Consider the following 115,343-nt stretch of genomic DNA (forward strand, 5'->3'; position numbering starts at 1 on the left):
GATAAATATCAGCACCAACCTATTTTCTTCGACATTTCCACTTCATGGCTGATGCCACATTTGGAAGATTTAAAGGAGTGACAGTCTGTGGACAGCCATACTTCCGAATTATGGCAGCAAATTTTATCGATTATTCAAACCAAATTAAGCAAGCCGAGCTTTGATACCTGGTTTAAGGCTACTAAAGCGATAACCTTCAACTCCCAGGTTCTCATTATCTCGGCACCTACAACGTTCGCAGTAGAATGGCTGGAAAGTCGCTACACCAAACTAGTAGGAGCAACGGTCTACGAAGTCACTGGGAAACAAGTGGATGTAAAATTCGTGATTGAAGAAAGCAAGCCGCCTGAGCTTGTGGTTCAACAATCCGCTCCCACTCCCGTAGTATCACGAGAAGAAGCGCAAACGCATCTACTCAATCCCAAGTACACTTTTGACACTTTTGTAATCGGCTCCGGCAACCGTTTTGCGCATGCAGCCTCACTGGCAGTAGCCGAAGCGCCGGCCAAAGCATACAATCCCTTGTTTTTATATGGTGGTGTAGGTCTGGGCAAAACCCATTTAATGCATGCCATTGGGCACTATGTTCTAGAACATAACCCGAATAACAAGGTTATTTACATCTCATCAGAGAAATTCACGAATGAATTTATCAATTCAATCCGTGATAACCGCGGTGAAAGCTTCCGCAATAAGTATCGTAACGTTGACATTTTGCTTATTGACGATATTCAATTCCTCGCTGGAAAAGAGTCCACGCAGGAGGAGTTTTTTCATACGTTCAATGCGCTCCACGAAGAACGCAAGCAAATTATCATCTCCAGCGACCGACCGCCAAAGGAAATTCCCACACTGGAAGAACGGCTACGTTCCCGGTTCGAGTGGGGCTTGATTACGGATATTCAACCACCCGATCTAGAAACCCGAATTGCGATTTTGCGCAAAAAGGCGAAGGCAGAGAACCTTGATATCCCTAATGAGGCCATGATGTATATTGCTAACCAGATTGACACCAATATTCGTGAGCTGGAGGGTGCATTAATCCGGGTTGTTGCTTACTCTTCGCTAACTAACCAGGATGTAACCACTCATTTGGCAGCTGAAGCACTCAAGGATATTATTCCTTCCAGCCGGCCTAAGATGATTACCATCGCTGATATTCAGCAAAAAGTCGGTGAATACTACAATTTACGCCTTGAAGACTTCAAAGCGCGAAAACGTACGAAAGCCGTAGCTTTTCCACGTCAAATCGCAATGTATCTCTCCCGTGAACTAACCGATTATTCGCTCCCTAAGATTGGTGAGGCATTCGGAGGACGTGACCATACGACCGTAATTCATGCGCATGACAAAATTACACAGTCATTAAAGGTCGATCAGGAGTTGTACAAAGTGGTAAATAATCTTGCGGAGAAAATTAAAAATCCTTCCTAAGAGGAACAAAGAGCCTATACACAATCTATACACATGTGGGTAGGCTTAATTTTATGCTATTTGATAGGGTTATCCACATATTAGACGCCCCTACTACTAATACTATTAAATAACTATAATAATTCATCATGTAAAGACGCGTAATAAAGAGATACCAATACAACGAAATTCCCAATTTTTCAGCTAGGAGTGAAATCATGAAAATAAGCATTCTTAAAAATGAACTCAACGAATCCATTCAACACGTATCCAAAGCTATATCCAGTAGAACAACAATCCCTATTCTGACCGGTATTAAGCTGGAAGTTAGCCATCAAGGCGTGACATTAACTGCAAGCGACACCGATATTTCGATTCAATCGTTTATTCCAGCAGAGAATGATAGCCATACGATCGTGAAGATAGATCAGCCAGGAAGTGTTGTTCTTCCCGCTAAATTTTTCGTCGAAATTATTAAGAAGCTGCCCTCCAAAGAGATTCACATGGAAGTTAAAGAAGGATTCCAAACGTATATTTCTTCTGGATCCACTGAGATTCAGATCGTAGGTTTAGACCCTGAAGAATTCCCGGTGCTACCGAGTATTGAGGAGAACGATACGATCTCCCTGCCAGGTGATTTGCTGAAAAATATGATTAAACAAACCGCTTTTTCTATTTCTACCCAAGAGACAACTCCGATTTTAACAGGTATACTGTGGAATCTGGCTGATAATGAGTTTAAGTTTACAGCGACAGACCGTCACCGCTTAGCTACAAGAGCAGCAAGATTAGAAGGTACGGAGAATGTCCAATTTGCAAATATCGTAATCGCCGGTAAAACTCTTAATGAGCTAAGCAAGATTATTCCTGATCAAAATATGCTCGTTGATATTGTGGTTGCGGACAATCAAGTTCTCTTTAAAATCGACAAAGTACTGTTCTATTCACGGATCCTTGATGGAATTTATCCGGATACTTCTAGAATTATTCCAACAACCTACAAAACAGAACTAACTTTGGACACAAAAAAATTAAGCGAATCGATTGATCGTGCTTATTTGCTGTCCCGTGAAGAAAAAACCAATATTGTGCGCATGCAGACGCTTGAGCAAGGTGGTATTGAAATTTCATCTAGCTCTTCTGAGCTTGGTAAAGTTCGCGAAGAACTTGAAGTCATTGATTTCAAAGGTGAACCGCTCAAAATATCTTTCAACTCCAAATATATGCTCGATGTCTTAAAAGTTATTGAGAGTGAGCAGCTTGTAATAGCATTTACAGGAATGATGAGTCCGATCATTTTGAAGCCACTCGATCAAACCAATAGCTTGTATATTATTTTGCCTTACCGTACAACAAATTAATGCCAACATTCATGAACATGTGGATAAGTGGCTGAAAGGATAAAAACCATGAAAAAAATACTTATCCACAGTGGATATATTAAGCTGGATCAATTCCTGAAACTTTCTGATTGTGTATCCACAGGTGGAATGGCTAAAGCTTTGCTGCAAGAAGGACATGTACTTGTTAACGGAGAAGTAGAGGAACGGCGCGGAAGAAAACTTTATCCGGGTGATCAAATTGAAGTGCAGGATAACGGCACATTTCAGGTTGAAGGCGGAGGAGTCAAAGAGGAGTAGGCTAGGGGAGGAACCATTTCGTGTTTGTTAAAAATATCGGTCTGCAGCATTATCGGAATTACGGGCTGCTGCGTCTGGAGAGCTTGGGCGATGTGAATCTGATTCTGGGTCAGAACGCCCAAGGCAAAACAAACCTCATGGAGGCATTGTTCGTCCTGGCGATGACCAAAAGCCACCGCACCTCGAAGGATCGCGAACTTATCTCATTTGATGCCCCTGGAGACGCTGCTCAGATCATTGCCGAGGTAGAACGTAAGTACGGCGATCTCAAGCTAGAGCTCACCCTATCTGCCAAAGGTAAAAAAGCTAAGATTAACGGTTTAGAACAGCGACGTCTTAGTGAGTTTGTGGGATCACTCAATGTGGTCATGTTTGCACCGGAAGATTTAGAGATAGTCAAAGGCACACCTGGCATCAGACGGCGTTTTCTCGATATGGAGATTGGCCAAGTCCAGCCCAGTTATCTATTTCACCTCCAGCAGTATCAAAAAATTCTCTTACAAAGAGGCAATTTGCTGAAGCAGTTGTGGGGGAAAGAGGCAGCGGGAAAAGACCTTTTGGAAATTTGGGATGCTCAACTTGTGGAGCATGGTGTTAAAATCGTCAAAAAAAGGAAACAATTCATAAAGAAGCTGCAAATATGGGCTGAAAGCATACACCGGGGGATTACGAACGGCGGAGAAGAACTGAAATTGCTCTATGTCCCCTCTTTCGGCGATCGGGATGAGGAAGATGAAGCTGTCTTATTAGACAATTTTATGTTAAAGTTATCACAAACGAGAGAACAAGAAATCAGGCGCGGCATGACGCTGACGGGTCCCCATCGGGATGACCTGTCCTTTTTTATCAACGGAAGGGAAGCCCAGGTCTACGGTTCTCAGGGACAGCAGCGTACAACGGCTTTATCGCTCAAGCTGGCGGAAATCGAGCTGATCCATGAAGAAATCGGAGAATATCCTGTGCTGCTTCTTGATGATGTTTTATCCGAACTTGATCCTTACCGACAGACCCAGCTTATTGAAACCTTTCAAAGCAAGGTACAGACATTCATTACCGCTACCGGGATTGAGGGTCTGAATGCCGATAAATTAAAGGGCGCCAGCCTATATCATGTTCATGATGGAAAAGTGGAGTTATAAAGAGCGGAGGAAGATCATGTATATTCATTTGGGCGGGGAGAAGATTATTCGCTCTTCGGAGTTAATTGCAATATTTGATATTTCGATTGAGAAATCTTCCAAGGTGTCTAAGCAATTCGTCATTCACTCTGAGCAGGACAAGAAGCTTGAGCGGATTGGTGAAGAGGAAGCAAAATCTATTGTCGTAACTAAAAATATCGTGTATTACTCCCCCATTTCCTCCTCCACTCTCAAAAAAAGAGCCAAAATTTTGCTCGAAATATAACTTGCGTTTAGTAACAAAGAGATAATCTGAAAGAAGTAGGTGAAGGCATGTCAATGAATCAACCGACATATGATGAGAGCCAGATTCAGGTACTGGAAGGGCTAGAAGCTGTCCGGAAACGTCCGGGCATGTATATTGGTTCCACTAGTTCTAAAGGTCTCCATCACTTGGTGTGGGAGGTCGTAGATAATAGTATCGATGAAGCCCTAGCAGGTTATTGTGACCGGATTCAAGTGATTATTCATGAGGATAACGGGATTACTGTTATCGATAATGGACGTGGCATACCTGTAGGTGAAAATGAAAAACTTAAAAAGTCGACGCTTGAAGTTGTAATGACAGTACTGCATGCAGGCGGTAAATTCGGCGGCGGCGGATATAAAGTATCAGGCGGCTTACACGGTGTGGGTATCTCCGTAGTAAATGCCTTGTCTGAGAAGGTTGTTGTTAATGTTAAGCGTGATGGGCATATTTATCAGCAGGAATACAGACGTGGTGCACCACAGTATGAGATCAAAGTTGTTGGAGATACGGAAGAGACAGGTACGACTACAACTTTTCATCCGGACCCTGAAATCTTTACTGAAACCACGGTCTTTGAATATGCGACACTGCTTACTCGTATTCGGGAGCTAGCTTTTCTTAACAAAGGAATTGAGCTTTCACTGCATGATGAGCGGACCGATGTCACCAACGTGTTCAAATATGAGGGTGGTATCGTTGAATATGTGAAATATCTGAATGAGAAAAAAGAAGCGCTGCACGAGGAACCAATCTACGTGGAAGGCTCACGGGATATGATTCAGGTTGAAGTAGCTCTCCAATATAATGATTCGTATACAGAGAACATCTACTCTTTTGCGAATAATATTAATACCCATGAGGGCGGAACGCATGAATCCGGCTTCAAAAGTGCTCTAACACGTATTATCAACGATTACGCCCGTAAAGCGGGTGTGCTGAAGGATGGTAATTCAAATCTGACTGGCGACGACGTGCGTGAAGGATTGACAGCCATTATTTCTGTCAAAATTCCAGAGCCTCAGTTCGAAGGTCAAACGAAGACTAAGCTCGGAAATAGTGAAGTCCGTGGAATAGTAGAATCACTGTTCGGAGAGAAATTGCAGGAATTCCTGGAAGAGAATCCGGCAGTATCACGCCGTGTCCTTGAGAAGTCGCTTTCAGCTTCACGTGCACGAGAAGCCGCTCGTAAGGCTCGTGAGTTAACCCGCCGTAAGAGTGCGCTTGAAGTCAGTGCACTACCTGGTAAACTTGCGGACTGTTCATCCAAGGATGCGTCTATCAGCGAACTGTATATCGTCGAAGGTGACTCTGCGGGTGGATCGGCCAAGCAGGGCCGGGATCGTCATTTCCAAGCGATTCTACCGCTGCGTGGTAAGATTCTAAACGTAGAAAAGGCACGCTTAGACCGTATTTTATCCAACGCCGAGATCCGGGCTATTATTACTGCTCTTGGTACAGGAATCAGTGATGATTTTGACCTATCGAAGGCTCGTTACCATAAAGTCGTTATTATGACGGATGCCGACGTCGATGGAGCTCATATTAGAACTCTGTTGTTAACATTCTTCTACCGTTACATGCGGAAGCTAGTAGATGCAGGTTATATCTATATCGCACAACCGCCATTGTTTAAGATAGAACGCAACAAAGTGATCCGTTATGCAGGTAGCGAGAAGGAACGCGATGAGATTATCGCCTCTTTTGGTGAGAATGTTAAGGTCAATGTTCAGCGCTACAAAGGTTTGGGTGAAATGAATGCTACCCAGCTGTGGGACACGACGATGGATCCTGAGGCTCGTATGATGCTACAAGTAACGATTGAAGATGCGATGCTCGCTGATAGTATCTTTGATACGCTGATGGGCGATAATGTTGAACCAAGACGTGACTTTATCCATGAGCATGCGAAGAGCGTCAGATACCTTGATGTGTAACAATTACATTCAAGCATAAAAACCTCCGGCTTCTGTTCCTAACGGAATGAGAATGCTGGAGGTTTTTTTGGTTTCAGAGCTGATTTTTTAGGCTTTAGTATAATGCCTATTGCGGGTAGTATATGGGGATTTTCTAGCTTTTACACGTCCGTATGCTACAGCATAGCGGTGTATTCTACGATAGATAGATTTATCAGGAAATAACTTGAATACAACAATGGATGGAAGCGTGTTGACCTCAAGCAGCCACATATCCATATGTTGATCCATGGCAATATCCAGACCAATTTCTTTAATTCCTGGATAGGTGGTTTCCAATTGGCCTGCAATTTGTACCCCTAAAGATTTTAATTGATTAATCGTGGAGAGTGTTTCAGAAGGGTTCATATGATTTTTTAATAATGTATTTACTGACAGAATACTGCCTCCACTATGATAATTGGTGACGATTTTCTGAGGGGCAGCTACTCTTCCGAGCATTCCTGTTGTTTCCCATGCACCTGATGGAGTCTTTTGGGCAAGAACTCGAAGGTCGAAGGGACGATCTTGGTGACGCAGGAGATCAATTCCTTTTTGGACGAGGTAGGTACGGTTCTGAATTCGTTTCTGTAAGGCCTCATGCAGCTCTTCGGGGGAGAAGAAAACTTCTGCCGTCTTTGCATATCTTAAAATATATAGGACCTGTGCTTCTTGCTGTTCTCTCTCCTCGTTATTGGCGGTGACAGTCATTTCAGTCTTCTGCTGGCTAGGGCTTAACATCACCGTACGCTGCTCAGCTCTCATTACACCAATACCAAAGCTTCCGCGATCAGGTTTTATATAGACCATGGCATATAACGCAAGCATTTCTTTAAGAACATTTAAATCATATTTACGAGTATCAGGCACATATAGAGATAGAGATTGATTTTGAAGGATAACTTTTGTTTTAGCCCATTTACTTGGGACTCGTTGAATCTTCATTATCTTCCTCCTTAACAATTTTGTGCAGCATTTGCTCTTTTGAATTCCCTTGTACAAAACTTGCTGTGGAAGCATAATCTTTGGCAGCTGAAAATCAGGACAAGCTACCTAAACAATGGTATAATATAAGGATATGGGGTTATGCCTTATCGAACGATACTAGGATAATAAAACCGTGTTTCTTGTCTTTACAGTCTATGTACTAAAGACATTTGCGGAAAGGGCGAATACCCTAATCAGCGCAAAAGAAATCAATATTAGAAGATAAAAGGCTATCATGTTTAATTGTGCTACTTTTGTGAAAGTAATATAATTAAGGGTAGCGGTTTTTTAACTGAAGGAGGTCCAGCAACTCATGGCTGAACAAAATAACCCACAAGTCAAAGATCGGGACATTGGCGTGGAAATGCGTGAATCCTTTATGGATTACGCAATGAGCATCATTGTTAGCCGGGCTTTGCCAGATGTGCGGGACGGACTCAAGCCGGTTCACCGACGCATTTTGTTTGCGATGTCGGAACTTGGAATGTCTGCGGATAAGCCTCATAAGAAATCGGCAAGAATCGTCGGTGAGGTTATCGGTAAGTACCACCCTCACGGTGACTCAGCCGTCTATGAAACAATGGTACGGATGGCTCAGGATTTCTCTATGCGCTATATGCTTGTGGACGGTCACGGGAACTTTGGTTCGATTGATGGTGATATGGCTGCAGCGATGCGTTATACAGAAGCCCGTCTTTCCAAGATTGCAGGCGAAATGCTTCGAGATTTGAACAAAGAAACAGTTGATTTCGCACCCAACTATGATGGTGAAGAGAATGAGCCAGTTGTATTACCAGCTCGCTATCCGAACCTGCTCGTTAATGGGGTATCTGGTATAGCTGTAGGTATGGCTACTAATATTCCACCGCATAACCTAGGTGAAGTTATCGATGGTGTGCAGGCGATGATTAAGAATCCTGATATCACACCTATGGAATTGATGGAGTATATCCAAGGCCCAGATTTCCCAACGGCTGGATATATTTTGGGTCGTGAGGGTATTCGTCAGGCTTATCGTACGGGGCGTGGTTCAGTGACCATGCGTGCAAAGGCAACGATTGAAGAGAATAACGGTAAGGCTCGCATCATTGTACATGAGCTGCCGTATCAGGTGAATAAGGCGAGACTGGTTGAGAAAATCGCAGAATTAGTACGTGAGAAACGGATCGAGGGTATAACGGATCTTCGAGATGAGTCTGACCGTAACGGTATGCGTGTAGTTGTCGAGATGAGACGTGATGTGAATCCAAATGTTGTGTTGAACAATCTATATAAACATACTTCTATGCAATCTACATTTGGTATCAACATGCTGGCCATCGTAAACAACGAGCCGAAAATTCTTAATCTGCGTGATGTGCTCTATCATTATTTGCAGCACCAGATTGAAGTTATTCGTCGTCGTACAATATTTGATCTTAAAAAAGCCGAAGCACGCGCTCATATTTTAGAAGGTCTGCGTATTGCGCTGGATCATCTGGATGAAGTGATTGCGTTAATTCGTGCTTCTCGGACAACGGACATAGCCCGTGAGGGATTAATGAGCACCTTTAGCCTTAGTGTAGAGCAGGCTCAAGCGATCCTCGATATGCGGATGCAGCGTCTGACCGGTCTGGAAAGAGAAAAGATCGAGAATGAATATAACGAATTGCTAGCTAAAATTGCAGAGTACCGTGAAATTTTGGCGAATGAGCATCTTGTACTGGAAATCATCAGTAACGAGCTGCAGGATATTCGTGATAGATATTCTGATGAACGCCGGACAGAGATTACCGTTGGTGAAGAAAGTATCCTGGATGAAGACCTTATTCCGCGTGAAGAGGTTGTTATCACTATTACACATACGGGATACATCAAACGTCTACCTGTCAGCACCTACCGCAGTCAGAAGCGTGGAGGGCGCGGAGTCATGGGGATGGACACCAAGGATCAGGACTTTGTGGAGCATCTCTTCGTGAGTAACTCTCATAACTATCTGATGTTCTTTACCGATAAGGGTAAGGTATACCGGATTAAAGCTTATGAGATCCCAGAGCTGGGACGTACAGCACGTGGGACACCAATCATCAACCTGATTCAAATTGAACAAGGTGAGAAGATTAGTGCCGTAATCCAAGTGGAAGAAACCGATAGTGACAAGTACTTGTTCTTTGCTACCCGCGAAGGTATCGTGAAGAAGACGCCGCTTGAGGATTACAATAACATCCGCAAAGGCGGACTTATCGCTATTAACCTTCGTGAAGAGGATTCTCTAATTGAGGTTAAGCTGACAGATGGACAGCAAAATCTTATTATCGGTACAGCTCGCGGAATGTCGATTACGTTCTCAGAGAATGATGTTCGTTCTATGGGTCGTAGCGCGACAGGCGTGAAGGGCATTACGCTTGATAGTAATGACCATGTCATCGGTATGGATTGTGTCGATAAGGAGCTTGAGGTTCTGATTGTTACTAGCAAGGGTTATGGTAAACGGACACCAGCCGGTGACTATCGTTCCCAGACTCGTGGTGGTAAAGGAATCAAGACCATTAATCTCACGGAGAAGAATGGCCCTGTAGTTGGTCTAAAAGTGGTTAAGAACGATGAAGACTTAATGATCATTACTACAAGCGGTACCTTGATTCGTACCAGCATGGATGGAATCTCTACTATGGGTCGTTATGCGCAAGGGGTTAAGCTAATTAACATCCGCGAGGATGATGCAGTGGCTACTCTGTGCAGAGCAGATAAGAACGAAGAAGACGAATTGTCTGAAGATATGGAAGGCCTCGAGGAACAAGTAACAGTAGATGAATCTGGTGATATTGATCAACCGGAAACAATCGCTGAGGATCAAGAAGATAATTTAGAGTAGGTTTTATTCAATAAAGAGCAAGGGCTTCTATTACAGAGACCCTTGCTCTTTTTGCTGTGATTAATTAATAGCTAGTTATTTAATGAAATTTAATGAGGATTTTTATAAGAATAGTTTTCATTTCACTAGTCGCTTCCTTTTATCCGTACTATAATTAGCCGATAGAGTATAAATCAGTATATAAAGTACTATTTTCTCAGAAATTATCTGTCATATTAGATTTCGGTAATCCTGAGCTTATTGTTATAGAAATTAAGGGGCTGAGTATATGCCAAGTGTATTGGCTGGAGAAGTTAAAGCGGGCTCAAAGATAACCAAAGATGTAATTACACCTTTGGGGGGAATTTTGTTCACCAAGGGAAAGATACTACTCCCCCGTGATCTAGAAATTTTAGAAGCTTTTTTGGTTGGGCAAGTGGAGATCGAAGGTGTTCAGGGAGAGGCCAACTCTGATGCTGTCAAAAAAAACGCCAAGCAGACAGCACTTAAAGCTGGAGCGATTATAAATGAATCGATGCTGATCAAGAACAATTCCCCACTACATGATGAATATGAAAAAATGATCGCACTTATTAGGAACAGCTATCGTTCGGTAACGGCAGCCTCACTTCCTATTTTTGAGTTGCGGAGTCAATTAGAGTTACTAATTAGTCATTTGAAGGATTATCATGTGTTGAAGTTTTCTCCACGTACGCTAAAAGACGAGGATTACAACTATCACAATGCCGTACTGTCCGCGTTAACATCATATAAGATCGCTCAGTGGTGCGGGTATCCGCAAAAGGATTGGATGCAGATCGCTTTTGCCGGATTGCTACATGACATCGGAAACGCAAAAGTAGATAGTTCTCTTTTACATAAGCCGGAGTCACTTAATAGTGCTGAAATAGAAGAGGTTCGCAGACATACTACATATGGCTATCAATTGTTGCGTAATGTTACAGCGATTAATGAAGGGGTAAGACTAACAGCATTGCAGCATCATGAGAAGGTTGACGGGTCTGGATACCCACTTAAGCTAGAAGGTAGCCAGATTCACTTTTACGCTAAAGTAGTTGCGGTAGCAGATATATTCCATGCTATGACCCTAGAAAGGGCCTATAGAAAAGCACAGTCTCCTTATCTAGTGTTAGAGCAGATAATGACAGAAAGCTTCGGTAAGCTCGACCCAGTCGTTGTACAGACCTTTATACAGAAGAGTACCGATTTGTTTAATGGAACCAGAATACGTCTGAGCGATGGACGTCATGGAGAGATCATATTTACTGACCGTGCTAATCCAACACGTCCTATGATTAAGGTAGAGGGTACGATTGTGAACCTAATGTTGGAGCGAGAATTGTATATTCAGGAGATCATTGCTTAGAGAAGAAAGTATTAAGAGACTGTATAAATGAGACTGTGCTAAAAGGTATATACCAATATATAAAGGGAGATTAATAGCACAGTCTCTTATTTATAGATTATATTAAAAAAAGTGTTGCAATGAATCTCTATACATGATATATTCTATTTCTGGCCGAGAAACACACATGCCGAGCTCGAAAAAGAAGTTAAAAAAAGAGCTTGACATTAAACGGCCGAACATGATATAGTATAAGAGTTGCTGCTGAGACATTAAACGGCGCCAACGAGAACTTGATCTTTGAAAACTGAACAACGAGTGAGTAGGAAATCACGAAAGTGAAATCCAAAATTAGAGAATTAATTTTCTCGTCAGATGTTTCAAAATGAGCATATCGCTCTTTTCAATACTAATTGGAGAGTTTGATCCTGGCTCAGGACGAACGCTGGCGGCGTGCCTAATACATGCAAGTCGAGCGGAGTTACTTTGAAAGCTTGCTTTCAAAGTAACTTAGCGGCGGACGGGTGAGTAACACGTAGGCAACCTGCCCCTTAGACTGGGATAACTACCGGAAACGGTAGCTAATACCGGATAATTTCTTTTTTCTCCTGAAGAAAGAATGAAAGACGGAGCAATCTGTCACTGAGGGATGGGCCTGCGGCGCATTAGCTAGTTGGTGGGGTAACGGCCCACCAAGGCGACGATGCGTAGCCGACCTGAGAGGGTGAACGGCCACACTGGGACTGAGACACGGCCCAGACTCCTACGGGAGGCAGCAGTAGGGAATCTTCCGCAATGGACGAAAGTCTGACGGAGCAACGCCGCGTGAGTGATGAAGGTTTTCGGATCGTAAAGCTCTGTTGCCAGGGAAGAACGTCCGGTAGAGTAACTGCTATCGGAGTGACGGTACCTGAGAAGAAAGCCCCGGCTAACTACGTGCCAGCAGCCGCGGTAATACGTAGGGGGCAAGCGTTGTCCGGAATTATTGGGCGTAAAGCGCGCGCAGGCGGTCATTTAAGTCTGGTGTTTAAACCTTGGGCTCAACCTGAGGTCGCACTGGAAACTGGGTGACTTGAGTACAGAAGAGGAAAGTGGAATTCCACGTGTAGCGGTGAAATGCGTAGATATGTGGAGGAACACCAGTGGCGAAGGCGACTTTCTGGGCTGTAACTGACGCTGAGGCGCGAAAGCGTGGGGAGCAAACAGGATTAGATACCCTGGTAGTCCACGCCGTAAACGATGAGTGCTAGGTGTTAGGGGTTTCGATACCCTTGGTGCCGAAGTTAACACAGTAAGCACTCCGCCTGGGGAGTACGGTCGCAAGACTGAAACTCAAAGGAATTGACGGGGACCCGCACAAGCAGTGGAGTATGTGGTTTAATTCGAAGCAACGCGAAGAACCTTACCAGGTCTTGACATCCCTCTGAATCCACTAGAGATAGTGGCGGCCTTCGGGACAGAGGAGACAGGTGGTGCATGGTTGTCGTCAGCTCGTGTCGTGAGATGTTGGGTTAAGTCCCGCAACGAGCGCAACCCTTAACTTTAGTTGCCAGCAAGTAATGTTGGGCACTCTAGAGTGACTGCCGGTGACAAACCGGAGGAAGGTGGGGATGACGTCAAATCATCATGCCCCTTATGACCTGGGCTACACACGTACTACAATGGCCGGTACAACGGGAAGCGAAGCCGCGAGGTGAAGCCAATCCCATCAAAGCCGGTCTCAGTTCGGATTGCAGGCTGCAACTCGCCTGCATGAAGTCGGAATTGCTAGTAATCGCGGATCAGCATGCCGCGGTGAATACGTTCCCGGGTCTTGTACACACCGCCCGTCACACCACGAGAGTTTACAACACCCGAAGTCGGTGGGGTAACCCGCAAGGGAGCCAGCCGCCGAAGGTGGGGTAGATGATTGGGGTGAAGTCGTAACAAGGTAGCCGTATCGGAAGGTGCGGCTGGATCACCTCCTTTCTATGGAGAATCGTCTTCTGCGATGAAGACATTCAAATCGGAAGTTAAACTTCCAAATCTCAGGTTTAGGCCTGTTACTCACTCGTTGCTCAGTTTTGAGAGTTTAAGCTCTCATCTTTAAACTTGATCCTTGAAAACTGGATACCGAAACGAATTTGCGTTTTAGAACATCTTTTAGCAACTTGTGTAAACAAGTAAATGTTATTAGTGAGATGATTCCAAAGAGAATGTCATTGTATGATATTTTCCTGCGGAAAAATCAAGGTTAAGCTAATAAGAGCACACGGAGGATGCCTAGGCGCCAGGAGCCGACGAAGGACGTGGCGAACAACGAAACTGCCTCGGGGAGCTGTAAGCAAGCTTTGATCCGGGGGTGTCCGAATGGGGAAACCCAGCTGTGGTAATTCGCAGTTACTCACATCTGAATACATAGGGTGTGTAGAGGCAGACCAGGGGAACTGAAACATCTAAGTACCCTGAGGAAGAGAAAACAATAGTGATTCCGTCAGTAGCGGCGAGCGAACGCGGAACAGCCTAAACCTAAGAGCTTGCTCTTAGGGGTTGTGGGACGTCTCACATGGAGTTACAAAGGAATATGGTAGGTGAAGAGGTCTGGAAAGGCCCGCGATAGAGGTAAAAGCCCTGTAACCTAAACTGTGTTCTCTCCGAGACGGATCCCGAGTAGTGCGGGGCACGTGAAACCCCGTATGAATCCAGCAGGACCATCTGCTAAGGCTAAATACTACCTGGCGACCGATAGTGAAACAGTACCGTGAGGGAAAGGTGAAAAGCACCCCGGAAGGGGAGTGAAATAGAACCTGAAACCGTGTGCTTACAAAAAGTCAGAGCCCTATTTATGGGTGATGGCGTGCCTTTTGTAGAATGAACCGGCGAGTTACGTTTAACATGCAAGGTTAAGTCGAGAAGACGGAGCCGCAGCGAAAGCGAGTCTGAATAGGGCGATTGAGTATGTGGACGTAGACCCGAAACCGTGTGATCTACCCCTGTCCAGGGTGAAGGTGCGGTAACACGCACTGGAGGCCCGAACCCACGCATGTTGAAAAATGCGGGGATGAGGTGGGGGTAGCGGAGAAATTCCAATCGAACTCGGAGATAGCTGGTTCTCCCCGAAATAGCTTTAGGGCTAGCCTCGGTATAAGAGTAGTGGAGGTAGAGCACTGATTGGGTGCGGGGTCCGCAAGGATTACCAAGCTCAGTCAAACTCCGAATGCCATATACTTATTGCCGGGAGTCAGACAGTGAGTGCTAAGATCCATTGTCAAAAGGGAAACAGCCCAGACCATCAGCTAAGGTCCCCAAGTGTGTGTTAAGTGGGAAAGGATGTGGAGTTGCACAGACAACCAGGATGTTGGCTTAGAAGCAGCCACCATTGAAAGAGTGCGTAATAGCTCACTGGTCGAGTGACTCTGCGCCGAAAATGTAACGGGGCTAAACACACCACCGAAGCTATGGCTAGATACGTATGTATCTGGGGTAGGGGAGCGTTGTATGTGGGTTGAAGGTGTACCGTAAGGAGCGCTGGACAGCATACAAGTGAGAATGCCGGTATGAGTAACGAAAAGATCAGTGAGAATCTGATCCGCCGAAAGCCCAAGGTTTCCTGAGGAAGGCTCGTCCGCTCAGGGTAAGTCGGGACCTAAGGCGAGGCCGAAAGGCGTAGTCGAAGGACAACAGTTTGAAATTACTGTACCACCGTAATCCGCTATGAGCGATGGGGTGACGCAGGAGGGTAGTGACGCGGACTGATGGATATGTCCGTCTAAGCAGTGAGGCTGATGTGTAGGCAAATCCGCACATCATTAAGGCTGGGCTGTGATGGGGAGCGAAAATTGTAGTAGCGAAGGTCATGATCTCACACTGCCAAGAAAAGCCTCTAGCCAGGAGAAGGTGCCCGTACCGCAAACCGACACAGGTAGGCGAGAAGAGAATTCTAAGGCGCGCGGAAGAACTCTCGTTAAGGAACTCGGCAAAATGACCCCGTAACTTCGGGAGAAGGGGTGCCCCGGTAGTGTGAATAGCACGAGGGGGCCGCAGTGAAAAGGCCCAAGCGACTGTTTAGCAAAAACACAGGTCTGTGCGAAGCCGCAAGGCGAAGTATACGGGCTGACGCCTGCCCGGTGCTGGAAGGTTAAGGGGAGTGGTTAGGGGTAACCCGAAGCTATGAACCGAAGCCCCAGTAAACGGCGGCCGTAACTATAACGGTCCTAAGGTAGCGAAATTCCTTGTCAGGTAAATTCTGACCCGCACGAATGGCGTAACGACTTGGGCGCTGTCTCAACGAGAGATCCGGTGAAATTTTAATACCTGTGAAGATGCAGGTTACCCGCGACAAGACGGAAAGACCCCATGGAGCTTTACTGCAGCTTGATATTGAATTTGGGTACGATCTGTACAGGATAGGTGGGAGCCGTAGAAATCGGAGCGCAAGCTTCGGTGGAGGCGCCGTTGGGATACCACCCTGATCGTATCTAGGTTCTAACCTAGTACCCTTACCGGGTACGGGGACCGTGTCAGGCGGGCAGTTTGACTGGGGCGGTCGCCTCCTAAAGAGTAACGGAGGCGTTCCAAGGTTCCCTCAGAATGGTTGGAAATCATTCGAAGAGTGCAAAGGCATAAGGGAGCTTGACTGCGAGACCTACAAGTCGAGCAGGGACGAAAGTCGGACTTAGTGATCCGGTGGTACCGCATGGAAGGGCCATCGCTCAACGGATAAAAGCTACCCTGGGGATAACAGGCTTATCTCCCCCAAGAGTCCACATCGACGGGGAGGTTTGGCACCTCGATGTCGGCTCATCGCATCCTGGGGCTGAAGTAGGTCCCAAGGGTTGGGCTGTTCGCCCATTAAAGCGGTACGCGAGCTGGGTTCAGAACGTCGTGAGACAGTTCGGTCCCTATCTGTCGTGGGCGCAGGAAATTTGAGAGGAGCTGTCCTTAGTACGAGAGGACCGGGATGGACGTACCGCTGGTGCACCAGTTGTTTCGCCAGAAGCATGGCTGGGTAGCTACGTACGGACGGGATAAGCGCTGAAAGCATCTAAGCGTGAAGCCCCCCTCAAGATGAGATTTCCCAATTAGTAAGACCCCTTGAAGACGACGAGGTAGATAGGTTGGAGGTGGAAGTGCAGTAATGCATGGAGCTGACCAATACTAATCGGTCGAGGGCTTATCCTATACTTAAAACGCAAATTCAATTCGGATTCAGTTTTCAGGCGATTAAGCCTGAGCATTTACGCTGTAAATGCCCGTTTGGTGGCGATAGCGGAGGGGTTCCACGCGTACCCATCCCGAACACGACCGTTAAGCCCTCCAGCGCCGATGGTACTTGGACCGAAGGGTCCTGGGAGAGTAGGACGTTGCCAAGCACGCAAGACCACTGTTGAGTAATCGACAGTGGTCTTTTTTTTATATCTATTTACTTAACGGATTGTTAAGATTTAAATTTTGTTTGACAGACCACATTGATTAATCCATAATACAATTCATACTAAACATATAAGAATTATAGGGGGAGCGGATTATGTCATATTTTAATGTATCTGTTAAGAAACCGGTTCTGTTGGGGGCGATAGCAGTTTTGCTATTGATGGTAATTGCAGGATGCTCGGGATCTAATAATAAGGCTGCTTCAAATAAAGATGCGCAGGAAAGTGCGAGTCCAGCAACAGCAACTCAGACTCCTCAAGCGGCAGAGCCGGCAGTAGGAGGAACCTTCATCTATGGTCGGCCTGCATCTGTAACCTCGTTGGATTTGCATAACCAGATTACGTCCAACAATGCTTTTGCAATCGACAAAGTATTTGAATCGTTAGTTGCTTTTGACAGCAAGGGCGAAATTGTAGATTGGCTTGCGAAGTCACATAGTATCAGTGAGGATGGCCTGACGTATACTTTTGAACTTCGCGACGGCGTAAAGTTTTCAAATGGTACGGATGTGACTGCAGAAGATGCTGTATTCTCCCTTGAGCGGCACTTGAAGGTTGGCGGCCCGCTGGCAATATCGGCAAAGGTCGGCACAATTAAGGCGCAGGATAACAAAACGCTTGTTATTACACTTAAAGAGCCTTATACACCATTTATCTCAGAGCTATCCAATTTCTCAAATGGCATCTTGCCTAACAATTTTGGTGGAGTTTCCGAAGAAGAATTCTTTAAGAAGCCAATTGGAACGGGACCCTTTGTGGTTGAATCATGGGATACAGCGGGGGATCTGACCTTCACTAAGAACAAATTCTACTGGCAAGAAGGTAAACCATATATTGATAAGCTTGTTTATAAGTTGATTGAGGATGATAGCCAAGCGATCAACCAGCTGAAGGCTGGGGAAGTTAATGCTATTGAATCTTTAGCGCTGCAAAATGCCAATGAGATCAAAGATGGAGCTGACACTAAAGTAATTACTAACGGCAGTTGGGTGACAGAGCAATTGTTCTTTAATACGCTGGATGAGCATTTCTCGGATGTGCATGTTCGCCGCGCGCTGGCTCTGGCACTTGATCGTGAAGGCTTGACCAAAGCATTAACGTTTGGTTATGCACAAACGGCAAACTCATTACTGCCAACAACGATTCCTTATAACTCCAATGATACAATCAAGGCTCTGAACTTCAATGTTGAGGCAGCCAAGGAGGAGCTTGCTAAATCTGCCTTCCCTAATGGATTCACTACCAAATTACTTGTAGCCTCCGGCAACAGTACAAGAGCACAAGAAGCACAAATTATCCAGGCAGCGGGTCAAACAATCGGGATTAAGATTGAGATTGAATCGATTGAGCTTGCTACTTTCCGTGAACGTTTCTTTGCATATGATTTTGCGGCAATGCTTAATAGCGGTCAAGCGGATTCCCCGGAAGCGAACTCGATCATTGCTTTTCAAACTGATCCGGAAGGCTTCAGCAAATCGTATTGGACGCATTATACGAATGATGAAGTAACGAAGCTTCTATATGAGGGCCAAAAAACTGCAGATGGCGATGCTCGTGCGCAAATCTATACTAAACTGCTGCAGACACTTGCTGATGAAGTACCTTATATTCCGCTTTATTATCCAGATGTCTTGAAAGGTATTCGTTCTTCTGTTGATGGTCTTGTTGTTCTACCTAACGGCAGCGCCCGTTTCGAAGATGTCCACATCAGCCAATGACGAATCTTAAGCAGGTGTTAAATCAACCTAGAGGAAGCAAGGACTCTTACAACTGGCTTGTGATATCACTTATAAAGGCGCTGGCAGTGATCTGCTGCGTAATGATAGCAGTCTTTTTCATCATCCGAATTGTGCCTGGAGATCCAGCTAAAATGATATTGGGAGAATACAGTACCCCTGAGGCGCTCAAGAGTATGCATCATACTCTTGGGCTGGACCTTCCTTTATGGGAGCAGTTCATGCGATTTCTGAAGACGCTATTTACTCAGGGGGATACTGGAAACTCCATTGTTATGGGTACATCAACAAGAGAGTTGATTATGCAGCGTGCCCCTGTCACTTTGTTGCTCATAGTAATGGCGTGTGTGTTGGCGATTTTCGTATCACTTCTGCTTGCTACAGTAGCAGCTACGCATAAGGATAAACTGCTGGATCATTTAATACGTATTTTTCCTACAATAACTTTGGGTATGCCAATCTTCTGGGTTGGCTTACTTTTAATTTTGCTCTTTAGTGTCCGGCTTGGCTGGTTCCCCGTTGGGGGAGTAAGTGAAGGGTGGATTGGAACTTTGCACAGTCTTGCACTTCCGGCAATCACCGTTGCTTTCTCACAGATCCCTACGCTGGTCCGTTCGTTAAGAGCACAGATGCTTGAAGTGTTAGAATCGGATTTTGTAGTTACACTTAAGGCTGCCGGAATACCAAGCAGGGTTATTTTATTTAAACATGTGCTGCGCAATTCGGCTCTACCAACACTGATGCTGATGGGTGTGAATATTTCATATCTAATCGGCGGTACATTGGTCGTTGAACAGGTGTTTGGAATAAAGGGAATTGGCAGTTTGTTATTCACTTCAATTTCGAAACGGGACTTTCCAGTTATTCAAGGAATAGCACTTTACTGTGCGCTAGCTGTTGTGATCATCAGTCTCTTGATTGAAATCATTTCTTGGTGGCTTGATCCCAGAACGAAGGGAAAACAATGAAAACGATAAGACTAGAACCACGATTGTATGAGGCTGGCAAAATGACTAGCGGCTTAAAACGAATATGGAATACCCCTTCACTTCTAGTGGGATTGATTATGTTTGCTGCTCTTATTCTCTTGACTGTGTTCATACCGTATATAAGTCCCTATGATCCCTCCGAGCAAAATTTGAGCGCCTTTCTGCAGCCTCCGTCGGCTGAACACTGGCTAGGAACCGATCAGCTGGGACGTGATCTGTTTACTAGATTGATTTATGCAGCGAGGACTGATTTAAAAATCATGGTCTTGGCAGAAATCATTCCCTTTTGCATAGGTGTGTTCCTAGGAATGCTAGCAGGATATTACGGCAAATGGATTGATACAGTTATTACGCTGCTGTCAGATACGTTGATCGCTTTTCCTTTTTATCTAATCGTCATTATCGTTGCTTTTGCCAGTGGAGCAGGAGAACGAGGCATTTATATTACGTTTATCCTTGTAGGTTGGATTGTCTTTGCCCGTGTAGTGAGAGGTCTTAGCGCATCTTTTCGCAATCAGGAATGGGTGGCATCCGCTCAAACCTTAGGGCTACCCGGAGTAAAAATTATTTTGCGTCATCTGCTGCCCAATGTACTTCCGCAAGCCGTTGTCGTTCTTATGACAGACATGATTGGATTGCTTGTTGCCATTGTTACACTGGGGTATCTTGGGATCGGTATTACACCGCCAACTCCAGACTGGGGAACTATGATCTCAGATGGACAGCCCTTCATCACTACAGCTTGGTGGCTCTCAGCTGTCCCAGGATTTGCAGTGGTGTATACCGGAATAGCTTTGTCGCTCCTAGGTGATGGTTTGGCAGACATATGGAGGAAAAAATGATGTCTATACAACCCATTTTAGAAATAAACGCACTATCGCTGGCAGCGAAGTCAAAAGAGAGATTAGTCAACAATGTTAGCTTTTCGCTGAGCAAAGGGGAGAGTCTAGGATTAGTAGGTGAGTCGGGTTCAGGAAAATCGCTTACGCTGCGTGCAATTCTGGGACTACTTCCAAATGGTGTTGAACAGACAGGTGGCACCATTAAGAGTGACGTAAGCAGTGCGATGGTGTTTCAAGACCCAAGAGGTGCGCTTGATCCACTCTGTATGGTTGTCAATCAGCTGGCTGAAGTCGTGTATTACAGACAGAAAGTTAGTCGAAAGGCTTCGCGAATGATTGCGCTGGAGCTACTCGAAAGGCTTGGTCTCCCTGATTCTTTAAAGAAAAAGGATCGATATCCGAGTCAGCTGTCAGGCGGTCAATGTCAACGGGTAGTCATCGCTTTGGCACTGGCGTGCAAGCCAGGTATTCTTCTCTGTGATGAGCCGACAACGGCGCTGGATGTCACGGTTCAACGACAAATTATTGAAACGATCACGAACCTCCAGCAGGAGTTGGGATTTGCTATGGTTTTTGTAACGCATAATCTCGCGATTGCAGCCAACTTGTGCTCACGCCTATGTGTAATGAAACAAGGGCAGATTGTGGAGCATGGCGCTACCCTTGATATTTTGCAAAATCCATCCGACCCTTACACACAGATGCTGATTGATTCGGTGCTTCCTTTGCCAGAGCTTGAAGGGAGTAGAGACTCATGGAACTAGCCTTACAAATAAAAGATTTAACTGTTCACTACGGCGGATTTACTGCACTGGATTGTATCAATTTGAATCTTGAGCAGCACACCACTCTTGGACTTGTTGGAGAATCCGGTTCAGGGAAATCTACGCTGGCGCGAGTAATTGCTGGACTGATTGCCCCGCATGAGGGGAAGATTCTGTTAGGTACCCAAGAGTTAAAAAAGAAAAGGAGCCGTGAGCAGCGTAAAACAATCCAGATGATCTTCCAAAATCCTGATGCATCGCTGAATCCAAAGCATTCGATTAGGCAAATTCTTTCCGAGCCCTTATTGTTTCATAAAATTGTGGGACGTACGGACGTTGAGCAAAGATGTAAAGAGCTTTTGAACCAGGTTCATTTGGAGCAAAAGGCTTTAGATAAATTCCCGCATGAATTTTCAGGTGGTCAACGGCAACGGATAGCGATCGCTCGTGCATTAAGCGTTGAACCAAATATCCTGATCGCCGATGAACCAACCAGCGCGCTGGATGTATCTGTGCAGCTTAGTGTGCTCGAACTGTTCAATACGCTGAAAGCTGAGCTTAATCTCACCATGCTTTTTATTTCCCATGATCTAGGAGTAATTAATGCAATTAGCGATACGGTAGCAGTTATGCGGCAAGGAAAGCTCGTGGAGCAGAGTCCGAAGGATCAATTCTTCATCCGGCCTAAACATGAATACAGTTACGAGCTGTTGTCGGCAGTTCCTAAAATGCCAAAATCAAGTACATCAGGAGGTTTCTTATGAGCCCAGAATATAATGTACATGTGCCACTTTCAGTGGATGAGTACAATAAGCTTACACAATTGATTTCTACTATCTTGTTTACTGAGCACCCACCAGTTATCATCCCAGCTGAGGCAATTCTGGGGATCGAGGCAGTGGCTGCAGGAATAGCCGCGCCTGGTCGAACCATTGTAAATATAGTAACAGGTCCCTATGGAAGTCTATTTGGAAAGTGGCTTGAACGGGGAGGTGCAACGGTTATTGAAGTAAAGGTTCCTTTTGATGAAGTGGTCACTAGCGACCAAGTTGCTTCCGCAATTAAAGAGTTTAGCCCTTGTGCCCTTTCCTTTGTTCAGGCTGAAGTAGTTACAGGTGGTTCTAATCCGGCTAAAGAAATATTTAAGATTGCAAAGGAGTTCAATCTCATTACTGTGACGGACTCAGTTTCTGCGGTTGGGGGAGAGGCGTTACTGGTCGATGAATGGGGAGTTGATTTTGCTGTGATAGGCGCACAAAAAGCCTTGGCTGGACCTAACGGTGTTAGCGCCGTCAGTATTTCACCACGTGGCTGGCAATTTCTTGAGTCTAATAAAAATGCACCGCGTAACTCCATTCTGTCCTTGCTGGATCTCAAACCTTCGCTGGATGGCACTGCGCCGCTACGGGTTGCTCCAAATATCCCTACTTTAGAGGCTCGAGCTCTGATCCTGGCCTTGACACGAATTGAAGAAGAGGGATTGGAGCAAATCATTCAGCGTCATGAAAGGGCTGCAGCTGCTACATTAGCTGGTATAGAATCCTTGGGGCTTGAGCCTTGGCAAAAGGACAGCAGACATTATTCTACACTGACTACAACGGTTCGGATTGCTGGAAAGCAAGATTTGCAGATCGAAAAACCTATAGGCATTGTGGCTCCAGGAGACGGAGAATTATTTGGCCATCTTTTGCGGATCAATCATTTCGGAACAAATGCTGCTCGGAAAAGTGTGGAGGAAGCCATATCAACACTTGCTGAGTTATTGAAACAAGACCCTGATCAGGCATTACATGCTGTTCGGCTGGCTTGGGGGGAATGAAGATGATTGACAAGCATCCAGAACTGCATACATTCAAGAATATTTATATAGCAGGTATCGAAGGTAAACGTTTTGATGTTGTGATTAAGGATGGTTATTTTTTATCTATAACTGAAATAGAGCCGCAACAAAATAATTCAACACTTACAGGGACAGATCTATGGATTAGTCCAGGTATTATAGATCTTCATACGCATATGGCTTGGACAGACTTTGACCATGCAGATCAATTAAAGCGCGACTCCCAGCAGATCGAAGCCATGCAGGCACAAGCCTTTGAGGCTACTTTAAGGACAGGTGTAACGACTGTACGTGATGCAGGCGGAATTCTGCCCAGCACAGTGCAGCATCTTGTTCAGCAATATCAGCAGCCTTTAAGAGTGCATACCAGCAGCGATATGCTTGGAGCAGCAGATGCCCGTGGACTTAAGCATTTGGAACAACGGATGGCAGAAATCTTTGCTACAGGAGCGGGTTGGATAAAAATCATGGCCACAGGTGGTCTTGGAGCACCTACCGAGAAAGTGGTTGATCCGATCTTTTCCGAAGAAGAATTCGCGTTCATTGTTCGTAATGCACATGCCCACGATAAGAAGGTGCTGGTTCACACCTGGGGTGGAGTGACGATAGACTGGTCCATCCAGGCCGGTGTGGAATCTATAGAGCATGGGATGTTTCTAACTGAAGATCAGGCGGGAAGGCTTGCTAATTCGGGAGTAGCTTTTGTACCTACTACATCCATCTATCGCATTGCTGCAGATCCGAAAGGTGTTCTTGCGTTGAATCCAATCATTTGTGAACGAGCTGCCCGTGCTGCTGAATCACATTCCAAAGCCATTAATTATGCAAAAAGAGAGGGCGTTCGTATTGGATTCGGTACAGATTATGCTACACCCTCATTACATGGTTACAACCTTCAAGAACTGGATACGTTGATTGATTATGGCTTAACTCGCAGAGAAGCGTGGCAGTCAGCTACTAAAAGCGCTGCTGACATTCTAGGGAGCGGTAACGAGCTGGGGCAGATTGCAGAAGGTTTTATTGCAGATGCTGTTGTTTTCAATGTCGATCCATACCAGGCGTATAATGCAGAGATACTTCGAAACAGTATCGTTTCCGTAATTACTGGAGCGAAGGAAGCGGAATTAATTTAGATTCGTCTAAGCTATCTTCTGAAAACAACTGATATCTTTTTCAGTTGTTTTTCTTTTATATTATGGAATGTATATAAGGCAACAGTATATAAAGATAGAGTATATTCATTAATACATGATTTATGGTTTTTAAATCATTCAAAAAAAAGTGTTGCAATGAATCTCTATACATGATATATTCTATTTCTGGCCGAGAAACACACATGCCGAGCTCGAAAAAGAAGTTAAAAAAAGAGCTTGACATTAAACGGCCGAACATGATATAGTATAAGAGTTGCTGCTGAGACATTAAACGGCGCCAACGAGAACTTGATCTTTGAAAACTGAACAACGAGTGAGTAGGAAATCACGAAAGTGAAATCCAAAATTAGAGAATTAATTTTCTCGTCAGATGTTTCAAAATGAGCATATCGCTCTTTTCAATACTAATTGGAGAGTTTGATCCTGGCTCAGGACGAACGCTGGCGGCGTGCCTAATACATGCAAGTCGAGCGGAGTCACTTTGAAAGCTTGCTTTCAAAGTGACTTAGCGGCGGACGGGTGAGTAACACGTAGGCAACCTGCCCCTTAGACTGGGATAACTACCGGAAACGGTAGCTAATACCGGATAATTTCTTTTTTCTCCTGAAGAAAGAATGAAAGACGGAGCAATCTGTCACTGAGGGATGGGCCTGCGGCGCATTAGCTAGTTGGTGGGGTAACGGCCCACCAAGGCGACGATGCGTAGCCGACCTGAGAGGGTGAACGGCCACACTGGGACTGAGACACGGCCCAGACTCCTACGGGAGGCAGCAGTAGGGAATCTTCCGCAATGGACGAAAGTCTGACGGAGCAACGCCGCGTGAGTGATGAAGGTTTTCGGATCGTAAAGCTCTGTTGCCAGGGAAGAACGTCCGGTAGAGTAACTGCTATCGGAGTGACGGTACCTGAGAAGAAAGCCCCGGCTAACTACGTGCCAGCAGCCGCGGTAATACGTAGGGGGCAAGCGTTGTCCGGAATTATTGGGCGTAAAGCGCGCGCAGGCGGTCATTTAAGTCTGGTGTTTAAACCTTGGGCTCAACCTGAGGTCGCACTGGAAACTGGGTGACTTGAGTACAGAAGAGGAAAGTGGAATTCCACGTGTAGCGGTGAAATGCGTAGATATGTGGAGGAACACCAGTGGCGAAGGCGACTTTCTGGGCTGTAACTGACGCTGAGGCGCGAAAGCGTGGGGAGCAAACAGGATTAGATACCCTGGTAGTCCACGCCGTAAACGATGAGTGCTAGGTGTTAGGGGTTTCGATACCCTTGGTGCCGAAGTTAACACAGTAAGCACTCCGCCTGGGGAGTACGGTCGCAAGACTGAAACTCAAAGGAATTGACGGGGACCCGCACAAGCAGTGGAGTATGTGGTTTAATTCGAAGCAACGCGAAGAACCTTACCAGGTCTTGACATCCCTCTGAATCCACTAGAGATAGTGGCGGCCTTCGGGACAGAGGAGACAGGTGGTGCATGGTTGTCGTCAGCTCGTGTCGTGAGATGTTGGGTTAAGTCCCGCAACGAGCGCAACCCTTAACTTTAGTTGCCAGCAGGTTAAGCTGGGCACTCTAGAGTGACTGCCGGTGACAAACCGGAGGAAGGTGGGGATGACGTCAAATCATCATGCCCCTTATGACCTGGGCTACACACGTACTACAATGGCCGGTACAACGGGAAGCGAAGCCGCGAGGTGAAGCCAATCCCATCAAAGCCGGTCTCAGTTCGGATTGCAGGCTGCAACTCGCCTGCATGAAGTCGGAATTGCTAGTAATCGCGGATCAGCATGCCGCGGTGAATACGTTCCCGGGTCTTGTACACACCGCCCGTCACACCACGAGAGTTTACAACACCCGAAGTCGGTGGGGTAACCCGCAAGGGAGCCAGCCGCCGAAGGTGGGGTAGATGATTGGGGTGAAGTCGTAACAAGGTAGCCGTATCGGAAGGTGCGGCTGGATCACCTCCTTTCTATGGAGAATCGTCTTCTGCAATGAAGACATTCAAATCGGAAGTTAAACTTCCAAATCTCAGGTTTAGGCCTGTTACTCACTCGTTGCTCAGTTTTGAGAGTTTAAGCTCTCAAGTAAAACTTGATCCTTGAAAACTGGATACCGAAACGAATTTGCGTTTTAGAACATCTTTTAGCAACTTGTGCAAACAAGTAAATGTTATTAGTGAGATTTTTCTTAGGAAAAATCAAGGTTAAGCTAATAAGAGCACACGGAGGATGCCTAGGCGCCAGGAGCCGACGAAGGACGTGGCGAACAACGAAACTGCCTCGGGGAGCTGTAAGCAAGCTTTGATCCGGGGGTGTCCGAATGGGGAAACCCAGCTGTGGTAATTCGCAGTTACTCATCTCTGAACACATAGGAGATGTAGAGGCAGACCAGGAGAACTGAAACATCTAAGTACCCTGAGGAAGAGAAAACAATAGTGATTCCGTTAGTAGCGGCGAGCGAACGCGGAACAGCCTAAACCTAAGAGCTTGCTCTTAGGGGTTGTGGGACGTCTCACATGGAGTTACAAAGGAATATGGTAGGTGAAGAGGTCTGGAAAGGCCCGCGATAGAGGTAAAAGCCCTGTAACCTAAACTGTGTTCTCTCCGAGACGGATCCCGAGTAGTGCGGGGCACGTGAAACCCCGTATGAATCCAGCAGGACCATCTGCTAAGGCTAAATACTACCTGGCGACCGATAGTGAAACAGTACCGTGAGGGAAAGGTGAAAAGCACCCCGGAAGGGGAGTGAAATAGAACCTGAAACCGTGTGCTTACAAAAAGTCAGAGCCCTATTTATGGGTGATGGCGTGCCTTTTGTAGAATGAACCGGCGAGTTACGTTTAACATGCAAGGTTAAGTCGAGAAGACGGAGCCGCAGCGAAAGCGAGTCTGAATAGGGCGATTGAGTATGTGGACGTAGACCCGAAACCGTGTGATCTACCCCTGTCCAGGGTGAAGGTGCGGTAACACGCACTGGAGGCCCGAACCCACGCATGTTGAAAAATGCGGGGATGAGGTGGGGGTAGCGGAGAAATTCCAATCGAACTCGGAGATAGCTGGTTCTCCCCGAAATAGCTTTAGGGCTAGCCTCGGTATAAGAGTAGTGGAGGTAGAGCACTGATTGGGTGCGGGGTCCGCAAGGATTACCAAGCTCAGTCAAACTCCGAATGCCATATACTTATTGCCGGGAGTCAGACAGTGAGTGCTAAGATCCATTGTCAAAAGGGAAACAGCCCAGACCATCAGCTAAGGTCCCCAAGTGTGTGTTAAGTGGGAAAGGATGTGGAGTTGCACAGACAACCAGGATGTTGGCTTAGAAGCAGCCACCATTGAAAGAGTGCGTAATAGCTCACTGGTCGAGTGACTCTGCGCCGAAAATGTAACGGGGCTAAACACACCACCGAAGCTATGGCTAGATACGTATGTATCTGGGGTAGGGGAGCGTTGTATGTGGGTTGAAGGTGTACCGTAAGGAGCGCTGGACAGCATACAAGTGAGAATGCCGGTATGAGTAACGAAAAGATCAGTGAGAATCTGATCCGCCGAAAGCCCAAGGTTTCCTGAGGAAGGCTCGTCCGCTCAGGGTAAGTCGGGACCTAAGGCGAGGCCGAAAGGCGTAGTCGAAGGACAACAGTTTGAAATTACTGTACCACCGTAATCCGCTATGAGCGATGGGGTGACGCAGGAGGGTAGTGACGCGGACTGATGGATATGTCCGTCTAAGCAGTGAGGCTGATGTGTAGGCAAATCCGCACATCATTAAGGCTGGGCTGTGATGGGGAGCGAAAATTGTAGTAGCGAAGGTCATGATCTCACACTGCCAAGAAAAGCCTCTAGCCAGGAGAAGGTGCCCGTACCGCAAACCGACACAGGTAGGCGAGAAGAGAATTCTAAGGCGCGCGGAAGAACTCTCGTTAAGGAACTCGGCAAAATGACCCCGTAACTTCGGGAGAAGGGGTGCCCCGGTAGTGTGAATAGCACGAGGGGGCCGCAGTGAAAAGGCCCAAGCGACTGTTTAGCAAAAACACAGGTCTGTGCGAAGCCGCAAGGCGAAGTATACGGGCTGACGCCTGCCCGGTGCTGGAAGGTTAAGGGGAGTGGTTAGGGGTAACCCGAAGCTATGAACCGAAGCCCCAGTAAACGGCGGCCGTAACTATAACGGTCCTAAGGTAGCGAAATTCCTTGTCAGGTAAATTCTGACCCGCACGAATGGCGTAACGACTTGGGCGCTGTCTCAACGAGAGATCCGGTGAAATTTTAATACCTGTGAAGATGCAGGTTACCCGCGACAAGACGGAAAGACCCCATGGAGCTTTACTGCAGCTTGATATTGAATTTGGGTACGATCTGTACAGGATAGGTGGGAGCCGTAGAAATCGGAGCGCAAGCTTCGGTGGAGGCGCCGTTGGGATACCACCCTGATCGTATCTAGGTTCTAACCTAGTACCCTAATCGGGTACGGGGACCGTGTCAGGCGGGCAGTTTGACTGGGGCGGTCGCCTCCTAAAGAGTAACGGAGGCGTTCCAAGGTTCCCTCAGAATGGTTGGAAATCATTCGAAGAGTGCAAAGGCATAAGGGAGCTTGACTGCGAGACCTACAAGTCGAGCAGGGACGAAAGTCGGACTTAGTGATCCGGTGGTACCGCATGGAAGGGCCATCGCTCAACGGATAAAAGCTACCCTGGGGATAACAGGCTTATCTCCCCCAAGAGTCCACATCGACGGGGAGGTTTGGCACCTCGATGTCGGCTCATCGCATCCTGGGGCTGAAGTAGGTCCCAAGGGTTGGGCTGTTCGCCCATTAAAGCGGTACGCGAGCTGGGTTCAGAACGTCGTGAGACAGTTCGGTCCCTATCTGTCGTGGGCGCAGGAAATTTGAGAGGAGCTGTCCTTAGTACGAGAGGACCGGGATGGACGTACCGCTGGTGCACCAGTTGTTTCGCCAGAAGCATGGCTGGGTAGCTACGTACGGACGGGATAAGCGCTGAAAGCATCTAAGCGTGAAGCCCCCCTCAAGATGAGATTTCCCAATTAGTAAGACCCCTTGAAGACGACGAGGTAGATAGGTTGGAGGTGGAAGTGCAGTAATGCATGGAGCTGACCAATACTAATCGGTCGAGGGCTTATCCTATACTTAAGACGCAAATTCAATTCGGATTCAGTTTTCAGGCGATTAAGCCTGAGCATTTACGCTGTAAATGCCCGTTTGGTGGCGATAGCGGAGGGGTTCCACGCGTACCCATCCCGAACACGACCGTTAAGCCCTCCAGCGCCGATGGTACTTGGACCGAAGGGTCCTGGGAGAGTAGGACGTTGCCAAGCAGATTAAGCCATTGTTGATAATATCAGCAGTGGCTTTTTTTCTTTTTTTATTATGCAAGTATTTAAGGCTAGTAATAACAGTAGAATAGGTTACTGTGGAATGACATTTTTGTTACCGACGCTGCGGTGGATACAAGTATAATAGAAAAGTGCTAATAGTTAGCAGATCTTTAATACGAAGGAACTACTCATAAATTCTAACTTTGAATTTTCTTGTGTCTTTAGATGCATTGTAGAGGTAGGGAGGATTTAAGGCATGAAACAATTAAAAATATTCAAGTTAATAATGATTTCTTGTATTTTAACTTTAATACTGGCAAGTTGCGGGGCTAAAGAACCTAAGTGGGATACTTTCGAGGGTGCACTGAATGAGAAAAGCTTCCCTGTCCCTCATGAGGCAAACTCACCAGATCAGACCACTACTAACGTTGCTATGGATTATGTACGTTATTCTTTACCTGGATTAAAGGAGAAGAATGGTATTCCGGATCCTTATTTGGAGGCTATTAAAGCCTGGGGATGGACAGAACAGGAAGATGATGATAGTGATTCTTCGGGCGTTTTTCTGAAGGATGGGTTAACGGTTCATTTAACAGTGCACGATGATTATTTTGTAGTAATGATTCCTAAAGAAAAGAAGACCTCCATTAAAGGCCTTAAGACGAAATAAAGAATCGCCATCCCTAAGGATGGCGGTTTGTTTTTTAATACATGAAAATAATATGAGCTATACTGCTGCACTTTATTGAGAGTAATAGGATACATCGGTCGGATTGAATTTCAGCATGCCTCCCTGATCCTGTCGATTCAGTCTGAACAGAGTATAAAGACGAGGCAGTAGGAGCCATAAGTGACAAGTGATCAGTGATACTGTAAATGCTGGCGGTGACCAGAAAATAAAGAGTGCTGCAATACAAAGACCGATATAGAAATTATGTAGTTGTACTTTACGGAATATACGGTAACTAATATGTTGATCAGGCATAAATCCTAACCAAGGCAGTTTAAATGAGACAGACCATCTTTTTGAAATGGGGTGTCCTGAGATTAAAAGAACTGAGCGTGAAATGACATATTGAACCCAGAAGGCTACAGGCGCTGCTATGATTATGTAAAGAATGCTCCACCAGGAAAGAAATACGGTTTCGAGCACAAGGACTAATAAGGGAAGCATAATATAAATAGGCAGCAGGCGTGCCGTTAGATTGACTTTTTTAATTAGTTTATATTGATAGAATGTAGCTGCACCTTTGGTAGTGGGTTCCATAGATTATAGTCTAACCTCCTCGTGAATTCGTATGTTCTTAATATCGGCGATTGGATGTATTTTATTAAACTGCGGCGAAAATTCACCGATATAACGGCAACGGAATATATATAATGCACGATACGAAGGATATGAAAAAACTATGAAAAGGTTTAAAATGATAGAAGGTGTATCATACTGTTCTTAAAAGAGTCAAGGTGGGATGGTTATGGAACAGCAAACCGGGCAAGCTTGTATCATTTGTGGACAGGTAAAAGAGGAAGGTATTGTGATTGTCTCGCATTTTATTTGTGAGGAATGTGAGGCTGAGATGATACGTACCGAGGCTGAAGATGCCAAGTACCGTTTTTTTATCGGCCGGATGAAGAAGATTGGATTGCAAAAGAACGCCTAAGTAGAGTAACTCTGTTAAATGATGCAATTAAGAGAGCGGTCTGGATGAAAGATACGAAGGCTGCATTAGTGATATTCAATACACGGCTTCCTCGTTCTTCAGGCGGGAGGAGCCGTTTTCTTGTCCATAGGGCTGCTTTTACACTGAAGCGTAGGCGTTTGCGAATATTTACGTTAAAATAGAAGGAACCCTATGGGAAGGAATTTAATATGAATAAATTACAACGTTGTAGGGCGCCTATATACGAAATGCTGGAACAATATAGAATTATGGGTAATAGATCATATCATGTGCCAGGTCATAAGAATGGAGAGGCATATGAGGGCGTTGAAGGCGCTGGCTTTTTAGATGAGGTAATGAAGTATGATGTTACGGAAATTTCTGGAACGGATGATCTTCATCATCCTGAGGGAGTTATCAAGGAAGCGCAAGAGTTGGCAGCAGACTGCTTTGGAGCAGAGGAAAGCTTTTTTCTGGTTGGAGGGAGCACAGCCGGCAATCTGGCTCTTATTCTAACCGCTTGTCCCGAGCCTGGAATGATTATGATTGTTCAACGCAATGTGCATAAGTCAGTCATTCATGGACTGATGTTGGCTGGAGTACGTGCTGTTTTTCTGGAGCCTCTGATTGATCCACTTAGCGGCTTGGCAGTGGCGCCGGCGGCCAAAGCTGTTAAGGCTGCACTTGCAGCCTATCCTGAAGCCGCAGCTGTACTTGTTACTATGCCGAATTATTACGGCATGGGTAGTGATTTTGCGCCCCTCGCGAGTATTTGTCACGACAGCGGTGTACCGCTGCTTGTGGATGAGGCGCATGGGGCGCATTACGGGCAGCACCCGGCGCTGCCAGCCGGGGCACTTGCTTGTGGCGCGGACGGCGTCGTGCAGTCCACGCACAAGATGCTCACAGCGATGACCATGGGCGCTATGCTGCATGTCCAAGGGCCGCGGCTCAACCGCGCCCTGCTCCGGCAGCGGCTCGCCATGGTGCAGAGCTCCAGCCCATCATATCCTATGATGGCGTCGCTGGATCTTGCCCGGCGGCTGCTGCACAGCCGGGGCAAGGGTGCCTTCTCGGCGGGGCTGGCCGCCGTGGACGTTCTACGGCGCGGGCTCGCGGAGCTGCCGCGCTACGGACTAGTGCAGCCGGCAGAGCCGCTGCACCCGAATACGCCGCCTGATTCTTTGGCGGCGTATGTGACACAGGACCCCTTTAAAGTCGTCATTTATGACGCCACCGGGGTCCTGAGCGGCTTCGAGCTGCAGCGCAAGCTCGAAATAAAGGGCTGCGTGCCGGAGATGAGCGATGACCGGCACGTAGTGCTGCTGTTCAGCCTTGGATCGAAGGCTGAAGATGCAGATCATTTGCTGCAGGCGCTGCGGGAAATAGATTCGGAGGAACCTTCCGAATCACAGAACGCCCCCGACTTATCAGGCGCTCGCAATATTTCCACGTGGAACAATTTCCATTTTTTACAAATCTCAGATCCTGTCCCCTTCTCATTGAAGCCGGTGTCAGCAAATGAAATTGAAAGCATTGATCTTGAACATTGCGTGGGTAGAGTGGCGGCAGAGATGGTTATTCCCTATCCACCAGGCATCCCGGTATTATATCCGGGTGAAGTGATCACAGATCAGATCCAAAGAAGGCTGGCTGGTTTAGCCAAAGGAGGCGCCAAATTCCAGGCTTGTGCTGATCCGGTCTTGCAGCGTATTGAGGTATACAACATTCAGAAAGGCGGAGAAGCATAAGTGGGAAAAGAAGGTTTCTTCATAACATTAGAAGGAGGCGAAGGCTCCGGAAAAACAACGGTACTAGGTAGAGTAACGGCCTATTTACAGAACCGGTCCATGCCTTATCGAATTACTCGTGAACCGGGTGGCGTTGAGATTGCTGAGAAGATTCGTTCCATTATTCTAGATCCTGCCCATACAGCTATGGATGCGCGTACAGAGGCATTACTATATGCTGCATCAAGAAGCCAACATCTCGCCGAAGTCGTTGAACCGGCTCTTAGAGAAGGGCTTACTGTACTCTGTGACCGCTTTGTAGACAGCAGCCTCGTTTATCAAGGACATGCGAGAGGACTCGGAATAGAAGAGGTATGGAGTATTAATCGTTTTGCGATAGGGAACCGTATGCCGGATCTAACCTTTTATCTGGATGTAGACCCAGAGATAGGGTTGTCACGGATTGCAGCGAATCAAGAACGGGAAGTGAATCGTCTGGATCTGGAGAGCCTTTCTTTTCATAAGAAGGTTCGTGAAGGCTATCAATTATTAGCCCAGGCCAATCCGGACAGAATAGTAGTTCTGGATGCTAATCGCCCCATTCATATGGTAGAACAAGATATCGTGAGAACTCTTGAAGAGAGAGTATTAAAGGGTTTTTAAGGTGTTTTGTCTAATATACTAAGAGAAGTAACATATAACTAGGCGTGTGCTTATGAAGTAAGGGTTACTACGAGTAACTCTAAGTAGTAATACACCATAAAAATATTGGGAGGGAATGCGAAGATGAAGTTGATCATTGCAATTATCCAGGATAAAGACAGTAACCGGTTGTCCAGTGAGCTAGTCAAAGCCAATTTCCGTGCTACTAAACTTGCAAGTACAGGTGGATTTCTACGGGCAGGGAATACGACATTTATGATCGGGGTAGAAGACAGTCAGATTGAATCCGTATTGACCGTGATCCGTAACAGCTGTAAAGTGCGTGAACAGCTAGTCACTCCTGTAACACCGATGAGTGGAACAACGGATTCGTATTTGCCGCTTCCTGTTGAGGTACAAGTCGGTGGAGCTACTGTATTCGTACTTCCTGTAGATCGTTTTGAACATTATTAAGTATAATATAGATTAGCAAGCCATTTATAAAAAGGGCGGTAGATAACCTTTGAAGATCAATCCGGGGTATAGGCCCTTGAAGAGTGAGATGCCAAATGCAGAAGGGGCTAACAAACCCGTTCAGCAAAAAACGTTCTCTGATGTTTTTCAGCAGCAAAGTGAGCAGAAAACCAAAGATGAACTGAATCGCCAGATCAAAGAAATACAGTCTCAAGGCGATCGTTTATCTAAGTCTATGACGATTCGTGAGCTTACCATCTACCGGATGATGATCAAAAGATTTCTGGAGGAAACGGCTCGAAGAGGCGTCATTCTGAAGGAAACACGCGGATGGGATCGACGTGGACGTGGCAAGCGTTACAAGCTGCTTGAGGAAATTGATTCGGCTTTGCTATCAATGGCAGATGATTTGCTGAATAGTGAGCAAGGCCGGATCGATCTGTTAGGACGCGTTGGAGAAATCCGTGGGTTGTTAATCAACCTTTCTTTTTAAAATATAAGAAAGTATATGCTTTACACTATACTTTAGCCTTATATTTCTCGATTAAACACTTATCGTCCTTATAAGGACGATAAAGGCGTTTATGTTTGAAAGTTTTGGGAGGAAATTATGCCTTTTCATGATATAGTAGGCCAGGAGAACGCCAAGCGGCTACTCCAAAACGCCTTGCGCAAAGAAGCTGTGAGTCATGCTTATTTATTTACAGGGCCGGCAGGCAGTGGACAAATGAAAACGGCGCTGATGTTTGCCCAAGCTATATTTTGTACCCAGAGCAAGGACGATGCCTGTGGGGAATGCCTGGAGTGCCGCAAAGTAGAACATGGAAACCACCCTGATTTGTCACTGCTGCAGCCAGATGGAGCAAGTATTAAAATAGATCAAATCCGTGAGCTGCAGCGCGTCTTTTCCTATCGGTCAGAGGGTGTGAATCCGAAAGTTTATATTATAGATGGAGCAGACAAAATGACGGTACAAGCTGCCAATAGTCTGCTGAAATTTCTGGAGGAACCACCAGCTCCGGCTGTTGGAATCTTAATTTCTGATAATAGCCGTTCCTTATTGCCAACCATTCAGTCGCGGACTCAGCGGATTCCATTTAGTCCGTTAAACCCGGATATTATGCTCCAAGCTCTGGCAAGTGAGGGCGTTCCCATACCCTTAGCTCGATGTGCAGTATCACTTAGTTCAGGACTTGATGGTTGCAGGAAACTTTTGGAACAGAATTGGTTTGCAGAAATGAGAAATGTAATGTTACAATTAGCTAAGGAGTCCTTAGGCAAGGGCAGCTCCGCTGTAGCAACTGCTGGGCAGAAGCTGTTCAAGACCGGACTCGCTGAACATTTGGATATCTTCTTCAGCATGTTCCATCTGTGGTTTAAAGATATGCTTTACTTCCTGTATCGTAAGCATGAGAGTATCGTTTTCATAGATCAGTTAGACTTTATTTCCAGGCATGCCCGTGAGCGGAGTGCGGAACAATGGGTGGCTTATATGGGATTTGCTGCAGAGAGCACTAAGAAGCTGCGATCCAATGCCAATGCCCAATTGTGTCTGGAGCAGTTTTTAATCCGACTGGAAAGTTAAAGGATTAGTTATGATATATCCTCCGGATGTCGCTTTACCTGGAAATATCGTTTTAACAGACGAGGAAGGAAGCATGGATCATCAGGGAGCGGACATGCCCATAGATTCCTTTTACCGGCAAACAAGGGGGTTAATTTTTGTACAGCGTAGTAGGTGTCCGTTTTAAAAAAGCGGGTAAAATATATTATTTCGATCCACTTGATTTTCCGATTGAACGGGATCAACATGTTATTGTGGAGACAGCACGTGGGGTTGAATACGGTAAAGTTGTCGTAGGCAAAAAAGAGGTGGAAGAATCCGACGTAGTTTTGCCCCTCAAAAAAGTGATGCGTATTGCCGGAGAAACCGACGCACGCGTAGTTGAAGAGAACAAAGGGGCCGCTAGAGAGGCTTTTACCACCTGTTTAAATAAAATACGCGACCATGGTCTCAAAATGAAGCTCGTCGATGTAGAGTTTACTTTTGACCGTAATAAGATTATATTTTACTTTACGGCCGAAGGACGGGTCGACTTTAGAGAATTGGTTAAAGATCTAGCAAGTATCTTCCGGACCCGCATTGAGCTACGGCAAATTGGGGTGCGTGATGAGGCTAAAATGCTAGGTGGACTTGGACCTTGTGGGCGAGTACTTTGTTGTTCATCTTGGTTAGGGGATTTTGAACCCGTATCCATTAAAATGGCGAAGGATCAGAACCTGTCACTTAATCCGACGAAGATTTCAGGACTTTGTGGACGTCTGATGTGTTGTTTGAAATTTGAGCATGACAATTATGAGAGTGTAAAGGAAGAAATGCCAGCGGTCGGCAAGATTGTCGTGACCTCATTGGGTGATGGCAAAGTAGTAGGACTTAATGCCGGAAGCCGTACGGTTCATGTACAGTTGTTTGAAGTGGGCAAAGTTAAGGAACTTCCAATGGATGATGTTGTCGTCAAGTAAACCATTATAAGGTTACTTTCGGGGTGGAAACTTGGAGAAGAAAAATATATTTGCACACATGCAGGATATGGAAGCACAGATGGAAACGATGCGCGCCAATCTTGGAGAATGGAAACAGACGGTAAAAGAACTGATGGAAGCTAATCAGAGGTTAACTCTGGAGAATGAACAGCTTCGCAAAATTTTAAAGCGGGATGCACCTTTGGATCCTACCGTAGATTCTGCGGAGGCGGAAGCTCTTTTAGCTGCCGGAGAGGGAACAGAAGAGGTTGTCGGGGAAGGTTATGACAACTTGGCCCGGCTTTACCATGAAGGCTTTCACATCTGTAATGTTTATTTTGGACATTTACGCACGGAAGGTGATTGTCTGTTCTGTCTTTCTTTTCTTAATAAATGAGGATATCCAGCCGTAGGAGATTGATCCTACGGTTTTTTTTGAATTTTAGCTCAACAAAACATTTAGGAGATTACTACATGACAAATTCTTTTAACGATATATCTGTTCCTTTGTTGCCGACGGAGCGGGTGGATGATTTATTAACGCATGACTTGCGAATTATTCAAAGTGACGAAGTATTTAGCTTTTCTATGGATGCTGTACTGCTTGCGCGTTTCGCCAGCGTTCCGCCTCGTGGGAGAGTCCTGGATCTTTGTACTGGAAATGGTGTAATTCCTATTTTGATGACGACCCGAACTAAAGCTTCTATAGAAGGGATTGAAATTCAGCCCCGTTTAGCGGATATGGCTCGGCGTAGCGTGGCTCTAAATGGGCTACAGGATCAGGTTGTGATCCATGAAGGCGATTTACGTGAGTTATATAAAGTTGCAGGGCATGGCGTATATGATGCAATAACAGTCAATCCTCCTTATATGCCGCTTAACGGCAGTGACCTCAAGCTGAACACTCATCAGGCTATGGCTCGTCATGAAATCGGGTGTACGCTGGAGGAGGTCATTCAAGCCTGTGTGAGACTGGTTCGCACCGGTGGAAAGGTAAGTATGGTTCACAAGCCACAACGATTGGTCGATATTATTAGTCTTATGAGAAAATATAGGCTCGAGCCTAAGATTATTCGCTTTGTACATCCACGTGCGCATCTGGAAGCTAATATGGTATTAATTGAAGCGATACGTGATGGTAAGCCGGAGGTTCGTTTACATCCACCACTCATTGTATATAATGAGGACAATCAATACTGTCCAGAAATTATGGACATCTACTATGGTGCTAAAGAGGGTAAATCATGACGATATCATGCCAAAGCAGTTTTCAGAACAATAACAATACACATAAGCAGGAATCAACCGGTTCACTTTTTTTGGTGGCAACACCCATCGGTAATTTAGAGGATATGACTTATCGTGCTGTCCGCACTTTGCAGGAATGCGATATTATTGCAGCTGAGGATACAAGACAAACTCGGAAATTGTTGAGCCATTTTGAAATTACACCCTCTATGTTGTTCAGTTATCATGAGCATAATAAGGCTGCCAGTGGACCTGAACTTATCCGCTATATAATAGAAGGAAAAAATTTGGCACTCGTCAGCGATGCCGGTTTACCAGCCATTTCCGACCCTGGTGCAGACCTTGTAGCCCTTGCCATAAGTCATGGTATACCAGTAATTCCTATACCCGGAGCTAACGCAGCTTTGTCAGCATTAATTGCCTCTGGTCTGCCTACGACTACTTTCACTTTTATCGGCTTCTTACCTCGAGAACGTAAAGATATCCGTGCGGTATTAAGTCCACTTCGTTCGGCGCAAGGGACTATACTGTTCTACGAATCTCCACATCGCGTGGTGAAGACACTGGCTCATCTCCATGAAGCATTTGGCAATCGGCGAATTGTGCTTGCTCGTGAACTGACGAAGAGATATGAGGAGTTTCTGCGTGGGACGATCGAGGAATGTACGGATTGGCTCGCTGAACATCCACCGCTTGGTGAGTATGTTATCGTCGTTGAAGGCGAGAGCAAGGAAGATGCTGAAATGGCGGAATCGGCTTGGTGGCGCCAGTTAAATATTGAAGAGCATGTTGCTCATTACGAAGCAGCAGATATGCCGCGTAAAGAAGCTATGAAAAAAGCAGCCTCTGATCGTGGTGTGTCAAAGCGGGATATTTATAACGCACTTCTGGATAAAACGGAGCAGCAGTAAGTGTTATTGACGGATTCTAATTCTAAGAGGCTAATAAGGTGCGGAGGGGTATTACGAAGCTGACGAGATTCTAGCCTGAAGGTGGTTCCCAAAAGGAAGCCCAAGATAGACCAGATCATGGTAAAAACTCGATTTGCTTCATGCTCTCACCGCATTCCCCATCATTATTAGGTGTCATGAGGGGAGTTAATACTTGTAAACACCTTTTGGGCAGGAAACACAGGTGATTGCAGAAAAAAAATACCTCCCGCGGTCACGGGAGGTCAAGGAGATATGAAAAGGTTAGAATTAACAATTTGATTAGTTCTATTATATACTATTTATTTTAGTTTGTCACAGGGGTAGGGATAGTAGAAATGCATTCATGACAAACTATTTTTCCTTTGAAGTAAGTTACGTTCTCAGCGTTGCCGCAGAAAATGCAGGCAGGCTCATATTTCTTAAGCATAATGCGCTCACCATCAACGTAAATTTCAAGTGCGTCTTTTTCACCAATGCCAAGAGTACGGCGCAATTCAATGGGAATAACTACCCGTCCAAGTTCGTCTACTTTTCTTACAATTCCTGTTGATTTCATCATAACAATCGTTACTCCTCTCAATGTTCCAAAAACGTCATTATTCGACATTGTTCACTGTTTTATGATATTTATAATACCAACGATTCCCAAAACAGTCAACCTTTTTTCATCTGTTGAATAAGTGCTTTTTCACGAAAACTTTGAATTCCCTATAACAATCACGAATTCTAAAAAAAGTGAAAAAATAAACTTTGTCGATTTACCAAGACTAAAAACGTCACTATTCGACAAAGTACGACATAATTACTTATTATATACTTATATTGGTTAAAATCATACTAAATTTAATAAAGGAGTTGATCTCATGAAGCAGCCGCTCACAGAAGAAAAGGTTTTCAAAGATCCGGTTCACAATTATATCCATGTGCAGGATACTATTATTTGGCGACTAATAAATACAAAGGAATTTCAGCGTTTACGTCGTATTCGCCAGCTGGGTACCTCGTATCTTACTTTTCATGGCGCAGAGCATAGTCGGTTTTCTCATTCCCTAGGGGTGTACGAAATTACACGTAGAATTATTTCGCAATTTGAACGAAGCGGGTATAAGGATTGGATTCCTGAAGAAAGTCTGCTCACCTTGTGTGCGGCCTTGCTGCATGATCTGGGACACGGTCCATTTTCCCATTCTATAGAAGAAGCTTTTGAAATGAATCATGAGGATTGGACTTGTCGAATTATTCTGGAGGACACAGAGATTACTGAGATCTTGCGTGATGTGGAGGAGGATTTTCCTCGTAAAGTAGCCTCTGTAATCGCTAAAACTTATGAGCATGAAATTGTTGTAAATCTGGTTTCGAGTCCGCTAGATGCTGATCGCATGGATTATTTGCTGCGTGATGCGTACTATACAGGTGTAAACTATGGAACGATCGACATTGATCGGATTTTAAGAATGCTGCGTCCTTATAATGGTCGAATTGTTGTAAAAGAATCGGGAATGCATGCCATTGAAGATTATTTAATGTCGCGTTATCAAATGTACTGGCAAGTCTATTTTCATCCGGTGACACGCAGCTCAGAGATTATTTTGCGACAAATTTTTCGTAGAGCCAAGGAGCTTTTCCAAGAGGGGTACAATTTTAGTTTCATGATTAATCCACTGGAGGATTTGTTCCGTGGTGAGGTGACAGTGAAGCAGTATTTAATGCTGGATGAAGCACTGGTACAGACGGCTTTTATGCAGTGGACGCTTGAGAAAGATGAGCTACTAAGCGACTTGTGTACCCGTTTTATTCATCGTAAACTTTATAAATATGTTGAGGTGGAGAATCTCGATACAGATATGATTACTGAAATTCGCAGCAGTTTTGCGGCAGCGGGACTTCACCCAGAATATGATTTGGAGATTGATTTTCCGACAGATCTGCCCTATGATGTGTTCCGTCCGGGAGAAGCTTTTGACAATAAACAAATTCTGCTGCTTGATCGGCATGATCATCTGCGGGAAATTTCAGAGGTGTCGGATATTGTGCGTTCTATTAGCGGCATTCACCGTGGAAGATATCATCTTTATTTTCCTCAGGATAAGTTAAGAAATGCGCTTACGCGATTGCCTGCTTCTATTGCAGAGATTTTTGCAAAATAATACAAGAAAATATGGGATTTTTGACAAGAAGAGTAGAAAAATAAGATATCACGGATAGCGTGAAACTTATATTGTTATATATCTAAAAAAGAACAAGGAGTGAGGGTTAAAATGTTTCTGTTTGACACACATACGCATCTGGATGCACCTCAATTCGACGAGGATCGCGAAGAAGTTATCGCTCGTGCTGTAGAAGCAGGAGTTAGCAAGATGATTAATATCGGATTTAATCGGGAGACGATTCCCTCAACGATGAAGCTGGCGGAATCTTATGATTATATTTATGCGGCAGTGGGTTGGCATCCTCAGGATGCGATTGATATGAAAGAAGGAGATCTCGATTGGATCGCTTCTCTATGCAGTCATAAAAAAGTAGTGGCTATTGGTGAAATCGGACTGGATTATTACTGGGATACTTCTCCCAAGGATGTGCAACATGAAGTTTTTCGCAAGCAAATTGGACTAGCCCGTGAATTAAATATGCCGATTTGTATTCATGATCGTGATGCACATGAGGATGTTGTACGGATTTTACGGGAGGAAAAAGCAAATGAGGTTGGAGGCGTGATGCACTCGTTCTCAGGAAGCTGGGAAACAGCTAAAATGTGCTTGAATCTTGGTTTTCATTTATCCTTTGGAGGACCCATTACGTTCAAAAATGCAAGAGTGCCAAAAGAAGTGCTTGCGCAGACACCACTAGACCGATTATTGATCGAAACCGATGCTCCATATTTGACTCCACACCCCTTCCGCGGGAAGCGAAATGAGAGCGCTCATGTGAAGCTTGTAGCAGAGGCAGCAGCTGAAATTAAAGGGTTAACATGGGAAGAATTGGCTAAAATAACGTATGCGAACGCACTGGAACGATTTGGGATTGAGTGAAAACGGGAGCAAAACAGGTGAAAAATAGAGAATGGCCGATATATTAAACTTTTTTAATATAAAAACGGCTGAATATTACAATATTTTAACCATATTTTTGCGTAAACGTGGTTGAATCGTCCTTTACAACATGCATCAAAACAGGATATCATCTTTTCAGTGATGTGAGCTGTGTTATAGTGACAGCCATTGATTCATGGATCGTCTCGCTGAGTCTCCGTATGGAGAACGGGGGAACCAATATTGACCTACCGCATGCCTGTATTTTAAATACGGTTTAGACGTGCCGTAGGACAGTATTTGATTTCTTCACGTGGTCTTTGGGGTGAATTTAAGGGCAACCGCCATGAGCGGGTGACCTGAAATAGGGCGTCTCTCTTTCGTCCGAACCCGACAGCTAACCCCGTAAGCGCAAGTAAGAGAGGCAACCTCGTGCACAAGCATTCTCTATTCTGATATTGGAGAAGCCACGAAAGAGTCCTCAGTTGAACTCTTTTTAGGCTTTTTTATTTTTGAATAAATAGAATGTTGCCCACATACTGTTATATAACAGGGGTGGGAGTAGCTGTGCCGAGCAGGCGATCCATGAGCAGGAGACGCTAAGTTATTACGTGCGTGTCCTGTGACAATCTCAAATAGTTTCGTCAAAGGAATTCAGTCCTCATGATATACAATTGACGACGGGGCTATGTAAGGAGGATGGAGAGAATGGGCGTATTCCAACCAGAAGTATCCCATGATTCGCAGTCATCCAGCAGGTCTTTCGCATTACGGTGGGAGCAAGTAAATACTCGCGTACTTTTACTTGCAGGCGTGATTTCAGTCGCTATCGCGCTACTTATTCTGCTGTACGTACACGGTCAAAGTAACAAACAATTATTTTTAGTAATAGACGGGCAAACACAGACGCTTGAAACGCGGGAAGCGCTTCTTGGTGATGTGTTGGAGAAAGAGCAAATTTCGCTGCAGCCGCATGATGAACTATCTTTAGGTCTGAGTGATGAAATAAAAGACGGTGACCGTGTCGTTATCAATCGTGCGCAGAAAATTAGTCTTACTGCGGATGGAGCAACAAAAACGTTATATACGACCGAGGACACAATTGGTAAAGCAATTGAGAAAATGGGCATTACCCTAGAAGGTCATGATAAGATTTTCCCTTCGTTAGACACCACCATTTCTGCAAACATGGAGGTTAAGATTGTTCGCATCAACAAACAGACCGTACAGCGAACAACTAACTTACCCTTCAGAGTCATCAAGACAGCAGACCCCTCCCTTACTGTGGGAACAGTTAGAGTGGCACAGGCAGGCAAACCAGGCGTCATGATTCAGCATATTGAGAAGATCTACCAAGACGGAGAACTGGCCTCTATGCGCATGATTGGTAAGGAAGTACAAACGGTAACGAAAGATAAGATTATTGCCGTTGGTACCAAAGCACTTCCTAAGCCGGCTGTAGCTAAGACTACAACAACTTCCAAATCAAACACCACTTCAAAAACGGCTAAGGTTAGCGCTAAGACTAATAATGTCACAAGCAAGGCTGGCGTAGACTTTGAGTACAAGAAGATGATTAAGAACGTCTCCATGACAGCTTATTCATCAGAAGAGCCAGGTATTGGTAACAAAACTGCTTCCGGAACACGCGTAACGGAAGGTCGTACAATTGCGGTAGACCCGAATGTAATTCCTATTGGCTGGTGGGTATATATCGAGGGGCTTGGATTCCGCCGAGCAGAAGATACTGGCGGTGCCATTAAAGGCAATAAAGTAGATGTCTATTACGATTCACTGAGCCATGTGCGTAATTTCGGTCGTAAATCACGTACCGTTTATGTGATTGGACCTGTGAAGCCGGAGTTAAACTAGGCTGAAGCTTTTGCAAATTATTCTTTGATAAGCTATAGTGATGATAACCGTTAAGGAACGCCAGATGATCATTTCGTTGATCGCAGAGCAACCGCTCATCACTTATACATTCTTTAACCAAAAGAAGAGGAGCGAAACCTCTTCTTTTTTGCTTTTTTTGGAAGGAGTCAAGAGATATGATTAAGGAATTAATTGTCGTTGAAGGTAAGAGTGATACCGTCGCTGTTAAACGCGCTGTAGAAGCAGATACGATCGAAACAGGGGGCTCGGCTGTAGACCGGACCGTAATTGCGAAGATCGCGCTTGCTATGGAGCGTAGAGGAGTGATTATCCTTACTGACCCGGATCATGCGGGTGAACGAATTCGTAAGATTGTGTCCGCTAAGGTGCCGGGCTGTAAGCATGCCTTCATTCCTGAGAAGGACGCAACCCGCAAGGGAGATATCGGTGTGGAGAACGCTTCACCAGAGGCGATTCGTCATGCGCTGCGGAATGTACATACCTCTTTTGAAGGTGCACCTGCTTTAATTGGACTTGATGATTTAATGGCCGCTGGAATGCTTGTACACCCTCGAGCAGCTGAAAGACGTATGGCACTTGGTAATTTGCTTGGAATCGGATATTGTAATGGCAAGCAGCTGTACAAGCGGCTGGCGATGTTTGGAATTACGCGGGAGGAATTTGCCGGAGCTCTCGCCCAAATTGATCAGGGGGGCATTACTTCATGAGTGGTAGAGAGGAAATTTCGACTCCAAAACGGACGAAAGAAATTATTCAACGTTATGGATTCAAGTTCAAGAAGAGCTTAGGACAGAATTTTTTGATTGATCAAAATATATTGGACAAGATTGTTGACGCTGCTGGGCTAGATAGCGAATCAGGGGCATTGGAAATCGGTCCTGGGATTGGTGCCCTGACGGAGCGTTTGGCGCTAACCGCTGGTGCGGTGACCGCTGTGGAGATCGACCGTAGGCTGATTCCTATTTTAAGGGACGTACTTTCCCCTTATCCGCATGTTAAGGTTCGTAATGATGATGTTCTGAATGTAAATCTGCAGGAGCTGTTCAAAGAAGATTTTGCATCCGTGAACAAGGTAAGCGTAGTTGCCAATCTGCCGTATTATGTAACTACTCCGATTCTGATGAAGCTGCTCGAAGAGAAGCTTCCGCTTGATAACATTGTTGTAATGATTCAGAAAGAGGTTGCGGAGCGTATGGCCGCTTCTCCGGGAGGAAAGGAATACGGGAGTCTTAGCATTGCCGTGCAGTACTACAGCGAGCCTGAGCTCGTCTGCATTGTGCCGCGTACGGTGTTCATTCCTCAACCTAATGTGGAGTCCGCTGTAATCCGTCTAAAGGTAAGAGAGCGTCCACCGGTAGAAGTTGAGAGTGAGAAGCACTTCTTTGAGGTCGTCCAAGCTTCTTTCACACAGCGTCGCAAGACGATTGCTAACAATCTCAAGGCTCGTTACTTCCCTGAAGAGGGACGTGAGCGTCTGGAGGCTTTACTCGCAGAAGCTGGTATTGAACCAACACGTCGTGGAGAAACGTTAAGTCTAGAAGAATACGCCCGATTAAGCGGTGTTCTGTTGGCTGCTGGAATTGAATAAGCTAAAAACATAGCTAGTTATGAACCAACTGAGGCCTTTGCCCATACGATGGGGTAGAGGTGGTGGTTGTAATGAATTTAGGAGACTTGGTCGTTCGTAAATCTTATGGCGGAGATTTGACTTTTCGTGTAGATCATATTGTGCAGGACAGAGCCGTCATTAAAGGCACAGATTTCCGTCTGTTGGCGGATTCTCCTCTGAATGACTTGGTTCAAGTGCCTCCTACCCGAATTACGGAACGAGGACAGCAGGCACAGATTAAAGCGAATGAATCACTGACACAGCTGCGGAAAGACCGACAGGAGCAAAGTCAGAGGAGCGGGAGCGCTCTATCAGAAGGAGCATGGGCTCCATCGCCCAAGGAAGCTGCTTATTTTGAAGTGCCGGGAAAAGTACTGCATCTGGATGGCGATCCAGCGTATTTGAATAAGAGCCTTAGCTTATACGAGCAATTGCGGATCCCTGCTGAAGGCCATCATGTTCATGAGTCCGCAATGGCTGACACTTTATACCGGCTGCTGCCCCGCGTGCGTCCAGATATTGTGGTGATTACCGGTCATGACGGGGTGCTGAAGCAACAGCATACTTACGATCTTCACAGTCTGAGCAGCTATAAAAATTCGCAAAACTTCGTAGCTGCTATTAGGGTAGCTAGGGATTATGAGCGAAATTTTGATGCGTTGACGATTGTTGCAGGTGCTTGTCAGTCACATTTTGAAGCACTGCTGGGGGCAGGGGCGAATTTCGCCAGTTCTCCTGGACGGATATTGATCCATGCCCTAGACCCAGTTTATGTAGCGGCAAAATCGTCGTTCACGCCCATTAGGGATACGGTGAATCTGAGTGAGGTTTTGAACAACACCATTAGTGGTAATCAGGGAATCGGCGGTATTGAGACCCGTGGCAGCTTCCGTATTGGGATGCCGCGTCTGCAGAACCTGTCAGCACTAAAAGTGACACCTTCCGCAATTTAATCGACAGGTACTGGTCTATTTTCAAAGCTAATATGTAATTTGGAGTGGCCGAATAGAGTAACGCGAAGAAAGGGTGAGCGATGAGCTTAACCCTTTTTTTATATAAGAAAGTATAAGTTTCACGCTATACATTATCCTTATATTTCCCGCATAAACGCTAACCGTCCTTGTAGGGACGACGCCAAAGGCGATTATGCTTGTGTGAAATGGTAGTTATCTTTAAAGATCGACAATGTTATTTTTCTTGCTTTGTGGTAAACCTATTACAGATAACAAGGCTATTAGTTCGCCTCTGATTCTCCGCAAAAAAATTCCGTTGACAACCAAATATTCATCATCTATAATTATTTATTTGCTTTGACAAACACCTGGGGAAGTTGTATAATGGACAAGAAAAGAGGTGGTCGTCAGGCAATGGCTAATAACGCGCTGTTGGAAATCAAACGCAGTCTCGAAGCTCACGTCGGTCATAAGATCACGTTGCGTGCAAACGGAGGTCGTCGTAAAACCGTAGAACGCACCGGTGTCCTGGAAGAAACGTACCCTTCTGTATTTATTGTCAAACTGGATCAGGAGCAGCAAACATTCAAGCGAGTCTCCTATAGCTATGCCGATATCCTTACTGAATCTGTGGAAATCACAGTATGTGAAGACGATGGGCAGATGCGGATTATGTATATTAAAGCTTAATGTTTCACGGGCAGCTTCCTTTGGAGGCTGTTTTTTATTTGTATCAGAAACGGTTGTCCTTCATAAAGGACGACTGTTTCTTTTTTTTGCGTGAATATTCAGTGAATGATCCTTGTTCTAAGCAAGCATACTAATTGAGCAATCGGTTTATCATTTTCTTTCATAAGGGAGGAATTCCGTAATGAGCCGCAGAAAACGAGGCATGATGTCGGAAGAACTAAAGACAGAGTTAGCCAAGGAGCTTGGTTTTTACGAAACTGTGGAACGTGAAGGCTGGGGAGGAATACGGGCGAAGGATGCAGGTAATATGGTGAAAAGAGCGATTCAGCTCGCTGAAGAGGCTGCCCGGAAATCTTAATCTTTAGCGTGTGAACAATTATTTAACGAAAAAGGGTGCGTCTAACTGGCGACACCCTTTTATTATTGGACTTCATTAGAAGTTTTTCATATAATATGTTAAGTTGTTTTTACGGGAAAAGCTGAAGGTGGGTGAACGCCTTGAAAATGTATGAGAAGGCACCAGCTAAAATTAATTTGATGCTGGATGTGCTGCACAAGCGTGCTGACGGTTTTCATGAGGTGGAAATGATTATGACCATGGTAGATCTAGCAGACCGTTTAGAGCTGTCTGAGCTGCCAAGGGATACTATTATAATATCAAGTCAAGCGGGTTATATTCCCCTAGATGAGAAGAACCTGGCCTTTCAAGCGGCTAGGCTTATTAAAGAGCGTTATAACGTGAAGAGTGGTGTACATATCCATCTGGATAAAAGAATACCGGTGGCAGCTGGCCTGGCTGGCGGCAGCAGTGATGCAGCGGCTACCCTACGTGGTCTGAACCGACTGTGGCGCCTAGGTATACCTGCGCAGGAGCTGCAGGAGCTTGGCGCTGAGCTTGGCTCAGATGTGCCTTTCTGCGTTACAGGTGGCACTGCCTTGGCAACAGGTCGTGGCGAGAAGCTGACGCCGATTAAGAATCCTCCGCAATGCTGGGTAGTATTGGCTAAGCCACCTATCAATGTATCGACTGCGGAAGTATACGGACGTGTGCGGAGCAATAATATAGCTGTTCATCCTTCGGCTCGAAAGATGCAGGACGCGATCGAAGCTGGAGATTTTGGGGGCGTGTGTAATCATCTGGGCAATGTGCTTGAGGATGTTACCCTAAAGCTACATCCAGAGGTCCAGCAGCTCAAAGAGGCGATGGTTAAGCTCGGAGCAGACGGAGTGTTAATGTCCGGCAGCGGTCCTACAGTGTTCGGTTTAGTGTCCAAGCAGTCTAAAGTAGCAAGAATTTATAATGGACTGCGAGGGTTCTGCAAGGAAGTCTATGCAGTGAGATCACTCAATTAGTATGCTTCTCTTGTGTAAACCCGTACAAAAGTGATATATTTTTCATAAAATATTCGGTTTTGGCGAGGAGCATTCCGTGAAGAAATTAAAAAGAAGCCAACGTTTGGTAGACATGACTCAGTTTTTACTTGAGCGGCCACATGACCTACTGCCGCTGTCTATATTTGCCGATCGGTATGGAGCGGCTAAGTCCTCCATCAGTGAAGATTTGGCAATCATAAAAGAAGTATTTGAAGGTGAGGGCATTGGAGAGCTTCAGACCTTAGCCGGTGCAGCAGGTGGAGTACGTTATATTCCTGTGATGCCTAAAGAAATGGCGCTCTCTTTTGTTAAACGTTTATGTGTGCAGCTGGAACAGACAGATCGGATATTGCCTGGTGGTTATTTGTATATGTCGGACCTGCTTGGACTGCCATCTTTGATGGAGCAAGCTGGGAAGATCATCGCAACGGCCTTTTATGGATCGGAAATCGATGTGGTGATGACAGTAGAAACTAAAGGGATTCCGCTAGCCTATGCAACGGCAGCACAGCTCGGCTTGCCAGTGGTGCTGGTACGACGTGATCATCAGGTTACAGAAGGCTCAGCAGTAAGCATTAATTATGTATCTGGATCACATAAGAGCATACATACCATGTCTCTTTCTAGACGAGCACTCAAGGAGAAATCACGGGTACTCATTGTAGATGACTTTATGAAGGCAGGCGGGACCGTTCGAGGGATGGTTGATTTACTCGGTGAGTTCAATGCCGAAGTTGCTGGAGTGGGTGTGTTGGTCGAATCAGGTGCAGTAGAGACGGAAGAGCGTCTGTTGCATGACTATGTTTCTTTAGTGAAACTAAGCGAGGTAGACTCGAAAGAGCGGCGGATTTCCGCGCATCCGGGTAACTACTTTTCCTCTTGATAGATTGACGTTTCTTTGTTTTCAAAAAGCGTGGAAATTGTCGAAAACGTAAGGGATATTAAGAAAATCACCCGATGCGTGTCGAAAACAACAGATCCTAAAAAATATATTTCTTTTTTAGGTATTTTATGGAATCAAAAAGAAGGAATTCGCTTTGCTGTGTGGAATTATACACCAAGTCTCTGATGGAAAAAGGTGGTGAACACACACATGCAAATTACGGATGTCAGACTCCGCCGCGTTAACTCTGAGGGGAGAATGAAAGCAATCGCATCCATTACAATCGATAACGAGTTTGTTGTTCATGACATTCGCGTCATCGATGGTAATAACGGGATGTTTGTTGCAATGCCCAGCAAGCGTACACCGGATGGCGAATTCCGCGATATCGCTCACCCGATCTCTTCGGGAACACGCGAGAAGATTCAATCCGCGGTTCTGGCCGAGTACGATCGCGCCGCTACTGAAGAAGAAGAAGTTATTGAAGAGGGAGCTTAGGCTGCCTCGGAAGACGGCTACCTTTTGGGTGGCGTAGGATCCGCCGTTTTTGATAAGATCATACCGAATATACTTCATGACTTAAGCAGCTTGATCTTGCAAGAAAAGCTAGCGCTAGTGAAGGATTTGACGACATCTTCGAAAGGCAGCGATAAATGCTTTTCTAACATGGGGTTTATAGAAAAGAGAACCATGACTTCATGGTTCTCTTTTCTTTTTGCCCGGAATGAGATATATTCAGTAGTGAGTTCAAGAGTAGGAGGTTGGCATTCTTGAAAAGAATGGCTGTAGTTCTTGCCGCAGGTCAAGGCAAGCGAATGAAATCTAAATTATATAAGGTGCTGCACCCCGTTTGCGGTAAGCCAATGGTAGGGCACGTGCTTGATACAGTAGAAGCGACCGGATGCCAGCGCACCGTTGTTGTTGTTGGGCATGGCGCAGAGAAGGTTAAGGCCTATGTAGGGCAAAGTGCGGAATACGTGCTGCAGGAAACTCAGCTCGGTACTGGTCACGCTGTCAAACAAGCTAAGGATTTGCTCGGTGGTGAAGAAGGAACGACGATTGTTGCTTATGGTGACACTCCGCTTATTACATCGGAGACGCTGATAGGATTGATGGCTCTGCATGAGGAGCGTCAGGCGGCAGCGACTGTATTAACCGCAGTAATGGATGATCCATCTGGATTAGGACGGATTATACGTAGTGAAGATGGCGGCTTAATGAAGATCGTAGAACAGAAAGATTGTAATGCCGAACAGGCAGCTATTCATGAAATCAACACAGGAATTTATTGCTTTGATAACATTAAGTTATTTTCGGCTTTAGAGAAGGTTACTAACAGCAATAATCAACAGGAATATTATTTGACAGATGTTATCAGTATTTTGCGTGAGCAAGGTGATCTTGTTTTAGCATTCCAGACTGAGGATGCTAACGAGTCTATTGGTGTTAATGACCGTTTAGCTTTATCTGATGCGGAAGGTATTATGCGTCAACGTATCAACCGCAAACATATGCTGGGTGGCGTAACCATAATCGATCCTGCCTCCACATATATCGGAGCAGATGTAGTCATTGGGTCGGATACAACGATCTATCCAGGAACCATCTTGAAGGGTAAAACTGTAATCGGTGAGAACTGTGTGATCGGACCGGCAAGTGAAATCGAAGATTGTCAGATCATGGACGACGCGACGATTAAGCAATCCGTATTGAATCAAGCACAAGTTGGCGCACGGACTACCGTTGGGCCTTTTGCCTATTTGCGTCCAGGTTCTATACTTGGAGAAGAAGTGAAGGTTGGAGATTTCGTCGAGATCAAGAATGCTACGATTGGTGACGGTTCTAAGGTGTCGCATCTTAGCTATATTGGCGACGCATCTGTGGGTAAGAATGTAAACGTCGGTTGCGGTGCGATTACTGTTAACTACGACGGGTATAATAAATTTACGACAACAATTGAAGACGATGCCTTTATCGGCAGTAACGTTAACCTTATTGCACCGGTTTCTGTGGGCAAGGGGGCTTTTGTTGTAGCTGGTTCGACAATTACGCGTTCCGTTTCAGAGAACGATCTGGCTGTTGCCAGAGTACGGCAGGAGAATAAACCGGGATATGCAGAGAAGATCCGTTCCCGTGCAAAAGCGAAGAAAGACCACTCGAGTCCATCGTAAAGCGTTGCTAAGAAGCGCCGGACGGACTTATATTTCCGCGCCGGCGCCTTTGGAAAGCTAAATTCCGTCACGGAGGGTTTAAATTTTATGACTTATTGTGATTCCAAATTAAAGATTTTCACCTGTAACTCCAACCCAAAGCTTGCTAGTCAAATCGCTGATTACATCGGAATTCCGATGGGTGAATCGCATACTACAAGTTTTAGCGATGGAGAAATTCAGGTCAAGCTGTCAGAGAGCGTTCGGGGTTGTCATGTGTATATTGTTCAATCCACCTGCGGCCCGGTTAATGACAACCTAATGGAGCTTTTAGTTATGGTGGATGCACTCAAACGCGCCTCCGCAAAAAGCATCAATGTGGTTATCCCTTACTATGGTTACGCTCGTCAAGATCGGAAAGCTCGTTCCCGTGACCCTATTACGGCCAAGCTGGTAGCAAATTTGATTGAAAAAGCCGGCGCCCACCGTGTAATTACGATGGACCTCCATGCTATGCAGATTCAGGGATTCTTTGATATTCCAGTGGATCACTTGCTGGGAGTTCCTATCCTGGCTCAGTATTTCCGTTCCAAACAAATCGAGAACCCAGTTGTCGTATCGCCAGATCACGGCGGTGTAGTACGTGCAAGAAAGCTTGCTGATTTCCTGAACGCTCCGCTTGCAATTATAGACAAGCGTCGTCCAGAGCCGAATGTCAGCGAAGTCATGAACATTATCGGTAATATTGAAGGTAAAACAGCCATTCTGATCGATGATATTATCGATACTGCTGGAACCATTGTACTTGGTGCTAATGCTTTGATGGAAGGCGGCGTGAAGGAAGTATACGCTTGCTGTACACACCCAGTATTGTCTGGTCCTGCACATGAACGTCTGGAGAATTCTCCAATTAAAGAGATTATCGTGACAGATACGATTCCAATTCGCAGCGCGAACCCAACTTCTAAACTCAAAGTGTTGTCCGTGGCTCCACTTATGGGTGAGGCAATTATCCGCGTTCATGAAGAGTTGTCGATTAGTAAATTGTTTGAAATTGAATAAATATAATCAATAATAGCAAGCAAAAACGCCTTCGGCGTCCCAAAAGGACGGTAAGCGTTTATGCGAGAAATATAAGGTTGATGTATAGCGTGAAACTTATACATTCTTATATTGTACAAAAGGGTTACACCTCCGCTCTCGGAGATGTAACCCTTATCGGCGTGATGCAGGTAGAAGCGCTGGCTTCAATACCCGGCGCGGGAGACGAAGGTGAATATGCTGCGGTTATAGAGTGTCCCTTGCAGCTCCACGAATCCTTCGTCCACTGCTGTCAATACACCAATGTCAATGTGCACGTCGCCTCTGTATATTTCCACAGGCACAGCATATTGGATATGGTACTGAAAATCGCGCTGATGTGTTAAGATTCCACTTTGATGTAGCATAGGTTATCACCTGTCTTCGGAGTATAATTTCGCTCTGGTTGCACAGAGATATGTAGATAAGATCTATTGTACCAAAAACGGACTTCTCTTGCCGGAGAGCCCGATGGAAAGGAAAGGTTCGATAATGAAATGGATTGTCGGATTGGGAAATCCGGGAACACAATATGCGAAAACAAGGCATAATGTTGGTTTTATGGCATTGGATGAGCTTGCGGCTCAGAACGGGATTTCCTTCAACCAAAGCAAATGTAAATCCGTGATCGGTGAAGGGGTTATCGGGGGAGTCAAAACCGTATTGATTAAACCGATGACCTTTATGAATTTGTCCGGTGAGGCCGTTCGCGCTTATATGGATTATTACAAAGTTAAACTAGAAGATATGATCGTCGTCTACGATGATCTAGATACCGAAATCGGAAAAATTCGCTTGCGTTATCAAGGTAGTGCTGGTGGGCATAACGGAATTAAATCGATCATTCAGCATGTAGGTACACAAAGCTTTAATCGGGTACGAATGGGTATTTCTCGCCCTGAACCGGGTTTTGCAATAGTGGATTATGTTCTCTCTTCTTTTCCTAAAAAGGAAGGCGATCCTCTGAAGCAGATGATCCTTAATACTTGTGATGCACTGGAGTTCAGCTTACAGAATTCATTCGAACAGACGATGGCTAAATTCAATGGTTGATCTGTAAACTCTGTTGGTTATGAGGCTAAAGATGATGCTCCCCGGACATACTGAAGGTATATAGTACCTTCAGGAGGCATATAGATGGCAATAAACTATGTATGTAGGCACTGCAAGACATCTCTAGGCAGCATTAATAGAAGTGATGTAACAGAAATGCAGTTGGGCCTTCATTCCTTGACCCCTGCGGAGCGCAGAGATATAATAGCGTATAATTCAGAAGGTGAGATCACGGTAAAGGTGACTTGCGACTATTGCAAGGAGGCTTTAGAGCATAATCCGGAGCTTAGCCTGCTGACGAGTCCGCTTCAGTAGGTGATAGCGCCTGTCTCTATCGTCATCCGCAAGCCTTGGCGTTACAGCTGAGGCTTCTTTTCGATTCCAATCATAATAGGTGACGGTGGCTTTGGCTTCCGTTAGCCTGTTTAGTAAGAGAGGTGCGCCTGTTGTTACAAGGTATTATAGAAGCTTTTTCCAAGGATCCCGATTTCCAGTCTATCACCCAGGGTGTAGCTGCAGGTATGAAAGAGCAGCTCATATCGGGGCTTACAGGTTCAGCTAGACAGATCATGCTTGCAGCACTGCATGAAGAGACAGCTCGTCCCTTGCTTGTGGTGACTCATAATATGTTTTCGGCTCAGAAAATGGCCGATGATTTACAGGAAGCGCTTTCCCCGGAACGAGTATTGCTCTATCCTGCTAATGAACTTGTTGCTGCGGAAGCGGCTGTCTCAAGTCCAGAGACATTAGCCCAGCGTATTGATGTACTGACCAAATGTGCCCAGGGCTTCCGTGGTATTGTTGTAGTTCCCTACTCGGGAGTGCGCAGACTGCTCCCTGCACCAGAGGTTATGGCAGAGGCACAGGTTACGGTTTCTCAGGATGGAACGCTTGCTCTGGATGAATTCTTGATGTCCATGATCGAAATGGGTTATGAAAGAGTAGAGCGGGTTGAGAATCGCGGTGAACTGAGTGTAAGAGGTGGAATTATTGATTTTTATCCAATGACTTCTCCTTTGGCATATCGTGTTGAGTTATTTGATGATGAGGTTGATTCCATCAGAACTTTTGATCCAGTCGATCAGCGTTCTATTGATAAAGTACGAAGTGTGAAGATTACACCGGCTAAAGAGATTATAGCGAGCAGGTTTCGCCAGGAATCTGCTTCTGCTGAAGCATCTGTTATGCTGGAACGACAGCTTGAGAAAATGGCGGATCGGCAGGCTAAGTTGCGTCTAAAAGAAGAAATTGGACGCGAGCTAGAAATGCTGCGCGAAGGAACCTATTTTCCTGAAATCTATAAATATATCAGTCTTTTATACCCTGAACGCTCTCATTTATTTGATTACATGGCCCAGGATACGATCCTTATTCTCGATGAGCCGACAAGACTGCTTGAAACGGCGAAACAGCTCGAAAGAGATGAATCGGAATGGAACCTCCATCTGATGCAAAACGGCAAAACATTGCCGGATCTGGATCTCTCTGTCGAGACAGATGTTGTGATGTACAAACGTCCGTTCCAAAGCCTGTTTATGTCGATCTTTTTGCGCCAGGTCCCACACATTCAACCACAGAACATTCTTGGGTTTATTAGTCGTGGGATGCAGGATTTCCATGGTCAGATGAATGTGCTTAAATCGGAAATGGAGCGTTGGCAGAAGTCTGGTGTAAAGGTAATGATGCTTGCGAGCAGTGAAGAACGGATTGAACGTGTGCGCAGAGTCCTTTATGACTACGGCATTGATGAGCCAACGATCGTACAAGGAAACCTGGGTTCAGGCTTTGAGCTGCCTTCTATTCATTTAGCCGTTATCACTGAAGGAGAGATGTTCTCTCAGAAGCAGCGGAAGGCACGGAAGATCTCCAAAGGGATAGATAATGCTGAACGGATCAAGAGTTATACTGAGCTGAAAATTGGTGATTATGTTGTTCACCAGAACCATGGTATCGGTAAGTATATGGGGATCGGCACGCTGGAGGTCAGCGGTATTCATCGCGACTATATGCATATTTTATATGCGGGTGGCGATAAGCTCTCGGTTCCAATTGAGCAAATTGACTTGATTCAGAAATATGTCGGTTCAGAAGATAAAGAGCCGAAAGTATATAAATTAGGCGGTAATGAATGGACGCGGGTGACCAATAAGGTTCGCTCTTCCGTTCAGGATATTGCTGATGATCTAATCAAACTGTACGCTGAACGCCAAAGTGCAGCAGGGTATGGTTTTGAGAAGGACACACAGGAACAGCGTGAATTTGAAGAAATGTTCCCTTACGAGGAGACTCGGGATCAGCTTCGAGCGATTGAAGAGATTAAGAAGGATATGGAACAGAATCGTCCAATGGATCGGCTCCTTTGTGGAGACGTTGGATATGGTAAGACGGAGGTAGCTATACGAGCAGCCTTTAAATCAGCGATTGAAGGTAAACAGGTGGCTGTGCTGGTACCGACAACGATTCTAGCTCAGCAGCATTATGAGACCTTTCGGGAACGCTTCGCAAATTATCCGCTAAATATTCAAGTCCTAAGTCGTTTCCGCAGCCGTAAGGAGCAGAATGAGACGATTAAAGGCGTTCGGGCAGGAACGGTTGACGTGGTTATTGGTACCCACCGTTTGTTGTCTCAGGACCTTGTATTTAAGGACTTAGGTTTATTGATCGTGGATGAGGAACAGCGATTTGGCGTGACTCATAAAGAGAAGCTGAAGAAGTTAAAAACGAATGTAGATGTTCTTACCCTGACAGCAACTCCAATTCCTCGTACATTGCATATGTCGATGCTGGGAGTGCGTGATTTGTCTGTCATTGAGACGCCGCCGGAGAACCGTTTCCCCGTCCAGACTTATGTTGTTGAGCATAGTCAGACGCTTACGCGGGAAGCTGTAGAGCGTGAATTGGCTCGTGGCGGTCAAGTCTACTATCTCTATAATCGTGTGCAGGGCATTCAAGAAATGGCCGCTCAAATTTCTATGCTTGTTCCTGAGGCTAGGGTAGGCATCGGACATGGCCAAATGTCGGAAGCAGAGCTGGAGAAGACGATCCTTGATTTTCTTGATGGAGAATACGATGTGCTGGTCAGCACAAGTATTATTGAGACGGGTGTAGATATTCCTAACGTAAATACACTTATTGTGCATGATGCCGATAAGATGGGCTTGTCTCAGCTCTATCAATTACGTGGACGTGTAGGCCGGTCCAACCGGATTGCGTACGCCTATTTTACCTACCAGCGGGACAAGGTTCTGACTGAAGTGGCAGAGAAGCGGCTGCAATCTATTAAGGAATTTACGGAACTGGGTTCTGGTTTCAAAATAGCGATGCGGGATTTATCTATTCGTGGTGCCGGTAACTTACTTGGTGCAGAACAGCATGGCTTTATTGCATCCGTGGGATTTGATCTATACTCACAAATGCTGGCGGAGGAGATCCGCAAGCGTAAGGTTACTGTGCTTGGAGAGGAAGACACCTCGCTCAAAGAGGGCAATACCGTCATTGATTTGTCGATTGACGCATATCTGCCGTCCGAGTATATTTACGACAGTATCCAGAAAATTGAAATCTACAAAAAAGTTGCGGCAGTAACATCCTTCGATGATGCTTCTGAGCTTGAGGATGAGCTCTTGGATCGGTTCGGAGAACTGCCTGAAGCAGTTGTTAATCTATTAACTGTGGCTCGTCTAAAAGTGTATGGAAAAATGTATGGTATTGACTCCATGATCAGACGTGGTGATGATGTTACCCTGAATTTCTATGAGGGAAGTCTTGGCGCTCTGGATACGGCCAAACTCGCCAAAGTTGGAAATAGCTTCGAAAGACGTGTACAATTCGATAGAGATGCTAAAGCCAGTATCCGAGTAAAGTCGAAAGACTTAAGTGATAAACAGCTGCTTGACTTGCTTGAACAGTTTCTTAAGGAAGCTAAACAGTCTTTTAAATCGAAGGGAGAACTACACAATGTCGTTAAATAAAAAAAAATCATGGAAAGTACTGCTCGTTTCATTGGTAGCAGCGGTTTCCTTTTCTATGCTAGCAGCATGCGGTAGTAGTGCTGATGATAGCAAGGCAGTTGCGACTTATAAAGGTGGAACAATCACAGAGAAGGAATTTGCTATGGATCAAAAAATCATGAAATTCCTCTCCCCACAGCAAGCGCAATATTTAGAGATTGAGGCGTTTAAGGAATCTATTTTGAAGCAGGAAGTGGGCTTTGAATATTTGGCTTCCAAAGCAACGGATGAAGCGAAGAAGCAGGCGAAGAAAGAGGCTGATAGCCAAATCGCTGACTTGAAGAAAGCTCTGGGCGACACTTATAAGAAAACACTTAAAGACGCAGACGTTACAGAGGGCGATATCCATAGTTATATGGAGCGTGTGCTGACGGTTTATCAGGATATGCTGCTTAAAGTGACAGATGATCAGGTTGTCAAAGAATTTGAAGCTACAAAAGGTGACTTTACGGTAGCGACTTTGCGCCATGTGCTAATCGGTCTGACAGATGCTAACAACAAAGAGCGCACTAGCGAAGAAGCACTGAAAATCGCGAAGGAAGTTAAGGCAAAGCTGGACGGCGGAGCTGATTTTGCAGCAATCGCTAAGGAATACACTGACGATACAAGCTCTAAGGAAACAGGCGGAGAATATAAAGATAAAGCTGTAGGAACGTATGTAGACGAGTTTAAGAAGGCTGCTCAAACCTTGCCTTTGAATACCATTAGTGATCCTGTAGAGACTTCTTATGGTTACCACATTATCAAAGTGGAGTCCCGTACCGACAAAACCTTTGATCAGTTAACGGATGAACAAAAAGAAGGCATTAAGAGCTCCATTGTGTCCAAGAACCTAGAAGCGTTCATGGAGAAAGATCTGGAAGGCATTATTGAGAGCATCAATCTGCCGAAGAGCTCTGCTGCCGCAGATGAATCCGGAACAAAAAATAGCGGAACAGAAGCCACTACAGCGCCAAGCGCATCCCCAAGTGCTACAAAAGCTGCTGAATAAACATCGGTAAAAATGGACAAGCTTACCTTAGAAAAGCCATCCTCACTTAATGTGAAGATGGCTTTTTATTTCGAAGAAACATCTTCAGAACGGCCTTTATCTTGATGCAGATATTAATACATGTCAGCTTATGTATAAGGATCTGGGAAGAGATGAATACTATGGTCAGATATTACGATAAATCACTGGGATTATCCTTTCCCATAATGGACAGTAGTAAGACCATACTTCTTAAGAAAGCGGGGCACATGTGAAATGAAAGCTACTGGAATTGTTCGGCGTATTGATGATCTCGGACGAGTGGTTATTCCCAAAGAAATTAGACGTACTCTACGGATTAGAGAAGGCGACCCACTGGAAATTTTCGTCGATCGGGACGGTGAAGTCATACTCAAGAAATATTCCCCGATTGGCGAGCTTGGTGACTTTGCAAAAGAGTACGCGGAGTCCTTGTTCGAAGGTACTGGGCATATTACGATGATTGCTGATCGTGATACCTTTATTGCACTGGCTGGTGGCTCCAAGAAAGACTATTTGGAAAAACAAGTAGGAATTCTTTTGGAGAAGGTCATGGATAGTCGTAAGACTGTACTGGAAACCAACGAAGGCAGTTATGAAATCGCTAAAGATCATCCGGATTTGGTGTCCTCATATGTAGCCTCACCGATCATTTCCGGTGGAGATCCTATTGGTTGTGTAGTGATGGTAAGTAAGGATGATTCAGCGAAAATGTCGTCAATGGAAGTGAAAATGGCCGAAACCGCCGCCGCATTCCTTGGCAAGCAAATGGAGCAATAGCCGTAATGTAGACCCCGCTTTCCTTTTGGTAAGATATACAAAGGGCAAACGGGGTTTTGTCGTTCTTACAAAACCGTTTCTACTTGTGGGTATACATACGTTATAATATAGAAATTCATCCCATTAAAGTTGTAGAAGCAGGTACTTTATGAAATCGAACTCACAAACATCACGATTGCTGCAAGGGGCATTTATTCTAAGTGCAGCAGCGATTATTTCAAAGCTTATAGGTACACTCCAAAAAATCCCGCTGCAAAATCTAGGCGGAGATGCGGTATTTGGTATATACAACACGGTTTATCCTTTGTACACGATGTTGTTGACGGTAGCGATGCTGGGTCTGCCAGCGGCCATATCCAAATTTGTCGCTGAAGCCTCTGCAGGAAGGCGGGATGACGAGGGTCGGCGGATTCTGCGGTTATCTGCGGTTATAACAGCCATAAGCGGTTTGGTTATCGGAGCAATCACCTATGCAGGTGCGCCGATTATAGCTGGGTGGGTCGGCAACTCGCATGTGATGCCCGCTTTGCGGGCAAGTGCGTGGGGACTTGCGGTTGTTCCAATCATGTCAGCTCTTCGGGGTTACTTTCAGGGTCTTCATAATATGGTTCCGACGGCTGTGTCACAAATTGTAGAGCAGTCTGTACGTGTTACAGTAATGATTGTACTGCTCTTATATCTGACCTCACTGGGTGCAGGAGCTGAGAGCATTGCTGCTGGCGCATTGCTTGGTTCAGCCGGGGGAGGGGCAGCAGGGCTTGTGATTATGCTGCTATTTTTGCGACGTCATCGGCGGGTGTTAAGACAAGGGTCCCCTTTAGATGCTGCCGCTTCTGTCGAAAGTCAGGGTTTAAAGCTGCCCAATGCAGATAATGAGGGGCGTTCGAATCAACGGATTATGGGCGTTAAAGCAGGGGCCTTGCTGGCTTATGGAATTCCCGTGATGCTTGGTGCGCTGGCAATGCCTCTTATCGGTCTTGTAGATGTATTCACTGTACCTCGCTTGCTATCCTCTGTAGGAAGCGAAGTGGAGGCAATGACACAGTTTGGTGTATACAATCGTGGTTTGCCACTAGTGCAGATTGTAACGATGATTGCCACTTCTTTGTCTGTTGTGTTCATACCAGCCTTAGCAGAGGCGAAGTATAAGGGAGATATGAAGCTGATCGAGAACCGTTGCAGCTTGTCGCTGCGTTGGTTCTGGCTGCTAGGGCTGGCAGCGTCAGCGGGCCTTGCAGTGCTTGCTGAGCCGATTAATATGGCTCTTTATGGCGACACCGCCGGCAGCAGCACTATGACTTGGCTGGCCTTAACCGCTGTTGGCGGTACGGTCAGCATCATCTCGGCTGCACTCCTGCAGGGCCTCGGCTACGTGCGCGCCCCGGCCCTGCACCTTTTGGCCGCCGCGCTGCTCAAGGCGGCCCTGAACCTGCTGCTGGTTCCGCAGCAGGGCATTACCGGCGCAGCCATCGCTGGCGTGGCTGCGCATTCGTTCGCAGCAGCGCTCAACGTGCTGCTGCTGTACCGCCAGGGCCATCTGCGGCTTCGCCTCGCAGATGCCCTGGCACGGCCCGCGCTGCTCACAGCGGGCCTGGCTCTTGCCGCCGCAGCCACCAGCTGGGGCGTGGACGCTGCGGCTACGGCCGCTGGCATCGGCGGCGGGCGCACTGCCAGCTTGGCGCAGAGCCTGCTCGGGGTGCTCGCAGGCTGTGCTGTCTTTGCCGTAGGGGCTATAGTCCTTCGGCTCCTTAGCGAGAGCGAGCTTCGCCAGCTTCCAGGCTTCGGCCCGTCTCTGGCGGACAAGCTGAAGAAGCTGCGCTTATTCCCTTAATCAACGTTTACATCACAATATAAAAATGCGGTCTGCTGAGACAGCCGCTTAAGAGGAGGAACAGACATGAGTGCAACATTAACGGTCGTCGGTCTGGGTTCAGGCAACCCTGATCGATTGACGCTAGGAATTATAAAGAAGCTGAAGGCAGCATCCGTTGTCTATGTCCGCACAAAAGAGCATCCAGTCATGGCTGCCCTCTCCGAGCTTGAAATAACTTCACAGTCCTTTGATGGATTGTATGAATCTTTATCCTCGTTTCCAGAGGTGTATGCAGCGATTACTTCAAAACTGATTGAAGAGGCACAAGCAGCAGCAGACGGTACAGATATTGTTTACGCGGTTCCGGGTCATCCTATGGTTGCGGAATCAGCGGTTTCGCAGCTGCGCGAGCGGTGTCCTGAGGAAGGCATTGAACTGCAAATATTGGGTGGGGAGAGCTTTCTCGACGAGGCGTTTGTTCGACTGGGGTTTGACCCCATTGAAGGGTTTCAGTTACTAGATGCTTCAGGCATTCGCAGTGCTCAGCTTCAGCCTGAACTACATACTCTGATTGGTCAGGTGTACGATAGCTTTACAGCCTCGGAGACAAAATTATGTTTGATGGAGCTGTACCCGCCTGAATATGAAGTTGTTGTGGGGCATGCACTCGGTGTCGAGAACGAAGAAAGTATTGTAAGAGTCCCACTGTACGAACTGGATCGACTCGACGGTTATGGCAACCTGTCGTTAGTTTATGTACCTGCCAATCGTGACGAGAATCTAAGAAATCGTACCTTTGCCCGTCTGCATGAGATTGTCGATATTCTTCGAAGCCCGGAAGGTTGTCCATGGGATCGGGAGCAGACACATGAATCCCTGCGCAAAAATTTAATCGAAGAAACCTATGAAGTCCTTGAAACGATTGATGAGGATGACCCCGATCATATGAAAGAGGAGCTGGGCGACCTTTTGCTGCAAATTATGCTTCACTCTCAAATGGAGGAGGAGCTTGGCACGTTTAACGTGTATGACGTCATTGAAGGGCTGAATGATAAGCTTATCTTCCGTCACCCTCACGTATTTGGGGATACCAATGCGAATGATGCCGAAGAAGCGCTGAAGAACTGGGAGGGCATGAAGGCAGAAGAGAAGCGGCGTAAAGGTGTGAAGCCAGAGGAATTATCCGTTCTTAGTGGTGTTCCGCGTGACCTACCTGCTCTTATGAAGGCATACAAGCTTCAGAAAAAAGCATCCAAGGTGGGGTTTGACTGGGACAACGCTACGGATTGCATAGCCAAGATTCGTGAGGAGATTGATGAGCTGCAGGAGGCGATTGACACAGATGCGGCGACAGATGATCAAATTCTGGAACTTGGGGATTTGTTGTTTGCAGTTACGAATGTCGCTCGTTTTATCGGTGCAGATCCGGAAGAGGCATTAACCCGGACTAACCGTAAATTTGTGCGCCGGTTTCAATATATTGAGCAAAGCTTGCAGCGCAAGGGAACGAGCGTAAAGGATAGTAGTTTGGAAGAGATGGAAGAACTATGGCAAGAGGCTAAGGCTGAGGAGCGAAAAGTCTAGTAATTCACAGCCCCTTTACGGTATATGGACTCCAAAATGGGGCAATGCTGTGGATGTAGCTTTTATTTTCTGATTTAGAATGTGGCCAGTAGTTTAATAGTGCTATAGAATAGATTCTGCGACGATTTCTGAGAAATAACTGCTTCTTTTTTAAAAAAACGACGAATCGTGGCAGGATTTTAAGGTGACATCAAGAATAACATAAAGACGAAATGCGATTCGCCCCATATTATGGTGGTGATTCTCGTTTCATTTATTTTTTCGTATCCTAGGAGGAACTTTAAATTATGAACAAGACAGATTTGGTAAACAACATTTCCGAGAAAAACGGATTGGCAAAAAAAGATGTAGAAGCAGTATTGAACGGATTCTTGGGTGAGATTACAGAAGCTTTGGCAAAAGGTGATAAAGTCCAACTGATCGGTTTCGGAACTTTTGAAACTCGCAAACGTGCAGGACGCACTGGTCGCAACCCGCAAACGGGCACTACGATTGAAATTCCAGAATCGACTGTACCGGCTTTCAAAGCTGGTAACAAGCTTAAAGAAGCCGTTAACTAATGCGTCTTGACAAATTCCTGAAAGTGTCCCGTTTAATTAAGCGCCGAACAGTGGCCAAGGATGTGTCCGAACAAGGCCGGGTACTGATTAACGGGCGGGAATCTAAACCTAGTAGTGCAGTTAAGATCGGTGACGAGATTACTGTACAATTTGGACAAAAGCTTGTAACGGTCAAAGTAGAAAAGCTGGTCGAAACGACTCGCAAGGACGAGGCCGCTGGTATGTATACTCTAGTTCGGGAAGAGCCTGTTGCCAAAAGCAGCGGACTGGACTGGTAAGAGTAATAGAAGAAGGCATAACTTTACATTTTGTAGAGTTGTGCCTTCTTTTTGTTTCTATTATTTTTAGTGGGACGGGATGTTCTATAACTTCTGCCTCTGCCATAGATTAGAGGTAAGAAGGAGGGGTACATGCTATGATCGAGCCAGGAAAGGTAAACAAACAGCATGATCTGCACATGCGCAGTCGGAAGCAGCTGGAGTTGACGGGCGTGCAAAATGTGGAGAGCTTCGACAGCGAGGAATTTTTGCTTCGTACAGAACTCGGCCATCTCACCATTCGCGGGAATCATTTACATATCAAAAATTTAAGTCTGGAGAACGGAATGTTGTCCCTAGAGGGCAATGTACATTCCCTGATTTATCTCGATCCCGGATCGCAGGGCAAAAATAAAGGTCTGCTCGGTAAGCTATTTAAATGAATCCTGCAGTCCAGTGGGTGACGCTGTTCTACATGATCATGGCCGGGCTGGCAATGGGACTGGCCTATGACAGCTACCGGGTGCTGTCGCTGAAGTTCAATTTTCCCAAATGGCTGAATGCCATGCTAGATCTACTGTATTGGCTTTGGGCCGCCTTGCTCGTTTTTCGTATGCTGTATGCCGGAAATCAAGGACAATTGCGGTTTTATGTCTTTCTAGGTTTGTTTCTAGGAGTATGGATCTATTTTTTAATCTTCAGTGTTACGGTGCGGCGTTTTGTGTTAAGGTTAATTCAATCGGTTCAGTATATGTGCAGGTTGCTGTGGAGACTTGTGGAGATCCTGATAGGTACACCTCTTCTCTGGCTTTGGCGATTTATTTTAGGGCTGCTAAAGCTACTAGGTCGTATTCTGCGGTTCATCTTTAAGCTTCTGCTGCGTCTGACCAAACCAATTTGGGTATTACCTGTTAGGTGGATCTCTCCACAGTTATCGCGGCTGACACATAGCGCCTGGATTGTGAGGATCACTGAATGGATTACCAAATGGCGGAAACGCTGACCTTGAATTAGGGGGTACGTTGCATGAACAGATTTACTGCGGAAGAGAAAAGTAATCATAGCAAAAATTCGGCCGCAGGCGCGAAGAGAAGAAGATTTATGTGGATTGTCTTTGTGGCAGTATTTTTTGGTTGGGCGGGTTATACTTACTTCGCTCAAAGTGCGGTCATTGCGGACAAGGGTGAGGAACTTGCAAAGAAACAGGAGACTAGTGAGGATGTCATGGCATCTTTAACTCAATTAAAATATGAATTATCCAGACTTAATGATGACGAGTATATTGGCCAATTAGCACGTAAATGGTACAATATCTATCCTCAAGGGGAAACTCCTATTCGAACAGAGCAATCAGAGCAATAATAGCGGCGAAAAGAGGCTTTTACTCTGTTGCCTTGCTTTGCTCTTTACTGTATAATCAAATCACCGCAGACAGGATGACCTTAATATTCGTCTGTATATTTTTAAGGGAGGATCATTTTATTCTATGGCAATTGAAGTGGGCACCAAGTTAGAAGGCAAAGTGACAGGCATCACGCATTTCGGAGCATTTGTGGATCTGTCAGGAGGTGTCACAGGTCTCGTTCACATCTCGGAAATCGCCGATAATTATGTCAAGGATGTTAACGATCATCTGAAGATTAGTGATGTAGTAACAGTCAAGGTGATCAACGTCGATAAGGACGGCAAGATCGGACTTTCCATTAAGCAGGCTGTTGACAAGCCAGCATCGGAAGTACGTCCGCCTAGAGCTCCAAGACCAGAACGTCCTAGCGGCGGAGACCGTTTCGGCGGTGGAGGCGGCAGTGGTGGAGGCGGCGGTGGATTCAATCGTGAACGGGGTGGGCGTCCATTTAAGCCTGCAGCCGGTAAACCTTCATTCGAGGATAAAATGTCGCGATTCCTGAAAGACAGCGAAGAACGGATATCTTCGATTAAGAAGAACACAGAAGGAAAGCGCGGAGGCCGTGGAGCTAAACGCGTATAATCCAATACCTGTACATCATAAATAACCGCAGGGGCATTTCGCCCTTGCGGTTTTTTTGTCATGTCATATAAAATTGCCGACAGCATCCATGTCATTCTCACATAACTCTAGGGCAATCGCTGACGAATAACCGCCGCGTCAGCGCGTGAAATTACGTTGTAAACAATCTTGAAACCAATCAACCTACCGTCCCGCAAGGGATAGAACCGCTTTTTTACAGATCATGAATGAAGGCTTTTTTGTCGGAAATTTCTTGTGTGTGTCCCTCCATTTCTGACAAACTTTCTCAATTCCCCGGTTATATAATGAGTACCATAAATTCTTAAACGGGTGGTGTAGGGGAATGAGTAAAAGCAACGTGGTAAATTTGCCAGAGTGGACAAGAGTAGGAAGTGAAGATAAGAAGCAGAGACAAGCATTGCGCACGCGTATTACAGCTTGGGGTCAGAAGCAGCGGTATATTCAGCTAATAGCAGCGAAGAAATGGATGCTATTGCTTAGTTTCATGGGGTTTCTGCTGGGTAGAGCCATGATTCTGGACGAACTATCCCCTTTTGCTGTCGCATACTTTGCCGTCATTGTGTTTATGCGTCGCGACTCTATTCTACCTGTAGCTGCAGCCATTATAGCTGGAAGTCTCTTTACTCCATTCCCTGGAGCTTTGGTTACTACTGCTGAGCTGATTATTTTCTTTTTAGTTTATAAAGGCTTGGAAAGTTATGAACGAATAGATTTATCTTATGCACCACTAATGGTGTTCGTGTCTTCGTTTATGGTTGGCTTGTTCCAGATTGTTATTGGACCTTCTCTTTCTTGGTATCCGCTTATGATGACAACACTAGATGCTTTACTAGGTTTTGTGCTTACACTTGTGTTCATTCAAGCGCTGCCTTTACTAACCTATAAGCAAAAGAGTAGAGCGCTCAGGAACGAGGAGATTCTGTGCCTTATTATCTTACTTGCCTCAGTAATGACGGGCCTTGTGGGCTGGACCCTTAATGGTTTGTCTTTGGAGCATATATTGTCACGATATTTGATTCTACTCTTCGCCATGGCAGGGGGGGCTCCTCTTGGGGCTGCTGTTGGAGTGGTGACCGGATTGATTCTCAGTTTGGCGGATATTAGTGCTATCTATCAGATGAGCCTGCTTGCTTTTTCTGGAATGCTAGCGGGAATGATGCAGGGTGGTCGAAAAGGTGCAGTATCTATCGGGATGTTGCTAGGATCCACGATCCTTTCCGTCTATTTTACGGGTCCGGGTGATATGATGGCCTCAACATGGGAAACCTGCGTAGCGGTAGTGCTATTTCTTATAACGCCTAAGGCGATGATATCTGCCATTGCTAAATATGTTCCTGGCACGTCAGATCATAGCCGATCTCAACACGAATATGCGCGAAGGGTCAGGGATTTAACGGCAGAACGGGTGACGCAATTCTCACAGGTATTCCAGCAGCTGTCGAGCAGCTTTGGGCAGATTCCACGTGCCGGAGAAGTAGGGAAGTCAGACCGTGAGATGGAGGATTTCATGAGTACGGTGACAGAGGGGGCCTGTGCAGGATGCATTCGGCGTTCCCACTGCTGGGATGCAAAATTCTATCAGACGTATAGATATATGACAGATATGATGACTACTGTTGAGGAATGCCCTGATATTACGGCAGCTCAGCTGCCTCCGGAATGGAGCCGGATTTGCGGTAAAACTGGTGAAGTGCTTGAAGTCATGAAAGGACAATATGATCTTTACCAACATGATATGCGATGGAAAAGACAAATATACGATAGTCGCCAATTTGTTGCCGAGCAGTTATCGGGCGTGTCACAGGTTATGGAGGACCTAGCGCGTGAAATAAAACGTGAGGGACAGGCTATGTATCGTCAGGAAGCTCAAATCCGTGAGACATTGGAGAAATTAGGGCTGTCTATTCATAGTATCGAAATCCTAAGTTTAGATCCTGGGCGTGTAGAAATAGAGGTGGTGCATGCCTATACTCGTGGTTTTGATGAATGCCGTAAAATGATCGCTCCGCTCCTTTCCGACATACTAGATGAGAATATTGCTGTCATGAGCGAGACAGCAGTCCATCCTCGGGAAGGATTGTCGATGGTTACCTTCGGTTCAGCCAAAGCCTTTGAGATAAACACAGGAGTGGCCGTTGTTTCTAAAGGAGGAGATATGTTATCTGGCGATAGCTTCAGTACCGTAGAGCTTGGAAACGGCACCTTTGCAGTATCCATTAGCGATGGAATGGGAAATGGTGAGCGGGCGAGAATGGAGAGTAGTGCCGCCCTCGGTATGTTAGAAAAGCTACTGCAATCCGGTATGGATGAGAAGCTGGCTGTAAAGTCGGTAAACTCTATTCTCTTATTACGTTCTCCTGACGAGTTCTACGCTACCGTTGACATGGCTTTGATCGATCAGTATTCCGCACAGACAACTTTTATGAAGATTGCTTCTGCACCGAGCTTTATCCGGAGGGGTAGTGAGGTCATTCCAATAACCTCTAGCAATCTGCCTATAGGAATCATTAAAGATATCGATGTGGATCTGATTAGCATGCAGCTTCGGGCCGGTGATATTTTGATTATGATGACGGATGGTATTTATGATGCGCCAGGATATGCCGTTAATAAGGAGATATGGATGAAACGGTTGATCCAAGAGCTTGAGGGGGATGATCCTCAAGATTTGGCGGATAGCCTGTTAGATAAGGTAATCCGTTATCAGGGCAATGAGATCCATGATGACATGACAATTGTCATCAGTCGTGTAGATCATTTCCATCCGGAATGGTCCAGCCTGCATATGCCTGGTGTTGGCCGAATGGAGCGTCCGCGTACGGTGAGTTAGATGGTTGGGCACGCGCGAAGTGTCGTATTGCCTGTATGTTTTAGCACGCGCGAAGCGTCGTGTTGCTTGTATGTTTTAGTACGCGCAAGGCGTCGTGCTGATTGTTAAAGGTTTGAAGCACGGGCATAGTGCCGTGCTTGAATGGTAGTCGAGGCGAGTCTGTGATGTGAAACTCGCCGGTCTCTACTATTTACGTTTCAAAGTTTCGCTGACTTTGGCGCGTAATTTTTTAGATCTAAACTGTTTACTAGTGAAGGTACGGAACGGAGAGAAAGTTTGGAGCTGTAGAAGCGGAGCGTTCGCCTTTATTATTTGATTTCAACCGCAGAGGGCGGTTTTAATAGAGAAATCAAATAATAACAGCGATCGAAAGCCCAAACATTTCTCGCAGTTCCCCTATTCACTATCCCCTAAGTTCAGATCACAAATTTCCCCAACAAAAGCGACCGTTTGAAATCTCTCATTTCTGGATATGCTAGAAACAGAGGTTCAAACAAAGGGGGAGTTGAGGGTTATGAAGCAAATTATGCTCATTACTGACGGTTGTTCGAATGTAGGAGAAAGTCCGGTGTTGGCAGCGGCGCATGCCCTGCAGGAGGGAATCACCGTAAATGTGGTTGGTGTAGTTGATTATGGTACGATCGGCGAGCTCGGAAGCCGGGAGATTGCCGACATTGCCAAGGCCGGGGGAGGCCTTAGCCGAATAGTCGGAACGCCACAACTGGCGCAGACGATTCAGATGATGACACGCAAGACCGTGGTTCAGACGATCCAGCAGGCGGTTAATAAAGAGGTAAAAAAGATACTAGGCGATGGCTCATTGGATCAGTTACCTCCTGTTCAACGTTCACAGGTTGTTACAGTTGTAGATGAACTGACAGAAACAACACCGCTGCGCATTGCACTTCTTATCGATGCCAGTGCTAGTATGAAACCTAAACTGGGTGCTGTGGAAGATGCTATCCGCGATTTGGCGCTCAGTTTGGAAGCACGGGAAGGTAAGAGTGAGATTGCTGTATTCCATTATCCTGGAAATAACAGCAGCGAAGATGCCAAGCTTGATCTAGATTGGACCCATGACATGTCAGGTATTCGTACGTTATTCTCTAAATTACACATGAGAGGCGCGACACCGACGGGTCCAGCTATTTTCAAGGTGCTTGAACATTATCGTTATGATACACTGGATGAACATCGTGGACGCCGACTAAGTGATGACCACGACGAAAGAGAAGGGATGATTGGTGGGTATGTCGTCTAATCCGTCCTATCCTACTGGTACCTTAATTAACGGCAAATGGCGGGGTAACCGTTATGTCGTTGAGCGGATGCTGGGAAGGGGCGCGAACGGAACCGTATATCTTGTGCAAAGAGAAGGCAGACGGGAAAGGTACGCGCTAAAAATCGGATACGATACACTTGAACTTCAATCGGAGATCAATGTACTAACCTCGCTGCAATCACGGCGAAAGCGGAATGAGCATCGTGCTCGTCGTGAGAATCCATTGTCTTCTTATTTTTTGGAAGCGGATGATTTTGCGAATGGGGATAATGTCCCCTTCTATGTAATGAGGTATGTTGAAGGCAAACCTCTGCATCACTTTTTATCGAAAAACGGTCCCGACTGGTTAGGCCTGGTAGGGCTTGGTCTGCTTGATAAGCTGCGCACACTGCATGAATGCGGTTTTGTGTTCGGGGATTTGAAGCCGGAGAACGTCATGGTATCAAAGTACGGCGAAGTGGAGCTGATCGACTTTGGGGGCACAAGTCCTATTGGTCGCAGTGTGAAGCAGTTTACCGAATGGCATGACCGTGGCTTTTGGAATGCAGGCAGCCGCACGAGTGATGAGGGTTATGATCTATTCGCTTTTGCTGTACTGTGCCTCCGTCTTTTGAATGAAGAGGGGCTCAAGAAAGCTGCGCTACAGCTGCCGCAGACAAGAAGTGTAGATGAGCTGTTTAAGCTGGCTAGAAATCTACCCGACAAGAAACTATCCTCTTGGATTTGTTTGGCATTAAAAGGAGGTTTCACCGGTTCCGCAGATGCTACAGAGCTCTGGCGAAGCCATATTTACAATTCGCGTAGAAAGCGTCCTGATAGTATGGACACACCTCGCTGGCTCAAAAATGCTTTTGGGTTATCCTTGTTTGTGCTTGCCTTTACAATTTATTGGGTATTTCGGTTTTGAACTTATACATATAGTTAGAGAAAAGGGGGGCCGCATATGGAGCAAATGAATGGACTGGTGGAGTCAGTATTGGAGTCAGCAGCCGAGCACGAGCTGTGGGCGCCCCATGACACCATTGTAGTCGCAGTTTCCGGCGGCCCGGATTCTGTGGCTCTTTTGCATGTTTTGCATGAAATAGCTTTAAACGTTATGCCACTTACCTTAATATGCGCTCATGTGAATCACGGATTTAGAGCGGAGTCTAAGGAAGAGGCAGAGCTAGTACGTGGTATGGCTGAACAATTGGGACTGCCCTTTGAGTTGGCAGAATTCGATATTCCCTCTTTGGCTAAAGAGAGTGGACTCGGCCCTGAGGGGACAGCGCGCGAGAAGCGATACGAATTCCTGATTGATACCGCACACCGTTATGGGGCGCGCTCCGTTGCTCTGGCTCATCATGCGGATGATCAGGCAGAAACGGTGATTATGCGTCTATTGCGAGGAAGCGGTTTATCGGGGCTGTCCGGTATCAAGTGGAAAAGAACAGAAAAAAAGGTGGAACTCATTCGTCCATTCCTACGTATTAACAAAACGGCTCTTCTTGGGTTATGTCAGAATGAAGGTTTCACCTATGCCGAGGATGCGACTAATCTGCTGACGAAATACAAGCGGAATGCTGTTCGATTGGAAGTTCTTCCTTTTCTGGAAAGGTATAACGGCAGAGTAAGGCAGTCACTTGTGCAGCTTGCGGAAATTGCAGGAGCTGAGGATGAATATATGGAAGCATCTGCGGTAAAATGCTTTGAGGAGCTGGTTTCGGAAGGGGAAGGGAAATATACCTTTAACAGAGCTTCATTTGCGGCCATACCCTCCGCTTTACAACGGCGTTTGATTAAACTAATATTAAATTATCTGTCGGCGGATCTATCTGCCCTTGATTTCTCCAAGATTGAATCTGTACGTCGGGGAACGCTGCAGAGCTATCCCACCACCTGGAGTTTGGATTTAGGTGGAGGCCTGACTTGTGTGCGGCAATATGATATCATCTTGTTCTCGTCCAAGCCCGCGCAGCAACAGGCAAGCTATACATATCGTCTGTTTTTACCGGATTCCGAGCTTAAGCTGGAGGAAATAGGTAAGGTGATGTCGATGGCGGTGCTGGAGAGAGAAAACTTTTTTGTACAGGGGGAGGATTATGGGAAGATGTCGGCTTGGTTTGACCGTGATGAACTGGTCTTTCCACTAACGATTCGTTCCCGATTGCCTGGAGATACCATAAGAGTCATGGGATTAAACGGAAGCAAAAAGGTAAAAGATATTTATATTGATGATAAAATACCTGCTGCTGAACGCTCAATGATCCCCCTCGTTTGTGATGGTTTGGGCAATATCGTCTGGATTCCGGGCGTAAGACGCTCGATGCATGCCGCAGTAGGGCGGCAAACGACCTCGGTACTTCTATTGTCTCTAGCAGAGCTGGATGACCGTGAAGAAACGTAATGGTCGATGTAAGTCTTTCATAGTATAACTTAGGAGGTTTCGCAAGTTGCAAAATGATATTCAAGAAGTCTTGATCACCGAAGAGGAACTTCAGCAGAAAATTAAGGAGCTCGGTCGAACACTGAGCGAAGAATACGCAGGACGTACCCCTTTAGTCATTTGTGTACTAAAAGGCGCGTTTATATTTATGGCAGATCTGGTTAAAGCCATTACAGTACCTGTTGAGATGGATTTCATGGCAGTATCTAGCTATGGAGCATCCACCAAGTCCTCTGGTGTTGTCAAAATTATTAAGGATTTAGATGTATCGGTAGAAGGCCGCGATATCTTGATCGTTGAAGATATTATTGACAGTGGCCTTACGCTCAGCTATTTGATTGAGCTACTCCGCAACCGCAATGCTGCTTCTATCAATGTGGTTACCTTGTTTGATAAGCCCTCAGGTCGTACGGTTAATCTAGAAGCCAGCTATACAGGCTTCGTGTTGCCAGACGAATTTGTAGTAGGCTACGGATTGGATTATGCCGAGCGGTATCGGAACCTCCCATATGTTGGAGTACTGAAGCCTGAGATTTATTCCAATTGAACTATTGATTGCCTTGATCATACGGATCGGGCACCCTTGGCTTCCTTTATTTGAGGTGTCCCAAGAGGCTATGGTACAATAACTTGAGTGTTGCGAGAGGAGGTAGGGGATGAATCGGTTCATCCGGAATTCTGGTTTTTATTTGATTTTATTTTTAGTCGTGGTGGGTATTGTCCAGTTTGTGAGCAATGGAAATGAAGCCGCCGATTTCCCTAGATACGACGAGTTACGGCAGGAGATCAAGAGCAACAATGTGAAGGATTTGACGGTTCAGTTTGAGGGTAATGCCTTTTTAGTTACAGGCGAATATAGAGAGTTGCCTGCCGATACTAAATCGAAAAGCTTCTCCACATATATTCCTCCAACAGATGCTGCTATTAATGAACTGATTCAAGCCAGTGATGTTAATGGGATTGAATTAACTCAGAAGAAAATGGAAGGCACCAGCATTTGGCTGACATTCCTTTCTTCTATTATCCCGCTAGTCATTATGTTCATCTTGTTCTTCTTCCTGTTTAACCAGGCGCAAGGTGGCGGCGGTAAAGTCATGAATTTCGGCAAGAGCAAGGCTCGGTTATATAATGAAGAGAAGAAGAAAATCAGCTTCGAGGATGTTGCAGGGGCGGACGAAGAGAAGCAAGAGCTTGTCGAAGTCGTTGAGTTCCTGAAAGATCCGCGCAAATTTGCAGCTGTCGGTGCACGTATCCCTAAAGGCGTACTGCTTGTAGGCCCTCCGGGAACAGGTAAAACATTGCTTGCACGTGCAGTAGCAGGTGAAGCCGGTGTTCCTTTCTTTAGTATTTCCGGTTCCGATTTTGTAGAAATGTTCGTGGGTGTCGGTGCTTCTCGGGTACGTGATTTGTTCGAGAACGCTAAGAAGAACGCGCCATGTATTATCTTCATTGATGAAATTGATGCTGTGGGTCGTCAACGCGGCGCCGGACTCGGCGGCGGACATGACGAGCGCGAGCAAACACTTAACCAATTGCTGGTTGAGATGGATGGATTCGGTGGTAACGAAGGCATTATTATTGTTGCGGCAACTAACCGCGCTGATATACTTGATCCTGCATTACTTCGTCCAGGACGTTTTGACCGTCAAATTACGGTTGACCGCCCTGACGTAAAAGGCCGTGAAGCTGTACTTAAGGTTCACGCTCGTAACAAGCCGCTTACGAAAGATGTAAGACTGGATGTTGTCGCTAAACGCACAACTGGATTCACGGGTGCTGATCTAGAGAATCTGCTAAATGAAGCAGCATTGCTAGCTGCACGTCGTAACCGCAAAGATATTTCCATGATTGAAGTGGATGAAGCCATTGACCGTGTTATCGTGGGTACTGAGAAACGTAGTCGGGTTATCAGTGACCGTGAGAAACGCATTGTTGCTTACCATGAAGCAGGCCATACTATAGCTGGTTATTTCCTTGAGCATGCTGATATGGTGCATAAAGTTACAATTATCCCACGCGGACGTGCCGGCGGATATGTTATTATGCTTCCGAAGGAAGATCGGATGATCGTTACCAAGCAGGAGCTTTTGGATAAGGTTACTGGATTACTTGGTGGACGTGTTGCCGAAGAATTGTTTATTGGTGAGATCGGTACGGGCGCATACAGTGACTTCCAACAGGCTACGCGCATCGTGCGTGCCATGATCATGGAGTACGGTATGAGCGATAAGCTTGGACCTATGCAGTTCGGCTCGTCTCAAGGCCAAGTATTCTTGGGTCGTGATATTGGGCATGAACAGAATTATAGTGATTCCATCGCTTATGAGATTGATCAAGAAATGCAGAACTTTATTACTTCGAGCTACGAACGTTGTAAAGAACTGTTGCTCAAATACTCTAAAGAAATGCACCTGATTGCCAATACGTTACTTGAGAAGGAAACACTTGAGCTTGATCAGATTAAAGAGCTGATTGAACAAGGATTCCTTTCTGAAGATGGTAAGGCTGAGGGTGGCGAAGGCGTTGCGCTTGAAGTTGGCGAACCTGTCATTGATAATATCGGTGATGTGCGTGTCCGCATTCAAGGCAAGTCTGAAGATACTGATTCCACGCCTCCGAACCTATCAAAGGAAATCCCGAACAAACCTGAATCTGAGGGTAATGACGGATCTGATGATGACAATAAAGGCGGCGGAACTAGCCTTACCTAAGCAGGATCACTATTCATAAGATGTAAATTAATCCGGAGAGCGTAATTGTCTCCGGATTTTTTATTTTAATTTTTAGGTAATTTCATGCTTGGAAGCCTGTCTAGTCACATTGACAGGGGCTGGAACGTTGTGTACATTAGTGATTAATATTACTTACTATTAACATCAGCTTATTCATTTTTTCGGATGATGGCTCATGCCATTTGATAACATCGCACCGGCGTAAAGCCGCGAAGATTTAAGGGGGAGAACAATCGGTGGAAGCTCTGGCACTTGAGCGTAAGCAGGAACAGAATCGAGAACTTCGTATACGTCTTGAACAGCTTAAGAAGGAAAGAAACGCAATCATTTTAGCTCATTATTATCAACGTGATGAAATTCAGGAGGTTGCCGATTTCCGGGGAGACTCTTTTTTACTCGCTCAGAAGGCTGCAGAGACTGATGCAGAGGTTATTGTATTCTGCGGTGTTCATTTCATGGGGGAAAGTGCTAAAATTCTGGCTCCAAACAAAACCGTCCTTATTCCTGATGAACGTGCAGGCTGCCCAATGGCTGATATGGTCAATGTAGACGGTTTGCGTAAGCTTAAAGCGCAACATCCAAATGCTAAAGTGGTGACTTATATCAACTCGTCTGCAGAGATTAAAGCGGAAACTGATATCTGTTGTACCTCTGCCAATGCCGTGAAAGTAATCGAATCCCTCGATGCTGAAGAAATTATCTGGGTACCCGATAAGAATCTTGGTCAATACGTACAAGATCAGACCGGCAAAAAACTGATTATCTGGGAAGGCTATTGCAACACTCATGATATGTTGACTGTTAAAGATGTAGTAGAAATGAGAGCGAAATACCCAGAAGCAGAATTTGTAGTTCATCCAGAATGTCGTCCGGAAGTAGTGGCCATGGGTGATTATGTAGGTAGTACTACATCCATTCTCGAGTATTGCCGGAAATCTGACCGTAAGCAATTTATCGTTGGAACTGAGGATGGTACAGGGTATCAGCTTCGTAAAGATAGTCCGGATAAAGAATTCCATTTTGCTACAAAATTTCTTGTTTGTCCTAATATGAAAGTTAACAATCTAAAAAAACTGGTGAAATGCCTGGAGACGATGAAGCCACAAATCTATGTACCGCCTGCTGTCGCCGACAAAGCCAGAACTTCCCTAGAGCGCATGCTACAAGTCCGGTAGTATGCGCTACTCTTTCGTTGAAACAGGTGAAACGCGGTCATGATTCCACAATATTTGGTTGATTTTGATCTTCGGGATATTCCTAAAGTAAAGACAGATTGTATTGTTATCGGTTCAGGGATTGCCGGATTGTTCACAGCTATTAAAGCTAGTGAAGATCGGCGTGTCATTATGATCACAAAGAAATCAGTAATGGAGAGTAATACTCGCTATGCACAGGGGGGGATCGCAGCTGTAATCGCTGAGGACGATTCCCCTGCTTACCACCGGCAGGATACATTAATGGCGGGAGCAGGTCTGTGCTCATCCACAGCTGTCGATGCACTTGTTAATGAAGGACCAGATAGAGTTCATGAGCTAATTCGTTTAGGTACTCTTTTTGATAAGGAAGATGGGGTACTGGCTTTGACGCAGGAAGGAGCGCATAGTCACCGTCGTATTTTGCATGCTAATGGAGATGCTACAGGGTATGAGATCGTTCGTGCCTTGGCTGAACAGGTAGCTGAACATGAGAACATTGAGGTGTGGGATGATCATTATGTCATTGATCTCATCACTGAAGGTGGAGAATGTGTAGGCGCATTGTTGCAGCGTCCCGGCGGCGGACGGTTATTCCTGCAAGGGGATGCGACTATTTTGTGCTCTGGCGGTGCAGGACAATTATTTAGATACACTACCAACCCTGAAGTAGCTACAGGCGACGGGGTAGCCATTGCTTATCGTGCCGGGGCTCATATACGAGATATGGAATTTATTCAATTTCATCCTACAGCATTGAGTTATCCTGGAGCTCCTAGATTCCTAATCTCCGAAGCAGTTCGTGGGGAAGGAGCAGTATTGCGCAATATTAATGGAGAGCGGTTCATGAAACGATATCATGAGTTGCTTGAGCTAGCCCCACGAGATATTGTAGCTCGGGCTATTGTAAGTGAAATGGAGCTTACAAAGTCAACGTTTGTCTATTTGGATATTACGCATGAATCCCCAGAAATGGTGAAGCATCGTTTCCCTACAATACATGAGACCTGTATGGGCTATGGACTGGATATTACAAGTGATTGGATTCCAGTGGCTCCAGCTGCGCATTATATGATGGGGGGCATTAAGACCGATCTGAATGGGGAGAGTACGATTCCTCGCTTGTTTGCTTGCGGGGAGGTTTCTTCCACAGGCGTACATGGGGCTAATCGATTAGCAAGCAATTCATTATCGGAAGCAGTTGTTTTTGGACATCGTATTATTGAGCGGATTCGCCAATTATCTCCGCTTGGATGTGATGTAACATCAGTTAGTAGCAACGAAGGGCGTGTTGATTCGCCAACTCAAGCTATTGTGGAACGCCGTTTGAAGCTACAAAAGGTAATGGTTCGATATGCTGGATTACGACGTAATGAAGAGACCTTGTCTAAGGGAATAGAAGAATTGAAACGGCAGCTACCCATCTTTGGATCCGTATTGACTAAACGCGAGGAATACGAGTTCGCTAATATGCTGACCTGCTGTTTGCTCGTGACAGAGTCTGCTCTAGCACGGGAAGAGAGTCGCGGGGCACATTACCGTGAGGATTACCCGCAGCGAAGTGATGATCAGTGGCGCAAGCACCTGCTTCAAATTCGCGATCTGGGAATAGTGGAGGAATTAAGCGATGATGTTTAATGGTTACAATGAAGAACTAGTACAATCCATTAAGGCTTGGCTGCGGGAAGATGTTGGTTCCGGTGATGTAACAACACAAATGACAATACCTGTTGGCCATGAATCTAAAGGGATTATTCATGCTAAAGAAGATGGCGTAATTTGTGGTATCCCGATTGCAGAGTTGGTTTTTGAAATTGTTGATCCTACGCTTAGCTTTACAGCCCTTGTAGAAGAAGGTCAAGCAGTGACAAAAGGGACTGTAATTATTGAGGTAGAGGGAAGCACACATGCAATTCTTACGGGTGAACGGCTTGCACTCAACTTGATGCAGCGTCTTTCCGGTGTAGCATCACGTACGTCATCTTTCGTACAGGTGCTCGATGGATTACCGACTCGTCTAGTAGATACACGTAAGACTACACCAGGACATCGTATGCTGGAAAAATATGCAGTTCGTGTTGGTGGAGGCTTTAATCATCGTTTTGGTCTATATGATGCGGTTATGATCAAGGACAATCATATCAAAGGTGCAGGTGGTATTAGGCAGGCAGTAGGTCGTGCGCGGAAGAACATTCCACATACGATGAGCATTGAAGTAGAGACTGAGAACTTAGAGCAAGTCGAAGAGGCGCTGGCAGCAGGTGCTGATATTATTATGCTTGATAATATGTCTAACGAGATGATGAAGCAAGCGGTGGCTAGGATTAAAGCTAAAGCTCCACATGTCAAGACAGAGGCCTCCGGCAATGTATCGTTAGAAACGGTTCGTGGGATCGCAGAAACAGGTGTGGATGTGATTTCTGTAGGACGCCTTACGTACTCCTTTTCCAGTCTGGATATTAGTCTAGACCTTAATGCCAAGAAGGAAGGGTCCTCATCATGATGCTTGCTGTCGATGTCGGTAATACCAATATTGTTCTCGGTGTATACAGAAAGCGCGAATTGTTACATCATTTTCGGCTAAGTACTGCCCGCCAATCCACCGTGGACGAATATGGAGTGCTGATACACAATCTTTTTCAGATGTCAGGGATCTCTGTCAAAGATGTGGAAGGTGTAATTATATCCTCGGTAGTTCCACCTCTGGTTAAGACTATCGTGGATATGTGTATAAAGTATATAGGCAAAGATCCGTTACTCGTAGGACCAGGGATAAAAACGGGACTTAATCTTCGCTATGAGAATCCGCGTGAGATTGGCGCAGACCGGATTGTTAATGCTGTGGCTGCGATTGAACAATATAAATGTCCGCTTGTTGTTGTTGATTTTGGTACGGCTACGACCTTCGACTGTATCGATGCAGGGGCTAATTATCTTGGAGGAGCGATTGTTCCGGGTCTTGTTATTTCTACAGAGGCCTTATACCAGCGGGCGTCGAAACTGCCACGAATTGAGTTGGAGAAGCCTAAAAAGGTTATCGGACGTAATACAGTTCACGCTATGCAGGCTGGTATTATTTTTGGGTATGCAGGCCAAGTCGAGGGGATTGTAAAGCGTATCAAAATCGAGATGAACGCTCCGGAACTGAAGGTTATTTCTACTGGAGGCCTCGCTTCGCTAATTGCGGGGGAGACGGATTGTATCGACGAAGTAAATCCTATGTTAACACTAGAAGGATTACGAATTATTTATGACCGTAACCAATAAAGATAAAGAAGCCTAAAGGGCGAAGAGATAGGAGGGCTATGCACCCAATGGAAAAAAAGAAGGATCGACTTATCCGTGGAACGGCTATGAATGGTAAAGTGAGAGCGTTTGCTGTCCGCACAACAGAATTGGTCGAGGAATTGCGGCGCAGACATGATACGTATCCAACGGCTACAGCCGCACTTGGACGTACAGTTACCGCTGCAGCCATGATGGGCGCTATGCTCAAAGGAAGAGAGAAGCTATGTATCATGGTCAAAGGGGATGGACCGATCGGGCAAATCGTTGCGGAGTCCAATGCGTTGGGAGAAGTGTGCGGTTATGTACACCATCCTCACATTCACTTACCTAGCAATAGTATGGGCAAATTGGATGTTGCTGGAGCCGTAGGAACTGAAGGGTTCATTGATATTATAAAGGATTTAGGTTTGAAGGAACCTTATCGAGGTAGTATTCCTATCATCTCCGGAGAACTTGCGGAAGATTTCACTTATTATTTCGCTGTTTCTGAACAAACCCCAGCTGCAGTTGGCTTAGGTGTATTAGTGGATACCGATGAGTCAGTGATTGTAGCCGGAGGGTTTATCGTGCAGCTTCTTCCAGGACTGACGGATGCGGAGATTACGGAGATCGAAAAAGCTCTAGGGGCTATGCCTTCCGTGACAACACTTCTTGATCAGGGTCTAGAGCCAGAAGAAATGCTGCGTTTTCTTTTGCCGGATGCCGTAGTTATGGATGAACTGGATATTAACTTTGCTTGTCAATGTTCGCGTGAGCGGGTAGAGCAGACATTGGTTAGCTTAGGGCAAGATGAACTGGAGAGATTAATTGCAGAAGATGAGCAGGCTGAAGTTGTATGTCATTTTTGCAACGAGGCTTATGTTTTTAATAAGGACGAATTACAGGTCATTTTAGAACAAGCGAAATCGTAGGGCATGGGATGATGACGAGACAGGAACGTGCACTTCGCAATACGGTTGTTATTCTGGCTGTTGCAACTTTAATGCTCGGGGGCCTATTGTTCTGGAGCTTACGCGCCATGGCTCTTCTAAAAGGGGATACAACAGAAAACGAAACACCGGATGCAGCGACTGCAGGCGGATTACCGATAACAGATAAGCAGTGGATGGATGAGCTCAAAAAAAAGCATGGCCACGAAGTGCTGGTTGGAATGATCAATCATATTGTTGTGGAGAAGGAAGCAAAGGCTCTGGGGATTACCGTGACCGACGATGAGGTTGAGCAAGAACTTGCACGAACTATGGTTGGATACGGATCGGAAGAACAGTATTATGCACAAATGCAGTCTCAGCTGGGGTTATCTCGTCAGGAAGTGTTCGCAGAAACGGCTTATCGTCTGACCTTACAAACAATAGCCACTGATGGTATTACGATTAAGGAAGCTGATATCGATACTTATTTAGACCAAAATACGGAGCGTTTCACTCCCAAAAGGGAATTGGAACTCTCCATGATTAAGGTTTCATCTTATGATGAAGGCGAGCAAGTAATGGATCGCTTGGAGCAGGGTGAGAATTTTGCTGATTTAGCTAGGGAAGTTTCCATTGATGCAGAGAGTCGGCAGCAAGGAGGCCGTTTGGGCAAAGTAGAGGAAGACGATCCTTTTTGGCCTGAGGGACTGCTTAAGACCGCTGCTAGTTTGGATGAGGGTGATATAGCGGGGCCGATTCAGGCGGAGGACGACTTCGCTATCATTCGACTAGAGAGTATTCACACACAAAATATTCCTGATCAAAAGGAAATTCGAGCGCTGATACGTCAAGAGCTGGCGTTGGAGCAAGCACCCCCTTTACAACAAGTGGAGAGTGATTTGCGCACGAAATATGATGTGGCAATAAATATTGACAACAGCCTGCAAGATTGATAATATGATATTAACGTAAAACCTACCGTTTTAGTCGGAAATAACTAACGGTGGTCCAATATCTATACCCCTTTATAGCAGTTATTATTGCATAATAGGGACACACATACAGAAGAGTAAAGTCACAATTTACGTTCTTATATCGCATTTATCATTCTAAGGAGGTTTTTGCTCATGGCTAAAGTCGTTAACAACGTAACAGAATTGATCGGAGGTACTCCGCTCGTTCGTTTGAATCGTCTGGCACAGGAAGGCTCCGCAGATATTTATTTGAAATTGGAATATCAGAATCCGGGATCAAGCGTAAAAGACCGTATCGCAATCAGCATCGTTGAAGAAGCTGAACGTGAAGGTCTACTGAAGCCTGGAGGTACAATTGTAGAAGCAACTAGTGGTAACACTGGTATTGGCTTGGCACTTGTGGCTGCGGCTAAAGGTTATAAGGCAGTTATCGTAATGCCGGAAACCATGAGCTTGGAACGCCGTAATCTACTTCGTGCATACGGAGCAGAATTGGTTCTGACTCCAGGATCGGAAGGCATGAATGGTGCGGTTAAGAAAGCGGAAGAAATTCTGAAAGAGAACCCAAGCTATTTCCCATCGGAGCAATTCAAGAATAAAGCGAACGTGAAGATCCACCGTGAGACCACTGGACCTGAAATCGTTGAAGCTATTGAGTCCATCGGAGGCCCACTGGATGCTTTTATTGCAGGTATCGGAACAGGTGGAACGATCACGGGTGCAGGTGAAGTGCTGAAGAGCAAATATCCTGACGTGAAGATCTATGCTGTGGAACCTGCTGCTTCTCCAATCTTGGCAGGAGGCAAACCAGGCCCTCACAAAATTCAGGGTATCGGAGCAAACTTCATTCCTGAAATCCTGAACCAGGACATTTATGATGAGATCATCCATGTTGAGAACGATGAAGCATTCGAAACTGCACGCCGTGTAGCTAAAGAAGAAGGCGTCTTGTCTGGCATTTCTTCCGGTGCAGCAGTATTTGCAGCACTTAAGGTTGCTAAAGACCTCGGTCCTGGCAAGAAGGTAGTTGTCATCATCCCAAGTAATGGTGAACGTTACCTGAGTACACCACTTTACAATTTCGAAGCGTAATTGTTTGCAATAACGTAATTTATAAGAGTCTTCATACCACTTTTCTGGTGGTGATGGAGACTCTTTTCGTTGATTATATGGGCAAAAGGCTCTATGGATATATGACTACCTAGACGTGGTAATTTATTATTTTTGAAAAATGCTATGGTTTTTACTGAAGACTTAAAAGCCATAATAATTTCCTATAGCTGGGGGCTTTTCAATAATGCCTTAAGTACAGTATACTGACAGGCAATATACTACTGATGATTAATAATAAGTAATTGCTAGATAAAACTAAGCAAATGCTTACGAAGTAAGTTTTATTGCGAAGTGATGTCTATGATGTAATTGCTTCATAAAACTAAGCAAATGCTTACGAAGTAAGTTTTGTCCCGAAGATTAAACTGTAGGATTATGCTAGACAAAACTTTTAGGAGGATGGCTTTGGAAATCATAACGACATGGAATGAGTGGGAACAATGGGCAGCTGAAGACTGGAGCATGTTCCCCTTGATTATAAAATCACCCAAGTGCTCGGGGGAATTGCCCGCATCCTGGAAGAAGGCCTGGGAACTAGCTTCCGAATACTCCGTAGTGTTGGAGAGTGGCAAGGGTGGCCGCTATACGTACTTGGGTTTAAATCCTTTATCAATATTAAAAGGCAAGGGAGAAGGCGCTGAGGTGTTTAGCCTTTCTCCCGAATCATTGGGTCATACAGCCGATGAGGGTTCACATGAGACTACAACGCTGATAGGTCAGCCGCTAGAGCTGCTACAGCAATGGATGTTAGGCTTCACCTCGCCAAGTCTAAACGTTCAGGGCATTCCTCCATTTACAGGTGGATGTATTGGATTTCTAGGGTACGATGTGGTTCGCTCATTGGAGCGTTTACCGTCTCTCGCACAAGATGATCCCGGTTTTCCTGGTTATCTCTTTATGAGGATGGATGAGGTATGGATTTATGATCACGAAGAGCATGTGCTTTATTGTGCTGTTCACGTCCCGGTTCCAGCAGAATGTGGGATGGAGGATTTGCAGAACCTTTATCTCGGTGCTATAGAACAGGCTGGGCGAATGGTAGAGCAGTGGCAGTTGATATCCACTGCTTCGGGATTGAACGAAGAGGTCAAAGGTAGCATTGAGGCCCTCACAGATTCCTCAGGGGAGTGGCCGGGTATGACCTCGGCCTTCTCACCTGAGAAGTTCCAGCAGGCCGTGCTGGACGTTCAGGAATACATCCGCCAAGGCGATGTATTTCAAGTGAACCTCTCGCTGCGCCAGGAGGCGCAGCTGAAGTCCTCGCCGGAGGATGTTTACGAATGGCTGCGCAAGCTCAATCCGTCCCCGTACATGGGGCTCTTGCGGTCGCCCGGCTTCGCGCTATCCAGCGCTTCACCGGAACTGCTCGTCAAGCTGCACGGGGACAAAGTGAGCGCACGGCCAATCGCCGGCACCCGGCGCCGAGGCCTGACTCCCGCGGAGGATGCCGCCATGGAGGCGGAGCTTCGCGGGAGCGAAAAAGAGATCGCCGAGCATATTATGCTTGTCGATCTGGAGCGCAACGACATCGGGCGTGTCGCTGCATATGGATCCGTCAGCGTGCCTGAGCTGATGACGGTGGAGCGCTACTCTCATGTGATGCATCTCGTTTCGCAGGTAGAGGGCCAGGTCGCACCGGATAAGGATGCTTATGCTGTAATCGCAGCATTGTTCCCAGGGGGAACGATTACAGGCGCACCCAAAGTAAGAACAATGGAAATCATTGAAGAGCTGGAGCCGGTTCGGCGTGGGCCGTACACAGGATCCATGGGCTTTATTGACTATAACGGAAATATGGAATTAAATATTATTATTAGAACACTGGCTGTAAAGGATGGAGTCGGATATATTCAGACAGGTGCGGGCATCGTGATCGACTCTGATCCCTACCGTGAATACCGTGAATGCCATAATAAAGCCAAAGCGGTAGTGAAGGCAGTACTCTGTAGTGAGTTACAGCAGGAATCCCAAACTACCAGCGGCGCCGAAGGGGGAGAAACACTGTGATCTTGGTCATCGATAATTATGATTCCTTTACGTATAACCTCGTACAGTATTTGGGTGAACTTGGGGAAGAGGTTAAAGTACACCGCAACGATGAAATTACCATTGAAGAGATTGAAAAAATGGCTCCCGATCATATTTTAATTTCTCCAGGACCATGTACACCTAATGAAGCGGGGATCAGTTTGGAATTGTTACATCATTTCAAAGGTATTATTCCAATCTTCGGCGTATGCCTTGGGCATCAGGCGATAGGCCAAGCATTTGGTGGAAATGTTATTCGTGCAGAGCGTTTGATGCATGGAAAGACATCCCCGATTCATCATAAGGGCACGTCGGTTTTTGAAGGTCTGGAGTCTCCTTTTACGGCAACAAGATATCATTCTTTGATTGTAGAGCGCGAGAGTCTGCCGGATTGTCTGGAGATTACAGCGGAGACCGAAGAAGGGGAGATTATGGCACTGCGCCATAAAGAATACCCTATCGAAGGTGTGCAATTCCATCCGGAATCGATTATTACGGATCATGGTCATACGATGCTGCGTAATTTCTTGAAACGGAGAGCCGGAGAAACGGCATGAAATATATAGGATTTAACAATGGTGTCATAGATGCAAGACAAGCCGTGGTTTCCGCCCTGGATCACGGTTTTTTATACGGCATAGGATTGTTCGAGACCTTTCGGACGTATGGGGGAGTGCCTTTTCTGCTGGAGCGTCATTTGAAGCGTATGGCAGAGGGGTGCAAGGAGCTTGGTATTCCATTTGCGCAGGATGTTGAACAGCTCCAGGAGTGGATCCAGCGTGTTATGGACAGAAATGAATTAAAAGAAGCTTATATACGCTATACCGTGACCGCTGGTGAGGATATTCTCGGGTTACCTGCGGGCGACTATTGCGAACCCAATCATTTGCTGTACATCAAAGCGCTGCCGAAAGTATCCGAAAAGATATATAGCGAAGGCAAAGACCTGCAACTGTTGTCCTTACGGCGTAACACTCCGGAGGGAGCAGTGCGATTCAAGTCTCTGCATTATATGAATAATATTTTAGCAAAGCGTGAGCTTAGGGGCTATGCCTCTGCGGCGAATGGTGCTGAAGGATTGATGTTAACTGCACAAGAGGTCATAGCAGAGGGCATTGTCAGCAACATCTTTTTTATAAAAAACAATGTTCTCCACACTCCAGATATCTCAACTGGGATTCTACCGGGAATTACCCGGGAAATGGTAATGGAGCTGGCTCGTAGTGCTAGAATTAGGGTAGAAGAGGGCGCATATCATTGGGAGCAGTTAAAAATAGCCGACGAAGTATTTCTTACTAATTCCGTACAAGAAATTGTCCCGGTCACAACGCTTTGGGAAAAAGATAAAAAATTTACCGTAGGCGATGGCCTTTGCGGCAGAATGACTTCGGATTTGATTTCATTCTATAGAGAAAGGACGGGAATACCGAAATGAGACCAGCCATATTCAAGCGGACATACCGCTGTGGAAATACTGATTTGGAATTGGGAAAGCGAACGCTGATTATGGGCATCCTGAATGTAACCCCGGATTCTTTTTCAGATGGAGGACTTTGGGATGATCCGGACAAAGCAGTAGAACATGCGCTACAAATGGCTGCAGACGGTGCTGATATTATAGATATTGGTGGAGAATCTACCCGTCCTGGTCATAAGCCAGTGGGGCTTGAAGAGGAATTAGCTCGTGTATTGCCTGTCATCGAGAGTATTCATCGAGCGGCACCGCATATTCCGTTATCTATAGATACGTACAAAGCTGAAGTGGCACGCCAAGCTATTGCTGCTGGTGCCCATATCATTAATGATATATGGGGCTGTAAGGCTGATCCGGAAATGGCGGTAGTGGCAGCAGCTGCAGACTGTCCCATTATTTTGATGCATAACCGGCAGGACCGTGATTATACGAATCTAGGTGCGGATATGTCGGCAGACCTTAAGGAAAGTATTGATCTTGCTTTAGCCGCAGGAGTGAAGTCAGCCAATATCATCTTGGATCCAGGGATCGGCTTTGCGAAGGATTTTAATGAAAATTTGCAGGCGATGATGCTTTTGGACGGGTTGACTGAGTTTGGCTATCCACTGTTACTGGCGACTTCACGCAAAAAATTCATCCGGACCGTACTTGATTTGCCCGCTGATGATGTTGTGGAAGGTACCGCAGCTACAGTAGCCTTTGGTATTGCTCAGGGCTGCCAGATCGTACGAGTGCATGATGTGTCCCTAATAAAACGAACGGTCAAGATGTGTGATGCGATGTTGTATGCTGCACCTCCATTGGTGCGTGAATAAAGATATTTTATAAAAAGGGCGGGTTTAAAGATGGATAAAATGACACTGCATCGAATGGAATATTACGGATATCATGGTGTTTTTGAAGAAGAGCGTAAGCTGGGCCAACGTTTTTATATTGATTTGGAGCTGGAACTTGATCTACAGGGAGCGGGCCAGAACGATGATTTGAACCAAACCGTAAACTATGCTGAAGTGCATGAACTGGTCAAAAACATTGTCGAAATAAAGTCCTTTAAGTTAATTGAGGCTCTGGCAGAATATATTGCATCCTCCGTACTGGACACTTATACTGTTATCAATGCAGTAACGGTAAAGGTAACTAAACCGCATCCGCCATTCGACATTCATTTTCAGGGAGTGACTGTGGAGCTGCGCAGAACTAGAAAGTGAGAACAAAGTCCATGAATATACATTCCACCTCTGAAGAATCAGAGGCTTATATTGCTTTAGGGGCTAATTTGGGCGACCGTGAAGGCACGCTGTCAGAGGCTTTGAACAGACTGAATAATCATGATGAAATATCGGTAGTTCGCTGCTCCAAAGTCTACGAGACAGAGCCAGTAGGTTATTTAGATCAGCCGCAGTTTCTTAATATGGCAGCAGCTTTGCGCACGACGCTTGCGCCAGAGACCTTGCTGGAAGTAATGCTGGGGATCGAAACGCAGCTAGGTCGTATCCGGGATATTCGCTATGGACCGAGAACGGTAGATCTAGATTTATTGTGGGTAGAGGGCCAGGCACTTGATACTCCGCATTTAACGTTACCGCATCCGCGTATGTTTGAGCGTGCATTTGTAATGCTTCCGCTCAGTGATATCGTTCCACAGAATGAACAGTCTTCCGGACTCCGCAAGTTGATTACAGCAGCGCTTCAAGACATAGACGGGAAGGAAGGAATTCGGTTGTGGACAACAAGCGTATGGGACGGAGGGTCAGGGCATTCCGCAAGCTAAAAGGCTATACTCAACAGGAACTTGCGGATCTCACTGGAATTTCCTTGGCTGTGCTTGGCGCAGTCGAGAGGGGCAATAGACGTTTGGAAGATCAAATTTTAGATAAAATTGCGAATGTACTAGGGGTTACAACCGAAGAGTTGGTGAACCCTGACTCATAATTTTTAAGCAATTCAAATAGGAATAATGGAAGTGATACGAATGCTGAAGATTGGCGACATTGAGATGAAAAATCAAGTTGTTCTGGCACCTATGGCTGGGGTGTGCAATCCGGCCTTTCGTCTAATCGCTAAAGAGTTTGGAACAGGTTTAGTCTGTGCGGAAATGGTGAGCGACAAGGCTATTATTCACGGAAATACTCGTACTCGCGAAATGTTGTTCGTGGATGAACGGGAGAAACCGCTTAGTTTGCAGATTTTTGGCGGGGATAGAGAATCACTGGTGCAAGCAGCTAAAGTGGTTGATAAAGAAACCAATGCTGATATTATCGATATCAATATGGGATGCCCAGTGCCTAAAGTAACTAAATGTGATGCAGGAGCCCGCTGGCTTTTGAATCCCGACAAAATCTATGAAATGGTCTCTGCGGTTGTCGATGTTGTCGATAAACCCGTAACCGTGAAAATGCGGATTGGCTGGGATAGCGAGCATATTTTTGTCGAAGATAATGCGCGTGCAGTAGAACGTGCCGGTGGCAAGGCTGTCAGCGTACATGGACGAACACGGGAGCAACTCTACACGGGGCGTGCAGATTGGAATTATATCAAGATGGCAAAAGAAGCGGTCTCCATTCCGGTTATCGGCAATGGTGATGTGAATACACCTGAAGATGCTCGGGCTATGCTTGATCAGACCGGTTGTGATGGCGTGATGATCGGGCGTGGTGCGCTAGGTAACCCATGGATGCTGTACCGTACGATTCAGTATTTAAGCACCGGGGAACTGATGCCTGAACCTGGATTGGATGAGAAGATTAAGGTTGCCATTCTTCATATGGATCGGCTGGTTGCACTTAAGGGAGAAGCAGTAGCCGTTCGGGATATGCGTAAGCATATGGCTTGGTATTTAAAAGGCCTGAAGTCTGCTGCACGAGTAAAGGATGTGCTCATGTTAGAGACAGAACGTGATGGAATGGTGAAGATTTTGAATGATTTTGTCGTTCAGCTAAAGCATGAAGAAGAGAATAAGGGTAATGAAATGTCTGCTTCCGCAGTATAAACGTTGTTTTCCTTACGCTTTTTGAACACATCCCACTTTATATGTGGTGTCATTGACATTTTGTAGCGGTTCCAATATAATTTCACAGTATAAAATCGCCGTTACAGTAAGAGCAATGCAGCAGGGAGGGTTCTTATCCTCCTAGATTAGCATATAGTATGGTGTTTTCAATAAATGTATACGACAGGAGAATCGGTTGAGATGAGCGATAAAGAAGTCATCCTTACGCCGGACGGGCTAAAGCGTCTGGAAGATGAGCTGGAATTCCTCAAATCTGTGAAACGCCGCGAGGTTGCTGAACGGATTAAGGTAGCGATTGGCTACGGAGATATCAGTGAGAACTCGGAGTATGAAGACGCGAAGAATGAGCAGGCTTTTATCGAAGGACGCGTTATCACCTTGGAGAAGATGCTTCGCAACGCGCGCATCATTAATAGCGACGAGATCGTTACTGATGTGGTAAGTATCGGTGTTACTGTAAGTGTTGAAGATTTGGAATATGGTGACACTATGGAATACACGATCGTAGGTACAGCGGAGTCCGATCCACTGAATAATAAGATCTCCAACGAAAGTCCAGTAGGCAAAGCCATCATCGGCAAGAAAATAGGCACGATTGTTGACGTTAATACACCTGCAGGCGTTATTCAATATAAAATTCTCGATATCAGAATGAAGTAGTGTACAGATCTTATAGTCTGTAAATAGATGTGCTGCCGAATGTATAAGTAGTTTTCTTGTATGCAGGCAGATAAGGGAACATTGTTTGGGAAAGCTTCCTTAGGGAAGCTTTTTTTCAAAATATAAGGGATTTATATCTGCAAGGGGATGAATAGCATGACCGAGGAAATGAATAATGTGGAGAATGCAGAGAACGAACTTAGTGAGCTTTTGCAAATCCGCCGTGCCAAATTGGACGAGCTAAGAGGACTTGGTATCGATCCTTTCGGCAAAAAGTATGAGCGTACAGCTAACGCTGGCGACCTAGTATCGAAGTATGATGGACTTTCTAAAGAAGAATTGGACGAGCTATCTGTTGAAGTCAGCATAGCGGGTCGCATTATGGCAAAACGTGTTATGGGTAAAGCCAGTTTTGCGCATATCCAAGATCTCAGTGGAAGAATTCAGCTTTATGTTCGTCAAGACAGCATTCCTGAAACGCAATACGCAGCGTTCAATGTTCTCGATCTAGGAGACATCATCGGCGTTCGCGGAACAGTATTCAAAACCAAAACAGGCGAGACCTCCATCAAAGTGCATAATCTCGAAGTCTTGTCCAAGTCCTTGTTGCCGCTTCCTGAGAAATATCATGGTCTTAAAGATGTAGAGCTGCGTTACCGTCAGCGCTATGTTGATTTGATTATTAATCCGGAAGTTCAACAGACCTTTATTGCTCGTTCAAGAATCATTCAATCTATGCGTCGTTATTTGGATTCACTTGGCTATCTTGAAGTTGAGACACCTACACTTCATGCGATTGCCGGTGGAGCTGCAGCGCGTCCGTTCATTACTTACCACAACACGCTTGAAATGCAGCTTTATATGCGTATTGCTATTGAGCTTCATTTGAAACGTCTTATTGTTGGTGGACTGGAAAAAGTATACGAAATCGGTCGTGTATACCGTAATGAAGGAATTTCTACGCGTCACAATCCTGAGTTTACTATGATTGAGCTGTATGAAGCTTATGCTGATTACAAGGACATCATGAACCTTACGGAGAATATGATCGCTCATATTGCCCAAGAGGTATTAGGAACTCAACAGGTCGACTATCAAGGCAAGCCGGTAGATCTGTCACCAGGATGGCGTCGTGTAACTATGGTTGATGCCGTTAAAGAAGTAACCGGTGTTGATTTCAGTGTTCATATGACAGATGAGGAAGCACAGGCTCTGGCAAAAGAGCACCGTGTACCTGTAGAGAAGCACATGTCTTTCGGTCATATCCTTAATGCTTTCTTCGAGCAATTTGTAGAGGAAACTCTGATTCAGCCTACCTTTGTAATGGGACATCCGGTTGAAATCTCACCACTGGCGAAGAAAAACGATGAGGATCCACGCTTCACCGATCGTTTTGAATTGTTTATTGTGGGTCGTGAACATGCGAATGCATTTAGTGAATTGAATGATCCGATCGACCAGCGTCAACGCTTTGAAGCACAAATCCAGGAGAAAGAGCAAGGTAATGACGAAGCTCATGAAATGGACGATGACTTTATCCGTGCTTTGGAATATGGTATGCCTCCTACAGGTGGACTGGGAATCGGTGTAGACCGTTTGATCATGTTGCTTACCAATTCTGCATCTATTCGTGATGTACTGCTGTTTCCGCATATGCGTAACCGTACAAACGAATAGTATTTATACAACAATGAGCACAGGGGAGCTGTCTAGCGGCGGTTCTCCTTGGCTACTGTTGATCAGAAGGTAAAGATTCTGGTATCGTTATGAGGATATAAAGCTTAATACTAATTTGTTCGAAAAAAAGTGTTGCAATGAATCTCTATACATGATATATTCTATTTCTGGCCGAGAAACACACATGCCGAGCTCGAAAAAGAAGTTAAAAAAAGAGCTTGACATTAAACGGCCGAACATGATATAGTATAAGAGTTGCTGCTGAGACATTAAACGGCGCCAACGAGAACTTGATCTTTGAAAACTGAACAACGAGTGAGTAGGAAATCACGAAAGTGATATCCAAAATTAGAGAATTAATTTTCTCGTCAGATGTTTCAAAATGAGCATATCGCTCTTTTCAATACTAATTGGAGAGTTTGATCCTGGCTCAGGACGAACGCTGGCGGCGTGCCTAATACATGCAAGTCGAGCGGAGTTATTTTGAAAGCTTGCTTTCAAAATAACTTAGCGGCGGACGGGTGAGTAACACGTAGGCAACCTGCCCCTTAGACTGGGATAACTACCGGAAACGGTAGCTAATACCGGATAATTTCTTTTTTCTCCTGAAGAAAGAATGAAAGACGGAGCAATCTGTCACTGAGGGATGGGCCTGCGGCGCATTAGCTAGTTGGTGGGGTAACGGCCCACCAAGGCGACGATGCGTAGCCGACCTGAGAGGGTGAACGGCCACACTGGGACTGAGACACGGCCCAGACTCCTACGGGAGGCAGCAGTAGGGAATCTTCCGCAATGGACGAAAGTCTGACGGAGCAACGCCGCGTGAGTGATGAAGGTTTTCGGATCGTAAAGCTCTGTTGCCAGGGAAGAACGTCCGGTAGAGTAACTGCTATCGGAGTGACGGTACCTGAGAAGAAAGCCCCGGCTAACTACGTGCCAGCAGCCGCGGTAATACGTAGGGGGCAAGCGTTGTCCGGAATTATTGGGCGTAAAGCGCGCGCAGGCGGTCATTTAAGTCTGGTGTTTAAACCTTGGGCTCAACCTGAGGTCGCACTGGAAACTGGGTGACTTGAGTACAGAAGAGGAAAGTGGAATTCCACGTGTAGCGGTGAAATGCGTAGATATGTGGAGGAACACCAGTGGCGAAGGCGACTTTCTGGGCTGTAACTGACGCTGAGGCGCGAAAGCGTGGGGAGCAAACAGGATTAGATACCCTGGTAGTCCACGCCGTAAACGATGAGTGCTAGGTGTTAGGGGTTTCGATACCCTTGGTGCCGAAGTTAACACAGTAAGCACTCCGCCTGGGGAGTACGGTCGCAAGACTGAAACTCAAAGGAATTGACGGGGACCCGCACAAGCAGTGGAGTATGTGGTTTAATTCGAAGCAACGCGAAGAACCTTACCAGGTCTTGACATCCCTCTGAATCCACTAGAGATAGTGGCGGCCTTCGGGACAGAGGAGACAGGTGGTGCATGGTTGTCGTCAGCTCGTGTCGTGAGATGTTGGGTTAAGTCCCGCAACGAGCGCAACCCTTAACTTTAGTTGCCAGCAAGTAATGTTGGGCACTCTAGAGTGACTGCCGGTGACAAACCGGAGGAAGGTGGGGATGACGTCAAATCATCATGCCCCTTATGACCTGGGCTACACACGTACTACAATGGCCGGTACAACGGGAAGCGAAGCCGCGAGGTGAAGCCAATCCCATCAAAGCCGGTCTCAGTTCGGATTGCAGGCTGCAACTCGCCTGCATGAAGTCGGAATTGCTAGTAATCGCGGATCAGCATGCCGCGGTGAATACGTTCCCGGGTCTTGTACACACCGCCCGTCACACCACGAGAGTTTACAACACCCGAAGTCGGTGGGGTAACCCGCAAGGGAGCCAGCCGCCGAAGGTGGGGTAGATGATTGGGGTGAAGTCGTAACAAGGTAGCCGTATCGGAAGGTGCGGCTGGATCACCTCCTTTCTATGGAGAATCGTCTTCTGCAATGAAGACATTCAAATCGGAAGTTAAACTTCCACAACTCACTCGTTGCTCAGTTTTGAGAGTTTAAGCTCTCATCTTTAAACTTGATCCTTGAAAACTGGATACCGAAACGAATTTGCGTTTTAGAACATCTTTTAGCAACTTGTGTAAACAAGTAAATGTTATTAGTGAGATTTTTCTTAGGAAAAATCAAGGTTAAGCTAATAAGAGCACACGGAGGATGCCTAGGCGCCAGGAGCCGACGAAGGACGTGGCGAACAACGAAACTGCCTCGGGGAGCTGTAAGCAAGCTTTGATCCGGGGGTGTCCGAATGGGGAAACCCAGCTGTGGTAATTCGCAGTTACTCATCTCTGAACACATAGGAGATGTAGAGGCAGACCAGGGGAACTGAAACATCTAAGTACCCTGAGGAAGAGAAAACAATAGTGATTCCGTCAGTAGCGGCGAGCGAACGCGGAACAGCCTAAACCTAAGAGCTTGCTCTTAGGGGTTGTGGGACGTCTCACATGGAGTTACAAAGGAATATGGTAGGTGAAGAGGTCTGGAAAGGCCCGCGATAGAGGTAAAAGCCCTGTAACCTAAACTGTGTTCTCTCCGAGACGGATCCCGAGTAGTGCGGGGCACGTGAAACCCCGTATGAATCCAGCAGGACCATCTGCTAAGGCTAAATACTACCTGGCGACCGATAGTGAAACAGTACCGTGAGGGAAAGGTGAAAAGCACCCCGGAAGGGGAGTGAAATAGAACCTGAAACCGTGTGCTTACAAAAAGTCAGAGCCCTATTAATGGGTGATGGCGTGCCTTTTGTAGAATGAACCGGCGAGTTACGTTTAACATGCAAGGTTAAGTCGAGAAGACGGAGCCGCAGCGAAAGCGAGTCTGAATAGGGCGATTGAGTATGTGGACGTAGACCCGAAACCGTGTGATCTACCCCTGTCCAGGGTGAAGGTGCGGTAACACGCACTGGAGGCCCGAACCCACGCATGTTGAAAAATGCGGGGATGAGGTGGGGGTAGCGGAGAAATTCCAATCGAACTCGGAGATAGCTGGTTCTCCCCGAAATAGCTTTAGGGCTAGCCTCGGTATAAGAGTAGTGGAGGTAGAGCACTGATTGGGTGCGGGGTCCGCAAGGATTACCAAGCTCAGTCAAACTCCGAATGCCATATACTTATTGCCGGGAGTCAGACAGTGAGTGCTAAGATCCATTGTCAAAAGGGAAACAGCCCAGACCATCAGCTAAGGTCCCCAAGTGTGTGTTAAGTGGGAAAGGATGTGGAGTTGCACAGACAACCAGGATGTTGGCTTAGAAGCAGCCACCATTGAAAGAGTGCGTAATAGCTCACTGGTCGAGTGACTCTGCGCCGAAAATGTAACGGGGCTAAACACACCACCGAAGCTATGGCTAGATACGTATGTATCTGGGGTAGGGGAGCGTTGTATGTGGGTTGAAGGTGTACCGTAAGGAGCGCTGGACAGCATACAAGTGAGAATGCCGGTATGAGTAACGAAAAGATCAGTGAGAATCTGATCCGCCGAAAGCCCAAGGTTTCCTGAGGAAGGCTCGTCCGCTCAGGGTAAGTCGGGACCTAAGGCGAGGCCGAAAGGCGTAGTCGAAGGACAACAGTTTGAAATTACTGTACCACCGTAATCCGCTATGAGCGATGGGGTGACGCAGGAGGGTAGTGACGCGGACTGATGGATATGTCCGTCTAAGCAGTGAGGCTGATGTGTAGGCAAATCCGCACATCATTAAGGCTGGGCTGTGATGGGGAGCGAAAATTACAGTAGCGAAGGTCATGATCTCACACTGCCAAGAAAAGCCTCTAGTCAGGAGAAGGTGCCCGTACCGCAAACCGACACAGGTAGGCGAGAAGAGAATTCTAAGGCGCGCGGAAGAACTCTCGTTAAGGAACTCGGCAAAATGACCCCGTAACTTCGGGAGAAGGGGTGCCCCGGTAGTGTGAATAGCACGAGGGGGCCGCAGTGAAAAGGCCCAAGCGACTGTTTAGCAAAAACACAGGTCTGTGCGAAGCCGCAAGGCGAAGTATACGGGCTGACGCCTGCCCGGTGCTGGAAGGTTAAGGGGAGTGGTTAGGGGTAACCCGAAGCTATGAACCGAAGCCCCAGTAAACGGCGGCCGTAACTATAACGGTCCTAAGGTAGCGAAATTCCTTGTCAGGTAAATTCTGACCCGCACGAATGGCGTAACGACTTGGGCGCTGTCTCAACGAGAGATCCGGTGAAATTTTAATACCTGTGAAGATGCAGGTTACCCGCGACAAGACGGAAAGACCCCATGGAGCTTTACTGCAGCTTGATATTGAATTTGGGTACGATCTGTACAGGATAGGTGGGAGCCGTAGAAATCGGAGCGCAAGCTTCGGTGGAGGCGCCGTTGGGATACCACCCTGATCGTATCTAGGTTCTAACCTAGTACCCTAATCGGGTACGGGGACCGTGTCAGGCGGGCAGTTTGACTGGGGCGGTCGCCTCCTAAAGAGTAACGGAGGCGTTCCAAGGTTCCCTCAGAATGGTTGGAAATCATTCGAAGAGTGCAAAGGCATAAGGGAGCTTGACTGCGAGACCTACAAGTCGAGCAGGGACGAAAGTCGGACTTAGTGATCCGGTGGTACCGCATGGAAGGGCCATCGCTCAACGGATAAAAGCTACCCTGGGGATAACAGGCTTATCTCCCCCAAGAGTCCACATCGACGGGGAGGTTTGGCACCTCGATGTCGGCTCATCGCATCCTGGGGCTGAAGTAGGTCCCAAGGGTTGGGCTGTTCGCCCATTAAAGCGGTACGCGAGCTGGGTTCAGAACGTCGTGAGACAGTTCGGTCCCTATCTGTCGTGGGCGCAGGAAATTTGAGAGGAGCTGTCCTTAGTACGAGAGGACCGGGATGGACGTACCGCTGGTGCACCAGTTGTTCCGCCAGGAGCATGGCTGGGTAGCTACGTACGGACGGGATAAGCGCTGAAAGCATCTAAGCGTGAAGCCCCCCTCAAGATGAGATTTCCCAATTAGTAAGACCCCTTGAAGACGACGAGGTAGATAGGTTGGAGGTGGAAGTGCAGTAATGCATGGAGCTGACCAATACTAATCGGTCGAGGGCTTATCCTATACTTAAGACGCAAATTCAATTCGGATTCAGTTTTCAGGCATCAAGCCTGTAACACGCTTAGAAATTCATTCTCACTTCTGGTGATGAACCGAATTTCACGCGGCAGCGTCTGTTTCACAGACGCATGTTTGGTGGCGATAGCGGAGGGGTTCCACGCGTACCCATCCCGAACACGACCGTTAAGCCCTCCAGCGCCGATGGTACTTGGACCGAAGGGTCCTGGGAGAGTAGGACGTTGCCAAGCACGCAAGACCACTGTTGAGTAATCGACAGTGGTCTTTTTGTTATATTATTGAAGAATTCATTAGGGTTTATTTTGAGATACTACATTAGAGATAGGTGTAAGCATTGGTGATGGGTATGGTGGATTGTATAATTTCACCACTAAATGTCCACTCTGTGCGGACAATAGTCCAATAATTCGCTTACGCGGGAGTCGTTTTTTGAATACCTACTCTGATGATGTAATGTTCTTGACAGTCCAAATGCCCTTTGCTAAGATGGCAATAATATATTTTTGGATAAGCATCTCAAACCTAAATTGAAGATATGAACTTGTTCAACTTCCAGATGTACAGAGTTGTCTGTCGTGAATGGACTTAAAGTCGAAGGTTCTTCTTTTATAAAGTTTGTAGGCGGGTATAATTTAAAAACAACCGAGGAGGAATGACCCAGGTGTGGAAAGATAAGTTTGGTAAAGAAGGTCTGACTTTTGATGATGTGCTGCTGGTTCCGCGTAAATCTGAGGTACTGCCGAAGGAAGTAGATTTGACTACAGTTCTAAGTAAGAATGTGAAGTTGAACATCCCGCTTATGAGTGCAGGTATGGACACAGTCACAGAAGCGGCTATGGCCATTGCTATTGCTCGTGAGGGTGGTATCGGGATTATTCACAAGAATATGCCTGTAGAGCAGCAAGCGGAAGAAGTGGATCGTGTAAAGCGTTCCGAGAGCGGAGTTATTACTAACCCATTCTCTCTTTCAGCAGAACATCTGGTATCCGATGCTGAACTGCTGATGGGTAAATATCGTATTTCCGGAGTACCGATTGTAGACAATGACAACAAACTGGTCGGTATTCTGACTAATAGAGATTTACGTTTTATTCATGACTTTAATATTCCAATCAAAGAAGTTATGACACATGAGAATCTCGTGACTGCTGCTGTAGGAACGACACTTCAAGAAGCAGAAGGCATCTTACAACGTCATAAAATTGAGAAATTGCCGCTGGTGGACGAGAATAACGTTCTTAAGGGCCTAATCACAATTAAAGATATCGAGAAGGCGATTCAGTTCCCTAACGGAGCGAAAGATGCACAGGGTCGCTTACTGGTTGGAGCAGCTGTTGGTATCTCTAAAGATACATTCGAGCGTACTGCAGCGTTAGTGAAATCAGGTGTGGATTTGATCGTCGTCGATTCTGCACATGGTCACCACATTAATATTATTGAAGCGGTTCGCCAAATTCGTGAGTTGTATCCTGATCTTACAATTGTTGCTGGTAACGTGGCTACAGGTGAAGCAACCCGTGAACTTATTGAAGCTGGAGCTTCTGTAGTTAAAGTAGGTATTGGACCTGGATCTATCTGTACAACACGAGTTATCGCTGGTATCGGTGTTCCGCAGGTTACAGCCATTTATGATTGTGCAACGGTTGCTCGTGAGTACGGAGTTCCTATCATCGCTGACGGTGGAATCAAGTACTCCGGTGAAATCACGAAGGCTATTGCCGCTGGTGCTCATGCAGTAATGATGGGAAGTATGTTTGCGGGTACAGAAGAAAGCCCAGGAGAATCGGAGCTTTATCAAGGCCGTAAATTTAAAGTATATCGTGGTATGGGCAGTATGAGTGCCATGAAACAAGGTAGTAAGGATCGTTATTTCCAGGATGACGATAAGAAGCTTGTTCCTGAAGGAATTGAGGGTCGTATCGCTTTTAAAGGGCCTCTTTCGGATACCGTTCATCAATTGATTGGCGGATTGCGTTCGGGTATGGGCTACTGTGGGACCAAGTCACTCGAAGAACTTCGGAATGACACTTCTTTCATTCGCATCACAAGTGCTGGACTTCGCGAAAGCCATCCACATGATGTGCAAATTACGAAAGAAGCTCCAAACTATTCCGTGTAATGGACTAGAAAGACTATTTTTTGGACAGACAGGACTATTTCGTCCTGTCTGTCTTTTTTTGCGTGTACCCCTGTGTTAGAATAGAACAAGCTATTGATATGAGGTTTAAAGGAGAGTAGTAATCATTGAAGCACAAACAGAAATTTAACGGTAAGCAATTTATGATTAAGACAGTCACAGTAGGTCTACTTTTAAATATGTTAGTTTCCACTCCGCTTCCGGCATTCGCTGAGGAAGGTACGACTACGACAATACAGGCTGGTACTGCAACTAAGACAACTCAGAAAGCAGTAAAGATCCCTTCTGTGGAATCACTGGGTCTAAATTTGAAATCAGCGGTTCTAATAGAACCAACAACAGGTGAAATTCTTCTATCTATGAATGCAGATGAGGCTTTGCCTCCAGCTAGTATGACTAAGATGATGACAGAGTATCTTGTAGCAGAAGCGGTGAAGACTGGACAGCTTTCATGGGATCAAAAAGTCATAGTGGGGGAAAATGCGTCTAAACAGGTTGGATCACGTATTTTTCTAGCGGAAAATGACGAGCATACGGTTGAAGAGCTGTACATAGCAATGGCTGTCGGATCTGCAAATGATGCTACAGTAGCTTTGGCAGAACTAGTTTCCGGATCAGAATTGGAATTCGTAGAGCTAATGAATCAGACTGCCCAGAAGATGGGGATGAAAACTGCCTATTTTGTTAATTCTACTGGATTAGACAAAGCTGACATGCCTAAGAAGTTCCGCTCAACTGATAAGAAAGAAAACGTAATGTCAGCGATGGATGCTGCTATTCTTGCCAAATATATCGTTACTGATCATCCTGATTTTAATAGATTTACAACGGTTCAGTCGTATAAGTTCCGTGAACGTGATACCGCACCAATGATTAACTTTAACTGGATGTTGGAAGCTAACAAGAGTATCCAGAATTTTAAGGCTTATGCTTATGAGGGATTGGATGGTTTGAAAACAGGCCATACCGCTAGAGCAAAATATTGTTTTGCAGGTACAGCTGTACGTGATGGCATGCGTCTGATAAGTGTAGTAATGGGGGCTAATACAGAGCCACACCGTTTTACAGAGACGAAGAAAGTACTTGATTTCGGATTTAATAATTTTGAAATCAAACAGGTCGTGGCCCCTAAAGCAGTGATAGCCGGCAACGAAACCGTGCCAGTTCTTAAAGGGAAAAATAAAAAGGTGTCTGTAGTTACGGATGAAGCTGTTTCGTTTATCGTCCCTAAGGGAACAACCTCCCCTCAAATTAAAACAACTGTTGAAATAAATGATCCAGCAACCTTAGTTGCTCCTATAGAACAATCTGCTAAAGTGGGTAAGGTTACTTATTCCTACCAAGTTGAAGGCATGTCTGATGTTCAGCAGAAGACAGTTAATCTGATTACTGCTGAAGAAGCGGAGAAAGCCGGTTGGTTCAGTTTATTCCTTAGAGCCATTGGAGATTTCTTCGGCGATTTATTTACAGGGATCAAGAACTTGTTCTAATGAATTTAGCATCGAAAATTGCGTTAAATCCGAGTAAGTGGATTGTATATTTCCCTTCATTGGGGTAAAATTACAAGTTAGATTAAGATAGATCATTCGGGGGGCTAGGACATGGAAACTGGAACATCGCGAGTTAAAAGAGGCATGGCAGAAATGCAAAAAGGCGGCGTCATTATGGACGTCATGAATGCAGAACAAGCAAAAATTGCTGAGGCTGCGGGTGCAGTAGCTGTTATGGCATTGGAACGCGTGCCTTCTGATATTCGCGCAGCTGGCGGTGTAGCACGGATGGCCGATCCTACAATTGTAGAAGAAGTTATCAAAGTGGTAAGTATCCCTGTTATGGCTAAGGCTCGTATTGGCCATTACGTAGAAGCAAAGGTTCTGGAATCCTTGGGTGTCGACTATTTGGATGAGAGTGAAGTTCTTACTCCTGCTGATGAAGTCTTCCATATTAATAAACGTGAGTTCACTGTTCCGTTCGTATGTGGAGCTAAAGACTTGGGTGAAGCCTTGAGACGTATTAACGAAGGTGCATCCATGATCCGTACGAAAGGTGAACCAGGAACAGGAAATATTGTTGAAGCAGTGCGTCATATGCGCTTTATCAATAGTCAAATCCGCAAAGTAACTAATTTGTCCAAGGATGAGCTATATAATGAAGCTAAGAACCTGGGAGTTCCTTACGAGCTACTGCTTGAAGTGCATGAGCTTGGTAAGCTGCCGGTTGTTAACTTTGCTGCTGGCGGTGTAGCAACTCCTGCCGATGCTGCCCTGATGATGCATCTAGGTGCGGATGGTGTGTTTGTAGGCTCAGGTATTTTTAAATCGGACAACCCTGAGAAATTTGCCCGTGCGATCGTTGAAGCCACTACACACTATACTGATTACAAACTGATTGCAGAAGTATCTAAGAACCTTGGCGCACCAATGAAGGGGATTGATATTGCAACTCTAACCCCGGCTGAACGTATGTCGGAGCGTGGCCGTTAATAGAGAGAAGGTTGCCGGATGAAAATAGGAGTGCTGGCGCTTCAAGGCGCAGTTACGGAGCATATTGTTAGTATAGAGAAGACCGGAGCAGTGGGCGTACCTATCAAGCGAGTAGAGCAGCTTGAGGAGGTTGATGGCCTAATTATTCCTGGTGGTGAGAGTACAACGATCGGTAAACTGATGCGAAAATATGGCTTCATCGAAGCGATACGTGATTTCTCCAATCAGGGTAAGCCGATTTTTGGAACATGCGCGGGTATGATTATTCTGGCCAAACAAATTGCCGGCGGCGAACCAGGGCATTTGGAGCTAATGGATATTAAGGTGGCTCGGAATGCATTCGGTCGTCAACGGGAAAGCTTTGAATGTGATCTGGAGGTTAAAGGAATTGATGAGCCGGTTCGTGCTGTTTTTATACGTGCACCGCTTATCAACGAGGTAGGCCCGGATGTAGATGTGCTTACAGTCTATAATGATGAGATTGTAACTGCACGGGAGGGTAACCTGCTGGTGTCTTCTTTTCATCCAGAATTGACCGATGATTTCAGACTGCATCAATATTTTGCTGATATGGTAGAGGCTACTAGGCAAGTGCAACAACAGAATCGCATATAAGAACATTCTGACTCTTTCAAAGCTGTAAGCAGCAATTTGAAAGAGTTTAGGCTGTTTTCAGGAGGGAAACTTTGTGTTAGACGTAAAAGTATTACGCAGTGATTACACTCGAGTTGAACAAGCCTTAGAGAAACGGGGTAAATCACTGGATTTAATTGCTGATTTTCCACAACTTGATCTACGCAGACGTGAATTACTGCAAGAAACAGAAGGTCTTAAGAACCGTCGTAATACGGTATCTGGTGAAGTAGCGAAGAAGAAAAAGAATGGTGAGCCAGCAGATGACCTAATTGCAGAAATGCGTACGGTATCTGACCGAATTAAAGAGCTTGATGACGAAGTGCGTGAATTGGAAGTTCAGATTGCTGAACTTACTATGAGTATTCCGAATATTCCTCATGATTCAGTTCCAGTTGGTAAATCTGAGGATGATAACGTAGAATTGCGTCGCTGGTCGGAGCCAAAGGAATTCGGATTTACTCCGAAATCACATTGGGAGCTTGCGCAGCAGCTTGATATTATTGATTTTGAAGCTGCAGCGAAGGTTACGGGATCTCGGTTTGTTTTTTATAAAGGACTGGGAGCACGCTTAGAGCGGGCGCTTATTAACTTTATGATGGATCTGCACAGTGGTGAGCATAACTATGAAGAAATGCTGCCGCCATACATTGTGAATAAAGACAGCTTGTACGGAACGGGGCAACTTCCTAAGTTTGAGGAAGATCTGTTTAAGTTACGTGATACTGAATACTATTTGATTCCTACAGCGGAAGTACCTGTAACCAACTACTATCGCGAAGAGATTTTGACAGCAGCAGATCTACCTAAGTATCATGTAGCTTACAGCTCTTGTTTCCGTTCTGAGGCGGGTTCAGCTGGCCGTGATACTCGCGGTCTGATCCGTCAGCATCAATTCAACAAGGTAGAGCTGGTGAAGCTTACTACTCCTGAATCCTCTTATGAGGAGTTAGAAAAAATGACAGCAGATGCTGAGCGTGTGCTGCAGCTTCTTGGATTGCCTTATCGCGTACTTGGGCTATGTACAGCTGATATGGGCTTTACATCGGCTAAGACGTACGATTTGGAAGTATGGCTGCCTGAGAGTGGAATGTACCGTGAGATCTCTTCTTGCTCGAATACGGAGGACTTCCAAGCGCGTCGGGCAAATATTCGTTTCCGTAAAGATCCGAAATCCAAACCTGAATTTGTTCATACACTGAACGGATCTGCTTTGGCTGTTGGGCGTACTGTTGCAGCAATTCTTGAGAATTATCAGCAAGAGGATGGTAGTGTTCTGATTCCAGAATGTCTACAACCGTATATGCGCAATGTAAAATCGATCCAACCTAAAACTATTTAAGAAAATAGTTGCTTTTTCTTCGCACCATATGGTACAATTACTAATGCATGTGAAATTTATATGCATTTGGAGAGGTACCGAAGCGGTCATAACGGGGCGGTCTTGAAAACCGTTAGGGTGCAAGCCCACATGGGTTCGAATCCCATCCTCTCCGCCATTCCTTTACAAATGCACACCGCATAAGGCTTTGCGGTGATTATGATTGAAACGCACTAGACTGTTGAACAACGGTCTGGTGCGTTTTTTTGTGTTCGTGACCGTTAGAGAAAAATCTAACGGGAGGTACTCAATATGAATGTGAACACAGGAAAAACAGCCCATAAACGGGGGCAAAGAAAGAATAATTTAGACATCCCTCAGCGGTTATTAGACCGCCTTACTCCTTCGGTCTTGGAAACGCCCCGCTCCACGCTTCAAGAAGCCGAGAAACCTCGCCCTGAGACGTTGACACTGGACAAGCTATTTAACCGCTACTATGCCGCACGGCAAGCGGCAGGAGCAGCAGAACGCACCTTAGAAGACTACAGGAAGCATATGAACTGGTTTCGACATTTCTTGGCATCGGAGTACAGCGGTCTAGATAACTTTGTACCTAACCGTGATGTCATTCGTGTATGGATTTCATCTATGTTGACGTTACAAAAGTTGAAACCTTCGACAATAAATATCAGATTACGTACAGTTAAGGCAATGTTCAATTGGGCTATAAGTGAAGGGATTATTAGAGAATCCCCTTTTGAGAATGTAGAATTATTGAAAGTACCTGAAGAAGACTTCCAAGTAATTTCAAAGGCACAGGAACGGAAGCTTTTTAATTGCTGTGAATTGACTACCTACTTAGGACTGCGTGATGCATTATTGATGTCTTTTCTGCTTGATACAGGAGTACGTATTGGGGAGTGTATGAGAATATTTGTAGAGGAAGTTGATTTACAGAACCGCTCTGCTTCCGTACGTGCAGAATCAGCTAAAACTAGAAAAGCGCGAACAGTTTACTTTGGAGTAAGAACCCAAGAGCTATTGGTTATTTACCTCGCTTGGCATGAGATGAACGGACAAGCTCCAAATTTATTTTTAAATGAATATGGTCAGCCATTAGATAAGAATTGGGCAACCAGATGTATTAGCTACATCGGGAAGAAGGCTAAGATTACGGGGGTTCGTATAAGCCCTCACACATTCCGACATACATTTGCTACTCGTTATATAAAGGCAACAGGCGACCCTTTTTCATTACGACGATTACTCGGACATTCATCAATGGAAATGGTCAACCGTTATGTTAATCAGGATGTTGCTGATGTTCGTGAGCAATATGAGAAGTTTATGAACAGAGGGGACTGAACGATGCTTACGGTCTAAGGTATGGTTGGGAAGAAGGCGTAACTGCCACCCGAACTTCTGGGCATTGTCAGAAAGCATATAAGCGATGCTGTAGATTAATTTGATGAGCACTACAAAGGGTACCGTTAACGTTATTTTTTGTTGTATAATATGGGAGGGAATACCACTTATATTATAAGTTATATTATAACTTCATTACCCCCTTACTAAAAATAAGGGGGTGTTTTGCTATATTTTCAAGCAATATTCTTAACCATTTTGATGCCAACCTGGGGAATGGAATTAAAGAATTTTTAAAAACTTATTGGTTTGTAATTGGAATGCTATTTGGTGCCATATTGTATCTGATTGAACAAAAGTTTAAGAAATAACTTTGAGGAAGGGCACGATTGAAGCAAGAGAACAAAATCATTGGAATTGAGGAATACAGAAGGATAAAGACCTTTAGAAAATATTCTAAACCAAAGCCTATTAAGAAACTGACAGCAGAAAAAATGAAGTCGTCAAATGAGAAGAAAAGACGAGAAGATTGAGAAAGATGCGGAACATCAAACATGATTAATAGGAGTGAGGGTTATGAGTTCTATAAAGCCGTTAGAGCACATTATCGAAGATGAAAAAGCTTTGAGGTTATTGGAGATGGTTGGTGAGTATTTTCGGTATATTGATGAAGCTCGGACAACATTAGATGATATGACAATCATGCTCAGAGATATAATTTTAGAGCCTTACAAATGCATAGGACAACCATACAATGCTGGCGTCGAGTTATTTTACGGTTTAAATAGGCTCGCACTAGGAAAGGATACAAAAGAAGAGTTCGTTGAATTTGTTGAAAAGTGGAAGCAAAAGCAGGGCTAATATTTATCTTTCCCGCCGCCGCAAATTCCTCGGAAGTCAGTAGGAAAGAGAAGACTGTACTTATCCTTAAAATCTAATATTTGATTGTATAGGCGACTTTCTAAATGGAGGTCGTCTTTTTTTGTTTCCGCAACTTTGGCAGTATCAGCATTCCACATGTTTTGTTCCCGTCTCCCTCTCCAGCATCCATTATGAGTTTAAATTTCATTCGACTAAGTGGGGATTTTTGAAGCTGTCTTCCTAAATATATAGATGTGTCCGAACAAGGCATAATAGGTCAGAATCAAAGCTCTATTATATTAGATTAATCAAAGGAGAAGTGGTAATGGAAAGTTTAGTGAGTTCAAAAGTAGTGTGTGAGAGGTACGACATTTCTAAGCGTACGCTATGCAGATGGAAACTTGAGGGATTACCTTCAGTCAAATTATCATACAACATGGTTAGGTATCAGCTTAAAGAAGTGGCTAAATGGATTGAAGCTAATAAAGTTATGGCGGCAGGAGCAGGAAAAGAATGACTATAGCGCGTGAGCTACTCGAAGAAGCAGACAAAAGATTAAAGAGAAGTAGAGTTAATAGAGTAATAGATGGGAATGGGGAAGAACGAACCGATTGCATAGTAATAACTCCTGAGATGCGGGAAGCGGCTAGAAGGAGGGGGAAGCTGGAGACTTACAGGAACAGGACGGAAAATCCATTTACAATGGTGAATATGGAAGGGGCAAGACAAGTAGCGACAATGGGAAGGTTGAGTACAAAGGAGTTGGGGTATTTCTTGGTGCTTCAATCATATATAGGTTATGACAACATGCTTAAAATGTCGTTAGATGCAAGAAAACCTATGACGGAGAAGGGACTAGCGGAAGTACTAAGGATAAGAGATAAGAGAACATATTCCAACTTGCTCAGAAAGTTCATGGAACTAGGCTTAATACAAAGCCAGAGGGTTTCTTTATTTAAGAAAGAATATGAAGCGCTTTACATCAGTAAAGCCTATTGCCTAAGGGGAACAAGCAAAGAGAACAAGCTAGTCAAGATTTTCATCGAAGCTATGCATGAACTGTACTGTCAGCAGGATATAAAGCCCGCTGATATTGGTTTCTTATATCGCATACTCCCATATATGCACTTTGAAAGTAATCACCTTGTAAGGCATCCTTACGAAAAGGATTTATCCAGTGCAGAAGCACTATCTCTAAGGGATGTAGTAGAAATCACTGGTATGGATGAAAAGAATGTCAAGGAACATCTTAGAATTAAGCTGTCTGGCGAGCATGTTTTTGGCTCGTTTAAGGCTGGCAAGAACAGTGTTTACAAAGTCAATCCATCATTATTCTATCGAGGTATTGCATCGCAACTAGTGAAAGCAGACTTTACTTTGACGGAACAGAGCCGTAATTAATGCGCTGTTCCTGTACCATGTACCGGAAAGTGATATTCACAAATTTTATAAGAGGAAATGCAATCTCAATCGAGGGGTATTTTTGCAGGAATATTGAACAACCGAGGGGTGTTTTTGCAAACTTTAAAGTGGTCTCAGCCTTAGAGCCATAAGGGTTTCAGGGATTTCCCAAAAGTAGTATCTCTCTTATCTTAGAAGATATATATAATTATTAAAGTTATAACCTTAGGCAAAGGTGTTAGGTTGGTTATTACCCAAAACAAACTTTTTACCGTGAAGCGAAGCAAGCAATCGTCAATCTTATTCAATATGTTCTTCTTGACGATTCAAATTATAGGCATTAGCAAAGAATATATAGCTGAGATAATGATATAAAATATATATGTTTGAAGTACCCAGCCATCTTAGTTGATTGGTTAGGGTACTTAAATATATGCCGCATGTATAAAATCAAATTTAAATTGGCAGAGAAATAGACAATATGACGTAATAATATCAAAATTATACTCTGCTTGCCAATGGATAAAATATATCTTATGCAAGTCGTCGTCTAAATCTAAGCGCTCACGTAATCACTCCTATTGGTGGCGGGCGCTAAGATTCAGATAGAAGGATGTTATGAGCTTGTCAAAATATTGCCAACCAGAATACTGCCAACCAGAATGTTGCTTAGCAGAATTTTGCCACTGGAACCGATGGATACATAATCATAGGCAGTTCTTTATCATCAAGCTATGCGACCTTGAAGTAGGAGAAATTATAATCATCTAGCCATGCCCATGCTAAGGCACTAAGCTAAGATAATTAAATCACTAAGCTGTATAGCTTGTGATTTATAGTAGCACAATTCAATATAAACAGATTTGCACATAAACAGCATAAATCGAATGCGAGTAGGAAGTTATGACTATGTATCCCAATTCGTGTACTTCATATATAGAGAGGAGTATCTCCTCTCCGTACGTTTTTATTAAATAGAAGGAGAAGATTCATATTATAGAGCTGAAATTAATTAGAGAAGAAATTCTAGACGATATTAGGGTACTGACTGTTAAAAATCCTATGGTAATGAACCATCACAGAGTTAACTATGTTGACTTACAAAGCATATCTAGGGTGACGGGGCTATCAGAAGCAGACATCATAAAAGTCGCCGATAATGATATAGGGGTGAGAAACTCCATTGACTATATAAGGTCATTTGAAGGAAAAAAAGTAAGAATAATTAGAGCTAGATGTATGCCAATGCTATTCCAGTTGCTCAATATTAGCAGGATGGGAGAACATATGGCTGAAGCTAAGAGGGCTGTTTTGAAGGCATTGGAGGGAGCGGAACCAGAGATTGGCGGTGATTATGTTGGATAATATCAAACGAGTTACATTTAGCATAACCGCTGCTCAAGACAAATTCATCGAATTGTATGCGTTAGCTACAGGGTTAGGTAAGTCAGAGGTTATAAGGGATTTTCTTGATGATGCGGTTTGTAAAAATAGAGGTTTCATAAATAAGCACCTATTGTGAGAAATGAATAACATTAAGGTAAAGTAGGTTAAACACTTATAGTAGAGTGATGCCCTACTTTTTTTATGTCATATCGGCTCGTCCAGAAGCATGTGAAATTCATGGTGTCCAAGCTTATATAAAAACTGCCCCGTTTTTTTTGGTGTCGCCGATTTGCATATATTATCGGAAGTCCATTTTTCTAGTTTAGACCCCCCACCCCAATGAAATAGGAAGGAGGAAATACTTTATATGAGTAAAGCAACCCTTATACAGAGCCGTTTTTAATGGATGAACCTGCCTAAGTCTCATTTCGGTGGTCGGTGGTGGAAGGGCTCAATATCCCCCCTTCATTATATATAGACGGGTTCCGATAAGGTATATTATCAGTAGTATTCCTTCTCAGTATCGTAATAGCAGATATCATTTATATTTATATGAAGATAGTTCATTTGCAATTTAAAGCTTCATTTAACAGATTATAAAAAATACCAAAACGGGAACTCTTGTTCTATTTTTATTATTATGATATATTATTTATGGAAAAATATTGATGATTTGCTTGTTGGATTATGAGATAATATACCTACATTCCATTAGAAGACAGGAAGAAGGACTTATAACAATGGCAAATCCCGAAAAATCAATGCTAATTGTAGAAACTGGAACTAAGGACAATCATAAAAAAATCATAAAAGAAGACGAACAAGAACGTGCTAGTCAGTCGAAACAACACCTGAAGCCATCTTTAGATGAAATTACAACCTTCAGACATGCTTTAAAACTATTAAATCAGCGCGAATTAACTTCTATAATAAATAAAAATAAAATCAAACTGCCATCTGATGCAGAAAAGTTTAGCGAAATTGTTTATGCTCTTGAAAGGAGCTTCGGTGAGGGAATCCTGTCCAAAGAAATTTTCCATCAGTTCAGACAAGCGGCATTTAATCCGGATTTGGACACAACAGATGGTTTCTTTATGTCATTTAATTATAAATTCGAGGATATGAGCGAAAATTTACTAAATAGTAAAATTTCGGAATGGAAAAAGGCCACTAAGCAGAAAAAAAGTTCGGAAAGGGAATCCTTTGATGCAGAGATTAAGTTATTAGATTCAGGCTCTAATTCTAAAGGAAGTCTTTTTAAATTCACAAGAAAAAACGAGAGATTTATTTATAACAATCAGAATATGTTAAGTAAAAATTATTTTGAGATACAACAGGTTGTTGTGGAGATATACTTTGATAAACAAATTGTATATTTTCAGACATCTAACTCAGTAAAATTTCATTCTATAAAAACTATTGTATTAAACTTTCTTAGATTTTTAGCTGATGATGAACATATAAAAATTAAGCTATCTGCGCCTACGATGAGTAAACTACTAAAATTTGCAATGAGTGAAAATGGACGGTCAGCTAAAGTTTATGACAACATTAACCCTAACACAATAAAATTACTGGACTTGTTTTTGGAAATTGAAAATTCAAGAAGTTTCAGTAGTTTTCAATGCGTCGATATTAAATTTGACCACGAAGATTCAATGAATAAGGATTTGAAGGATAGAATTAAAAGTCAGGCTTATGGTTGTGACATTGGCGATTTGTTTAATAAGTCGGAAGTCAAGGTGCATATACTTAGTAACCGAGTTATTCTTCAAATTGAGTTTAGAATTGTTTATACGACTTATGATGCAGAGGAAGTCCCGCTGAAACACACAATTTTGGCGGGAATTGTTAATGATAAAAGTAAGGCAAATGCATTAAGAATTTATATTGAAAATAATGAACATACTATTAAAGATATTATTAAGGATGCATACAAAGATTTAAAAGATGTTTTTATGGGAAGTTTAATGGACAGTAACTTGAAAAATGAGGAAAAGATTAAAAAAATGTTAGGGATTTAATATCCGATTATTGAAAAGAGAAGTGGGAATATGAATGAATCGATAGTGTTCCATTTTAAAATGCTCAGAGAAAATAAAAAAAATATCATTCATTTCTTAAATCATCTAAAAAAAAGTTATAACAGCAAAGTTTGTATTAAACAAAACGAATTTGAGAAAGAATTTATTTCGGTTTCATCTGAAAATATCGTATTGTTACTGTTTGATAGTATTTTTTGGATAATATTAAAAGACAAAACATACAATAATCAGTATGAAGAGCATCTTAAGGTGGTTGATTCGTTACCAGATTGTCTAATGCCTGTTCAACTAACAAATAAGAAAATGGTTCAGTATTTTTTTGAACACGATTTTAGTAATAATTTACTGGAAATGTTTATTGATGGTGATGACGAATATGAGTATTTTGACAAACTCTTAATTTATGGGGAAGGGCTAAATTATTCGAGTGAGTATAAGCAAGCTTTGAAAATACCCGAGGTTAACTTTGAGTACATCAAATTACAACCTAAAAATAGCAATTCAGTCGTAACTTTTTGGAATAATAATCATCTAGATGTGGATGGTAACGCTAGTATTAATGATACATTAAGTGTCGCGCGCTCATTTAATCGCTACTTTCAAAATTATCTTATAGAAAATGAGGAACTTTTTACATGAGGAAGATTTCAATCACGGTTCAGGATAATAATGAAACACACGTTAAATTGACTAACCATGAGAACCATCATATTAAAGATGGTATATCAATTGATTTCTGTTTCACAAATAATATTCATGACAGAGAAATAAAATATGTGGTTAATGAGATAATTAAAACAAAAGATTGGATTTCGAATGAGAACGATATTTACTTCATTGACTTAAACAAACTTGGGCTTGCTTATCCCTCGATATTTAATCAATGCCAATGGATGAATGGTTTAATAAGTGTTACACCTATTTATGAAGATGGTTTAAATGATGTCCGGTTTTTTAGTTTGACTATCTCAGAAGATGAAATACGTGAAAAAGCTCCGAGAAAAGTTTTTTTAAGCCATAAAGGAGCTAATAAGCCTTTAGTTAGGAAATATTATCAGCTTTTAAAAGAACTTGGGTTTGACCCATGGATAGACGAAGAAGATATGCCTGCTGGAGCTCAATTAATGAGGTCTATTCGACAAGGTTTCAAACAGTCTTGTGCTGTAGTGTTTTTTATCACTCCGGAATTTAAGGATGAAAAATATTTAGAAAAAGAAATTAATTATGCTATAAATGAACAACTGAACAGAAAGCAGTTTACTATTATTACACTACAGTTTGAAGATGAACAAGGTAATAAAGGGTTGATACCAGAAATGTTAGAAGATTATGTTTGGAAAACCCCACGGACAGAACTGGAAGCGTTCAAAGAGATTATTAAATCTCTTCCAATTAAAGTTGGACAAACAATATGGAAAATAGAAAGATGATTTGTATAACAGACAGTGGCTTTTCATAAGGTTTATCTTCTGCGTAAGTATGAGACTTTTCTAAGTTGACTACATATGTATAAAAATAATACAATCAACTTATCCAACGGTCACGTACCGAAATCAACGTTTTAACTCAGACCGCCGTAGCGGTTCAACAATAAAGTGCCATGAAGCCAATCAGCATAAGGGATTGCGGGATTTTACAGCTAGGGGCGGTCTTGAAAACCGTTAGGGTGCAAGCCCACATGGGTTCGAATCCCATCCTCTCCGCCATTCCTTTATGAACTTTAAGAAATAAGCAGATAGAAACCGTCTCCTTTGGAGGCGGTTTTTTTGTTGTGCTTGAACTGGTACAGTTTTAGTTATTGTTTGATGAACCTAGTTCCATTGAGAATAAAAAGATTGATTTCTCCGCAATGTATTAGAGAAGGAGGATGATCATAATTATGGACAGACAATTGGAAGTAGATCAGCATAATCTTGTCTCGGCCTGGCAAGAACGCCTGCCTGCGTTAATGGAGGATGGGGACAGTTTCAATGTACTAGCGGATGATGGTGATCCGAATAGTCTGCTTATTCATTTTAATGCAGCAGGACGTCAAGGATACTCACTTGATTTTCGTTGCAGGTATGTAGATAGCAGGGAGGTCGCTGTTGATCTGCTTGATGTGGAGCAGAGTGGAATTCATATTGATGAGCATAGTGATGCAGTACAGCTATTAGCACAGCAGTATTCACGGCAAATTCACGAATGTGCTCAGGCTCTACAGAATATAACTAATCCTTAGGAGGAATGAACAATGTCAAAGCCAAAAAGTATTCCAGTTCCTGGGGCACAGCCCAACGATGGCCAGCGTAGAAAGGAGCATAATTCTTCTGCACCAGAACCACTTTCTGGCTCTAAAAAGGTGAAGCAGGCTAATCATGTAGACCATCATAATCCGCAAGGATAACAAATAAAAACAATAAGAATTATAAAGAAGTGTTTCTTGATTTTTACAAATAGTTTATGATAAGTGGGGGGAAATTTTTTTTACATGGGAGAGGAGAAAAATAATGAACAAAAAATGGGGTTTATCGGCCGCGGCACTGTTGCTTACAGCAGCAGTAATTCTGCCGGGATGTGGAAGTAAACAGGAGGCACCAAAAGAGGCTTTGAAATCAGCCGCTACAAAAGCGACTACGATGTCTTCATATGAGATGAAGAGTAAATTCTCGATCAATGACCTAACCATTGAGACGGCTGATGCTGAATCTGCTGCAATGACCACACAGGTACTCAGCATGCTTAAGAACGCTGATATAACTATTGACGGTGTTTATCAGGCTGATCCAATGCAGACAGAGCTAACTATGGTTCTGAATCTCAAGGGCGATATGAGCATGAGCTTCAATGTGCCTATGGTGATGACCACTGAGAAGTTGTATGTTAAGATTCCATCGATTCCATTCTTCCCGATTCCGGAGACAATCGTAAATAAGTTTGTAGAGGTGGATCTGAAGGCGTTGGCAGAGCAAGAGGGTGCTGAGTTTAATCCAAGTGCTCTTGATACACAGAAAATGCAAAAGTTCTCTAATGAAGTGATGGACACTGTATTAGCGGAATATGATGAAGGAAAATATTTTAATGAGCTTAGTCCAAAGGAGGCAAATTTACCGGAGGGTGTTGAAGCTAAACAGGTCGTTCAGTTCCAAGTGACAAACGATAATGTTAAAGAAGCAATCACCATCTTTGTGAATAATGCCCTGCCTAAAATCATTGATATTGTGAGCAAGGAAGAATACAAGGATATGCTGCAAATTAATGATGCTGATCTGGCTAAGGCTAAAGAAGAGATCACATCAAGTGAAACTAGAACTGAATTCGATAAGAGTTTGGCGGATCTTGATAAGTATCTTACGATTAATCAGTTCCACTACAATACAGCAATCAATAAAGACGGGTTCCCTGTGTTTCAGGATTTACTGATGGACATTAAAGTAAATGATCCTGAAGATGGCACGAACGTAGCCTTTTCTGTAAATGGAACGGGTCAATATGACAAGATTAACGAGAAGCCAGAGTTTAAGATTGGCATTCCTCAAGGTGATGATGTAATTACAATGGATCAACTAGAGGAGCAATTCGGTAGCGTGGGGACTTATTAATAAGAAGTTACGAGAGAAAGACCCGCATGTTGCGTATGATATACGCCCATGCGGGTCTTTTTTTATTAGAAGAATAAGATTTTTAATCCTGAACGAGTCAGTAGAAAGTTATTTGTGTTCATCCGGCAGCATATCTTCGGCTAATATTGCATAGGTTTGATGATCCTGCCACTGGCCGTTTATTTTGAGATACCGGCGGGCGATACCTTCAGGTTTAAATCCGCTCTTCTCCAGCACCCTCCGAGAAGCCTCGTTATGCAATAAGATGGCTGCTTGAACCCTATGAAGACCTAAGGCTCGAAAAGCGTAGCCGAGAACTAATCCGACCGCAGCGGTCATGTAACCTTTTGCCTGCATCCGATGATCCATTAAATAGCCTAAATCAGCATACTGAGCTACACCTCTTGAGACATTAGATAGCGTGATTTGACCTATTAGTTGTCCATCAAGCAGATAGACACCGAACATATAGGCTTTGTCCTCCAGAGCATCCTCCAGACGCTGATTGATGATCCGTTGTTGGCTCTCCAAAGTGTAGAATTGCTCATCGCGTTTTGGTTCAAATGGTTCATGTGTTAATCGATTATTCAAACGCAGCTCCAGTAAGTTCTCTGTATCCTTTAGCTCTAGAGGAGAAATATAGATACCATGTGAGGTATGATATAAAGTAAGGGTCATTTCAGATCTCTCCTTTTTCTTCTTTCGATGGTTTTTGACGTAAACGACGAAAGAATGAGGTCAGTAGGTCTGCACATTCTTCTTGTAAAATCCCCTGAATCACTTCGGTGCGATGGTTAAAACGCGGTTCTTCAAGCAAATTCATGAGGGTCCCAGCACATCCAGCCTTAGGATCAGGAGTGCCATATACAGTGAGGGGTACTCTTGATTGTACAATCGCTCCCGCACACATAGGACAAGGCTCTAAAGTAACATACAGCTGGCAATCCAGCAGTCGCCATGAGTTCATGACATTGCTGGCCTCACGAATGGCAACCATTTCTGCATGAGCTGTAGAATCCATTGTAGTTTCTCTTAAATTGTATCCACGTCCGATAATTTCACCATGCCGTACGATGACCGCCCCAATGGGAACCTCCCCTAATGCTTCAGCCTTGCGGGCTTCTGCTATCGCCTGCCTCATCCAGTGTTCATGAACCGTTCGCATATCATCTAGCGATTCACCTGCTTTAATATTCAAGATCATCTTCCCTTCCTTTATATCCATTGTACAACGAACAAATATTCGTTCTTAACAAAATGTGCATAACTCTGTGGATAACCGCCTACTTATACACATTTTTGTACACATCGTTTTATAATAAAATGTTTATATGTGCATAAGCTGTGGATGGTTTCTTAAAATATAAGAAAGTATAAGTTTCAAGCTATACTTTATCCTTATATTTCGCGCTTAAACGCTTCCCGTCCGTATAAGGACGCCGAAGGCATTTATACTTGTATATTGTAGAGAAAGACCTTTTGAATTTCAATATTTCTTGAATTGGAACGCTTCATTGAAATGTCTTTTCAAATGTGAGGGCAAAAGGTATGATGTTTATTGTAGGCCCCGCAAGGATTTACCAGTGGATAAGAGGTGAACAAACAGTTTGTCCATAAAGACAAAACTATCTGCTATTATTTTTGGGGCGGTGTTGCTAATTTTAGCACTGAACCTGACATTTAACCTTTATGCCGCCCAAAATAATCTACGGAATGAAAGCATTAATAATATGCAACTAACCGCTATGCAAATGGCCGTTTCTGTAGAACAAAGTAACTATAGCTCTAACTATGT

General features: G+C 45.0%; 98 protein-coding genes, 1 tRNA gene, 9 rRNA genes and 1 riboswitch (1 of these 109 running past the window's edge). Of the genes, 102 read left to right on the plus strand and 6 right to left on the minus strand.

The window, feature by feature from the left end; genetic code table 11:
• Positions 1-87 precede the first annotated feature (87 nt).
• From dnaA to gyrB, 6 genes are all read left to right on the plus strand, one after another.
• A complete protein-coding gene (dnaA, locus tag H70737_RS00005; RefSeq protein ID WP_042183777.1) occupies positions 88-1,434 on the plus strand; it encodes a chromosomal replication initiator protein DnaA in 1,347 nt (448 codons plus the stop codon).
• Between the two features lie 197 nt (positions 1,435-1,631).
• The gene (gene dnaN, locus H70737_RS00010; RefSeq protein WP_042123045.1) at positions 1,632-2,774 is read left to right on the plus strand and encodes a DNA polymerase III subunit beta; all 1,143 of its coding nucleotides are present in this window, start codon (positions 1,632-1,634) and stop codon (positions 2,772-2,774) included.
• A 48-nt stretch (positions 2,775-2,822) separates the two neighbouring features.
• A complete protein-coding gene (gene yaaA, locus H70737_RS00015) occupies positions 2,823-3,053 on the plus strand; it encodes a S4 domain-containing protein YaaA (RefSeq protein ID WP_042123047.1) in 231 nt (76 codons plus the stop codon).
• A 20-nt stretch (positions 3,054-3,073) separates the two neighbouring features.
• A complete protein-coding gene (gene recF / locus H70737_RS00020; RefSeq protein ID WP_042123050.1) occupies positions 3,074-4,192 on the plus strand; it encodes a DNA replication/repair protein RecF in 1,119 nt (372 codons plus the stop codon).
• Positions 4,193-4,208: 16 nt separating this feature from the next.
• Positions 4,209-4,457: an extracellular matrix regulator RemB gene (gene remB / locus H70737_RS00025; protein WP_036677731.1), complete on the plus strand. Its 249-nt coding sequence runs from the start codon at positions 4,209-4,211 to the stop codon at positions 4,455-4,457.
• Between the two features lie 47 nt (positions 4,458-4,504).
• Positions 4,505-6,415, plus strand: coding sequence for a DNA topoisomerase (ATP-hydrolyzing) subunit B (gene gyrB, locus H70737_RS00030; protein WP_042183779.1), 1,911 nt, complete (start codon positions 4,505-4,507; stop codon positions 6,413-6,415).
• An 87-nt stretch (positions 6,416-6,502) separates the two neighbouring features.
• On the opposite strand, the gene H70737_RS00035 is transcribed toward gyrB, so the two are convergent.
• On the minus strand, positions 6,503-7,378 hold the full coding sequence (locus H70737_RS00035) for a YheC/YheD family protein (protein WP_042183781.1): 876 nt from the start codon (positions 7,376-7,378) through the stop codon (positions 6,503-6,505).
• Positions 7,379-7,733: 355 nt separating this feature from the next.
• On the opposite strand from H70737_RS00035, the gene gyrA reads away from it, so the two are divergent.
• The 16 genes from gyrA (at position 7,734) to H70737_RS00115 (ending at position 30,340) form a co-directional block, all read left to right on the plus strand.
• Positions 7,734-10,274 carry a DNA gyrase subunit A gene (gene gyrA / locus H70737_RS00040; protein ID WP_042183783.1) on the plus strand — a complete coding sequence of 847 codons (2,541 nt, stop codon included), beginning with the start codon at positions 7,734-7,736 and terminating at the stop codon, positions 10,272-10,274.
• A 268-nt stretch (positions 10,275-10,542) separates the two neighbouring features.
• Positions 10,543-11,640, plus strand: a complete 1,098-nt coding sequence (locus H70737_RS00045) for an HD-GYP domain-containing protein (RefSeq protein ID WP_042183786.1) — start codon at positions 10,543-10,545, stop codon at positions 11,638-11,640.
• 389 nt (positions 11,641-12,029) lie between these two features.
• A 16S ribosomal RNA gene (locus H70737_RS00050) occupies positions 12,030-13,587 on the plus strand.
• A 263-nt stretch (positions 13,588-13,850) separates the two neighbouring features.
• Positions 13,851-16,779, plus strand: a 23S ribosomal RNA gene (locus H70737_RS00055).
• A 74-nt stretch (positions 16,780-16,853) separates the two neighbouring features.
• Positions 16,854-16,970: ribosomal RNA gene (gene rrf, locus H70737_RS00060) — 5S ribosomal RNA — on the plus strand.
• The 16S, 23S and 5S rRNA genes sit together here, the layout of an rRNA operon.
• A 155-nt stretch (positions 16,971-17,125) precedes the next feature.
• Entirely contained in the window at positions 17,126-18,748 is a 1,623-nt protein-coding gene (locus H70737_RS00065) for an ABC transporter substrate-binding protein (protein WP_042183788.1), read from the plus strand.
• On the plus strand, positions 18,745-19,734 hold the full coding sequence (locus H70737_RS00070; protein ID WP_042183789.1) for an ABC transporter permease: 990 nt from the start codon (positions 18,745-18,747) through the stop codon (positions 19,732-19,734). Before H70737_RS00065 ends, H70737_RS00070 begins: the two co-directional genes overlap by 4 nt.
• Positions 19,731-20,597: an ABC transporter permease gene (locus tag H70737_RS00075; protein WP_143764167.1), complete on the plus strand. Its 867-nt coding sequence runs from the start codon at positions 19,731-19,733 to the stop codon at positions 20,595-20,597. The genes H70737_RS00070 and H70737_RS00075 overlap by 4 nt, the downstream gene beginning before the upstream one ends.
• The gene (locus H70737_RS00080) at positions 20,594-21,361 is read left to right on the plus strand and encodes an ABC transporter ATP-binding protein (RefSeq protein WP_231573369.1); all 768 of its coding nucleotides are present in this window, start codon (positions 20,594-20,596) and stop codon (positions 21,359-21,361) included. Before H70737_RS00075 ends, H70737_RS00080 begins: the two co-directional genes overlap by 4 nt.
• The gene (locus H70737_RS00085; RefSeq protein WP_042183794.1) at positions 21,352-22,125 is read left to right on the plus strand and encodes an ABC transporter ATP-binding protein; all 774 of its coding nucleotides are present in this window, start codon (positions 21,352-21,354) and stop codon (positions 22,123-22,125) included. The genes H70737_RS00080 and H70737_RS00085 overlap by 10 nt, the downstream gene beginning before the upstream one ends.
• The gene (locus tag H70737_RS00090) at positions 22,122-23,180 is read left to right on the plus strand and encodes a pyridoxal-phosphate-dependent aminotransferase family protein (protein ID WP_042183796.1); all 1,059 of its coding nucleotides are present in this window, start codon (positions 22,122-22,124) and stop codon (positions 23,178-23,180) included. Before H70737_RS00085 ends, H70737_RS00090 begins: the two co-directional genes overlap by 4 nt.
• A gap of 2 nt (positions 23,181-23,182) precedes the next feature.
• The gene (locus H70737_RS00095) at positions 23,183-24,334 is read left to right on the plus strand and encodes an amidohydrolase family protein (protein ID WP_042183798.1); all 1,152 of its coding nucleotides are present in this window, start codon (positions 23,183-23,185) and stop codon (positions 24,332-24,334) included.
• Between the two features lie 426 nt (positions 24,335-24,760).
• A 16S ribosomal RNA gene (locus tag H70737_RS00100) occupies positions 24,761-26,318 on the plus strand.
• A gap of 232 nt (positions 26,319-26,550) precedes the next feature.
• Positions 26,551-29,479, plus strand: a 23S ribosomal RNA gene (locus H70737_RS00105).
• Between the two features lie 74 nt (positions 29,480-29,553).
• Positions 29,554-29,670: ribosomal RNA gene (rrf, locus tag H70737_RS00110) — 5S ribosomal RNA — on the plus strand.
• Positions 29,671-29,926: 256 nt separating this feature from the next.
• The gene (locus H70737_RS00115) at positions 29,927-30,340 is read left to right on the plus strand and encodes a hypothetical protein (RefSeq protein WP_042183800.1); all 414 of its coding nucleotides are present in this window, start codon (positions 29,927-29,929) and stop codon (positions 30,338-30,340) included.
• Between the two features lie 72 nt (positions 30,341-30,412).
• Here H70737_RS00115 and H70737_RS00120 read toward each other — a convergent pair whose 3' ends face one another.
• Positions 30,413-30,937 carry a hypothetical protein gene (locus H70737_RS00120; protein WP_042183802.1) on the minus strand — a complete coding sequence of 175 codons (525 nt, stop codon included), beginning with the start codon at positions 30,935-30,937 and terminating at the stop codon, positions 30,413-30,415.
• Between the two features lie 208 nt (positions 30,938-31,145).
• Between H70737_RS00120 and H70737_RS00125 the strand changes: the two genes are divergently transcribed.
• The 10 genes from H70737_RS00125 to rsmI all read left to right on the plus strand — a co-directional run bounded on the left by H70737_RS00125 (position 31,146) and on the right by rsmI (position 38,859).
• A complete protein-coding gene (locus H70737_RS00125) occupies positions 31,146-31,331 on the plus strand; it encodes a sigma factor G inhibitor Gin (RefSeq protein ID WP_042123074.1) in 186 nt (61 codons plus the stop codon).
• A gap of 209 nt (positions 31,332-31,540) precedes the next feature.
• Entirely contained in the window at positions 31,541-33,082 is a 1,542-nt protein-coding gene (locus H70737_RS00130; protein ID WP_042183804.1) for an aminotransferase class I/II-fold pyridoxal phosphate-dependent enzyme, read from the plus strand.
• A complete protein-coding gene (gene tmk / locus H70737_RS00135) occupies positions 33,083-33,724 on the plus strand; it encodes a dTMP kinase (RefSeq protein ID WP_042183814.1) in 642 nt (213 codons plus the stop codon).
• A gap of 123 nt (positions 33,725-33,847) precedes the next feature.
• A complete protein-coding gene (locus tag H70737_RS00140; protein ID WP_042183817.1) occupies positions 33,848-34,177 on the plus strand; it encodes a cyclic di-AMP receptor DarA in 330 nt (109 codons plus the stop codon).
• Positions 34,178-34,226: 49 nt separating this feature from the next.
• On the plus strand, positions 34,227-34,670 hold the full coding sequence (locus H70737_RS00145) for a YaaR family protein (RefSeq protein ID WP_042183820.1): 444 nt from the start codon (positions 34,227-34,229) through the stop codon (positions 34,668-34,670).
• A 117-nt stretch (positions 34,671-34,787) separates the two neighbouring features.
• Entirely contained in the window at positions 34,788-35,762 is a 975-nt protein-coding gene (gene holB, locus H70737_RS00150) for a DNA polymerase III subunit delta' (protein ID WP_042123085.1), read from the plus strand.
• A 137-nt stretch (positions 35,763-35,899) separates the two neighbouring features.
• Complete coding sequence (locus tag H70737_RS00155; protein WP_042183821.1) at positions 35,900-36,700, plus strand: PSP1 domain-containing protein; 801 nt, start codon at positions 35,900-35,902, stop codon at positions 36,698-36,700.
• Between the two features lie 31 nt (positions 36,701-36,731).
• The gene (yabA, locus tag H70737_RS00160) at positions 36,732-37,097 is read left to right on the plus strand and encodes a DNA replication initiation control protein YabA (RefSeq protein WP_042123089.1); all 366 of its coding nucleotides are present in this window, start codon (positions 36,732-36,734) and stop codon (positions 37,095-37,097) included.
• Positions 37,098-37,174: 77 nt separating this feature from the next.
• Positions 37,175-37,948, plus strand: a complete 774-nt coding sequence (locus tag H70737_RS00165) for a tRNA1(Val) (adenine(37)-N6)-methyltransferase (RefSeq protein WP_042183822.1) — start codon at positions 37,175-37,177, stop codon at positions 37,946-37,948.
• A complete protein-coding gene (rsmI, locus tag H70737_RS00170; RefSeq protein ID WP_042183824.1) occupies positions 37,945-38,859 on the plus strand; it encodes a 16S rRNA (cytidine(1402)-2'-O)-methyltransferase in 915 nt (304 codons plus the stop codon). The genes H70737_RS00165 and rsmI overlap by 4 nt, the downstream gene beginning before the upstream one ends.
• Before the next feature lie 325 nt (positions 38,860-39,184).
• On the opposite strand, the gene H70737_RS00175 is transcribed toward rsmI, so the two are convergent.
• Positions 39,185-39,439 carry an AbrB/MazE/SpoVT family DNA-binding domain-containing protein gene (locus H70737_RS00175; protein ID WP_042123095.1) on the minus strand — a complete coding sequence of 85 codons (255 nt, stop codon included), beginning with the start codon at positions 39,437-39,439 and terminating at the stop codon, positions 39,185-39,187.
• 304 nt (positions 39,440-39,743) lie between these two features.
• Between H70737_RS00175 and H70737_RS00180 the strand changes: the two genes are divergently transcribed.
• From H70737_RS00180 to H70737_RS00245, 13 genes are all read left to right on the plus strand, one after another.
• Positions 39,744-41,027: an HD domain-containing protein gene (locus H70737_RS00180; RefSeq protein ID WP_042183826.1), complete on the plus strand. Its 1,284-nt coding sequence runs from the start codon at positions 39,744-39,746 to the stop codon at positions 41,025-41,027.
• Between the two features lie 111 nt (positions 41,028-41,138).
• A complete protein-coding gene (locus H70737_RS00185) occupies positions 41,139-41,909 on the plus strand; it encodes a TatD family hydrolase (RefSeq protein WP_042183828.1) in 771 nt (256 codons plus the stop codon).
• A gap of 197 nt (positions 41,910-42,106) precedes the next feature.
• A riboswitch (cyclic di-AMP (ydaO/yuaA leader) is annotated at positions 42,107-42,336 on the plus strand.
• A gap of 281 nt (positions 42,337-42,617) precedes the next feature.
• Positions 42,618-43,781 (plus strand): resuscitation-promoting factor, encoded by a 1,164-nt coding sequence (locus H70737_RS00190; protein WP_042183829.1) that lies wholly within the window; start codon positions 42,618-42,620, stop codon positions 43,779-43,781.
• Between the two features lie 176 nt (positions 43,782-43,957).
• Complete coding sequence (gene rnmV, locus H70737_RS00195; protein WP_042183831.1) at positions 43,958-44,509, plus strand: ribonuclease M5; 552 nt, start codon at positions 43,958-43,960, stop codon at positions 44,507-44,509.
• Positions 44,506-45,390: a 16S rRNA (adenine(1518)-N(6)/adenine(1519)-N(6))-dimethyltransferase RsmA gene (gene rsmA / locus H70737_RS00200; protein WP_042183833.1), complete on the plus strand. Its 885-nt coding sequence runs from the start codon at positions 44,506-44,508 to the stop codon at positions 45,388-45,390. Before rnmV ends, rsmA begins: the two co-directional genes overlap by 4 nt.
• A gap of 71 nt (positions 45,391-45,461) precedes the next feature.
• Positions 45,462-46,364 (plus strand): sporulation peptidase YabG, encoded by a 903-nt coding sequence (gene yabG / locus H70737_RS00205; protein ID WP_042183835.1) that lies wholly within the window; start codon positions 45,462-45,464, stop codon positions 46,362-46,364.
• A 414-nt stretch (positions 46,365-46,778) separates the two neighbouring features.
• Positions 46,779-47,054, plus strand: a complete 276-nt coding sequence (gene veg / locus H70737_RS00210) for a biofilm formation stimulator Veg (protein WP_019914493.1) — start codon at positions 46,779-46,781, stop codon at positions 47,052-47,054.
• Between the two features lie 181 nt (positions 47,055-47,235).
• Positions 47,236-47,412 carry a small, acid-soluble spore protein, alpha/beta type gene (locus H70737_RS00215; RefSeq protein WP_042183837.1) on the plus strand — a complete coding sequence of 59 codons (177 nt, stop codon included), beginning with the start codon at positions 47,236-47,238 and terminating at the stop codon, positions 47,410-47,412.
• 140 nt (positions 47,413-47,552) lie between these two features.
• Complete coding sequence (ispE, locus tag H70737_RS00220; RefSeq protein ID WP_042183839.1) at positions 47,553-48,407, plus strand: 4-(cytidine 5'-diphospho)-2-C-methyl-D-erythritol kinase; 855 nt, start codon at positions 47,553-47,555, stop codon at positions 48,405-48,407.
• Between the two features lie 76 nt (positions 48,408-48,483).
• Entirely contained in the window at positions 48,484-49,311 is an 828-nt protein-coding gene (purR, locus tag H70737_RS00225) for a pur operon repressor (protein ID WP_042183840.1), read from the plus strand.
• Between the two features lie 210 nt (positions 49,312-49,521).
• On the plus strand, positions 49,522-49,809 hold the full coding sequence (gene spoVG / locus H70737_RS00230; RefSeq protein ID WP_020425826.1) for a septation regulator SpoVG: 288 nt from the start codon (positions 49,522-49,524) through the stop codon (positions 49,807-49,809).
• A 272-nt stretch (positions 49,810-50,081) separates the two neighbouring features.
• Positions 50,082-51,482, plus strand: a complete 1,401-nt coding sequence (gene glmU / locus H70737_RS00240; protein WP_042183845.1) for a bifunctional UDP-N-acetylglucosamine diphosphorylase/glucosamine-1-phosphate N-acetyltransferase GlmU — start codon at positions 50,082-50,084, stop codon at positions 51,480-51,482.
• 87 nt (positions 51,483-51,569) lie between these two features.
• Complete coding sequence (locus tag H70737_RS00245) at positions 51,570-52,523, plus strand: ribose-phosphate diphosphokinase (protein ID WP_036678796.1); 954 nt, start codon at positions 51,570-51,572, stop codon at positions 52,521-52,523.
• Between the two features lie 185 nt (positions 52,524-52,708).
• Here H70737_RS00245 and H70737_RS00250 read toward each other — a convergent pair whose 3' ends face one another.
• Positions 52,709-52,909 carry a hypothetical protein gene (locus H70737_RS00250; protein ID WP_042183847.1) on the minus strand — a complete coding sequence of 67 codons (201 nt, stop codon included), beginning with the start codon at positions 52,907-52,909 and terminating at the stop codon, positions 52,709-52,711.
• Positions 52,910-53,033: 124 nt separating this feature from the next.
• On the opposite strand from H70737_RS00250, the gene pth reads away from it, so the two are divergent.
• The 56 genes from pth (at position 53,034) to H70737_RS00525 (ending at position 113,548) form a co-directional block, all read left to right on the plus strand.
• The gene (gene pth, locus H70737_RS00255; protein WP_042183849.1) at positions 53,034-53,594 is read left to right on the plus strand and encodes an aminoacyl-tRNA hydrolase; all 561 of its coding nucleotides are present in this window, start codon (positions 53,034-53,036) and stop codon (positions 53,592-53,594) included.
• 84 nt (positions 53,595-53,678) lie between these two features.
• A complete protein-coding gene (locus H70737_RS00260; RefSeq protein WP_042123127.1) occupies positions 53,679-53,909 on the plus strand; it encodes an anti-sigma-F factor Fin in 231 nt (76 codons plus the stop codon).
• 131 nt (positions 53,910-54,040) lie between these two features.
• Positions 54,041-57,565, plus strand: coding sequence for a transcription-repair coupling factor (mfd, locus tag H70737_RS00265; protein WP_042123128.1), 3,525 nt, complete (start codon positions 54,041-54,043; stop codon positions 57,563-57,565).
• On the plus strand, positions 57,552-58,595 hold the full coding sequence (locus H70737_RS00270; protein WP_042183851.1) for a peptidylprolyl isomerase: 1,044 nt from the start codon (positions 57,552-57,554) through the stop codon (positions 58,593-58,595). Before mfd ends, H70737_RS00270 begins: the two co-directional genes overlap by 14 nt.
• A 255-nt stretch (positions 58,596-58,850) precedes the next feature.
• Complete coding sequence (spoVT, locus tag H70737_RS00275) at positions 58,851-59,393, plus strand: stage V sporulation protein T (RefSeq protein WP_042123132.1); 543 nt, start codon at positions 58,851-58,853, stop codon at positions 59,391-59,393.
• Positions 59,394-59,541: 148 nt separating this feature from the next.
• Positions 59,542-61,224 carry a putative polysaccharide biosynthesis protein gene (locus H70737_RS00280; RefSeq protein WP_042183853.1) on the plus strand — a complete coding sequence of 561 codons (1,683 nt, stop codon included), beginning with the start codon at positions 59,542-59,544 and terminating at the stop codon, positions 61,222-61,224.
• A gap of 66 nt (positions 61,225-61,290) precedes the next feature.
• Positions 61,291-62,790 carry a bifunctional methyltransferase/pyrophosphohydrolase YabN gene (gene mazG, locus H70737_RS00285; RefSeq protein WP_042183855.1) on the plus strand — a complete coding sequence of 500 codons (1,500 nt, stop codon included), beginning with the start codon at positions 61,291-61,293 and terminating at the stop codon, positions 62,788-62,790.
• Positions 62,791-63,077: 287 nt separating this feature from the next.
• Positions 63,078-63,350, plus strand: coding sequence for an HU family DNA-binding protein (locus tag H70737_RS00290; RefSeq protein ID WP_036678778.1), 273 nt, complete (start codon positions 63,078-63,080; stop codon positions 63,348-63,350).
• On the plus strand, positions 63,350-63,628 hold the full coding sequence (locus tag H70737_RS00295) for an RNA-binding S4 domain-containing protein (protein ID WP_042183857.1): 279 nt from the start codon (positions 63,350-63,352) through the stop codon (positions 63,626-63,628). The genes H70737_RS00290 and H70737_RS00295 overlap by 1 nt, the downstream gene beginning before the upstream one ends.
• A gap of 137 nt (positions 63,629-63,765) precedes the next feature.
• Positions 63,766-64,050, plus strand: coding sequence for a sporulation protein YabP (gene yabP / locus H70737_RS00300; protein WP_042123140.1), 285 nt, complete (start codon positions 63,766-63,768; stop codon positions 64,048-64,050).
• On the plus strand, positions 64,047-64,610 hold the full coding sequence (yabQ, locus tag H70737_RS00305) for a spore cortex biosynthesis protein YabQ (RefSeq protein WP_042183859.1): 564 nt from the start codon (positions 64,047-64,049) through the stop codon (positions 64,608-64,610). The genes yabP and yabQ overlap by 4 nt, the downstream gene beginning before the upstream one ends.
• A gap of 23 nt (positions 64,611-64,633) precedes the next feature.
• Positions 64,634-64,969, plus strand: coding sequence for an FtsB family cell division protein (locus H70737_RS00310; RefSeq protein WP_042183861.1), 336 nt, complete (start codon positions 64,634-64,636; stop codon positions 64,967-64,969).
• Positions 64,970-65,093: 124 nt separating this feature from the next.
• On the plus strand, positions 65,094-65,594 hold the full coding sequence (locus H70737_RS00315) for a S1 domain-containing RNA-binding protein (protein WP_036678766.1): 501 nt from the start codon (positions 65,094-65,096) through the stop codon (positions 65,592-65,594).
• Between the two features lie 343 nt (positions 65,595-65,937).
• The gene (spoIIE, locus tag H70737_RS00320) at positions 65,938-68,445 is read left to right on the plus strand and encodes a stage II sporulation protein E (protein ID WP_042183864.1); all 2,508 of its coding nucleotides are present in this window, start codon (positions 65,938-65,940) and stop codon (positions 68,443-68,445) included.
• 514 nt (positions 68,446-68,959) lie between these two features.
• Positions 68,960-69,706, plus strand: a complete 747-nt coding sequence (locus tag H70737_RS00325) for a vWA domain-containing protein (RefSeq protein ID WP_042183866.1) — start codon at positions 68,960-68,962, stop codon at positions 69,704-69,706.
• Complete coding sequence (locus H70737_RS00330) at positions 69,696-70,634, plus strand: serine/threonine protein kinase (RefSeq protein WP_042193073.1); 939 nt, start codon at positions 69,696-69,698, stop codon at positions 70,632-70,634. Before H70737_RS00325 ends, H70737_RS00330 begins: the two co-directional genes overlap by 11 nt.
• A gap of 36 nt (positions 70,635-70,670) precedes the next feature.
• Positions 70,671-72,113, plus strand: a complete 1,443-nt coding sequence (tilS, locus tag H70737_RS00335; protein ID WP_042183868.1) for a tRNA lysidine(34) synthetase TilS — start codon at positions 70,671-70,673, stop codon at positions 72,111-72,113.
• Positions 72,114-72,159: 46 nt separating this feature from the next.
• Positions 72,160-72,699, plus strand: a complete 540-nt coding sequence (gene hpt / locus H70737_RS00340; RefSeq protein WP_042183870.1) for a hypoxanthine phosphoribosyltransferase — start codon at positions 72,160-72,162, stop codon at positions 72,697-72,699.
• A 109-nt stretch (positions 72,700-72,808) separates the two neighbouring features.
• On the plus strand, positions 72,809-74,863 hold the full coding sequence (gene ftsH, locus H70737_RS00345; protein ID WP_042183872.1) for an ATP-dependent zinc metalloprotease FtsH: 2,055 nt from the start codon (positions 72,809-72,811) through the stop codon (positions 74,861-74,863).
• 257 nt (positions 74,864-75,120) lie between these two features.
• Positions 75,121-76,059, plus strand: coding sequence for a quinolinate synthase NadA (gene nadA, locus H70737_RS00350; protein ID WP_042183878.1), 939 nt, complete (start codon positions 75,121-75,123; stop codon positions 76,057-76,059).
• A 39-nt stretch (positions 76,060-76,098) separates the two neighbouring features.
• Positions 76,099-77,715, plus strand: a complete 1,617-nt coding sequence (gene nadB, locus H70737_RS00355; protein WP_042183881.1) for an L-aspartate oxidase — start codon at positions 76,099-76,101, stop codon at positions 77,713-77,715.
• The gene (gene nadC / locus H70737_RS00360; RefSeq protein ID WP_042183890.1) at positions 77,705-78,580 is read left to right on the plus strand and encodes a carboxylating nicotinate-nucleotide diphosphorylase; all 876 of its coding nucleotides are present in this window, start codon (positions 77,705-77,707) and stop codon (positions 78,578-78,580) included. Before nadB ends, nadC begins: the two co-directional genes overlap by 11 nt.
• Positions 78,577-79,344, plus strand: a complete 768-nt coding sequence (locus H70737_RS00365; protein WP_042183892.1) for a type III pantothenate kinase — start codon at positions 78,577-78,579, stop codon at positions 79,342-79,344. The genes nadC and H70737_RS00365 overlap by 4 nt, the downstream gene beginning before the upstream one ends.
• Before the next feature lie 47 nt (positions 79,345-79,391).
• Positions 79,392-80,276, plus strand: a complete 885-nt coding sequence (hslO, locus tag H70737_RS00370) for an Hsp33 family molecular chaperone HslO (protein WP_042183894.1) — start codon at positions 79,392-79,394, stop codon at positions 80,274-80,276.
• Between the two features lie 8 nt (positions 80,277-80,284).
• Complete coding sequence (locus H70737_RS00375; RefSeq protein WP_081950997.1) at positions 80,285-81,229, plus strand: peptidylprolyl isomerase; 945 nt, start codon at positions 80,285-80,287, stop codon at positions 81,227-81,229.
• A gap of 174 nt (positions 81,230-81,403) precedes the next feature.
• A complete protein-coding gene (gene cysK, locus H70737_RS00380; RefSeq protein WP_042123166.1) occupies positions 81,404-82,342 on the plus strand; it encodes a cysteine synthase A in 939 nt (312 codons plus the stop codon).
• Positions 82,343-82,762: 420 nt separating this feature from the next.
• Positions 82,763-84,370, plus strand: a complete 1,608-nt coding sequence (locus H70737_RS00385) for an anthranilate synthase component I family protein (protein WP_042183898.1) — start codon at positions 82,763-82,765, stop codon at positions 84,368-84,370.
• The gene (gene pabA, locus H70737_RS00390; RefSeq protein ID WP_042123170.1) at positions 84,367-84,948 is read left to right on the plus strand and encodes an aminodeoxychorismate/anthranilate synthase component II; all 582 of its coding nucleotides are present in this window, start codon (positions 84,367-84,369) and stop codon (positions 84,946-84,948) included. The genes H70737_RS00385 and pabA overlap by 4 nt, the downstream gene beginning before the upstream one ends.
• The gene (locus tag H70737_RS00395; protein ID WP_042183900.1) at positions 84,945-85,826 is read left to right on the plus strand and encodes an aminotransferase class IV; all 882 of its coding nucleotides are present in this window, start codon (positions 84,945-84,947) and stop codon (positions 85,824-85,826) included. Before pabA ends, H70737_RS00395 begins: the two co-directional genes overlap by 4 nt.
• Entirely contained in the window at positions 85,823-86,680 is an 858-nt protein-coding gene (folP, locus tag H70737_RS00400; protein WP_042183902.1) for a dihydropteroate synthase, read from the plus strand. Before H70737_RS00395 ends, folP begins: the two co-directional genes overlap by 4 nt.
• Positions 86,681-86,710: 30 nt before the next feature.
• On the plus strand, positions 86,711-87,073 hold the full coding sequence (gene folB, locus H70737_RS00405) for a dihydroneopterin aldolase (RefSeq protein WP_042183904.1): 363 nt from the start codon (positions 86,711-86,713) through the stop codon (positions 87,071-87,073).
• A gap of 11 nt (positions 87,074-87,084) precedes the next feature.
• Positions 87,085-87,636 (plus strand): 2-amino-4-hydroxy-6-hydroxymethyldihydropteridine diphosphokinase, encoded by a 552-nt coding sequence (gene folK, locus H70737_RS00410; protein ID WP_042183906.1) that lies wholly within the window; start codon positions 87,085-87,087, stop codon positions 87,634-87,636.
• Complete coding sequence (locus tag H70737_RS30080) at positions 87,603-87,797, plus strand: helix-turn-helix domain-containing protein (protein ID WP_234540301.1); 195 nt, start codon at positions 87,603-87,605, stop codon at positions 87,795-87,797. Before folK ends, H70737_RS30080 begins: the two co-directional genes overlap by 34 nt.
• A gap of 40 nt (positions 87,798-87,837) precedes the next feature.
• On the plus strand, positions 87,838-88,854 hold the full coding sequence (gene dusB / locus H70737_RS00415; RefSeq protein ID WP_042183908.1) for a tRNA dihydrouridine synthase DusB: 1,017 nt from the start codon (positions 87,838-87,840) through the stop codon (positions 88,852-88,854).
• A 201-nt stretch (positions 88,855-89,055) separates the two neighbouring features.
• A complete protein-coding gene (gene greA, locus H70737_RS00420) occupies positions 89,056-89,535 on the plus strand; it encodes a transcription elongation factor GreA (RefSeq protein ID WP_042183910.1) in 480 nt (159 codons plus the stop codon).
• A 156-nt stretch (positions 89,536-89,691) separates the two neighbouring features.
• Positions 89,692-91,212, plus strand: a complete 1,521-nt coding sequence (lysS, locus tag H70737_RS00425; RefSeq protein ID WP_179085871.1) for a lysine--tRNA ligase — start codon at positions 89,692-89,694, stop codon at positions 91,210-91,212.
• Positions 91,213-91,619: 407 nt separating this feature from the next.
• Positions 91,620-93,177: ribosomal RNA gene (locus tag H70737_RS00430) — 16S ribosomal RNA — on the plus strand.
• A gap of 214 nt (positions 93,178-93,391) precedes the next feature.
• A 23S ribosomal RNA gene (locus tag H70737_RS00435) occupies positions 93,392-96,320 on the plus strand.
• A gap of 128 nt (positions 96,321-96,448) precedes the next feature.
• Positions 96,449-96,565, plus strand: a 5S ribosomal RNA gene (rrf, locus tag H70737_RS00440).
• 431 nt (positions 96,566-96,996) lie between these two features.
• Positions 96,997-98,454 (plus strand): IMP dehydrogenase, encoded by a 1,458-nt coding sequence (guaB, locus tag H70737_RS00445; protein ID WP_042183912.1) that lies wholly within the window; start codon positions 96,997-96,999, stop codon positions 98,452-98,454.
• Between the two features lie 161 nt (positions 98,455-98,615).
• Positions 98,616-99,962 (plus strand): D-alanyl-D-alanine carboxypeptidase family protein, encoded by a 1,347-nt coding sequence (locus H70737_RS00450; RefSeq protein ID WP_042193075.1) that lies wholly within the window; start codon positions 98,616-98,618, stop codon positions 99,960-99,962.
• A 111-nt stretch (positions 99,963-100,073) separates the two neighbouring features.
• Positions 100,074-100,955, plus strand: a complete 882-nt coding sequence (gene pdxS, locus H70737_RS00455) for a pyridoxal 5'-phosphate synthase lyase subunit PdxS (protein ID WP_042123186.1) — start codon at positions 100,074-100,076, stop codon at positions 100,953-100,955.
• An 18-nt stretch (positions 100,956-100,973) separates the two neighbouring features.
• Complete coding sequence (pdxT, locus tag H70737_RS00460; protein ID WP_042183914.1) at positions 100,974-101,570, plus strand: pyridoxal 5'-phosphate synthase glutaminase subunit PdxT; 597 nt, start codon at positions 100,974-100,976, stop codon at positions 101,568-101,570.
• A 73-nt stretch (positions 101,571-101,643) separates the two neighbouring features.
• Positions 101,644-102,930: a serine--tRNA ligase gene (gene serS / locus H70737_RS00465; RefSeq protein WP_042183916.1), complete on the plus strand. Its 1,287-nt coding sequence runs from the start codon at positions 101,644-101,646 to the stop codon at positions 102,928-102,930.
• 68 nt (positions 102,931-102,998) lie between these two features.
• Positions 102,999-103,087: transfer RNA gene (locus H70737_RS00470), tRNA-Ser, on the plus strand.
• A 134-nt stretch (positions 103,088-103,221) separates the two neighbouring features.
• Positions 103,222-104,274, plus strand: a complete 1,053-nt coding sequence (locus H70737_RS00475; RefSeq protein ID WP_042183918.1) for a tyrosine-type recombinase/integrase — start codon at positions 103,222-103,224, stop codon at positions 104,272-104,274.
• A 576-nt stretch (positions 104,275-104,850) separates the two neighbouring features.
• Positions 104,851-105,135, plus strand: coding sequence for a hypothetical protein (locus tag H70737_RS00480; protein WP_042183920.1), 285 nt, complete (start codon positions 104,851-104,853; stop codon positions 105,133-105,135).
• A 325-nt stretch (positions 105,136-105,460) separates the two neighbouring features.
• Positions 105,461-105,652 carry a helix-turn-helix transcriptional regulator gene (locus tag H70737_RS00485; protein ID WP_042183922.1) on the plus strand — a complete coding sequence of 64 codons (192 nt, stop codon included), beginning with the start codon at positions 105,461-105,463 and terminating at the stop codon, positions 105,650-105,652.
• On the plus strand, positions 105,649-106,536 hold the full coding sequence (locus tag H70737_RS00490; protein WP_042183924.1) for a hypothetical protein: 888 nt from the start codon (positions 105,649-105,651) through the stop codon (positions 106,534-106,536). The genes H70737_RS00485 and H70737_RS00490 overlap by 4 nt, the downstream gene beginning before the upstream one ends.
• A gap of 1,239 nt (positions 106,537-107,775) precedes the next feature.
• Complete coding sequence (locus H70737_RS31440; protein WP_269321789.1) at positions 107,776-107,901, plus strand: hypothetical protein; 126 nt, start codon at positions 107,776-107,778, stop codon at positions 107,899-107,901.
• A gap of 761 nt (positions 107,902-108,662) precedes the next feature.
• Entirely contained in the window at positions 108,663-109,946 is a 1,284-nt protein-coding gene (locus tag H70737_RS00500) for a hypothetical protein (RefSeq protein ID WP_042183928.1), read from the plus strand.
• Positions 109,947-109,976: 30 nt separating this feature from the next.
• Positions 109,977-110,606: a hypothetical protein gene (locus tag H70737_RS00505; protein WP_042183930.1), complete on the plus strand. Its 630-nt coding sequence runs from the start codon at positions 109,977-109,979 to the stop codon at positions 110,604-110,606.
• Positions 110,603-111,397: a toll/interleukin-1 receptor domain-containing protein gene (locus H70737_RS00510; protein ID WP_042183932.1), complete on the plus strand. Its 795-nt coding sequence runs from the start codon at positions 110,603-110,605 to the stop codon at positions 111,395-111,397. The genes H70737_RS00505 and H70737_RS00510 overlap by 4 nt, the downstream gene beginning before the upstream one ends.
• Positions 111,398-111,846: 449 nt before the next feature.
• Complete coding sequence (locus H70737_RS00515; protein WP_042183934.1) at positions 111,847-112,188, plus strand: hypothetical protein; 342 nt, start codon at positions 111,847-111,849, stop codon at positions 112,186-112,188.
• A gap of 12 nt (positions 112,189-112,200) precedes the next feature.
• Positions 112,201-112,353 carry a small acid-soluble spore protein P gene (locus H70737_RS00520; protein WP_042183936.1) on the plus strand — a complete coding sequence of 51 codons (153 nt, stop codon included), beginning with the start codon at positions 112,201-112,203 and terminating at the stop codon, positions 112,351-112,353.
• 103 nt (positions 112,354-112,456) lie between these two features.
• Positions 112,457-113,548 carry a hypothetical protein gene (locus H70737_RS00525; protein WP_042183938.1) on the plus strand — a complete coding sequence of 364 codons (1,092 nt, stop codon included), beginning with the start codon at positions 112,457-112,459 and terminating at the stop codon, positions 113,546-113,548.
• A 108-nt stretch (positions 113,549-113,656) separates the two neighbouring features.
• Here H70737_RS00525 and H70737_RS00530 read toward each other — a convergent pair whose 3' ends face one another.
• Together H70737_RS00530 and tadA are read right to left on the minus strand one after the other, a co-directional pair.
• The gene (locus H70737_RS00530; RefSeq protein ID WP_042183940.1) at positions 113,657-114,226 is read right to left on the minus strand and encodes a GNAT family N-acetyltransferase; all 570 of its coding nucleotides are present in this window, start codon (positions 114,224-114,226) and stop codon (positions 113,657-113,659) included.
• A 1-nt stretch (position 114,227) separates the two neighbouring features.
• Positions 114,228-114,713 carry a tRNA adenosine(34) deaminase TadA gene (gene tadA, locus H70737_RS00535; RefSeq protein WP_042193078.1) on the minus strand — a complete coding sequence of 162 codons (486 nt, stop codon included), beginning with the start codon at positions 114,711-114,713 and terminating at the stop codon, positions 114,228-114,230.
• A gap of 442 nt (positions 114,714-115,155) precedes the next feature.
• On the opposite strand from tadA, the gene H70737_RS00540 reads away from it, so the two are divergent.
• Positions 115,156-115,343, plus strand: partial view of a sensor histidine kinase gene (locus tag H70737_RS00540; RefSeq protein WP_042183942.1) — the 5' end (the start) only. Its footprint extends 2,140 nt past the window's final position; only the first 188 of its 2,328 coding nucleotides appear in the window; its start codon is at positions 115,156-115,158; its stop codon lies beyond the right edge, outside the window.

Source organism: Paenibacillus sp. FSL H7-0737, from assembly GCF_000758545.1.
In the GTDB taxonomy this organism is placed as follows: domain Bacteria; phylum Bacillota; class Bacilli; order Paenibacillales; family Paenibacillaceae; genus Paenibacillus_AQ.

What these genes read in the sequence shown, in the direction of transcription:
- dnaN (WP_042123045.1), top strand. Translation starts at nt 1,632, where the DNA reads ATGAAAATAAGCATTCTTAAAAATGAACTCAACGAATCCATTCAACAC.
- yaaA (WP_042123047.1), top strand. Translation starts at nt 2,823, where the DNA reads ATGAAAAAAATACTTATCCACAGTGGATATATTAAGCTGGATCAATTC.
- remB (WP_036677731.1), top strand. Translation starts at nt 4,209, where the DNA reads ATGTATATTCATTTGGGCGGGGAGAAGATTATTCGCTCTTCGGAGTTA.
- gyrB (WP_042183779.1), top strand. Translation starts at nt 4,505, where the DNA reads ATGTCAATGAATCAACCGACATATGATGAGAGCCAGATTCAGGTACTG.
- H70737_RS00035 (WP_042183781.1), bottom strand. Translation starts at nt 7,378, where the DNA reads ATGAAGATTCAACGAGTCCCAAGTAAATGGGCTAAAACAAAAGTTATC.
- gyrA (WP_042183783.1), top strand. Translation starts at nt 7,734, where the DNA reads ATGGCTGAACAAAATAACCCACAAGTCAAAGATCGGGACATTGGCGTG.
- H70737_RS00045 (WP_042183786.1), top strand. Translation starts at nt 10,543, where the DNA reads ATGCCAAGTGTATTGGCTGGAGAAGTTAAAGCGGGCTCAAAGATAACC.
- H70737_RS00065 (WP_042183788.1), top strand. Translation starts at nt 17,126, where the DNA reads ATGTCATATTTTAATGTATCTGTTAAGAAACCGGTTCTGTTGGGGGCG.
- H70737_RS00070 (WP_042183789.1), top strand. Translation starts at nt 18,745, where the DNA reads ATGACGAATCTTAAGCAGGTGTTAAATCAACCTAGAGGAAGCAAGGAC.
- H70737_RS00075 (WP_143764167.1), top strand. Translation starts at nt 19,731, where the DNA reads ATGAAAACGATAAGACTAGAACCACGATTGTATGAGGCTGGCAAAATG.
- H70737_RS00080 (WP_231573369.1), top strand. Translation starts at nt 20,594, where the DNA reads ATGATGTCTATACAACCCATTTTAGAAATAAACGCACTATCGCTGGCA.
- H70737_RS00085 (WP_042183794.1), top strand. Translation starts at nt 21,352, where the DNA reads ATGGAACTAGCCTTACAAATAAAAGATTTAACTGTTCACTACGGCGGA.
- H70737_RS00090 (WP_042183796.1), top strand. Translation starts at nt 22,122, where the DNA reads ATGAGCCCAGAATATAATGTACATGTGCCACTTTCAGTGGATGAGTAC.
- H70737_RS00095 (WP_042183798.1), top strand. Translation starts at nt 23,183, where the DNA reads ATGATTGACAAGCATCCAGAACTGCATACATTCAAGAATATTTATATA.
- H70737_RS00115 (WP_042183800.1), top strand. Translation starts at nt 29,927, where the DNA reads ATGAAACAATTAAAAATATTCAAGTTAATAATGATTTCTTGTATTTTA.
- H70737_RS00120 (WP_042183802.1), bottom strand. Translation starts at nt 30,937, where the DNA reads ATGGAACCCACTACCAAAGGTGCAGCTACATTCTATCAATATAAACTA.
- H70737_RS00125 (WP_042123074.1), top strand. Translation starts at nt 31,146, where the DNA reads ATGGAACAGCAAACCGGGCAAGCTTGTATCATTTGTGGACAGGTAAAA.
- H70737_RS00130 (WP_042183804.1), top strand. Translation starts at nt 31,541, where the DNA reads ATGAATAAATTACAACGTTGTAGGGCGCCTATATACGAAATGCTGGAA.
- H70737_RS00140 (WP_042183817.1), top strand. Translation starts at nt 33,848, where the DNA reads ATGAAGTTGATCATTGCAATTATCCAGGATAAAGACAGTAACCGGTTG.
- holB (WP_042123085.1), top strand. Translation starts at nt 34,788, where the DNA reads ATGCCTTTTCATGATATAGTAGGCCAGGAGAACGCCAAGCGGCTACTC.
- H70737_RS00165 (WP_042183822.1), top strand. Translation starts at nt 37,175, where the DNA reads ATGACAAATTCTTTTAACGATATATCTGTTCCTTTGTTGCCGACGGAG.
- rsmI (WP_042183824.1), top strand. Translation starts at nt 37,945, where the DNA reads ATGACGATATCATGCCAAAGCAGTTTTCAGAACAATAACAATACACAT.
- H70737_RS00175 (WP_042123095.1), bottom strand. Translation starts at nt 39,439, where the DNA reads ATGATGAAATCAACAGGAATTGTAAGAAAAGTAGACGAACTTGGACGG.
- H70737_RS00180 (WP_042183826.1), top strand. Translation starts at nt 39,744, where the DNA reads ATGAAGCAGCCGCTCACAGAAGAAAAGGTTTTCAAAGATCCGGTTCAC.
- H70737_RS00185 (WP_042183828.1), top strand. Translation starts at nt 41,139, where the DNA reads ATGTTTCTGTTTGACACACATACGCATCTGGATGCACCTCAATTCGAC.
- H70737_RS00190 (WP_042183829.1), top strand. Translation starts at nt 42,618, where the DNA reads ATGGGCGTATTCCAACCAGAAGTATCCCATGATTCGCAGTCATCCAGC.
- rnmV (WP_042183831.1), top strand. Translation starts at nt 43,958, where the DNA reads ATGATTAAGGAATTAATTGTCGTTGAAGGTAAGAGTGATACCGTCGCT.
- rsmA (WP_042183833.1), top strand. Translation starts at nt 44,506, where the DNA reads ATGAGTGGTAGAGAGGAAATTTCGACTCCAAAACGGACGAAAGAAATT.
- yabG (WP_042183835.1), top strand. Translation starts at nt 45,462, where the DNA reads ATGAATTTAGGAGACTTGGTCGTTCGTAAATCTTATGGCGGAGATTTG.
- veg (WP_019914493.1), top strand. Translation starts at nt 46,779, where the DNA reads ATGGCTAATAACGCGCTGTTGGAAATCAAACGCAGTCTCGAAGCTCAC.
- H70737_RS00215 (WP_042183837.1), top strand. Translation starts at nt 47,236, where the DNA reads ATGAGCCGCAGAAAACGAGGCATGATGTCGGAAGAACTAAAGACAGAG.
- spoVG (WP_020425826.1), top strand. Translation starts at nt 49,522, where the DNA reads ATGCAAATTACGGATGTCAGACTCCGCCGCGTTAACTCTGAGGGGAGA.
- H70737_RS00245 (WP_036678796.1), top strand. Translation starts at nt 51,570, where the DNA reads ATGACTTATTGTGATTCCAAATTAAAGATTTTCACCTGTAACTCCAAC.
- H70737_RS00250 (WP_042183847.1), bottom strand. Translation starts at nt 52,909, where the DNA reads ATGCTACATCAAAGTGGAATCTTAACACATCAGCGCGATTTTCAGTAC.
- pth (WP_042183849.1), top strand. Translation starts at nt 53,034, where the DNA reads ATGAAATGGATTGTCGGATTGGGAAATCCGGGAACACAATATGCGAAA.
- H70737_RS00260 (WP_042123127.1), top strand. Translation starts at nt 53,679, where the DNA reads ATGGCAATAAACTATGTATGTAGGCACTGCAAGACATCTCTAGGCAGC.
- H70737_RS00270 (WP_042183851.1), top strand. Translation starts at nt 57,552, where the DNA reads ATGTCGTTAAATAAAAAAAAATCATGGAAAGTACTGCTCGTTTCATTG.
- spoVT (WP_042123132.1), top strand. Translation starts at nt 58,851, where the DNA reads ATGAAAGCTACTGGAATTGTTCGGCGTATTGATGATCTCGGACGAGTG.
- H70737_RS00280 (WP_042183853.1), top strand. Translation starts at nt 59,542, where the DNA reads ATGAAATCGAACTCACAAACATCACGATTGCTGCAAGGGGCATTTATT.
- mazG (WP_042183855.1), top strand. Translation starts at nt 61,291, where the DNA reads ATGAGTGCAACATTAACGGTCGTCGGTCTGGGTTCAGGCAACCCTGAT.
- H70737_RS00290 (WP_036678778.1), top strand. Translation starts at nt 63,078, where the DNA reads ATGAACAAGACAGATTTGGTAAACAACATTTCCGAGAAAAACGGATTG.
- H70737_RS00295 (WP_042183857.1), top strand. Translation starts at nt 63,350, where the DNA reads ATGCGTCTTGACAAATTCCTGAAAGTGTCCCGTTTAATTAAGCGCCGA.
- yabP (WP_042123140.1), top strand. Translation starts at nt 63,766, where the DNA reads ATGATCGAGCCAGGAAAGGTAAACAAACAGCATGATCTGCACATGCGC.
- yabQ (WP_042183859.1), top strand. Translation starts at nt 64,047, where the DNA reads ATGAATCCTGCAGTCCAGTGGGTGACGCTGTTCTACATGATCATGGCC.
- H70737_RS00310 (WP_042183861.1), top strand. Translation starts at nt 64,634, where the DNA reads ATGAACAGATTTACTGCGGAAGAGAAAAGTAATCATAGCAAAAATTCG.
- H70737_RS00315 (WP_036678766.1), top strand. Translation starts at nt 65,094, where the DNA reads ATGGCAATTGAAGTGGGCACCAAGTTAGAAGGCAAAGTGACAGGCATC.
- spoIIE (WP_042183864.1), top strand. Translation starts at nt 65,938, where the DNA reads ATGAGTAAAAGCAACGTGGTAAATTTGCCAGAGTGGACAAGAGTAGGA.
- H70737_RS00325 (WP_042183866.1), top strand. Translation starts at nt 68,960, where the DNA reads ATGAAGCAAATTATGCTCATTACTGACGGTTGTTCGAATGTAGGAGAA.
- H70737_RS00330 (WP_042193073.1), top strand. Translation starts at nt 69,696, where the DNA reads ATGTCGTCTAATCCGTCCTATCCTACTGGTACCTTAATTAACGGCAAA.
- tilS (WP_042183868.1), top strand. Translation starts at nt 70,671, where the DNA reads ATGGAGCAAATGAATGGACTGGTGGAGTCAGTATTGGAGTCAGCAGCC.
- ftsH (WP_042183872.1), top strand. Translation starts at nt 72,809, where the DNA reads ATGAATCGGTTCATCCGGAATTCTGGTTTTTATTTGATTTTATTTTTA.
- nadB (WP_042183881.1), top strand. Translation starts at nt 76,099, where the DNA reads ATGATTCCACAATATTTGGTTGATTTTGATCTTCGGGATATTCCTAAA.
- nadC (WP_042183890.1), top strand. Translation starts at nt 77,705, where the DNA reads ATGATGTTTAATGGTTACAATGAAGAACTAGTACAATCCATTAAGGCT.
- H70737_RS00365 (WP_042183892.1), top strand. Translation starts at nt 78,577, where the DNA reads ATGATGCTTGCTGTCGATGTCGGTAATACCAATATTGTTCTCGGTGTA.
- hslO (WP_042183894.1), top strand. Translation starts at nt 79,392, where the DNA reads ATGGAAAAAAAGAAGGATCGACTTATCCGTGGAACGGCTATGAATGGT.
- H70737_RS00375 (WP_081950997.1), top strand. Translation starts at nt 80,285, where the DNA reads ATGATGACGAGACAGGAACGTGCACTTCGCAATACGGTTGTTATTCTG.
- cysK (WP_042123166.1), top strand. Translation starts at nt 81,404, where the DNA reads ATGGCTAAAGTCGTTAACAACGTAACAGAATTGATCGGAGGTACTCCG.
- H70737_RS00385 (WP_042183898.1), top strand. Translation starts at nt 82,763, where the DNA reads ATGGCTTTGGAAATCATAACGACATGGAATGAGTGGGAACAATGGGCA.
- H70737_RS00395 (WP_042183900.1), top strand. Translation starts at nt 84,945, where the DNA reads ATGAAATATATAGGATTTAACAATGGTGTCATAGATGCAAGACAAGCC.
- folP (WP_042183902.1), top strand. Translation starts at nt 85,823, where the DNA reads ATGAGACCAGCCATATTCAAGCGGACATACCGCTGTGGAAATACTGAT.
- folB (WP_042183904.1), top strand. Translation starts at nt 86,711, where the DNA reads ATGGATAAAATGACACTGCATCGAATGGAATATTACGGATATCATGGT.
- folK (WP_042183906.1), top strand. Translation starts at nt 87,085, where the DNA reads ATGAATATACATTCCACCTCTGAAGAATCAGAGGCTTATATTGCTTTA.
- H70737_RS30080 (WP_234540301.1), top strand. Translation starts at nt 87,603, where the DNA reads ATGGGACGGAGGGTCAGGGCATTCCGCAAGCTAAAAGGCTATACTCAA.
- dusB (WP_042183908.1), top strand. Translation starts at nt 87,838, where the DNA reads ATGCTGAAGATTGGCGACATTGAGATGAAAAATCAAGTTGTTCTGGCA.
- greA (WP_042183910.1), top strand. Translation starts at nt 89,056, where the DNA reads ATGAGCGATAAAGAAGTCATCCTTACGCCGGACGGGCTAAAGCGTCTG.
- lysS (WP_179085871.1), top strand. Translation starts at nt 89,692, where the DNA reads ATGACCGAGGAAATGAATAATGTGGAGAATGCAGAGAACGAACTTAGT.
- H70737_RS00450 (WP_042193075.1), top strand. Translation starts at nt 98,616, where the DNA reads ATGATTAAGACAGTCACAGTAGGTCTACTTTTAAATATGTTAGTTTCC.
- pdxS (WP_042123186.1), top strand. Translation starts at nt 100,074, where the DNA reads ATGGAAACTGGAACATCGCGAGTTAAAAGAGGCATGGCAGAAATGCAA.
- pdxT (WP_042183914.1), top strand. Translation starts at nt 100,974, where the DNA reads ATGAAAATAGGAGTGCTGGCGCTTCAAGGCGCAGTTACGGAGCATATT.
- H70737_RS00475 (WP_042183918.1), top strand. Translation starts at nt 103,222, where the DNA reads ATGAATGTGAACACAGGAAAAACAGCCCATAAACGGGGGCAAAGAAAG.
- H70737_RS00480 (WP_042183920.1), top strand. Translation starts at nt 104,851, where the DNA reads ATGAGTTCTATAAAGCCGTTAGAGCACATTATCGAAGATGAAAAAGCT.
- H70737_RS00485 (WP_042183922.1), top strand. Translation starts at nt 105,461, where the DNA reads ATGGAAAGTTTAGTGAGTTCAAAAGTAGTGTGTGAGAGGTACGACATT.
- H70737_RS00490 (WP_042183924.1), top strand. Translation starts at nt 105,649, where the DNA reads ATGACTATAGCGCGTGAGCTACTCGAAGAAGCAGACAAAAGATTAAAG.
- H70737_RS31440 (WP_269321789.1), top strand. Translation starts at nt 107,776, where the DNA reads ATGCCAATGCTATTCCAGTTGCTCAATATTAGCAGGATGGGAGAACAT.
- H70737_RS00500 (WP_042183928.1), top strand. Translation starts at nt 108,663, where the DNA reads ATGGCAAATCCCGAAAAATCAATGCTAATTGTAGAAACTGGAACTAAG.
- H70737_RS00505 (WP_042183930.1), top strand. Translation starts at nt 109,977, where the DNA reads ATGAATGAATCGATAGTGTTCCATTTTAAAATGCTCAGAGAAAATAAA.
- H70737_RS00510 (WP_042183932.1), top strand. Translation starts at nt 110,603, where the DNA reads ATGAGGAAGATTTCAATCACGGTTCAGGATAATAATGAAACACACGTT.
- H70737_RS00515 (WP_042183934.1), top strand. Translation starts at nt 111,847, where the DNA reads ATGGACAGACAATTGGAAGTAGATCAGCATAATCTTGTCTCGGCCTGG.
- H70737_RS00520 (WP_042183936.1), top strand. Translation starts at nt 112,201, where the DNA reads ATGTCAAAGCCAAAAAGTATTCCAGTTCCTGGGGCACAGCCCAACGAT.
- H70737_RS00525 (WP_042183938.1), top strand. Translation starts at nt 112,457, where the DNA reads ATGAACAAAAAATGGGGTTTATCGGCCGCGGCACTGTTGCTTACAGCA.
- H70737_RS00530 (WP_042183940.1), bottom strand. Translation starts at nt 114,226, where the DNA reads ATGACCCTTACTTTATATCATACCTCACATGGTATCTATATTTCTCCT.
- tadA (WP_042193078.1), bottom strand. Translation starts at nt 114,713, where the DNA reads ATGCGAACGGTTCATGAACACTGGATGAGGCAGGCGATAGCAGAAGCC.